The organism is Vibrio sp. V15_P4S5T153 (assembly GCF_963874485.1).
GTDB lineage: Bacteria > Pseudomonadota > Gammaproteobacteria > Enterobacterales > Vibrionaceae > Vibrio > Vibrio anguillarum.
This window is the reverse complement of sequence record NZ_CAWNHR010000011.1, coordinates 254,620-369,962: the sequence shown is the minus strand read 5'-3', so window position 1 is coordinate 369,962 and position 115,343 is coordinate 254,620. Positions and strand designations below refer to the sequence as shown.

Below are 115,343 nucleotides of genomic sequence, written 5' to 3'. Positions count from 1 at the left end.
GAAACAGCAGTCCAACCGTGGGCATAAGGCTCTGCAGTATCTGAAGCGACGAGTTGTCCATCCAGATAAAAATCAACTTGCGTGACGGTTCCATCCGAATCGGTGGCATTAGCGCTTAGCGTCAATGAGTCACCAGCCGCTAGCTGCTCAGCACCTGTTGGGCTGGTTAAGGAGATGGAAGGAGGTACTAAACTACCAACAGGCGTAACCGAGATGGTTGACGCTGTTGACGTAGTCGCACCCTGATTATCAGTGGCAATTGCTGTCACTTGGGTTGCGCCTAAAGCGGCAGTCCAATCGATTTGAAAAGGCGCTTGTGTGATGACGGCGATCGACACGCCATCAATCAAAAATTCAACCTGTGCCACGCTACCATCGCTATCAGACGCCGTGGCTTGCAGCGTGATTAAGCTGCCTTGTGGAATTTGTGCATTATTGGCAGGAGAAACGAGATTTAGCGTGGGTGGAACATTGCCACCACCGCTGTCACACTGCCCGAGTGATAGCCAAAATGCCCAGGGGCCGTTATTGCTTGCAGGATCATTTCCCTGCGTCCAATAGTTAGCTTGATAGGCTGCGTTAGATTGCGTCACTTTATCGCCGGACGTATAAATGGCGGCCGTATCCCAAGAGCCCAAGCCATCACAGTTATAGGCTTGAGCTTGGTAGCTTATCCCTAACGTTGTAATAATGGCGGCTCTGAGTAGATAAGAACTCATTGTTCTCTCCTTTGCTTATGAATAATTAACCCGTTCCCAAGTAACTTGACGTGGTGGCCTGCAATACGCGAGATAAAGACAAGACAACATCAAGTAGGCAGGGTATATAACTAATAAGCTAGAGGACGAGAATTGCACTCTAAATAACTGATAATTTTAATTATCTCAGCTCAAAATCACGGCATGATTTCAACATCAACACCGCTTGCAAATCTTTTTCGGCGGACTTCACGAACTCACCTAATCACACGTCGTTGAGAAATTGATATGGTCAATATTATTTTGGTGAGGTGGATGGATAAAAATGCCGGCTCTATTAGCCGGCATCGAAGATACAAAATGTATGGTGGGTTCTCGTAACCAATAGAAACGCTACGTTTATAGCGACAAAATAACCCCAGCAAGTGCAGCACTCATCAAGTTAGCCAGCACGCCAGCGCTGATCGCTCGAAAACCATATTGAGAGATGAAGCTGCGACGCTCTGGCACCAAACTGCCCAAACCACCGATCAATACTGCCATGGTCGAAATATTGGCAAAGCCGCACAGAGCAAAAGTTACAATCGCTTGAGAATGTTCACTGAGCGAATCTTTTACGTCCATCAATTGGATAAAAGCGACAAACTCGTTCACGACAATTTTATTACCAATCAGTGAGCCTGCCGTCATCGCTTCGCTCCATGGAATGCCCACCAGCCACGCAACTGGAGCAAATAGGTAGCCTAAAATCAATTCAAAACTAAGGGTTAAACCAAACAGACCACCCACCCAGCCCAATAGGCCGTTGAGTAGCGCAATCACACTGATAAAGGCCAGTAACGTTGCCCCAACCGCAACCGCGATACGAAGCCCAGACATTGCACCATCAGCTACGGCTTCAACCACATTGGTTGCTTTTGGTATCTCAACCTCTTCGTTGGCCACCTGCTGACTTTGCGCTTCGGTTTCCGGCACCAAAATTTTCGCCATCAACAAACCGGCTGGAGCTGACATAAATGCCGCCGCAATAAGATAGTTAAGGTTAACGCCCAGTGAGGCATAACCCACTAACGTACCACCCGCAACCGAGGCTAAGCCACACGTCATCACCGCAAAAAATTGCGAATCACTCATGTGCTTTAAATAGGGCTTAACGACTAACGGCGCTTCAATCATGCCGACAAAAATGTTCGCCGTGGCTGACAGTGACTCTGCACGCCCCGTACCCAATAATTTTTGTAAACCACCGCCAATCAAATTAATCACTTTAGGCATCAAACCAATGTGGTACAAACCGGAGATCAAAGCGGAGAAGAAAATGATGATGCCAAGCACATTAATCGCAAACACAAAACCAACGCTACCATTGGCTAAACCGCCAAAGAGAAAGCCAATTCCCTCTTGCCCATAATTGATCAAATTCGATACCGCACCCGTGACACTGTTGAGCACTTCTTTCCCCATAGGGACATACAGAACCAATAGTGCAAAGCCTACTTGCAATAAAAAAGCGAGCGACACGGTTCTAAGTTGGATGTTTTTTCTATTGGTAGAAAGTAGCCAAGCCGTAAATAAGATGGCGACGACGCCAAGTAATGAGTTCATTTGCTGTCAATCCAGATAACGGGGATAGGAAAGGCGCGCATTCTATCGTGCGAAAACGAATGCGCAAGTCGCAAATGTTACAGAGGTGTGCTTAAAAATAGCAGCCTTAAGCCTCTTGTTTCAAGCTGTTGATTTGTAACAAGCTAAACGATTGCCTAGGCTTATATTTTCCATATAGAAAAGATGTTTCTGAGTTTGGAAATAATAATTCGTACTCATTACACTTTTGTCAAACGGATGTAAGGCTCTAACTGAGTATCCCAGTAGCAAGGTGTACCGATTAAAGCCTTGATAAATTCAATCACGGCTGAGGTTTTCTTCGGCATATGTTGTCGGCTCGGGTAAACCGCATAAAAAGGCATGTTTTGATTTGCGTGCCAATCTGGCAACAACTGGATCAGTTTACCGGTTCGAAATTCATCTCGAATTAAATAAGTCGCCAAGTAAGCAACACCCCACCCTGCCACGGCGGCGTCACGCACGGCTTCGGCTAAATCCACCGAATAGTTACCCGACACATTGATGTTGATCTTTTGCTCTGGATTGGCAAACGACCAGCTAGTGTAATCTCGCTCCCAACTACGGTAGATAAGACAGTTGTGACCTAACAGATCACTGGGTGTCTGAGGGGGTGAATGGTTTAATAAGTATTCCGGTGACGCCGCCAGCACAAATTGGCAATCGGCGAGACGTTGCGCCACGTACCCTTCCGGCAAATGTTCGTTGTTGGTCACCCACAAATCAAGCCCTTCTTCGAGCATATCGACTCGATAATCGAACAAATGCACTTCCACTTGCAGTTTTGGATAACGCTGACGAAGCGCCTCCAGTGCTGGCAAAATATGCAAAGAACCAAACGACTGTGAAAGACCAAGCTTAATTAGCCCAGACACCTCATCACGCTGGCTTTCCATTTCAGACTGCGCAGCATCCATCAACCCAACGACCGCAATACAATGGCGATAAAAAGCCTCTCCAGCCTCGGTTGTGGTGAAGCTGCGAGTGGTTCGCTGAACGAGCTTCACCCCGAGCGAGGCTTCCAGTAAGGCCAACTGCTTACTAACATGCGATACTGATACGCCTAAGCTTTTGGCCGCAGCGGTAAAGCCTTGATGTTTGATTAACGCAGCAAATATCACCATTTGCCCTGCACGTTCAACTAGCACACACTCTCCAGAAATAGCAAAGGGCTCATGATGAGCCCTTTGCGTTCAATTAAGGTTCAAATCAATAGGTAATTCTATCCGCCAAATGGCTCACCGCGAGGGCGAAATAATATGAACGGTTCCACTTCATCAACACATTATAGTTGTTGTATACCAAGTAAACGCGGCCATTTTCATCATCTGGCATGATAAGCCAAGCTTGAACGTTGTCTAAATTAGGCAGTGGTTTACCTTCGTAACGGGTAATACCGAGCTTGTTCCACTCTCTCAGTGACTTCCCTTTTTCGGGCTGTCGCCCTTCTAAAGTGCGGTCAAACCCATGCGGAACTTTAACTTGACGGCCCCAAGTGTATTTATCATCCCATCCCGATTGGCTGAGATAATTGGCCGTCGACGCGAATACATCTTCCTTTGAGCGCCAAATGTCTTTTTTGCCATCGCCATTACCATCGGAAGCGAACGCCAAAAACGAACTCGGCATAAACTGACATTGTCCCATCGCACCAGCCCAAGACCCTTTCATCTCATCAGCTTGGATATGACCTTGCTGTAGAATTTGCAACGCGGCCATCGTCTCCTTGCGGAAAAATTCTTCTCGACGACCGTCATAAGCCATAGTCGTCAGCGCATCAATAACACTAAAACCACCGGTCAACGCACCAAAATTACTTTCTACGCCCCACAAAGCCACGATAAAGCGCGGCTGTACGCCATATTGTTCGCCAATGCGGCTAAGCTCTGCATAGTGCTTTTCATACAGCGCCTTTGCTTGGTTCACTTTCCATTCTGGAACCGCGCGTGGGATATATTCATCCAGCGTCAGTTTCTTTTCTGGTTGATTGCGATCGGCCGTCACAGCACGTGGCTTGTACTCCACATTTTTAAACGCATCGATTAAAATTTGCTCTGAAATGCCTTCATTTCGTGCTTGCTGCTTCAAGCCTTCGACATAGTGTTCAAAACTAACCTCATTCGCCATCAATGGCGTGGAGAGGCTTAATCCCAATACGACTGACAATAACTTTCTCAAATCGTCCTCCTTGAGCTGAAAACTTAGCTATCTTTTTGCTGAGCCTTTTGCTGCTTATATTGTTCTAATAAATTTTGTGGCGGTGGCGGTAACTGTAGGAAAAAGCCCTCATTTTCTAGAGACTCTTTTACTTTTTCAATGTTCACTTGGGCAAGTGTACGCCCTTCCAGTTTCACTACCATGACTAAAGTAGGTTTACCGAACATCGCCATTAATGTGTCAGGAACCTGTGAAAAGTCATCCTTTTTGGGGATATAGAGATAGGTACCTTCTTTTTTAGAGCTTTTGTAGATAGAGCAAAGCATGACAAACCTTTTATTGTAATAAACTGGCTTTTCGAGCCAATTAAGTTAGAAACGTTAAACTTTTACCAAATTTGAGATTAAAACAAACATTTGACCGCAAGATAACTTGCTGAGCTAAGTCAGGGAATATAACATGACAACCCTAGTTTCAGGCAACGCCCTTTCTAGTGAAGCCATTAGTTATTGAGGTCAATATAAGATGTCGAATACTCCTGACCTAAAAGGTAGCAGTTTTACTTTGTCAGTGTTACACCTTTGCGACAGTGAAGTTGCCAATACCGTTGAGTTTCTCAAGGAAAAAGTCGCCCAAGCTCCTGCTTTTTTTGCCTCTGCACCTGTAGTGATCAATATTGCTAAAGTGATTAGCGATATTGATTTTGCGATACTTAAACAAGGCATCACTGAAGCGGGAATGATCCCGGTCGGTGTGACAGGTTGCCGTGATAAACGCAGCCAAAACTTAGCCTCAGAAGCTGGCTTTGCCGTGATGGCAGCAAGCAAGTCGCCTTCTCAAGCTCCCGCTCAAATCGCGCCAACCAAGGTGATTCGCACGCCCATTCGCTCTGGCCAGCAAGTGTATGCCAAAGATAGCGATTTAGTGATCCTCAATCACGTCAGCGCGGGGGCCGAAGTGATCGCCGATGGTTCAATTCACATTCATGGTTCACTGCGCGGAAGGGCCATTGCCGGTGCCAGCGGCCAAACGGAAGCAAAAATTATTTGTCACGATTTACAAGCAGAGCTGGTCTCCATTGCTGGAAATTATTGGCTTAGCGATCAAATTGAAAGTGAGTTTTGGCAGAAGAAAGTGATGCTCAGCATGGTTGATGATTCATTGCATTTTGAAACGCTCACGATTTAAAATTAACAAGGAAAACATAATGGCACGCATTATTGTTGTAACGTCAGGAAAAGGCGGCGTTGGTAAAACAACCTCAAGCGCAGCAATTGCTTCTGGCTTGGCTTTAAAAGGTAAAAAGACAGCGGTCATCGATTTTGATATCGGTCTGCGTAACCTTGACTTAATCATGGGTTGTGAGCGCCGCGTGGTGTACGACTTTGTCAACGTCATCAACGGTGAGGCGACACTTAACCAAGCGATGATCAAAGATAAACGCACCGAAAACTTGTTTATTCTGCCTGCCTCACAAACCCGTGATAAAGATGCGCTCACCAAAGAGGGCGTAAAGCGCGTTTTGGATGAACTCGATACGATGGGCTTTGATTTCGTCATTTGCGACTCACCAGCAGGTATTGAACAAGGCGCGTTGATGGCTTTGTACTTTGCTGATGAAGCGATTGTAACGACGAACCCTGAAGTCTCTTCCGTGCGCGACTCGGACCGCATTTTAGGGATTTTGGATTCCAAATCAATGCGCTCAGAGCAAGGGTTAGAGCCTGTTAAACAGCACCTTTTATTGACCCGTTATAACCCTACTCGCGTGACACAAGGTGAAATGTTGAGCGTGGAAGATGTTGAAGAGATTTTACATATCTCTTTACTTGGCGTGATCCCAGAAAGCCAAGCGGTGCTTAATGCCTCCAACAAAGGTGTTCCGGTTATTTTTGACGATCAATCAGACGCAGGCCAAGCTTATGCTGACGCTGTCGAGCGCTTATTAGGGCAAGAAGTCGAGTTTCGTTTTCTAACGGAGCAGAAAAAGGGCATCTTTAAACGACTTTTCGGGGGTTAATATTATGTCTCTACTTGAGTTTTTCCGACCACAAAAGAAAACGACCTCAGCAAGCCTTGCCAAAGAGCGTTTGCAAATTATCGTCGCCGAACGTCGTAGTGAAAATGACCCTGCACCGACCTATTTGCCTCAATTGAAAGAAGACATTCTCAAGGTGATCGCCAAATACGTCGCGGTTGACCCTTCGATGGTTGAAGTCTCTTTTGAGCACAAAGATGATGATATCTCTGTGCTGGAATTGAACGTGAAACTGCCAGACGAAGAAAAGTAATCCTTATGATAAAAGAGCCTGTAAAATTGCAGGCTCTTTCTCTTTACTAAACCAATTTTACTCAACCAATTTGTTGAGCCGTTCACCGAGAATAGGTAAGCGCCAGCTCTGCATCACATCCGGCAATTGCGCGGGATCTCTCTCTTTCTTCCACACCCAACTCAATAGCTGGTTGAGCTGTTTTTTAGAGGCTAAAAATTCAGTCGCTAAACCCGTGGTTTGAGACACTGATTTAACTTCATCTTTCAACCGTTTAAACAACTGTTTATAGCCGGGATAGTCCATCAAAGGGTCGATTTTAGGTGGGTATTGATCAGCCGGAGTCTGCTGACCCGCTTTCACCAATGCAATGATTTTGGCACTGTGACGTTGAATCGATCTCGGATCGGCCCCTTCATCAATCATACGGCTTGCACTCGTCAATCCCAAACGAGCGATAGTCAGCAAATCTGTCTCTTTGACCACAAAATTGAGCGCCAAATCACGGCGTACCGCCTCTTCGTAGCGCCAAGTAGCTAAGGGTTTGAGAATCGCTAATTCTTGCGGTGTTAGTTGCCATGCCCCTTTGATATCCAAATAGGCCAAATCGGGATTAGTCTGTTTAATGCGTTTGACGCTCAATAGTTCAGATTCTTGCTGCGCCGCTTGCCACCAGCCCGCCTGCGTCACTTTATCGAGTAATTTCTCGTAAATCGGCAGCAAATAAAACACATCGGCGGCAGCGTAATCCAACTGCTTTTGCGATAAAGGCCTTGCTAACCAATCAGTACGCGATTCACTTTTATCAATTTCAATCCCTAAGAATTCATTGACCAATGCGGCAAATCCGGTAGACAGTCCATGGCCGAGAAAGGCCGCCATTACTTGTGTATCGACCATTGGAAACGGTGTGCAGCCAAATGCATTATGAAACACTTCGAGATCTTCACCACACGCATGCAGCACTTTGAGCACGGAGGTGTCTTGCAGTAGCTCGACAAAAGGGGCCATGTCATCAAAGGCAAGTGGGTCGATTAAAGAGAGGTTTTCACCATCATAAAGCTGGATCAATCCGAGCTGTGGGTAAAAGGTACGCACTCGGACAAACTCGGTATCGAGCATCACCACATCGGCATCTCGCGCGGCAAGGCATACACGTTGTAGGTCGTTAGGCTGGGTAATTATTTGGTAGTTCACTAATGGCTCACTTTGGGCAACCCTACTAGAGGGGACATAAAAATGCCGACGGTTTGAGTCGGCATTCTAGCACTATTTTTTCATACTGACTTGATGCTTAGGCACGTTTTGTTTGTTCAATTGCCGCATCATTTTCTTCACGAAGTACGCGGCGTAAAATTTTACCCACATTACTTTTTGGTAAATCTTCCCTAAACTCAATCAACTTAGGCACTTTATAGCCAGTCAAATGTTTACGGCAATGGGCAATGATTTCATCTTTGGTTAAGCTCGGATCACGCTTAACCACATAAATCTTGACGATTTCACCAGACACTTCATGAGGCTGGCCGATAGCGGCCACTTCTAATACTTTGCCATGCAGTGCAACCACATCTTCAATCTCATTAGGATAGACGTTGAATCCAGAGACTAAAATCATGTCTTTTTTGCGATCGACAATATAGACCATTCCTTGCTCATCAAACTTGACGATATCGCCTGTAGAGAGCCAACCATCGGCATCAATCACTTCTTTCGTCGCTTCCGGTCTTTGCCAATAACCTTGCATCACTTGTGGGCCACGCACTTGCAACTCACCGACTTGATCATAAGCCAACACTTTGCCTTCATCATCAACGATACGCACTTCGGTTGAAGGTACGGGTAAACCAATTGCTCCCGAATAATCACTTAAATCATAAGGATTACCTGTCACCAGTGGTGCACATTCAGTCAAACCGTAACCTTCAAGCAGGTGGATACCCGTCACTTTTTTCCACTGATCGGCCACCGCGCGCTGTACCGCCATACCACCACCAACAGAAAGCTTAAGATTTTTGAAATCAAGTTCATGGAAATCTTCGTTGTTGACCAACGCATTAAACAGCGTATTCACCCCCGTAATGGCAGTAAATGGGTACTTTTGCAGCTCTTTGACAAAGCCTGGAATATCGCGTGGATTAGTAATCAATAGGTTACGCCCACCCATTTCGACGAACAGTAAACAGTTTACGGTCAGTGCAAATACGTGATAAAGCGGTAATGCCGTCACAACCAGTTCGCGGCCTTCGGCCAATACTGGGCCATATGCCCCTTTTGCTTGGAGCACATTCGCAATCATGTTGCGGTGGGTCAGAATTGCCCCTTTTGCCACACCGGTTGTACCACCGGTATATTGCAAAAATGCAATGTCGTCGCCAGACATAAAAGGCTTCACATACTGTAAACGGCGACCTTTGTGCAACGCCTTACGCATGGAAATGGCACCTGGTAAGTCATATTTTGGCACCATCCCTTTCACATATTTCACAACGAAATCAACCAACGTCCCTTTTGCTCTAGGTAACATCTGTCCAAGGCTGGTCAATACCACATGTTTTACCGAGGTATTTTCAACAATTTGCTCTAAGGTATTGGCAAAATTCGAGACGATGACGATCGCCTTTGCATCGGCGTCATTCAGTTGATGTTCAAGCTCTCGCGGGGTGTACAACGGGTTAACATTCACCGCAATCAACCCGGCTCGTAATACGCCAAATAACGCGACCGGATACTGCAATAGGTTAGGCATCATTAAGGCGACACGATCACCTTTTTTCAGCTTTAGCTCATTTTGCAAATAGGCGGCAAATGCTCGGCTGCGCTCTTCCAGTTTACGAAAAGTCATGACCGAACCCATATTCATAAAGGCTGGTTGATCGGCATATTTATGAACCGATTGCTCAAACATTTCGACCAAAGAGAGGTACTGATCAGGGTTGATGAATTCAGGTACGTCAGTTGGATAGCGTGAAAGCCAAGGTTTCTCCACGGTAATACTCCTCGTTATTGGCGGCTGCTCTACGGCGATATTTTTATGTGCGCTATTACAGCACAGCCAAAGCGCTTGAGCACGAAACACTCAAACACTTGTTTAAATTTTGTTAACTAAGCCAAAAATTAGTTCAGCGACTTGCGAAGGTTGCTCAAGATGGCAATGATGACCACCAGAAATAGTGAACATCTCTTGCCGATCATCGGCGAAATAGCCTCGAGCGGCTCGTAACTCAGAAAAACCGTGTGTACCGAGAATCACACGTTGTGGGCATTGGATGTGCGCCATTATGTGCTGAGCATGCTCATACGACATGCGATACAAGGAATCGCTGTTTAACTGTGGGTCATGACGCCAATACCACTCGTCATTGCGCCGCTCAACCCCTCGAATAACGATGGGTTGGATCAAGGCTGCTTCTAACTGGTTGACTTCGGCTCGGCGAGCAACAGCGTATTCTAAGTTCGGTAACCTACGACGAGGCTTACGCCGGATCCGCTGGCGGCTGAGTACGCCATTGCGCAGCCTGGCCACACTCTCTAGTGGCGATTCAGCCAATGGAGCAATTCCTTCGATTTGAACTAATCCTGCGACTTGCTCAGGAAAGGCGGCACTATAGCAACTTGCGATTAAAGCACCAAGGGAATGCCCTACGATCACTAACCTGTTTGGCGATAAGTTGAGCAAAAATGAGTAAATATCATCAATATAGTCATGAAATGGGTAAAAATGACCGTCGGCTTTATGGCTTGAAAGGCCATGTCCCGGTAAATCGATTGCGCAAAGGTGTAACTGTGGATTAAGGTGACTTAACGCTTTGATAACGGTAAGAAAACTGGATGAATTATCTAACCAACCATGCAAAAAAACGACCGATAAGTCGGCCGTTTGTGCGTTTCCCAACTCTTGAGTCGCAATCATTCCTTGCGCAAGAGAGTACTGTTTTTGTTGCATCGCTATTTCACTTCTTGTACCACGCGCCCTTCACGAGCACCAATGTACATTTGCCGACAATATAAGCTGTGGCAAGGGTACATATAAGTACCGAGATCATTCACGACCACTCTTTCTTCAACTCGCCACAAATGTAGTCCTTTTACGGCCATGGTTGGGAAAGTGTATTCAAACTCACCCACTTTGGCCTTTTCTGGAGCAAGGCTGGTTCCCACTAGCGTCACCAAACGATCTTTCGCATAAGCCACTGGGTCAACAAACCCGTCAACATAGCCAACAAAACGCCCTTGCGGTTCGCGGTCGATATCAGGTCGGCCTGATGAGCTAATCGGCAAATTGACTATTTCAATCCGTGTTTTATCCGCCAAATTAGTCACACTGGCGATGACGCCGCCCAGCCGGACTTCATCTTGCTCATTGGTTGGCGTATTGACCCAAGTGGCGTAATCGGTGATCACGGCATCACTACTGGCACGAAGATCATCCGGTAAGCTTGAGCATGCACCAAGCAGCAATGTGGACGATAACAATAGTAGCGTTTTAGAAGTGGAAAAAGATCGCATCATAATGACCTTGTTGGATTAGATGTAGATATCGACTCCAAGCAGTTGAGCAAGTTCCTCTTTTTTTGCTTGGTTCATCACGTCCATGTACTCTTCCATCGCCTTTCTTGATCGACCTTCAGGAAGATCGTATTCCAGATTAGCCCGATGAATCTCTGATGGATCGACATGACGAATTGAATGAGAAACAGCATTCGCCACCTTAGTAGGTTGGCCTACTCCGGTTTTGGCATCGCCTTTCTTTACCCCATTGTTCTTATTTGCGCGATTAGCCCTATTGCTACCGGGCACTATCGCAGGAGGTAAACCATTAATTGAAACCATACTGTTCCTATTCAATTAGAGCAAGACGAATGCAACGCCTTGCCTTTCACTGATTATTCTCGGCCCGGTAACTTCTTCCAAGCCACGTTATCACGCAGGTAAACAGGGCTCGACTCTTCCACCGCTAGCGTGTTTCCTTTGGCAAACTCGTACTGAGCAAGAAACACCATATCCTGTGCATCTGGGTACAATACTTCCCCCATTTGACACGAGATAGGCAACGTATCTAACTCTTCTTTATAAGCCGCCCAACCCGTTCCAGCGCAGCCCCAAGTGATGCTGTCAGCTTTGATTTGCTCAGCAAGAGTATTAGGAGCAATGACGCACTCTGCATCTATCTCTTGCCAAGAGCCATCTTCTTGACGTGTATAACGACCCCAGTAAATCTCACTCATCCTGGCGTCAATTGCACACGCCACCTGCTGGTAACCCTGTAAACGATAGCTGCCTTGCGCCATCGCTGCCAGGGTCGAAATACCAATCATAGGTAAATCAGCGCCGAATGCTAAACCTTGTGCAATTCCAATGCCAATCCGTACTCCGGTAAAACTGCCCGGACCACGGCCAAAGGCTAGCGCGTCGAGTTCCTGTAAGGTGATGCCCGCTTCTTTGAGGACGGAATCCACCATGGGTAGAATTTTCTTGGTGTGATCGCGAGGGGCAACTTCACTGCGAACGTACAGTTTGCCGTTCATCATTAAAGCAACAGAACAGTTCTCTGTTGCTGTGTCTAAGGCAAGGATCTTTGCGCTCATTACTGTCTCTAATTGTTGTTAATAGTTACGGGTGTCGTGACTGAAATTTGACTTAAGAAATCTTTTACTTTGTCCAAATCCCGCGTACGTGGAATGGGCGGTAAACTGGCAAGAAATAGCCCACCGTAGTCACGGGTGACTAAACGGTTATCACAAATGATCAGTACACCTTTGTCATGTTTATCGCGGATCAAACGCCCGACCCCTTGTTTCAAGGTGATGACGGCATCGGGTAGTTGTACTTGCGCAAATGGATCTCCACCGCGCATTCGGCAATCTTCAATTCGCGCTTTCAACAACGGATCATCCGGTGCGGTAAATGGAAGTTTGTCGATAATAACACAGCTTAATGCGTCACCTCTAACATCTATCCCTTCCCAAAACGCCCCTGTCGCGACCAATAAGGCATTACCTAATTCCATAAATTCGGCCAACGTTTTTTGTTTACTCGTCTCCCCTTGCATCAGCACTGGCACGGTTAACACTTCTCGAAAACGTTCACCTAACTCGCGCATCATGCTGTGGGAAGTACACAAAAAGAAGCAGCGGCCTTGGTTTTGCTCAATCACTGGCGACAAAATACGCACCAATTTATCGGCAAGGCCTGGGCTATTGGGTTCAGGTAAATAGCGTGGTACACACAGCCGCGCCTGCTGCTGATAGTCAAACGGGCTTGGCAATGAAAACTGAGCTTGGGGCTTTAGTCCTAAACGCTGAGTGAAATGGCTAAAATCGTCGTTTACGGCCAAAGTAGCGGAGGTGAAAATCCATGCGCCCTGCTTTTGTTGCACCTGTTCGTGAAATTTATCGGCCACCGAAAGTGGGGTGATGTGTAAACTAAAATGACGCGGCGTGGTGTCATACCAATAGGAATAACCAGTAATAGAGACATCACACACTCGATCAATTCGTCCTTTGATTAAGTTGGCGCGCTCAAATGCGGTATCCAATAACTGGCTGCGACCTAACGCGAGTTTTAACACATCGATAGCAAAATCTAAGCTGTCTCGCAAACGCGCTAATTCTCGCGAAATCGATGGTGAAGCTAACGCCTCACGCCAGTTGCCTCGAAAACTGGGTTCACCCAACACAATGCGTAAATCCATCGCTGACTGCACCAGTTTATCGCCCACTTTCTGCAATTGGCGCATATCTTTTGCTTCAGTGCGATAGCCGATTTCAATATCTTTCGCCAGCTCTTGGACTTGGCGACTGGAGACTGATTGACCAAAATATTGGCTGGCGATATCCGGTAACTGATGCGCTTCGTCGAAGATAAAGACCTCGGCTTCGGGGATCAACTCACCAAACCCGGTTTCTTTGATCGCCAGATCGGCTAGAAAAAGGTGATGGTTGACCACGACAACGTCGGCATCCATCGCCTTTTTGCGCGCTTTAGAGACAAAACAGTCGACGTAACTTGGGCACTCTTTGCCAAGGCAATTGTCGTTGGTTGAGGTGATGGTTGGAATGACAGCACTGTCTTCAGGCAACTCTTCACATTCGCCTAAATCACCGCTTTTGGTTTCCGATGACCAACGACGCACTTTCACTAATTGAGTCAATAGCTGTGGATCAGATTGGTTGGTGTGGCTTTCCACCATTTGGCGGCTTAGCCTATCAAGGCACAGATAGTTTGCTCGACCTTTTAATAGCGCAACATTGCCATAGAAACCGAGCGCATCAATCATCAAGGGTAAATCACGATGAAAAAGCTGCTCTTGTAGGTTTTTAGAACCCGTACTGATAATGACTTTTTTACCACTGAGCAGCGCAGGCACCAGATACGCAAAGGTTTTGCCTGTACCAGTCCCTGCTTCAACCACTAATTGCGATTGTTGGGAAATCGCCTTAGCGACCGCTTCAGCCATGTCAATTTGCGCTTGTCGAGCTTGAAAACCGGCAATGGCTTTACCTAATGCGCCTTGTGAAGAGAAGGTTTTTGCAATCATCAAAAAGTGGAGGTAAGTGTTCGTTGCGGGGCATTATGTCAGGTTTGATGAGCTGGCGCGAATCCAAGTGCAACCCGCGCCAGTTAGGTGTGTTCTATTTGCGATTGAGGTAACGAGATAACCAAGCTGGTCCTTCGTACCCATTCTCCGTTTGGGTCATTGCTTTTGCCGCCTCGGCGGGTGACGCTCGGTTCTCCCACATGTCTTCCAAAATGATTTCGTCAATTTGATGGTCTCCCATCAATGCACTCACTCTTTCCATATACAGCTTTCGTGCGAGGAGTTCTCTATCCATAAATACCGCCTTAAGACACTCTGTGAGGAAGAAATTTAGTAAAAGCCTAACGGTGAACCCGTTTATATATTGAAACCAACTTAATAATAGATTAATTATAGCCCTTATATTGCGGGGCGCCTCACCGTTCACACGCTCACGAATTAGTTTTTAGAACGAAAAAAATCATGCACGGAAGTAATTAATAATGGAAAGAAAAACACTGCTCACTCATTGTAGTGATGCGCCCGGACTTATCTCTAAAATCACGAACATTTGTTATAAACATCAACTCAATATTATTCATAATAATGAGTATGTTGATAACATCAGTGGTCACTTTTTTATGCGTACTGAATTGGAAGGCTACTTTAACGACACCACCCTTTTAGCCGACCTTGACCAAGCCTTGCCTGCACACGCAAAACGTAAACTGATTGATTCTTCGCGCAAACGCATCGTTATTTTGGTGACTAAAGAAGCACATTGCTTGGGCGATATTTTGATTAAGAATTATGATGGCAGCTTGGATGTCGATATTGCTGCAGTGATTGGCAATTACGATACGCTGCAAAATCTGACCGAAAAGTTTGATATCCCGTATCACCATGTTTCTCATGAAGGGCTAAACCGCGAGGAACATGAGCAGAAATTGTTAGAAGTGCTGGGCCAATATCACGCCGACTATTTGGTCCTCGCCAAATACATGCGGGTACTCACTCCTGGTTTTGTCGATAAGTACCATCACAAAATTATTAATATTCACCACAGTTTTTTACCGGCATTCATTGGTGCAAAACCTTACCAGCAAGCATACGAGCGCGGTGTAAAAATCATTGGTGCGACGGCGCACTTTGTCACCAATGATTTAGATGAAGGCCCGATTATTAAGCAAGATGTGATCCCAGTTGATCACACATTCAGCGCGCAAAACATGGCGCAAGCTGGACGGGATGTTGAGAAAAATGTGCTGAGTAAAGCCTTGAACAAAGTCATCAACGATCACGTTTTTGTTTATGGCAACAAAACGGTCATTTTATAGCAAAGCGAAGACTGTTCTTCACGAACATAGGCTAAAGGCAAAAGGCGCGATTTGCGCCTTTTGTTGTTTTACGATTGCTGGCTGATCACTGCAAGTGATAACACCACCGCCTAGCTTGGACCACAGATTATAACTTGATCGCCAGCTCTACCCCCTGACGAATCGCACGCACAGCATCAAGCTCACCAGCATAATCGGCACCACCAATCACATGCATCTTCTCACCCAATGATGCCCATTTATCTTCAAAAGGACGTACCGATTCTTGCCCAGCACAAATCACAATTTTGTCGGCGTCTAACAGCAAAGGATTACCGTCAAGCGTGATATGTAAACCGTCAGCGGCAATTTTTTCATAACCGACACCACCCAGTAGATTCACTCCACGCTTTTCTAAGGTGCGTTTATGGATCCAACCTGTAGTCTTACCGGGGCCTTTACCTACTCGTCCTTTGCGACGCTGCAATAGCCACACCGTTTTCTCACTCATACAATCGGGAAATGGGTACAAACCTCCGGGATAAGCAATCTCTTTATCGATGCCCCAATCATGCAGCCAATCATCAAGCGTATGCTCTGTCGGCTCAGTCAACATAGTGGCGACGTCGACACCAATTCCACCAGCACCAACAATCGCGACTTTTTCACCAACGGGTGTTTTTTCACGGATCAGCGTTTGGTAATCCACCACCTTTTCTAGGTTATCAATACCATCAATTTTTACTTTTCTCGGCTCGACACCCGACGCCATCACTACTTCATCGTACGGTTCGAGCATCTCAAAATTGACGTCAGTATCTAAATGCAGATGCACACCGGTTTGATCAATACGATTTGCAAAGTAGCGAATGGTTTCTCGAAACTCTTCTTTGCCGGGAATTTGCATCGCCAAACGGAACTGGCCACCAATGCGATCATTTTTTTCAAACAGATCAACATGATGCCCACGCTCAGCCAAGGTAGTCGCGCAAGCAAGCCCCGCAGGACCTGCGCCAATCACCGCCATTTTTTTCGGCTGAGCCGCAGGGCGAATAACCATTTCCGTTTCATAGCAGGCCCGCGGGTTAACGAGGCAACTGGCCCGTTTACCTTTAAATACGTTATCTAAACAGGCTTGGTTACAGCCGATACACGTATTGATCAGCGCGGCTTTTCCTTGCTCGGCTTTGGCAACAAATTCTGGATCGGCAAGAAACGGACGCGCCATCGACACCATATCCGCTTGACCCGTTGCTAATATTTTTTCTGCTTCTTCTGGAGTGTTGATGCGATTACAGGTCACGACGGGCACAGAAAGATGTGGGCGGATTTTTTCCGTTACCCAAGTAAAAGCAGCACGTGGTACTTGAGTCGCTATCGTTGGAACGCGCGCTTCATGCCAACCGATGCCTGTATTGATAATGGTCACGCCAGCTTGTTCAAGTGCCTTAGCGAGCATTAAAACCTCTTCAAAAGTGCTGCCCTCTTCGACTAAATCCAGCATTGAAAGACGGAAAATGATGATGAACTCTTTACCAACCACTGCGCGAATCGCTTTCACTATCTCAATGGGTAAACGGATACGATTTTCGTAACTACCGCCCCAATCGTCGTAACGCATGTTGGTACGTTTACAGATAAATTGGTTGATCAAATACCCTTCCGAGCCCATCACTTCCACACCATCGTATCCTGCAAGGTGAGCTAATTCAGCACTACTGGCAAAGGCATCAATGGTTTTTTTTATCTGACGGGCACTCATTTCACTCGGTGCAAAACGCGCAATAGGTGCTTTAATCGCCGAAGCACTTTGAGCAAAAGGGTGCATTGCGTATCGGCCTGCGTGCAGCAATTGCAAGGCGATTTTGCCACCTTGGCGATGCACTGCCTCAGTTACAACTTGGTGTGCACGCGCATGTTTTGCCTTGCTAAATTCGGCACTGAAAGGGTGAAGTCGACCGCGCAAATTAGGCGAAAACCCGCCCGTCACAATCAGCCCAACCCCACCTTTTGCACGCTCTTCATAAAAAGCGGCCAGCTTATGGAGCCCTTCCTTGTGCTCTTCTAATCCCGTGTGCATTGATCCCATCAATACACGGTTGCGTAACTGAGTAAATCCTAAATCCAAAGGCTCTAACAGATGTGGGTACATGGCGACTTCACTTTTATAATTATGCGTTATGGTCTGACCAGAATATTATTGCCCACAAAAAAAATCAAACAAGTGTTTACATTTTTGTAACACCGATCAATCTTGCGGTTGTTTGGGTATACTAGATCACGTAGGATGTAAGCCATTAATATCTCAAGGGTAATCCCCTTTATTCATTTAACACGCTTGCGAATAGCCGCAGTGGAGAAACAATGAGATCACTATTTCGATTTATTGGCTTGATATTTAAAGGTTTTTGGAAAATCATTACTTTTATTCGTTTAGCCTTAACCAACCTTTTCTTTTTGCTTAGTATTGCACTGATTTATTTCTTATATGTGCATGCTGATTCTCCTCTACCTACGGTAGAAAAAGAGTCCGCTTTAGTGATGAACTTATCGGGACCGATTGTTGAACAAAGTTCTTACATCAATCCGATGGATTCAGTGACTGGCTCATTTTTTGGCAAAGACTTACCCAAAGAAAACGTATTATTTGATGTGGTAGAGACCATTCGCCACGCGAAAGACGATACGAAAATTACAGGCCTTGTACTTGCTCTCGGTGACATGCCAGAAACCAACCTCACTAAGCTGCGTTACATTGCTAAAGCGCTCAATGAATTTAAAGCCACGGGCAAACCCATCTACGCAGTGGGAGATTTCTATAATCAAAGCCAATATTATTTGGCAAGCTACGCCGATAAAGTCTATTTGGCACCGGACGGCGCCGTGATGCTGAAAGGCTACAGTGCCTATTCGATGTACTACAAAACTTTGCTGGAAAAGCTGGATGTCAATACGCACGTTTTCCGTGTCGGTACTTATAAATCAGCCATTGAGCCATTTATTCGTGACGATATGTCCGACGCGGCGAAAGAGTCCGCCTCTCGCTGGTTAACACAGTTGTGGGGGGCATACGTCGATGACGTAGCGACCAACCGTAAGATTGACGAGAAAACGTTAAACCCATCAATGGATGAATTTCTGACCCAATTAAAAGCGACCGAGGGAGATCTCGCCGCTTTATCATTAAAATTAGGGCTAGTGGATGAATTGGCCACTCGCCAACAAATGCGCCGATCGCTCGCCGAAACATTTGGCAGCAATGGAGAAGATAGCTACAACGCCGTAGGTTACTACGAATATCAAGCCACCATTAGGCCACAGTTTAACGCTGATATGGACGATGTAGCCGTAATCGTGGCTAGTGGTACCATCATGGATGGAGATCACCCACGAGGCACAGTCGGTGGTGATACCACCGCCGCATTACTTCGCCAAGCGCGTAACGATGATAAAGTCAAAGCCGTCGTATTGCGTGTGGACAGCCCAGGAGGCAGCGCCTTTGCCTCCGAAGTTATTCGTAATGAAATTCAAGCATTAAAAGACGCAGGCAAACCGGTTGTCGTCTCAATGTCGAGCCTTGCAGCGTCTGGCGGTTATTGGATTTCAATGAGTGCGGATAAAATTGTCGCGCAGCCAACCACGTTAACCGGTTCGATTGGTATTTTTAGTGTCATCACCACATTCGAAAAAGGACTCAATAAATTGGGGGTTTATACCGATGGCGTAGGAACCTCACCTTTTTCTGGTGTCGGTGTCACCACAGGGCTAACAAAAGGCGTGGCCGACGCACTACAACTGGGCATTAACCATGGTTACCAGCGTTTCATCAGTTTGGTGGGAGAGAACCGTGGCCTTTCATTGGAGCAAGTCGATCAGGTCGCGCAAGGCCGCGTATGGACAGGGCAAGATGCGATGGATCATGGCTTAGTCGACCAAATGGGTGACTTTGATGATGCCATTAAGCTCGCCGCTCAACTGGCACAATTAGAGACCTACAATATTTATTGGGTAGAAGAGCCCCTTTCTACCGCAGAGCAGTTCTTGCAAGACATCATGAATCAAGTACAGGCTCGTTTTGGTTTTGATGTCTCAACGCTGGTACCAGCATCGCTACAACCTGTAGCAAAACAATGGGTGCAAGATGCCAGCTTACTCAACCATTTTAATGATCCAAAAGGGCAATATGCGTTCTGCCTAAACTGCCAAGTTCAGTAATAATATCAATCTATAAAAGATAAAAAACCATTGGGGCGCTTTGTGTTGAGCGCCCCTTTTTATATTAAGTGAATACGCTATAATCCCCCGCTCTGTTCCCCTACACGAGTGATTTCTAGCTATGGCAAGAAAACATATCTACATCGCCTACACTGGCGGTACTATCGGCATGCTAAAATCCGACCATGGTTATGTCCCTATTGCGGGCTTCATGGAGAAACAACTCGCAGGCATGCCTGAGTTTCAGCGCCCTGAAATGCCTGAGTTCACCATTCATGAATATGACCCTCTGATTGACTCCTCGGATATGACGCCTGAAGATTGGCAACAAATCGCCAACGATATTCGAGATAATTATGATAAATACGATGGCTTTGTGATTTTACATGGTACGGATACCATGGCTTACACCGCATCGGCACTCTCTTTCATGCTGGAAAACTTGGGTAAACCCGTCATTGTGACAGGCTCACAAATTCCGTTGGCCGAATTGCGCTCTGACGGACAAGCGAATTTACTTAATGCGTTGCACATCGCCGCTAATTACCCCATCAATGAAGTGACGTTATTCTTCAATAATCAGTTGATGCGGGGTAACCGCAGTGTCAAATCACACGCCGATGGTTTTAATGCGTTTACCTCGCCGAACCTTCCTCCGCTGTTAGAAGCTGGGATCAATATTCAAATCAGCAGTAACGTTAAAGTTGGCGAACAGCCGCAAGGAGCCTTCCGAGTCCATAACATTACACCACAACCGATCGGTGTGATTACCATGTACCCTGGCATCTCTCACGAAGTGATCCGCAATACCTTATTACAGCCAGTCAACGCGATGATTTTGCTGACTTTTGGTGTGGGCAATGCACCTCAAAATGCGCAACTATTAGCGCATTTAAAAGAAGCCTCAGAACGTGGCGTGATCGTCATGAACTTAACTCAGTGCTTAGCAGGTAAAGTCAACATGGGCGGTTACGCAACTGGCTGTGCACTTGCAGAAGCAGGCGTGATCAGCGGCTACGACATGACACCCGAAGCCGCTTTAGCCAAGCTTCACTATTTACTGAGCCAGAATCTTTCTTATGAAGAAGTGAAGCAGAAAATGCAGGAAGTATTACGTGGTGAAATGAGCTTATAGCTTTAAACAACCACAATATATTTTCCCCTCATTAACAAAATCCCCAACTCAATGAATTGGGGATTTTTGTATTCTGTACAAGTCAAATAGACTCATTCGTGGTTTGGATTGACTCGAACAATATCGTCTTGTCCGTTTTGAAAGCGCTTTTTAAGCTCATTTTTTGACTTAAAACTGATTTCTCCACCAGCGGCAACTGTCATATGGTCCGCTTCTACATTATGCTTAGATTGATACAACATCACAGCTTGCATGCATGAATCTCGCTGTGTTTGTGAAAGTGGTGTACCTTCAGGCCACTTACCCGTTTCAACAGCGTGCATTAATCGCTTGTAAGCTTCGGGGGTGATGGCGTTAATGAGTTGATCGGCATCCATGGTCTATCCTTAATTAACGAATTCGTCACAAACATAACTTGCCATGATATTGAGTCAAGACAAGCCCAATAAATAAGTGTATTTGATCACAAGCTAATATTATGAATTTGATAAAAGTGCCCATGATTCTCAGCCTATCACTTCTTATAAGTGGCTGCTTTGAGAATAACAGAGATACCGACAAGCTATGTGCCGATAATCCTAATTTGCGCTGTGAAAGGCTCAATATAAATGATGGGCAATGTAGAGTTCCACGCACGGACCTCATCTGGCATCGATTTGAAGTACTTAAAAATCCAAGCGATAGCAACAAGATTAAAGAATACGGATTAGTTCAAGCTTATCGAAAATGTCTCGAGCTCGCTTCACAAATTCAAGCTATTGATCAAACGGAACTCAAACAACGTCGATTTTCAGCACTCGTCAATACAGGGAAAGATTTAGAGCAGATTGAAAAAGAGCTTCAGTCATCCAGCTCCGCGGAAACCTTATACTTTCTCTGGAGTCAGATTGGTGATAAAAGTGCACAAAGAAAATTCTTACAACGTGAAGGTAAACCCGAGCTAGATACAGCAGAAATGCAATACGCTCTCGCTACTTTTTATGTTCAACGGGATCGAGAAAAAGCAATCTATTTGCTCCATCGAACCTTAGAACTCAGCCCAAAAGGCAGTATCAACCTTGATGCTATCAAATCTCTTGCCAGTACCAACCAAATTCTCAAACAGAAAGAAAAAGCTTACATTTGGGCGATGGTAGGAAAAACATTCAATGTGCCGGTTGCTTCAGAGACAGAACTCAAATTGCTGTACGGGTTTGATCAAGAAAAATTTGATGCACTCGACGATATCGCCGAAAAAATCGTTGACGCTATCAAAAATGGACAGTTTAAACCAGAGCTCATTCCTCTCGACTTTGCCAACTAACAAAATGTAATCATAAAACAAAGAGCGGTGATAAGTTCACCGCTTTTTCACTTTTTGTTGAAAATTAACGACACTGAATTGACACAAAATCGTTCACCTGTTGTTTGAGGTCCATCAGGAAAAACATGCCCTAGATGGCTATCACACACCGCACAACGGATCTCAGTTCGAATCATTCCATGCGTTAAATCTTCAAGATAGCGGATTGCAGTATCATTGATCGGTGCATCAAAACTTGGCCAACCACACCCCGAATCATACTTATTGTTGGAGACAAATAACGGGCTGCTGCAACAGGTACACGCGTACACACCTGTGTCACGATTATGTAATAACTTGCCACTAAACGGGGCTTCTGTACCGCGTTGACGGCAAACATAAAACTCATCATCCGTTAGTCTTTCACGCCAGTATTCATCAGGTTTAACATTATTCTCAATCTTCGATTTCACTTACAAAACTTCCCTTCTTCTCAATGTTGCGCTGGTACTTTTTATGCCAAAAACTTGCATACTCCACTCTTTGTAGCACATACTTTCTCACCATGAAATGGTAGGTATGTAATTTCTAACTGCCTTAGAAGGCTAAAGTATTTTACGCCAACTGAAAGTAAACAGAAGCGGTATAAAGTTTAAAATTTAATCACTTACGATTAATTGTGAAAAAAAGCGACGCTTTTTTTTGACTTTAAACAAGTTAAGTCCGATTATCTGTTGCAGACATTTACTGGATTCTGTAATTTTACTACCAGTTATCTTTAATCAGAAATTAAGTTGTGGAGCAACTATAATGACTATCAAAGTAGGTATTAACGGTTTTGGCCGTATCGGTCGTTTCGTATTCCGTGCAGCGCAAGAGCGCAACGACATCGAAGTTGTAGGTATTAACGACCTTATCGACGTAGATTATATGGCATACATGTTAAAGTATGACTCAACTCATGGCCGTTTCAACGGTACTGTTGAAGTTGAAGCTGGCAACCTAGTTGTAAACGGCAAAACTGTACGTGTAACAGCTGAGCGTAACCCAGAAGATCTAAAATGGGATGCAATCGGTGTTGACGTGGTTGCTGAAGCAACAGGTCTATTCCTAGACGATGCAACCGCTCGTAAGCACATCACTGCTGGCGCGAAAAAAGTTGTTCTAACTGGTCCTTCAAAAGACGCGACTCCAATGTTCGTAATGGGTGTTAACCACGCTTCTTACGCTGGTCAAGACATCGTTTCTAACGCTTCTTGTACTACAAACTGCCTAGCACCTATCGCTAAAGTTCTTAACGACAAGTGGGGCATCGAGTCTGGTCTTATGACTACTGTTCACGCAACTACAGCGACTCAAAAAACTGTAGATGGTCCTTCTGCGAAAGACTGGCGTGGTGGTCGTGGTGCTTCTCAAAACATCATCCCATCTTCAACTGGCGCAGCTAAAGCGGTTGGCGTTGTAATCCCAGAACTAAACGGCAAACTGACTGGTATGGCTTTCCGCGTACCTACAGCGAACGTTTCTGTAGTTGACCTAACTGTTAACTTACAAAACCCAGCATCTTACGCAGAAATCTGTGCTGAAATGAAGCGCGCTTCTGAAAACGAATTCGCTGGCGTTCTAGGCTACACTGAAGATGCAGTTGTTTCTCAAGACTTCATCGGCGAAATCAACACATCTGTATTCGATGCTAAAGCTGGTATCGCACTAACTGACAAATTCGTTAAAGTTGTATCTTGGTACGACAACGAAATCGGTTACTCAAACAAAGTTCTAGACCTAATCGCTCACGTTTCTAAATAATCGTAGTGTTTAGCGAAGAAATTCGTTGAGAACAAAAAGGCGGCCATTGTGTCGCCTTTTTAGTATCTGTCCCTTTCATTTGTGGGGCTGCGTTAGACAATCCGAGCCGTTCCTCACTTATTTATCCGGTAGGAATGGCATGAGGTATCGAATTTATGGATCTGCAATCTCTCCCTACCCTGACTTATCTTTCTGACAACGTCACTATCGTTGAGAAAGAGGGCGTTAAAATTGTTCGCGTTATTCATGACAAAGCAACCGCCGGAATTACACTGCATGGCGGCCATGTCATCTCATTCACTCCTAAAGGACAAGATGAGCTCATTTGGATGAGTGACACGGCCATTTTTGACGGTAAAGCCGCTCTAAGAGGCGGGATCCCTGTTTGTTGGCCATGGTTTGGCCGTATTGCTGCACCAGCCCATGGTTTCGCACGCACCAGTGAATGGGCATTGATTGAACATAGAGAAAACGAGCAGGGCGTCATTATCGTGCTAGGGCTCGACCATTCGCCCCAAACACTGACTATTTGGCCATTTCAATTCCAAACCCGTCTTTATGTTGAAATCGGTGACAAGTTAAAAGTCACTTTAGAAACGACCAATACGGATGAGAAAGCATGGACGTTTTCTGCAGCGCTGCACAGCTACCTCAAGGTTGGTAATATTACCCAGACCACTACTACAGGTATGGGCGTTGAATATATAGACAGCTTACAAGATGCAAAAATGTGTCAAGGTGGTTCAACACTGGTCCTCACCGATACGATTGATCGCGTCTATACCGCGCCTGAAGCACAAATTCAGGTCCAAGATCCTGTTTTGAATCGTACGTTAGTGGTTGAAAACACTGGACACAACTCTGCCGTCTTGTGGAACCCATGGGCTCACGGCGCTCAATCAATGGCAGATATGCCTGACGATGGTTATCAAACGATGCTGTGTGTTGAATCTACACTGCATGCCCCTTGCTTGTCCGCAGGAAAAACCTTGCAACCAGGTGAAAGCCATCAGCTCGTCACGACGGTTTTTTCCAACTAAGCTTTTTTGGCGAATTTTCCGTCATCATACTCATGCTGAGGGCAGTGAAATCACGCTGTCCTTTTTATTTCTAGCCGCAGACGCTAAACTGGCGCCTTTGTTTTTCAAGCGAGATTTTCATGGCGTATCTGTGCCCCCTTTGCCAGCAACCTCTGTTGCAACAGCAGCAAATATTGAAATGTGAAAATAATCATCAATTTGATATAGCCAAAGAGGGCTACGTCAATTTGATGCCTGCACATCATAAACGCTCAAAAGATCCGGGTGATAATAAAGAGATGATGCAAGCTCGTCGCCGTTTTCTTGAAGGTGGACATTACGATCTGATGCGTCAGACGGTCGCTCAGTTGTGCAGTAAGTATCTGCAAGATTCTTCTTATCAGTTTTTAGACATCGGCTGCGGCGAAGGTTACTACACCCAATTTGTCGCTCAAACGCTTGCACAACACTCGATACAATCGGTCACCTATGGGTTAGATATCTCTAAAATCGCCGTCCGTTATGCAGCAAAGCGCTACCCTATGGTCAACTTTGTCGTTGCCTCCAGCCACCGCTTGCCCTTTGACGATGCTTCCCTAGCCGGTATATTACGAATTTATGCGCCCTGTAAAGCGCAAGAGCTTTACCGCTGCATTCAAAACCAAGGAGTGGTGATTACCGTTACACCCGCGGCAAGGCACCTCTATCAGTTAAAAGAAGGGATCTATCCTAATGTTCAACTGCATGATGAAACCGCAGAAGAGATAGCTGGGTTTACATTAGTAGAGCAACAAAAACTGCACTACACCATGGCATTAAGCGGTAACGATGCTTTTGATTTATTACAGATGACGCCGTTTGCATGGCGGGCCAGTGATGAGCTAAGAGCGCAATTAAAGCAAGCTGAGCAATTTAATTGTGAGGCCGATTTTATGATCAGCGTTTACCGCAAAGTTAGTTGATAATAATTCTCATTATATTGCAAATCCACAGTGTCTCCATTATTATGCCAAATTCAAAATGGAGACACTCATGCGCTTAGTTACTTCTCTGGCTCTACTATTACCACTTTTTGGCTGTGCTTCGCACCAGCCGAAGCCCATTGCTCACTTTTATGACTACCAATTATCTACCCCTAGCGGCAAACCATTGAATCTCAATTCGCTGCCGAATGAGATAAAAAATGCCGATATCATTTTAGTCGGTGAGTGGCATACACACCCAGCCATTCATCGCTTCCAAACCGAGCTATTGGCACAACTCAGCCGAGAAAACACCCATGTAGCCTTGTCTATGGAACAATTTTCACGCGATGAACAAGAGATACTGAACCGCTATCTAGCAGGAGAAATCGGCGAACAATACCTTATTTCTCAGACCAGAGCGTGGCCAAACTACCAAAGTGACTACCGCCCACTGGTTGAATTTGCAAAATCACAGCAGTTGGATGTCATTGCCGCTAATGCGCCTAAGCCTTTCGTACGTTGTATCGGCAAAGTAGGGATCAAATACCTTGATAAATTAACGCCAGTAGAGCGGGCTCAGGTTGCACACCAAATTGACACCTCAGCCTCTCCATACAAAGCGAAATTCATGGCATCAATGCACCACGGTTCAAAAGAGCAAACTGAAAAACAGTACGCAGCCCAGGTCGCTTGGGATGAAACGATGGCAGAAAGCATGGTGGATTATTTACAAAACCACCCGACAGCTCAGGTGATGCACATCGCAGGAAAGTTCCACACCGAGCAGGGTTTAGGCACGGCGCATTCTATCCTTCGCCGAAATCCTGATTTAAAGATTGCCATCATCACGCCCGTAGAGGATACCCAGGCATCATATCCGGATTTCCAACTCACTGTACTGCCAATTCCTACCGCCTATGTTCAAGCAGAGCATCGCATGCAAGCCTATCAACAGATAAAGAATCGCAACACAGATCTCACTTGCGACTAATTAGCGGCGAATAACGGGCCTGCTTATTCTTTTCATATAAAGTAGGCGCGTTTTTTGCTTGTACATACTTCATACAAATTGCGAATTTTTTGCACAAGTTTTTCATAAATCTGTCGATACATTAACTGATGGCATTTATAGGAGAGAAGTATGACACCGGTAGGGACAAGCTCAGCGCAACTGCATTCACTCCAGCAAGTTAAGGCTCAAGCAAATTCTACAGCGGCATCCCCCCCCTCTGCCCCGCTCAAAGTGGAGCAGAATACCGTCACTTTGTCTGATGAAGGCAAAGCCTTGCTCGCAGCGCTGCAACAACTCGACAAAGAGAGTAAGTTAGAAAACAAAGAGAAAACCGTGACTGGCAAAGTGGAATCATTTGCTCATGGTGCTTTGGGATTAGATCATCCAGATAAAAAACCAGAAGAAGATGATAGCTCCTATTCCGCAGGGAAATATTTTTCCGCCGCGGCAACAGTAGGAGGTTTGTTACTGCTTCTCTAGTCTTTTAGATTTCTATTGGATATTAATTGCGGTTTGGATGGTTGATGATGTGATCCTCCCAGTCGATAACATCAATCTCATAAACGACTTTGTTGCGAACACTTTCTTGCGCGGCGTGCATCGCCTCTTTGGAACCAGTAATCAAAGGATGCCATTGCGGCAATGTTTTGCCTTCTGACAGTACACGATAGGCGCACGTATCCGGCAACCAGTTAAATTCATCAATTTTATCACGCGTCAGTTTTAAGCACTCCTCACCAGAATTGAAACGGTTTGGATAATCCTTGCATGAGCAGGTATCGCTGTTTAACCAACTGCAAGCAACATTGGTGTAATAGACCTCATCACTATCTTCATCCATTAACTTGTGTAAGCAGCACTTACCGCATCCATCACAAAGCGACTCCCACTCCGATTCCGTCATTTGTTCTAATTTCTTATTTTGCCAGAATGGTGTGCTCATGAGTCTCTATCTTACTTAACGAATGGGGTGCGTGTTATACCTCCACACCAACCAAAGTTCAAGGATAAAAACGGCTTGTTAATTTAGGAAGCTATTGCTGTACACTTCGGTCACATCTGCTAGGATCGTCACCCTTTTCTTTTTACTGGTACTCAATTATGGAATGCAGACTTGGTTGTGGTGCGTGTTGTATCGCCCCTAGTATTTCTTCCTCCATCCCGGGTATGGAGCAAGGAAAGCCAGCAGGTGTACGTTGCATTCAACTTAATGACGCTAATTTGTGCAAGTTATTTGGTAAGCCTGAACGTCCAAAAGTATGCCACGAATTTAAGCCTTGCCCGATGGTCTGTGGCAACACGAACCAAGAAGCTTTGAGCAACATTACCGAACTCGAAAAAATCACTTGATGGCACTGCTTTGTTTACCTTAATTAATGGCGCCACTCAAAATTGCCCCAGCAGCTAGGGCAATGATTCGAAAGGTGCTACAGCTTTTGTCTGCCAAGCAAAGAGTGTGATAGCGTCGTACCATCAACAAGCTCAAGCTCACCGCCAACAGGCACACCATGAGCAATACGACTCGCAGAGACTTGATGGGCGCGACATAATTCCGCAATGTAGTGCGCGGTCGCTTCCCCTTCAACGGTTGGGTTAGTAGCAAGAATGACTTCAGCAATGCCACCACGTTGCAAACGGTAATCCAGCGTATCTAAACCAATATCACTCGGGCCAATACCATCTAAAGGTGATAAGTGCCCCATCAGAACAAAATAACGTCCAGAATATTGGCCTGTAGCTTCAATGGCCGCAATATCAGCAGGGCTTTCGACTACACAGAGTTGGCCATTATCCTGCCGCTTAGGGTTGCTACAAATATGACAAGTTTCTTCTTCAGTGAAAGTTCGACATTCACTGCAATGTCCAATTTCTGTCATGGCTTGGCTTAAAGCATCGGCGAGCTGTAAGCCGCCTTTTCTATCGCGCTGTAACAAATGAAAGGCCATACGCTGTGCTGACTTGGGACCCACCCCAGGCAGACAACGTAAGGCCTCCATCAAATGCTCCAGCATATGACTGGTACGCATTAGTAACCTATTCTGTTTGTTAAAAAGGTCGTTCGTTAAAACGGCATCTTCATACCTGGTGGTAATTGCATACCGCCAGTGACAGAAGCCATTTTTTCTTTTTGAGTCTCTTCCACGCGGCGCGCAGCATCATTGAAAGCGGCGGCAATCAGATCTTCTAGCATCTCTTTGTCGTCTTCCATTAAGCTTTCATCAATCTCTACACGGCGTACGCTGTGGCTACCAGTAATGGTCACTTTTACCAGACCAGCACCAGACTCACCAACCACTTCCATATTCGCAATTTCTTCTTGTAGCTTTTGCATGCGCTCTTGCATTTGTTGGGCTTGCTTCATTAGGTTGCCCATACCGCCTTTACCAAACATGTTTATCTCTCTGGTTGAATTGAGTGTTTCACATAAGGTGGGGTCATAACATATAGATTCAACCCCACACTCGCTTAATTGATTAAATCGGCCGCACACTGTCGCGATCAAGTTCCGCATCAAAACGTCGCTTGAAGAACATTACGTGAGGGTCGGCCTCCAAGCTGTTCAATGCTTGCTCTAATTTGAGTTGGTAAAGACGCTCTCTAAGCTCCAATGGAGTCTCACCTTGCTCACCAATTGTCACGCTAAGGTGGCACTCTTCAGCTAATGTCTCATTGAGCGCTTCTAACAACTCGCTTTGTGCTTTATCGGTATTAAGATGGGCCTGACTTGGCCGCAGCACTAGCTCGATTGATGAGCCCGATTTGTGGTAGACAGAATTAAGTGCTAATTGTTCCACTAACTTGGCAATATCGAGCTGGTGGATCAGAGCTGCCCACTCATCTTGTTCTATCGATTCTGCAAGTAACTTTTCTGCCATCTCTGGCGTTTTAATATGTTCTAGCGCTTGCTTAATTTGTGTCGGTGTCAGCTCTGTTTTTTGTTGTTCAACCACCACAGGTTGCAGCGTTGGACGCCACTGATAAGGCTCGTTGTCCAAGGTTGGGGTAGCTTCAGGAATGGATGTGGACAAAGGCGACACTCGAGCTGATTTTCCATGCGAGGCAACACGCTCAAGCACAGATTCAGATTTAGTCGATGCCGCATTAGGCTTTTTTGTCCCGTTGCTCTTTGTTTCATTCACTCCTTTTGCTGGCTGAGCAACCCCTTGGCGCTGTGAACGCAACTGGTGTCGCAGCCCTGCAATCGGTGAGGGACGTGGAGCTGAAGAAGGTGCCGGTGGTTGAGGAACTGGTGCAGGCTCATACGATTCTGGGGCATATTCCATTGCACTGGACATGTCATCATTCATATCCGCATAGCGGTTATCGTAATCTTGAACGATGCCATAATCAGGCTGAGTATCCTCATGCCTTTGTGGCTCATTAACCTGACTGTCCGATGCGGGAGCCACCGACGTTTGCTTAGATTCAGTTAGAGGCGTTGCCGCTGATGCGGGTTGTAGTGAAGGAGTGCCGTGGCTTGGCACTGCGACATCTGAACTCACTTCAGTACTGAACGTATTCACCAACGATACAGAAGCAGGACGAAACGCCATCATACGTAGCACAATCATTTCCAGCCCCGTTCGAGCGGTTGGCGAGAGTGCTAAATCTTCACGCCCTTTTAAAGCAATTTGATAATAGAGCTGCACATCTTGTGGGCTCAGTGCTTTGCTAAGCAGTTGCACTTTCTCTGAGTCAGGTTGGGTTTTGTCCAGTGTTGCTGGCAACGCTTGATACATCGCAATACGGTGTAACTGCGCCGCGAGTTGTTGTAGTAATCCATCCCAATCCACACCATTTTGTGCTAAATGTGCAACGCTATCCATCGCCGTTTGAGGCTGTTTACTGCTAATGGCTTGCAGTAAATGGAGTGCTTGATCTGTGTCTAGCGTGCCAAGCATTGGGGCGACTACATCGGCCATCACCTGGTTATTACCTAGTGCAATCGCTTGATCAGTTAAGCTAAGTGCATCACGCATACTGCCATCGGCAGCATGAGCGATCATTCTTAATGCTCTCGCTTCACAAGGGATCTGCTCTGCCGCTAAAACATGCTCAAGCTGATCGTGGATATTTTCAACACTGATCGGCTTAAGATGAAACTGTAAGCAGCGCGATAAAATCGTAACCGGCAGCTTTTGCGGATCGGTCGTAGCGAGCAAGAATTTCACATACTCAGGCGGCTCTTCCAACGTTTTAAGCAAAGCGTTAAAACTGTGGCGCGACAGCATGTGAACTTCATCGATTAAGTACACCTTGAAGCGACCGCGAGCAGGCTTGTACTGCACGTTATCAAGTAATTCGCGCGTATCTTCGACTTTGGTTCGTGATGCTGCATCTATTTCTAAAAGATCAACAAAACGGCCTTGGTCAATCTCTCGGCAAGTATCACATTGGCCACAAGGTGTGGCCGTAATACCGGTTTCACAGTTTAACCCCTTGGCAAACAAGCGACCAATCGTCGTCTTGCCGACACCACGTGTACCGCTGAATAAATACGCATGGTGCAATCTATTTTGGGCCAACGCATTTTCTAGTGCAGTTAAGACATGTGCTTGTCCCACCACCTCATTAAATTTTGTTGGTCGCCATTTTCGCGCTAAGGCAAGATAACTCATGAGTACGTCCAGTTGATTAGCTTAGTGACCTTCAAATTCACAAATACTATAAACGTTCAGGCCCAAACCTTGTAAACGTTTGTCTCCGCCAATTTCAGGCAGGTTGATGACAAAAGCTGCGTGCTCAACTTCACCACCAAGCTGGCGGATCAATTTAGTCGTCGCTTCAATCGTACCACCCGTTGCCAGTAGATCATCCACCACCAGCACTTTATCACCTTGTTTGATCGCATCAACGTGAATTTCTAATGTGTCAGTACCGTATTCCAATTCGTAAGATTGAGCTAACGTTTCGCGTGGTAACTTACCCGGCTTACGTACAGGTACAAACCCCAAACCAAGCTCTAAAGCCAATGGCGCGCCAAATAGGAAACCACGCGCTTCTGTACCCACAACTTTGGTAAAGCCCATGTCTTTATATTTTTCGACTAATAAAGCAATGGTTGCTTGATAGGCTTTTGCATCCTCTAGCAGGCTAGTTACATCACGAAACAAAATGCCAGGTTTTGGGTAGTTAGGGATGCTTTGAATGCTCGATTTGATCAAAGAGATAGTTTCGGTTGTCATAACTTACATTTACTTAGATTGGCTCTTCATTTCTCACGATACATTTACGTATCAGAATGATAGAGCGTGAGCTCTCAGCAACATAGATAAGCCACAATATCTTAGCCGCTGAAAAAACAAACGCCCATTCGAAGAATGGGCACACTTCCCCATAATGCTAGTGATTTTCTTGTTGGTTAGCAACCTGCTCATGAGTGGGAAGTCGAATAAACCAAGTGATCAGGACCACAAGCATAGTAAACAACATAATTTTGAGCCAAAAGTGCGGGACAACCCAGATGGAAAAAATAAAGCTTAGAACAATCCACAAACATCCCCGTTGTTTCACTTGCCGCGAAACAGCGCCATGTTGCTGCCAATTATCCAATATTGGGCCTAGCGTCTGATGTTGATGCAACCAAGCATGAAAACGAGGGCTACTTCGTAAGAAGCAAGCGCTAGCAAGGAGTATGAAAGGTGTTGTGGGGAGTAGCGGTAAGAATATGCCTATCACGCCTAACAGAAGGCAGAGCCCACCAGCCACCGTAAGAAGAAAATGACGAATATTGATGGTGAACTCCCAACGTACTATCCAACTCAGAAAGTTGAATAACCATTAAACACACGGATCCAAGTCAGTATTGCTGGCAATGTAGGGATCGAAAGTACGGCAATAAAGCCTAAAAAATAAAAAATGTTGTAAGGTTCTTTAAAATTCTGCTCTTCCATCATAACTTCTCTAGTGTTGGATGACTCCGTTCGTTTTGGCACCATAAACAAAGTTAATGTAACGTAAACGAATTGGGTGATTGTTGTTCTAGACGCGAACTATACCTCAAACAAATCACCGCAAACACCGACTAAAGATAAGGTTATTAACTGCTACCACCTTGGTAAATATTGAGTTTGAAGCTACTCGAACCTAAGCGATTAGTTGATAGCTGACAAGTTGAGTTGATCGGTAAATCTTTAGTGATAAAGTTTTTTAAACAGTTCAGCCCAAGGCTAACACCCGCGGCAATATGTTGAGTTAAGTAGCCATTTGACCATTGACTGTCGAGCCCAGCCGGCAGGATAGAGAGTGTACCTTCGCTTAAATCCGCAATACCGAATACCGCGTTGATTGGATTAGCACACTCTGAGCATTCAATACCTTTTTCCAGTATGTCGGCAAGGTCTTTCAGATCGGCACTGAAGCTTTTTAAGTTGCGAAGATAATCGTGAAACAGAGCACGAACGAGCAATGTTGAAGCCACACTATTTTCATAATGGGCATCTGAATCGACCAAGTAAAAGGCAAACTGCCCGTTCATCAACCATGCATAGTCAAATACCAGCGGCATCACATCCGCCGATTGTAAAAGACGGTAACTACACTTCCAACTGCCTTGTGAAGTATCCTTTTCTGGTAATAACGCGTGCAGCAAATCTTTCGCGGTACTGGGGTTTTCTCGTAAATACTCCAGATGCCAATGCAACTCTTGTTCTTCTGGAATATCACCACCATCATCGACCCGGAACCATTGCGTCGAAAAATCACGCTGATCAGATAAACGGCTAAACGTATCTTCGAGCGTACTTTCTATTGCACTGCTTAAATACTGGTGGTTACCAATCGGTTTAGGAAGAAAATCCTTAACACCAAATCGCAGCACTTTTGCAACATCAGCCATTTCATCAGTTGCAGAGACCACAATCAGTGGCAGCGAGGGATACTCAAGGCTCACCTCTTCAACAAACTCAATGCCGTTCAGTACTGGCATTGCTAAGTCACACACAACAAGGTCAGGCTCCGCATCTTTTAACTTGCGCAACCCCTCTAAGCCATTTTCAGCTTCAAGCACTTTATAGCCTTGAGCCGACAAATAACCACTGGTTATTCGCCTAAAAATTGGGTCATCATCAACGAGCATGATCAGTTTTTGCTCGACATGCTGATTATCTGAAGGTTTTTTCGCCAAGAACTCACTAGCCTGAATGTGAGATTTATACATAATCCTGCCTCACAATGCTTTTAAAAAGCAGTCATTTTATTGTTATAGGATAAATTGATAGGTTACTTTATAAAGTAGTCGCAAAATAAGATTTATACAAATGTTCCACTTTGTAACTCGGTTGCATACTATATATATGGGCTATGTATGGATTGTACGGAATGTTACTTTCGTCAAACAAGTTGATATGACTCAAGATTTGACAAATGATATACGTATAAATTACTCAAATTCGAAAAATAATGTGTCAGGAACAATGAAATTAGATGACCTAAACCTCTTTCGACTGGTTGTCGAAAATGGAAGCTATACCGCAACTTCTCGTAAAACAATGATCCCCGTTGCGACCATTACCCGACGCATTCAAGCATTGGAAGATTCTCTGAATCTTAGGTTGTTGAATCGCCATGCTCGAAAACTTTCGCTGACTGAAGCGGGTGAACGTTTTTTTCAAGAGTGCTCACCGTTGCTGCATCGCTTAGCTGCAACAGCAGAAGAGCTCACCGATGAATGTCGTGGCGCTTCAGGCAAACTAAGAATATCGTCACCATCTAATGTCACGAAACGCATGATGATGCCTATCTTCAATGCCTTCATGATGCAGTACCCAGATATCAACATAGAACTGACCACCAGCAATCAGGCCGATCAACTCGACCCAACCGAATGGGATGTCATTTTTAGAGTTGGCCCTCAACGAGACTCCAGTTTGATTGCGCGAAAAATTAATGAAGTGAAAGATGTGTTAGTCGCAAGCCCAGGGTATTTAGCGAAACACCCTGCACCAACTCATGCCGAAGAGCTCAGTAATCATTCATTATTGAAGGGATATCCTCTAGTAAAATGGCAGTTGACCAACAATAAAGGGGAATGCGTGGTCAATTGTGATACTGGTCGTTTTCAGGCCAACGCTTTAAACGTAGTGCGCAGCGCTTGCTCTGAGGGGCTGGGTATCACCTTAATGCCAGACGTGATGATTAAAGAATTTATCGAAGAAGGCAGCTTAGTCAGAGTACTGGAAGACTGGGTTTCCAACCCTCGTGATATTTATATGCTGTATAACCACAAGGATCATCTACCTGAAAAAGTCAGGCTATTTATTGATTTTGTGATTGCCTATCACATCCACTAGATTTTAGGCCCAGCATTGCTGGGCCATGAGTTATCGCAGCGGCAGATAGTCAATAAACTCGCTATAGAAACTCAATAAATTTACTCAAATCACGTTCAGGCACTTTCATTGGCGTGCACCCTGCGGTTCCTAGGTATAAGAAACCAACGATTTGATCATCGCCCTTAGCACCTAATGCTTGCCGAACGTGAGAGTGGAACATCCAGCTTCCCGAACGCCAGAAACCTTGAAAACCTTGGGCTACCGCAGCCATTTGCATCGCTTGTACTGCGCATCCCGCAGAGAGATGCTGTTCAATCGCTGGCACCTTTTCATGCTCCGTTACTTTCGCGATCACTGTGATTACCATGGGTGCTCGAAACGGTGCATTTTTCGCTTTTTCTATCTCTGCATCACTGCCGTTATCCGCTCGCACAGCAGACGCCAAAATACCCGACAACTTTTGCAAACCCGCTCCCTGAGCAATCACGAAACGCCAAGGGGTTAAACCGCCATGATCGGGCGCTCGCAAGCCTGCTCTAATAATATTTTCCAAGACCAGGCCTTCAGGTGCTGGCGATGTGAGATTGGCGATTGAACGACGGTTAAGCAGCAACTCTAGTGCATCCATTTCGATTCCTTATTGATGATTTTCCATAATCTTATACCAAACTGAGAATAACTCGCATAAAGAGATGACCTCATTGGCTATAAATGAAAAAAAGCGAGGATATTCCCTCGCCTAATTTAAGCAAACATATGAATGAAAACAGCCGAGATGACTACGGATAAAAACGTGCTTCAACCCCAGCTCGAGTCAGTAGCCCATCACAAGGAGCGAATTTATCGCCATACTTCTCAGCATGTTGATTCATCATTTCCACTAATTTCTTGATACCAATTTGGTCTATGTAACGGAATGGGCCGCCCAAAAACGGCGGGAAACCGATACCGAAAATCGCACCAATATCGCCATCTCGCGCACAACGAATTACGCCCTCATCCAAACAACGTACGGCTTCATTCAGCATAAGTAGCACGCAACGCAGCGCGATCTCCTTATCACTCTGTTTAGCATCTGGCGTTATTTTCAGCAATTTATAGATAGATTTGTCGATTTCTTTTTTCTTACCTTTATAGGTATAGAATCCCTTACCACTTTTACGCCCTTTGCGATTGTCATTGAGCAGCAAATCAAATACGTCTGGTCCTTGAAAACGTGGGCCGAGTTCTTGCACTAGAATTGGCATGATTTTCGAGCCAACATCAATGCCCACTTCGTCCAATAACGTGATAGGGCCGACTGGGAAACCGAAATCGAGCAAAGCCGTATCTATCTTTTCAATCGACTCACCCGCCATCAGGATCTGCGCCGCTTCATTCATGTAAGGTGCAAGGATACGGTTAACATAAAAACCAGCGCAATCTTTGACCACAATCGGCGTTTTGCCCTGTTTTTTCGCCAAGGCCACTACTGTGGCTATCGTCTCTTGCGATGTGGTTTGATGAGGGATCACTTCCACCAGAGGCATTTTTTCAACAGGACTGAAATAGTGCAATCCAATCACATTCTCTGGACGCGCCGCCTTCGCTGCAATTTTCTGGATTGGAAGCGAGGAAGTATTCGTCGCAAAAATGGTGCTGGTTTTGGCATTCGCTTCAACATCAGCCACCATTTGCTGCTTAAGCGTGAGATCTTCAAATACCGCTTCAATGACAACATCGATATGCTGATAGCTGGTAAAATCAATCCCGCCAGACAATTGCGCCATTTTTGTCTGCATCTGCGCTTTGGATAAAATGCGACGCTTGCGCTGTTTATCGAATAATTTGTAGTTGTAATTGAGCGCGTTTAATACCCCATCATTCGAAACATCTTTGATTCGTACGGGAACCTTGGCTTTTGCAACGCTAACATGGCTGATCCCTGCCCCCATTAAACCACCACCTAATACGCCGATACGTTTCACGGTTTGAGGTTTTGCGTCGCTGCCCGTCTCTTTTTTCATTTCGGTGGTGGCAAAGAAAATCGAGCGCAGTGCTTTGGATTCCGAGCTCATCACCAAATCACCAAATCGCTTCGCTTCAAGCTCTAACCCGGCTTTCAAACCACGATCTAAACCGTGACGGATCACCTCTAAAATCGCGTCTGCGGCTGGGTAATTACCTCGTGTTTTTTGCTTAGTCTTTTTAGCGGCCTGATCAAAAATTAATTTGCGACCAAGCTGCGTATGAGAAATTAATTTCTCTTTGGCCGACGTATTGGCCTGATGACGTTTTTTCCCAGAATTATCGAGCACATACTTCTTGGCCACATCCAGCAAGATAGTCTCTGCTACGCAAGCATCAATAACACCCAGCTGTTTTGCTTTTTTTGCGCGCAGCTGTTTACCCGTCAAAATCAAATCAAGAGAAGGTAACAAACCAATCAAACGCGGCAACCGCTGCGTTCCACCGGAGCCTGGTAGCAAGCCTAATTGCACTTCGGGCAAACCCAAACGCGTGATATCCGCGTCGCTGCACACCCGGTAGTGACAAGCCAGCGCCAGCTCTAAACCACCACCTAAGCATGGGCCATGAATCGCGGCAACCACTGGGAATGGCAAATCCGATAAGGTTTGAAACATCTCCTGACCTTGCTTGGCCAAGGCTTGTGCTTCGCTGGCCGATTGGCAAGCGTTCAGCATACGGACATCCGCTCCAGCAATGAAATTATCTGGCTTAAGCGAGTGAATCACCATCCCCTTTAGGCTGGTTTTTTGAGCCTCCAAGGTCGCAAAAACCTCTTGCATCTCTTGGGCAAACGCCGCTTGTAGCGTATTCATTTTTTCGCCGGGAACATCAATCGCCAGCCACGCAATATTTTGTTCATCAATTGTTAAATGAAAAGCTCTCTCTGTGCTCATTATTCAACCTCCAAAATCATTGCCGCGCCCAAACCACCCGCTGCACAAGCGGTATTCAGCCCTAAACCACCACCACGTCGTTTTAGTTCACGCAGTGTTTGTGTGATCATGCGCGCACCCGTCGCCGCAAAGGGGTGACCATACGCAATAGAACCACCTAGCACATTAAATTTATCCATATCAATTTCGCCAATCGCTTTTGCTCGACCAAGATGTTCCTGTGCAAACTTATCACTGGCGAACATTTTCATATTAGAGAGGGTTTGCGCGGCAAACGCTTCATGCATGTCAATCAATGTGAGATCGGAAAGCTCAATACCTGCACGTTGTAAGGCTAACGGTGTCGCATAAGACGGTCCCATTAACATATCGTGTTCAACACCAATCGCTGAAAAAGCGTAAGAACGGATATAACCCATAATCTCCAAACCAAGCTCTTTAGCACGGCCTTCACGCATTAATAGAATAGCGGCAGCGCCATCGGTGAGTGGTGTGCTGTTGGCGGCCGTCACGCTACCATATTGCCTATCAAACGCTGGACGTAACTTGGCATAACCTTCCAGAGTCGAGTCATGACGAATATTGTTATCTTCAGCGATCCACTTTTTATAGGGCTCTGGGAATGCCGTCATGACTTCGCCTTGGATTTTGCCCTCTTTCCAAGCTTGTGAAGCTAAAGAGTGAGAACGATGTGCCAAAGCATCTTGATCCAGTCGGCTTATGTGATGAGATTTTGCCATCTGCTCAGCCGTTTGCCCCATCGAAAGGCCCGTTGAATATTCAGCGACCGCGGGGGGGACTGGCATTAAATCTTTAAAAGATAATGATTTTAAGATGCTGAGTTTCTGAGCAACGGTTTTGGTTTTACTTAAAGCGAGTAAGCTAGCGGCTAATTTTTTAGACACTCCAATCGGCAAAACGGAAGACGAATCGGCACCACCAGCCATACCAATATCAATCGTGCCAGCCATTATGCTTTCAGCCACATTCACCGCCGCCTGAAAACTGGTAGCGCACGCTCGTGTGACGCTGTACGCATCGGTATGGATGTTCATTCCTGTGCCTAAAACGATCTCACGCGCGATGTTTGGTGCCTCAGGCATTTGCACGACTTGTCCAAAGACGAGTTGTTCGATCAATTTAGGATCGAGTTCCGTTCGCGCAAGCAGTTCACTCACCACCATCTTGCCTAAATCGACTGCAGGAACTTGACTAAATTCGGTACTTTGACGCGCAAAAGGGGTACGCAACCCCGCGACGATAGCCACACGCTCACCAGAGCGCGTTTTGACTTCCTGTTTGCCCATTGTTTCTCCTTAGAATAGAGGTCTGACCTGGCACATTGTAACGAGGTTGTTAAAACAATCAAACAAGTGTTTAAATAAACGTGATATTCGCATCGAATCGAAGAAAGTAATGTAGGTAAAGGAGATGGATAATCACTTAATCTTTAAATGAATAATGGAGTTATACCCAAACAACTTGGAGTTGCAGGTAGGCGGCAAGTGAGTGAGTCCCAATAAGCATAGGCAAACGAACGAACGTAGCCAACACCGCTGCGGCTTCAAGTAGGAAGGGTATATAAGCAAAAAAAAACCACACAATAATGTGTGGTCGGAATATATAAAGCAATTAACTTACGCCAATTGAAATAATCAGTTTCCTGATTAGGAGAAAGTAAAGTCAGCCTTCAAAAGGAAGTGTCATCTTGCTCAACATGTTAGTCGCAATGACTAACGAGATGACAAGGTGTACTATAGCCACTTCGTGCTATGAGATTTTGAAGTAGATCAATTTTATATTGATTTATTCCATACTATGAAATTAAAAAGCCGTCGACGCTTGAATTGATGTTACCGAACAACTTGAACGGATCGAAAGCGAACGAATACGCGAAGCGTTCATCGCAAGACGACCATAAAATGGCCTAAACAAAGAAGAAATCACAGAGCAAACGGAGACTCATGTGTCGATAATAACCATGTTTGGAAAGAAAAAGTCCAGCAGCCCGGTCAATAGTAATATTGACAGACAGAGAAAATATGAAACGCTTGTGCGTGCTTATCACCGAGATCTTTTTCGTTATGCCTATTGGCTATGTAAAGATAAAAGCATTGCTGAAGATTTAGTCCAAGAAACCTGCTTGAGGGCTTGGAAATCTCTCGATAGTTTGCTCGACGAGAAAGCGGCCAAATCGTGGCTTATAACTATTCTTCGTCGCGAGAACGCGCGCCGCTTTGAACGCAAGCAGTTTGAGTTGGTCGATATTGATGACTACAGCGGTGACGTAAAAGTCAACGATGATCCTCATCATCAACAAGAGTGGTTGCAGGCACAGATAATGAAGCTGGATATTGAATACCGCGAACCTCTTTTCCTACAAGTCATTGGTGGTTTTAGTGGTGATGAAATTGGCGAGATCCTCGAACTCAATAAGAACACGGTCATGACTCGTCTGTTTCGAGCTCGTAATCAATTAAAAGAACAATTGGATTCATCAGAAGCGTATAAGGGGCAGCAAAATGGATGAATTAGAATTTCGCCGCCGAGTTATGTCCGATCCAAAACAGCATGACCAAGAGATTATCCAAGCGGTATCCACTAGTGATACTAATCGTCAGTTCCTAGAGGACATATTGAGCTTAGATGCAACGATTGCTACTGCAATGAATGTAGACGTGCCTGACGATCTCGCAGACCGTATTCTATTTAGTCAAACCACAATGGCAAGCAATGTCATCCGCCCTACTTTTGCCAAGCAAGCGATGACATTGGCTGCATCGATTGCTTTTGTGTTTGGTTTATTGGTTGGCCAAATCAATTGGCGAAATGTGCTCATTCCACCGGCGCAGGCAAGCCTAATGGACACTGCCATCAAACACGTCATTGATGAAGAAGGCTTTGTCAACCAACTGGATGAACAAGTGAATTCAACGCAGATCAACGCCAAAATGCTGCCATTCGCTTATCAGTTAAGCAGTAACTTCCCTTACCACGTTTATTACCTAAACCACTGTGGTTTTGGCAAGGCAAACGCTCTGCACATGGTTTTTCAAGGTGAAAGCGGGAAAGTGACGCTCTTTTTCACAGGCATTGCCAGTGAACAAGCCGTGAACTTTAATGAGCAAGGCATGGCAGGAATCATCGAACCCGTCGGTGATGCTAGCCTGATCCTTGTCGGTGAAAATGGCGAAGATGTCACGAACATCGCTAAAAAACTAATGCCTATGCTAAAACCTTCCCATTAAAACCATTCCTGGCCTGTATATAATGCAGGTCAGGTTCTCCAGATTAAAATAGAGCATGAACTCTATAAACAAGCATTTTCCGCCTTTTTCCTGCCAAATAGACATCATTTCTGCAATTTTATCATTCAATTAGACAATGGTCGGATTTCTATCTTCTATACTTGCCTCTAGTATCAGCCACCAATTGAGCATTTGCTCAAAAACAACGTCCATTAGAGGCGATGAAATCAAAAAGGAAAAGCACCATGAACAAGACGCGTCTGTTTAAAAAATCGTTACTTGCCGTAACGGTAGCTCTCGCTTCACAACAAGCACTGGCAGCGGGCTTTCAGCTCAATGCACAATCTGCGACTGGCCTAGGTCGTGCATTTGCGGGTGATGCTGTTATTGCCGATAACGCATCGGTGATGGCTCGTAACCCTGCCGCAATGGCGTTGTTTGATGAAACCTCACTCTCTTTGGGCTTTGTATCGATCACATCGAAAATAAAAGTTAAAGATGCAAAATATTCAGCGATTACAGCACCTGGCTCATCTTTTGATTCAAATTATGATGATGCGGGTGACACTTCTATTGCACCGAATATTCACTTAATTGTGCCAGTCAATGATCAATTTGCATGGGGTATTAATGCCTATTCAAACTTCGGTACAAAAACTGAGTTTGATAGCTCCTTTGTTGGCGCTGAATACGGCGGCTTAACTGATGTGAAAAGTGCAAACTTTGGTTTATCAGGTTCTTACCGTTTAAATGAACAATGGAGTCTAGGTTTAGGTTTAGATTTGATTTATGGTCAAGGAAAACTCGAACGAAAAACAAGTCAATACCTAGGTAGCTCTACAGCGTTAGAAGCTGATGCCGATGGTTGGGCATTAGGCTTTAACTTAGGCACTGTTTATGAGCTGGATGAACATAACCGCTTTGGTTTTTCTTACCGTTATAGCCCAGACTTAGAAGCTGATGGAGATGTCAATTATTCTCGTTCAGGAAAAGGTAAAGTTGATGACACTCTCATTATGCCACTTCCTGATATGGCTGAATTCTCAGGCTTCCACCGCTTAAATGAACAGTTTGCCGTGCATTATAGCGTTCAATGGATTGGCTGGGCTGAGTTTGACAAGCTAGAAGCTAAAACAAGCGGGGTATTGAACGAGTATAAATGGCAAAATGGTATGCATTACTCGATTGGTGGTACTTACTACTTAAACCAAGATTGGACACTGCGTGCTGGCTACATGTATGACACCAGTGCTCAAGATCAAAAAACATCCGTTTCAGTTCCTGATTCAGATCGTAACTGGCTGTCGGCTGGCTTTACTTACCATTTAGACCAACACTCAAACATTGATTTTGGTTTCACGTATTTAATGGGCAAAGACGTTCAGGTTAACGAATCCACACCTCACCCAACATTACCAGTAGAGCTGTCTTCTATTTCAGCAACGACCCACGCAGATGCAATCCTAGTCGGCTTACAATATAGCCGCAGCTTCTAAGCGCAACGTTTATTAGCATAGCGTCAATAAAGGGCTGGTTTTCCAGCCCTTTTTAATGCTTGTAATATCATCTCCTCGCCTAATTCAGCTAACAACTGTACCTTTTTGGCCTTAAACCACACTACAAGTGTTCGCCAAAAATCAGAAACACTTTTGCAACAAGCAGAGCATTACGCTTATAATTAAATCTTTAATAGATTTTAATTTCAAAAACAACAAATTCACTGCTTTATATTTTTAAAGCATTAGCTCTAACCTTAAAATCCCCACACCGAATTCAAATATTTCAGCGAACATTATAATGAAATCAAATAAAACTCTTCTTTCACTTGCAGTGGCATGTGGACTATTCAGCGTATCAAACGCATCTCAAGCCGCCGGTTTCCAATTGGCAGAATACTCTGCAACAGGCCTTGGGCGTGCTTACGCCGGTGAAGCGGCTATGGCTGATAACGCCAGTGCACAATGGCGTAACCCTGCCATGCTGACTTATTTGAAAGGTACGCAAATTTCTGTTGGTGCAATTTACGTTAACCCGAATGTTGATGTGAATGGCACCGTGAGCCACTCATTACTTGGCACAACGCAAGCAAGCGCAAAAGACTTCGCTCATGATGCGGTTATTCCTAATTTTTACTTATCTCATCAGTTGAATGAACAACTAGTGCTGGGCTTTGCGCTAGGAACAAACTATGGGATGGAAACCGAACTGGGTAATGATTTTGCTGCCTCACACTTTGGCAATCAAGCAAGCGTTATTACTAAAGAAGCGAATCTCAATGTCGCTTATCAAGTAACCACTGAATTTAGTATTGGTGGTGGCGTACGCTATGTGATCGGAGAAGGCCATTTTGGTGCCACCGCTCCAGCAAAAAATGCACTGACTCTTCCGCAAGGTACAACCCTAAAATATATGGAAGGCGAAGATAACTCTTGGGGATGGCAAGTCGGTACAGCTTGGCAGATCAATGAAACAAACCGTATTGGCGCAAGCTATAAATCCGAAGTGATGATGGATTTTGATGGGCACGCTAAAGGCATTACTTACGGTGCTTACAAACCTGGGATGATGTCTGTTGCCTTGCCCGCCACAGCAGAGCTTGCTAGTTACCATCAATTAAATGAGAAACTGGCACTGCATGCCAGCGTGAACTGGACAGATTGGAGCTCATTCAAGGAACTGACTGCCGTATTCCCAGAGAAATCAGATCTGATCAAATCAGAAAACTGGGAAGATAACTACCGCTTTGCCTTAGGTGCGACTTACCAATACGACGCTAAAATCGCTCTGCGTACAGGTATTGCGTATGACACATCAGCAGTGGACGATAAAAACCGCACAGCAACAATCCCAGAGACTGACCGAACTTGGCTTAGTATCGGTGCAAGTTACGTTGCCACACCACAGCTAACACTTGACGCTGGCTTTACCTATATTTTTGCAAAAGATGCCACCATCAACGAACCGAGAGATGCCTCTGATGCCACTTCAGCACAAATTGGTGGTGCATTTAATGGTGAAGTAACGGGCAATGTTTGGCTTATCGGTGTACAAGCCAATTACCGCTTCTAAACTCATTAGAGATACTCCCAGAGGCCAGAGCACTGCTCTGGCTTTTTTATTCCTTGTAATTTCGATGGTTTTTGCTGCCGAGTAGTTGAGCTATGATAGCGGCAACGCTATTAATGAACAGGATTGAGCATGTCGACTGAAGAAATTAAAAATGAACGCCATAAAGCGAGACAACAGAAAGTAAAAGAGCAAGTCGATGCACGAATTGCCGCGGCTCAGCAAGAGAAAGGGTTGTTATTGATCATTACCGGCAATGGTAAAGGGAAATCCACCTCAGGTTTTGGCACCATTGCGCGCGCTGTCGGCCACGGTTTGAAATGTTCGGTAGCTCAGTTCATTAAAGGAACCTGGGAAAACGGTGAACGTAATCTGCTTGAAAAACTGGGCGTCGAATTTCAAGTCATGGCGACGGGCTTTACTTGGGAAACGCAAAACAAAGAAGCCGATACCGCAGCGGCGCAAGGGGTTTGGCAAGAATGCAAACGCATGCTTAAAGATGAGTCGATTGATGTGGTGTTGTTTGATGAGCTGACCTACATGGTGAGCTATGGCTATATCGAATTAGACGAAGTGATTGAAGCCTTAACAACACGGCCAACAATGCAGTCGGTGGTGATCACGGGCCGAGGAGCACACCGCAGCTTGATTGAAATCGCCGATACGGTGTCGGAAGTCAAAAATGTGAAACACGCCTTTGAGTCGGGCATCAAAGCACGAAAAGGCATCGACTGGTGATAAAAAAGCCTCCTCTAAATTGAGGAGGCTTGATCAATCATAATGAAATCAACCCAGTAAATTACTTAAAAAGACTTTTTAATAAGCCATCAACCGCTTTCTTGGTTTTCTCGTCTTTTATCTCAACGCCGAGCTTTTCCAAGCCACGGTCAATCTCTTTTTCCGCTTTTTGTCTTAACACATCATCAAAAACCAATTTGAATTTAGGATCGCTCCATTGCCCTGAGATGTTGATAGGAATCGTGACATCTCGCAACTCATCAATGTCTTTGCCACCTTGCCCCTCTAGCGTTCCCACCACAGAAGTGCTCACCAAAAAATCAACCGTTTGTTGCAGATAATTCGCTTTACCCTCACCACGAATACGCAACAGTGGTGATTGCATGGCGAGGTTATTGGTGGTGACTTCCCCTTTGTTCAATTTCAGCGTAGCGGTCATGGCGCTAAAATCGGTTTTCTTCACTGGGTCATCATCAACTTTCTTACCTTTAATTTTGGCGTAATTGCTACGGATAAGGTGAGCGACATTAATACCGTTGACTGCACCATCGGCAAAGTTGATGTTCACGGTTCCGACAAGGTTTTGTTGAATGCCCGTTGGCGTCAAACTGCGCCCTTTTACGTCCACATCGATGTTACCCGTGCCTTGTAACATCTCATTATTGAGTACATCTTTTAATAGCGGCAGCACCTGTACTCCCTTAACGCTTTTTTTAGCGCTATAAGTGGCAGGTACTTTGGTTGCATCCAGTTGAGCGGTCGCCTGAATCGTACCTTGGTAAAGGTTGGCACTGAATGAGGTTAAATTCACGATGCCACGATCGACACTAAAGCTGGTTTGCACATTCTGTAATCGAGCATTATTAGCTTTGAACTTGTCTATGGTGACCTTACCTTGCACATCCAACGTTTTTAATGCACTGAGATCCGGTTCCACTTCAGCGCTCACCGTAGCAGGCGCTGCTGACGTTGAACCTGACGATGCCTTACTTTCACTCACGGCACTGCTTGCCGTTGCTGGATTCGCAAGCCCTAAAAATTCATCCAAATCGATATTTGGGCTATGCATATTGAAGCGGATTTTAGGGATCTCAGCCAACGTCACTTTGACATCACCATCAAATTCTAATGCATTGGCGGTTAATTTACTGAGTAAGACATCCAGTTGGTTTTTAGAGAGATCAAAACGAATGTTCGAAGTTAAACCAATCTGCATTGGGCTTTGTGGCAAACTGGTTCCTTCTAGATTAGTATCCAACACCAGCGTATCAATCTTCACCAAGCTCATGGCTTTATCGAGAGTCAGTTGCGCACTCCCCTTCGCATCGAGTTTTAGATCAGCCGCCTTTCCTTTCACGCTGAATGACAGCGCATTCTTCTTACCAAACTCGAACGTGGCTAATTCAATCTTCGCAGAATCAATCTGGTTTGATGGGTCATTAAAGCTCGCATCAAGCACAACGTTCTTCAGCGCATAATCCTTGAAACCAGCGGCTAATTTGAATTCAGCTCGCCCTTCTGCGGCAAAGCTTTGTTGGTTATTTTTACCTTTGGCGGCAAAAGTTGCTGACGTCCATTTGTCCACCGCAAACTCTGAAAGATTTACCGCCACGTCATACAGCTTGGTATGTGTACCGGCTTTACGGTCTTGTATTTCCAGTAATGCGTTTTCGACGCTAACGCCCGCTAAGTTAATCGTCCACTCTTGAACAGGGTTGCTCGCATTGACGCTGCTTGTCTCTTCTTGTGCTGGTTTTGTTTCGTTTACGGCGGAAGAGGCGGCTGGTTGAGGCGCGGCTTGAGTTAAGCTATCTAAGTTTGAACGGCCATCTTTAAGGGTTTCAAGATGGAACTCAGCACCATTTAGGCGGATGTTGCCAATTTCCAGTTGCTTATCCAGTAATGGCATCACCGAAATTTCAATACCAACTTGATCGACTTTAAACAGGTTTGGAGCGCTGAAACCTTGTGGGTTTCTGAGTTCAGTTTTGCCCAGCTCAAAGCCAAGCGAAGGGAAGAAACTCCAACTGATATCTCCTTCAATGACTAAGTCCAACCCCGTTTTCTGTTTGGCTTGTTCTACAATCAAGGGCTTAAATTGGTTAGGATTGACCAACAGGACAAGTGCGAGCGCGGCAGCGATTAACGCGCCGATGATAATGGCAATGAAAAGAAACAGTTTTTTCATCAGCTTTTTCCTTGCTTAATTAGAAAAAGAAAGTGGCACCTAAAGTGCCACTTGTCTGCTTAAAAATAAAGACCACAAAAGTTAAGATTTCAACAATTTCGCGATGTGGGCTTTTAATACATCAATGGCGATACGGTTTTTACCGCCACGAGGAACGATAATGTCCGCGTACTGTTTTGACGGTTCGATAAACTGCATAAACATAGGGCGAACCGTTTTTTGGTATTGCTTCAATACCGAATCCATGGTGCGGCCGCGCTCTTCTACATCACGCTTCACTCGGCGTAATAAACAGATATCCAGCGGAGTGTCCATAAATACGGTCGCATGCATTAAGTCACGTAAACGTGGGTCTGTCAGCAGTAAAATACCTTCTAAAATAATCACTTTCTTGGGTGTTAATAGCGTTGTATTCGCGGTGCGAGTATGCTCAGTGTAGCTGTACTCTGGCACTTCAACCGCTTCGCCACGGGTTAATTGTTCTAAATGTTGGCAAAGTAGATCATGGTCAAGTGCATTCGGGTGGTCGTAGTTTGTCTTAACGCGCTCTTCCATACTGAGATGGCTTTGGTCGTTGTAATAGCAATCTTCCGTAATCACACCAATTTGGTGGTCGCCTACTTTGGCACGAAGTTCGTTATAAATCGTGCTTGCAATCAGGCTTTTTCCAGAAGCTGAAGCGCCAGCAATACCTACGATGACGCATTGATTATTCTCAGACATTATTTTTGCACCCGGTGATGGTTTGGTGATGAAAATAGATAAACTGCCCGATTATAGGGACTTCAACCACCTGATACCAGTCTCGATTTAGACTTTGGAAGAGGTTTGAATAACAAACTACCAAGCAAACGTTTTCGTCGTATTTCAGAAGAGATCACAACAGTGCTACTTTCACAGCACTGTGAATCAGCACTAATCTACCAATGTAAAACTGATTGCATCTGGCTTAGGCTTTCCTTGCCAATATAGGCTTGAACAGACTCGTTCCGCCAGTTGAAGATAACGCTGTGTATGCTCACTTTCTGGTTGAGCAACCACGGTAGGACAACCTTGGTCGATGTCTTCACGCAGGGCAATGTGCAGAGGAATTTGTGCAAGCAGCGCCAACCCATATTCACTGGCCAGTTTCTGCGCGCCACCGACACCAAAGATATGCTCTTTCTCTCCACAATGACTGCAGATGTGATAGCTCATATTTTCAATAAGCCCGATAACCGGAACGTCGACTTTTTCGAACATGGCCGCCCCTTTGCGCGCATCCGCTAGTGCCAGATCTTGCGGAGTGGTGACGATCACCGCGCCCGTTACCGGAATTTGTTGTGACAAGGTGAGTTGAATATCACCTGTCCCCGGTGGCATGTCGATGACCAGATAATCCACATCTGGCCACTCGGTTTCATTGAGCAGTTGCGCCAGTGCTTTCGATGCCATCGGCCCGCGCCAAATCGCCGCTTCAGATTTATCAACCAGATAGCCAATCGAATGGCTGAAAATACCAAATGCCTCAACTGGCTGCATCCACTTATTATCACGCACATCTGGCTTTGCTTCTTGCTTGCCAAGCATCATCGGCACTGAAGGGCCATAAATATCCGCATCCAACAAGCCAACTTTCGCCCCAGATTGAGCAATGGCTAGAGCAAGATTGACGGCGGTGGTTGATTTGCCGACGCCCCCTTTGGCTGAAGTCACCGCAATAATATTTTTAACACCATTAACACTATGAGCGACCGTCGTCGCTAGCGCTTTCGGCGCAATGATTATCTCAACACTGAATGGAGCAAGCGCATCGGTTTGCTGCTTGGAGACGACCCATTCGGAAAGCTCATTCAGCAGATTTTTAGCGGCAAATGGAATATGAACCGTCAAACGCCCCGCTGTTGTAACCGAAACCCAATGCGGTTGGTTTGCCCACCCCGCAATAAGATGAGGGTGTTCAAATTGGTTTAACCAATCGCAAAAATCTTGTTTAGATGTGAACGGCTGCATAGCTTCTCCTTTTTGCTCATGCTATCACTCTCTATTGTCAGACTGAACCCCAAAAAAGTTGCGGGATTCCTTAGGCTCACGCCTTGGAGTCGCTCGCTGCATAAGGTAGTATTGGTCTCTATTTTTCATACCTATCAAAAAAGCGAATATTAAGTATGGCGACTGACCCAAGAAACGTTTCTTCAAGGAAACTGCTGGTAACTTGTGCCCTTCCGTACGCTAACGGTTCGATCCACCTTGGTCATATGCTTGAGCATATCCAAGCTGACATTTGGGTTCGTTACCAACGCCTACGCGGCAACACTGTAAACTTCATCTGTGCAGACGATGCTCACGGCACGCCAATTATGCTTAAAGCACAACAGATGGGTATTACACCTGAAGAGATGATCGCCGCAGTAAGTGAAGAGCACCAAAAAGATTTTGCAGGTTTTGATATCAGCTTTGACAATTATCACAGCACTCACAGCGAAGAGAACCGCGAACTGGCTTCTCACATTTATCTTGAGCTGAAAAAAAATGGCTTCATTTCAAGCCGCACCATTTCTCAGCTGTTTGACCCAGAAAAAGAGATGTTCTTGCCTGATCGCTTCGTGAAAGGCACTTGCCCAAAATGTAAGTCAGAAGATCAATACGGTGATAACTGCGATGCGTGTGGCGAAACCTATAGCCCAACAGAGCTTATCAACCCGAAATCGGCCGTTTCTGGCGCGACGCCAGTAATGAAAGATTCTGAGCATTTCTTCTTTGACCTTCCTCAATTTGAAAGCATGCTCAAAGAGTGGACTCGCTCTGGCTCGCTACAAACAGAAACCGCCAATAAAATGCAAGAGTGGTTCGAAGGCGGCCTGCAACAGTGGGATATTTCACGTGATGCGCCATACTTTGGCTTTGAAATCCCCGGCGAAAAGAACAAATTCTTCTACGTGTGGTTAGACGCGCCTATCGGCTACATGGGTTCATTTAAAAACCTATGTAACAAACGCGATGACTTAGACTTTGACGAATACTGGAATAAAGACAGTAAAACCGAACTGTACCATTTCATCGGTAAAGATATTGTTTACTTCCACAGCCTATTCTGGCCAGCGATGCTTGATGGCAGTGGTTTCCGTAAGCCTAATAACGTCTTCGTGCACGGTTATGTCACAGTCAATGGCGCGAAGATGTCGAAGTCTAAAGGAACGTTTGTCAAAGCAAGCACTTACTTAAACCACCTAGACCCAGAATGCTTACGCTACTACTACGCCGCAAAACTCAATAGCCGCATCGACGATCTTGATTTGAACCTTGAGGATTTCACCCAACGAGTGAACGCCGATGTGGTCAATAAAATCGTCAACCTTGCATCGCGTAATGCAGGCTTCATCACCAAACGTTTTGAAAATCAGTTGTCTGCAACCTTTGCCGAACCAGAGCTGTACGCAGAATTTGCCGCAGCAGCGGATCGCATTGCTGATCTTTACGAAAGTCGTGAATTTAACCGTGCCATTCGTGAAATCACCGCATTGGCGGACAAAGCGAACCAATACGTGGATGAAAAAGCGCCTTGGGTTGTGGCTAAACAAGAAGGTCAAGAGCAAGAGCTACAAGACATTTGCTCAGTGGGTATCAACCTATTCCGCGTGTTAATGACTTACTTAAAACCTGTAATGCCAGCACTAGCGGCGCGTACCGAAGCATTCTTAAACCAAGAACTCACTTGGGAAGGCGTACAAACACCATTAACAAGCCATACGCTCACGCCATTCAAAGCGCTGTTTAATCGCATTGATCCGAAACACGTTGAAGCGATGATTGAAGCGTCTAAAGAAGAAGCGGCAGCAGAAAAAGCTGCGATTGAGAGCGCGCAACCAACCACAGTTGAAACTGAGCTAAGTAAAGACCCTATTGCAGCTGAAATCGAATTTGATGATTTTGCTAAAGTGGACTTACGCGTCGCTAAGATCATCGCTTGCGAAGCTGTGCCAAAAGCAGATAAATTGCTTAAATTCCAATTAGATATTGGTGGCGAAACTCGCCAAGTGTTTTCAGGTATTAAAGCCGCTTATTCACCCGAAGAGTTAGTAGGCAAGTACACCGTCATGGTAGCGAACCTCAAACCGCGTAAAATGAAGTTTGGTATGTCAGAAGGCATGATCTTAGCCGCAGGCCCTGGTGGCAGCGAGCTATGGATTCTTGAGCCACATGAAGGTGCTCAAGCTGGCATGCGCATCCTGTAATACATCAATCTTCACGATAGCATCCCCAACACACTCTGTGTTGGGGATTTTTTATCACCATACTGCTCAAAATCGATCCAGCTCACACTTTTAGTTCAAAATGCACCAATAAGATGCATCACTTCAACGCAAAAATACATAAACAATTGAATTTAAACAAATAAAAAACTGGCATTAACCCTGCTAACTCTAGATTGGTATAACATTAACAAGGAGTTGGTTATGTTTGTTTTTATCTCAATGCTTATCTCTATCGGTATATTGTGGCTGATGTTTTATCTGGCAAAACAGCGTGAATCCACATTACAACGTAAATATCAACTGCTGATCGACCTTCGCCAGCTACTGTTTTTATGCCGTCAGCACCGTAACATTACCCATCAAACACTAGCCTCTGGTCAAAGACGCGACACTGAGTTGAATGAATTACAAGATACGCTATACGAAAAAAGTAATCACTTAATTGCTATCGCACACTTTGACAACAAACCAATGTACCGTGTGCTGCAAATTAAGCTTAAAGCACTCATGAAGGAGTGGCCAGAGCGCTCTGTGGCTCGTAACCAAATGATGCATGGTAAAATAATTCGTCACTGTATGTTCTTAATGGATGAGGTGATACTGGCTTGGTTGGTGGAATCCAACCGCGAAGATCTCAGCGATGAATACCATATTAATTGGCAACAGGTCATTGATGCGATGGACGCGCTAACTCAGTTACGCATCAGCATTGATGAAATGGATACTCAAGATGGCCGCATACGCTTGCAGCATTATAGTGAGGTTGTCAGGCGTAGGATGAATCAACTCGCCTTAATCAGCCCTTTAACGGTAGCTTCGCCAAGCTGCTCAGCCGCGCTACATAGCCTGAGCGAACTGCATGATCATCCTGCCTTTCAAATAGAAGCTGGCGCGATGTACCAAATCACTTCGGATATTTCACTCAGCATCTCTCACGTTTACGACCAGATGCTCAGCGACTTAACCGAGAGCTTGTACATTCCATTGCCTAAATTGGCGATTGCTTAGTGAGTAATTGTTTAGCTGGTGACTGTTTGACTGGTGATTATTTAGAAAGTAAAAAGGCCACTTTATTCAAAAGTGGCCTAATCACTCACCGTGTACATAGATACATCAGTGTAAATTCAGAACTCAATTACAGCATTTTACGCGCCGCTTCGACAACCACTTTGATTGAACGAGCCTCGGTCTCTTTGAGTGTCGCGTGATCTGGGATCTCTTTTTGAGTACGGTTGATGATCACACCCGCCACACAACCTGCTTTCAAACCTGAGCTCGCACACATGGTTAGCAAAGTGGCGGATTCCATCTCAAAGTTCAATACGCCCATGTCTTGCCACTCTTTCATCGAGCCTTGGAAACGACGCACAACACGACCAGTGAAAGTGTCATAACGCTCTTGGCCTGGGTAGAAAGTATCACTTGATGCGGTAACGCCCATGTGCACGGTTGCACCACTTTCAACTACAGCCGCTTTCATTGCAGTGGCTACATCGAAATCAGCCACAGCAGGGAATTCCATTGGCGCAAAGTGCAAACTTGCACCGTCAAGGCGAACCGAACCTGTGCTGACAATCATATCACCCACATTGACATGAGGTTGGATTGCACCAGTAGTACCTACGCGTAAGAAAGTACGCACGCCAAGTTGAGCAAGCTCTTCAACCGCAATAGACGTAGAAGGACCACCGATACCAGTAGAACAAACAACGACTGGCTTACCGTCTAACTCTGCGCGGTACACAGTGTATTCACGGTGGCTAGCAAGAAAGACTGGATTTTCCATCTCTTCAGCGATTTTTTGTACGCGGGCTGGATCCCCAGGGATAATGGCCAAAGTAGCACCATTCAGATCGGCTTCGGTAACACCTAGATGGAAAACGGCTTGAGACATAAGTGACTCCTTATTGCGGCTTGTTCAGCTCATAGATATACATCGGGTATGCAGCTACTCTAGCGGACCACGCGCCAACAAAGAGTGATCAAATTCACAATGAATGACGCAATGTAACGAACACATTCTCATAAAAACGGTTTGCATCACAAAAAACAGCAAGATTGATGAAATAACACCCAACCCTAAAAGATGATTTCCAACACTGCATAACAAAACACAAGCGCAATATCGACGCATTTCACACTATTACCACAATAGGGTGCAAACCCAACAGGCATGAGAGATAACGACCCGCCATGCCTTGCTGAGCTTTTTAGTTTTTAGTTTTTAGTTTTTAGTTTTTAGTTTTTAGTCTCGGACTATTTTTTAAATTTCAATAGACGCAACGCATTGAGCGTCACTAACGCGGTAGCTCCACTATCGGCCAGCACCGCTACCCATAAGCCCGTAATACCGAGTAAACTCGTGACTAAAAAGATACTTTTTAAGCCTAGCGCTAGCGTGACATTCTGGCGAATATTGGCGAGGGTTGCTTGTGATAGCTCGATCATGGTGGCGAGCTCGACCAATCGATTATGAGTAATTGCCGCATCGGCCGTTTCCAACGCAACATCGGTACCACCCCCCATCGCAATACCAATGCTGGCTGCTTTCATTGCTGGTGCATCATTAATGCCATCCCCGACCATCGCCACTTGTTTTTGTTGCGCCAACTGTTGAATGTATTCCACTTTATCTTGCGGTAATAAACTGGCTTTGAAATCTATCCCTAATTGAGCACTCATCGTCGCAGCGCTTCTAGGGTTATCGCCAGTGAGCATAATAGTGTCGATCCCCAAACGGCGCAGTGCTTCAATGGCGGCTTTGGCATCTTCACGCAAGGTATCTTGCCATGCGATTAAACCGACAATGTTCTCTTGCTCAAAAACCACCACCACTGTTTTGCCTTGCATCTCTAGCGCTTCCACTTGCGCGCTAAATGCATCAGAAAACGGAACATTCGCTTTGCTTGGCGCTAATACGCGCAGTGATTTCCCCTCCACAACCCCCGAAACCCCACTGCCAACTAACGCTCGCTTCTCTATCGCTTCTGGAATGGGCAAAGCCATCGCTTGCACTTTTTTCACTAAAGAGGTTGCCAGAGGATGGCTCGAGCCCATTTCAACCGCTGCGACATAGCGCAACAATTGCTCTTCATCCCAGCCATTGAGCGCAACCACATCCGTAACTTCCGGTTTACCTTTGGTCAAAGTACCCGTTTTATCAAAAGCAATACTCTCTATTTTCCCAAGTTGTTCGAGCGCCGCGCCCCCTTTGATCAGTGCACCACGACGCGCCGCTGCGGCAAGGCCAGAAGTAATGGCCGCCGGAGTTGAGATAACCAACGCACATGGACAAGCAATCAGCAGTAAGGCTAAGCCACGGTAAACCCATGTTTCCCATGGCTGCGCAAACAGTGTCGGCGGTATCACAACCACGGCTAATGAAACCAACATCATTAATGGGGTATACCAGCGACTAAATTTATCAAGAAAACGTTCTAACGGCGCTTTGCGAGATTCCGCTTCTTCAATCAGATGTAAAATACGGTCAATCGCGTTTTCACCCTGTTTGGAGGTGATGGTGAAACGCACCACCTGATCCGCGACCACTGCACCCGCCATGATACTGTCACCTTGATAGCGTTCGACAGGCAGTGATTCGCCCGTTAACGCGCTCTCATCAAAGCTGGCCGACGCTTCGTGCAATTGACCATCCGCAGGTAGCCGAGAGCCGGGAGAAACTTCCACTACATCCCCCGGTTTTAGCTCATGTGCCGCCACCGTGATGCGTTCTCCTGCCACAATTTTTGTTGCCGTTTCAGGCACCAGTGCCATTAAAGCTTGTACACCGCTACGCGCTTTAGAAGCGGCAAAAGCTTCTAGCCGCTCTCCGATGAGGAAGAGTAATAGCACCATCGCTGCTTCAACCGTTTCACCAAGATAGAGCGCTCCGAGCGCCGCAACGCTCATTAAGGTTTCAATCGCAAAAGGTGTGCCTGAGCGTGCCAGTTGAATCGCTTTTTTACCGATAGGATACAAACCGGCAAGGCAGGTCAAAATGAACATCCCATCGCTGATTTGAGGGAAATAAGGCTGCACAATAGCGGCGAGTATCATAGCGCCAGCAATGGAGAGGATCTGCGCGTTCTGTTTTATGACCGACTTCCAGTCACTATGAATGGGGGCAGAAACTGGATTAGTTGCATCAATGCGGTGAGCCGTAAAACCTGCGTTACGAACCGCTTGCTCTATTTCAAGCGCTGCCTCTTCGGTATTAAACTTGACCACCAATTTTTCAGTGGCAAACAGCACTTTGGCGTCGATCACATTACCCACTTTTTTAAGCGCCGTTTCAACCTTACGTGCGCAAGATGGGCAATCCATCCCTTCAATTTTCCAGCTTTGGTTAAACTGTGTTTTAACGAATGTGAGCTGCGCGGGTTCATCATCAGGATCATTGCTTGCGCACTCTCGTGACCCGCAGCACCCCTCTTCATTTGAATCAACGCCCGCAGCCCTAATCGCGGTAATTTTAAGACTAGAGCATGACACCGCCTGCGGGTTTGCCATGCTATTTTTTGTAGTACTGCAAGCTTCATGTTTTGTGCACATAGGATTCTCCTTCTCTGATGCACAAAGCTTAAACCTTAGAGTCAACTCCAAGGTCAAGCGCATTTTTATCAAACCTGCACTTAACGCACATTCACCTTGATTAGATGGAAAAGAGGTGCACTGCACCTCTAGAATTTTATTTATTACTGCTGATATACCCAAACAACTTGGAGTTGCAGGTAGGCGGCAAGTGAGTGAGTCCCCATGAGCATAGGCAAACTATGTGATTGGGGTGAACGAACGTAGCCAACACCGCTGCAGCTTCAAGTAGGAAGGGTATAGTTTGCTATGTTGGTTTTTTAAAACAATGCGTTAAGTTTTTCCCTAATGCTCTCAGTACATCTCTGCGCGTAATAATGCCAACCAATTTACCTTGATCGATCACAGGATAAACTTTCGGTTTTCCTACTTTCATCATGTCAGCAAGCTCAATAATAGAAGTGTCTGATGAAACGGACAGCACTTCAGGGTGCATGCAGTCACGGACTAAATGGGTGTCTTCACAGAAATAACTCACCTTCACCAATTTATCGAGCAAATCCTGCTCTGATAGAAAGCCAATCACTTGTTCTTGGTCGTTAATAACAGGGCCACCAAGATGCTCCGAACGCATCACTTTTTCTAAAGCCGCAGTCATTGGCATGTCCGGTTTGAAGGTGATGGCTTGTAATGTCATATAGTCTTTAACTATTAGCGATTGCATATCTGTCTCCTTGGTTGCAACGGTATGCTGCCTTAAGTTAAGTGTTGACTAATTTCACCGTTTTGCTAAATGGAAAAAATCGATTTTGCTCATCGGCACAAACTATCGATATTACAAATAGTTAATTTTTATCAAGGGTAAATGGCAAAATCTTTTATCAAAACGTCTCATTTTTGAATCAAACAACACGTTAAGAACACGATGTCTCGCAAGATTTTACAGTTAATATCATTTATATCTTAAACATTGACCGTTGTATTAATAAGGACTGGGCATGGTGAATTCGCCACTGTTTTCCGAGATTATAGAAAACCCAGCACTGATGCGCAGCTTGTTGGAGTCATTACCCGAACCCACTTTTCTGATTAACCGCGATGGCGTATATGTGGAGGCCTTAGGAGGAACGGATCGCAGCCGACACCACGACCCAAGGGTTCTCATTGGTCTCAATCTATACCAGGTATTACCCGAAAAAAAAGCCGCTTGGTTTCATCAAATTATCCAAGAAGTCATTGATAACGGACAAATGCGAGAGTTTGAATACGATCTCGACCTAAGGGTGATAGCTCAATTTAAAGGCAGCTCTGGCCCTATCGATATTCAGTTTTTTAACGCATTGGTCATCCCGCTGAAAAATACTGAGTACGTGCTATGGATTGTGAGAAATATTACCGCTTATAAGCGCACGTTAGAGCGGCTTTCTATACACCAACTTGAGTTAGAAAAACTGACCAATGTGGATCATTTAACTCAGGTCTATAACCGTTATGCGATGGACTCATTGCTGCCCAAAGCGTTAGATAAGATCAAACGTGAGCAAAGTAGTGCTGCAATTTTCATGATCGACTTAGATTGCTTCAAAGAATATAACGACCACTATGGCCATGTGAATGGCGATACTGTGCTGCGCAAGATAGCGAGCACTCTGCAGCATTGGAAACGTAAAGATGACCTCTGCTTTCGCTATGGAGGAGATGAATTTCTACTATTTATTGCGGATATTGATATTAAACAGTGCGAGCAAAAAGCATTACAACTACTTAGTGAAGTGAGAGAGCTGCAAATCCCTCACCGCTATTCTCGTGTCTCATTGTATGTATCGATTACTATCGGCATCCAATATTGCGAACACATACCGACTGGCATGACGCCAGAACAGTTTGTATCAACGGCCGATAAAGCGCTGTTTCACGCGAAGAATCAACAGCGCGGAACTATTCATATACTACACAAGGCTTAGTCGATGGTGTGATGATTAGCCCAACGTTGCGCGGCTTGGGCATCTGAATCTCGAGACTCCACCCAGCGTGTTTGTTCGGTGGTGCGCTCTTTCTTCCAAAACGGTGCTTTGGCTTTAAGGTAATCCATAACGAATTCGCACGCCTCAAAAGCCGCACCACGATGTGAGCTCGACACGCCTACAAACACGATTTGATCGCCAATATCTAAATCACCGATTCGGTGGATCACACGGATTTTTTGCACCGGCCAACGTGCCTGAGCCTGATCACAAATATCACTCAAAGCTTTTTCTGTCATTCCCGGATAGTGCTCAAGCGTTAAGCCAATAACATTATCACCTAAATTCATATCACGAACTTTGCCAATAAAGGTAACCACAGCGCCAGCGGAAGTACCTTGCGACAAATCACGGTATTCTGCGTCTACCGAGAAATCTGATATTTGAACGGAAATACGGCTATCCATCACTAGCCTCCGGTTACTGGAGGAAAAAAAGCCACTTCATCACCATCACTTAACGGGTAATCAAAGGCAACGATGGTTTGATTGACTGCCACCAGCAGTTTTCCCGGTTGCAAGGCTAAATCCCATTTCCCAGGCTGCGAGGCTAAGTGGCTACGCAGTGCTTCAACCGTAGCAAACTGTGCCTTGAGTTGAATGCTGTCTTGGCCGATCAACTCACGAGTTTGAGCAAAAAAGAGGACATTAATCATGCGTGACCTTTTGTTGTGGCTGAGCGCTAAAGTAACCCGATTTCCCGCCGCTTTTTTCAAGTAAGCGCACTTGTTCAATCACGATATCTTTTTGTACTGCTTTACACATGTCGTAAATGGTTAACGCCGCCACCGATGCCGCGGTTAAGGCTTCCATTTCAACCCCTGTTTTACCGGTTAATTTACACAATGATTCAATTCGAACTTTGCTTTGTGCTTCGATGGCTTCAAGCTGCACTTCTACTTTAGTAAGCAGCAATGGGTGGCACAGTGGGATTAAATCCCACGTTTTCTTCGCCGCTTGAATACCCGCAATTCTTGCGGTAGCAAACACATCACCTTTGTGGTGTTGCCCAGAAAGGATCAGTTGCAGCGTTTGTGGTGACATCTTCACAAAGGCTTCCGCACGTGCTTCACGCACGGTTTCAGCCTTGGCAGAGACATCAACCATATTGGCTTCGCCTGAGGCATTAATATGAGTAAATTCGCTCATTGAAACCCCGTTAAACCGAAAGATGTGGCATAAAGTTGCATGGGCGATGGCTGGCATCTAACTGCTGTTTGATGATTTTTGTCCAACCGGTTTTGCACGCTCCTGTTGAACCTGGCATGGCAAAAATAACCGTATGGTTGGCAAAACCTGCAATGGCGCGAGACTGAATGGTTGAAGTGCCAATTTCATCGTAAGAGACCAATCGGAACAGCTCGCCAAAACCTTCAACTTCTTTATCAAACAAGGGCTTTAATGCCTCTGGTGTGCTGTCGCGTGAGGTAAAACCCGTTCCACCCGTGATCAGCACGGCTTGCACGTTTTCATCCGCGATCCACTGAGAAACAATCGCGCGAATTTTATACTGATCATCAATAACAATCTGCTTATCGGCCAGAATGTGTCCCGCTTGTTGAAGTTGCTCAGCTAAGTAACCGCCTGAAGTATCGTTTTCTTCAGTACGAGTATCGGAAACCGTCAGTACGGCAATATGTGCTGGTTGAAATGCGCTTTCTGCGTGACCCATGTGTTCACCTACTGTTCAAATGTGTACCAACATCACCCGCTAAACAATAGCCAGTGACAAAAAGAATTTAGCCGCCAATGGAGGCGAGATTAGGTGTCATACCCGTATTGCCATCTTGTAAAAAATGGCTGACCGACTTGGTCTGTAATTGCGCTTGAATTCGCTCAATTAAAGCTTGCTGTTGATTATCTTGGGCGAGCAGATCGCGTAATTCAACGCCTTGCTCACCGAAAAGGCAAAGGTGTAACTTCCCCTTTGCCGAAACACGTAAGCGGTTGCAGCTATGGCAAAAGTTTTTCTCATACGGCATGATAAGACCGATTTCACCTTGGTAATCGGCATGAACAAATACTTGCGCTGGCCCATCATTGTGAGCTCGGGTTTTCAGCACCCAACCATTGGCAATCAGTTGATTACGAATGGCAACACCTGAAATATGGTGACGCTCAAACAGCGAGTCCATTTCACCAGTTTGCATTAGTTCAATAAAACGAAGTTGAATAGGGCGATGTTTAATCCAATCTAAAAAAGCAGGTAACTGCTGATGATTAAGGTCTTTTAACAGCACAACGTTGACTTTAACTTGCTGGTAACCGACTTCAAAAGCGCGATCAATCCCCGCCATCACTTGTGTAAATTTGTTTTCACCCGTGATTTGGTGGAACATTCTTGGATCAAGACTATCGACACTGACATTGATATGCGTTAACCCAGCCGATTGCCAACCTTCTACTTGTTTGGCCATACGGTAACCGTTGGTGGTGGTCGCGACTTTCTCTATACCAGCGGTATTTGCCACACAAGCAATAATGTCGTTAAAGTCTTTGCGCAAAGTCGGCTCCCCCCCTGTGATGCGTACTTTCGACGTACCACAGTCGGCAAAGGCTCGCACGACGCGTTGTATTTCAGGAAGGGTTAAAAAAGACGAGTTTTTCTGCCCCGAAGGTTGATAACCATCAGGCAGGCAATATGTGCATTTAAAGTTACAGACATCTGTAACAGATAAACGTAAATAATAAAATTTACGTTGGAATCTATCTTCGAACTGTTGCGCCACGGAACACCTTTCCAAATACGGGAGGCATAATCATTTCCAATTATGCCCTTGTGGTATTAGACCACTGGCTTAACCACCCTATCTCACAAAAATGAGACTTAGCCAGTTAAGCTCGGAGCTATGGCAGCCGTTGAGGTAGTATAATTAACTATCTCTACAGCAGCTGATAAGTAAAATACTTAATATTAGTAAGTGATTCTACCCTTATCGTAAAAAAAAAGAGTCCATTACCCAATTTACCTCCTAATGAGTATGGGTTGTGAACAAGCTGATTTAAATTGTAGTTAATTATTAAAAAATAAGAAGAACAGATGACTCTATACACTTCAAAGAAAGTCGTCGCCATTGGCGGAGGACATGGGCTTGGACGCATGCTAGCGGCGTTAAAAGATTTTGGCTCCAATGCGACAGGGATTGTAACCACCACAGATAACGGCGGTTCCACTGGGCGCATTCGCCACTGCCAAGGTGGCATTGCATGGGGCGATACACGTAACTGTATCAACCAGTTGATCACTGAGCCTTCAATCAGTTCGATGATGTTTGAATATCGCTTTAAAGGTGCGGGAGAACTCAATGGTCATAATCTCGGTAATTTGATGCTGACTGCATTAGATAACCTATCTGTGCGCCCTTTGGACGCGATCAACTTGATCCGCAACATGCTCAAAGTCGATGTTAATATTTTACCTATGTCAGAGCATCCTTCTGATCTTAGTGCACTTTCTATGGATGGTCATTGGGTCACGGGTGAAACGAATGTGGACGAGATGACGGAAGATTTAAGGCGCTTAGATTTATCACCTGAAGTGCCAGCAACCAAAGAAGCCATACTCGCCATCAGTGCAGCAGACTGCATCATCCTTGGCCCGGGAAGCTTTCTCACCAGTGTGATGCCACCACTACTGCTGCCCGAAATTGGCAATGCCATTGAGCAAAACGTAAAAGCAAAGCTGATTTTTGTTGAGAACTTGTCTCCCGAGCAAGGACCTGCTGGTCGCATGTCGCTACGGCAGAAATTGGAATGGTGTGAGCGCGCCTGCCACGCGCGAAAAATCGATGTGGTGATCGGCGATACACCACATCCGGAGCTGGCTGAACACTGGCATTGTGTCACTACAGAGCTAGCATCATCCAATCGTGACTGGCGGCACGACCGAGTTAAACTTCAAAAAGCCATTGAGAATCAACTCACAAGCTAATCCATCAAGTGGCAGTTAATCCACCAAGTGGCAGTTAATCCACCAAGTGGCAATAGCAACGATGCGTCTCTTCGATAAGAGCGCGCATCGCCGCCACTTCTTCAGCCTCATCAAAAATGCAGTTTGCCTTTCCTTTGCTATCGATATCCACCGCTTTAGCGCACAGTTTATCCGCACCAAAGCTGGCGGCACTGCTTTTTAGAGCATGGCTGATGTCTTTTAAATATTCGATTTTATCCGGCAGATTTTGATCAGCTAGCTTCTGTGTATAGGCACTCAGCTCGCTGAGAAAAATATCGAGCAATATTGGCACATTCTCTTCTCCAATTTCTTGGGCCAAATGCGCAATTTTGTTTTTATTGATCAGTTCCATATCTCTATGAGTTCTCTCTACTGTTCCACGCTTGAAGCTTGCGGTAGATCGTTGAAGGGCTAACGTCTAAATAACTGGCTGCTTTAGGAATATTACCATCACACGCTTCTATCGCTTGTTCGATGGCTTGCTTTTCCGTCATCCATAAAGGAAAAATATCGTGCACGGTTATATTTTCCTTGCGCGTATCCGTCGTTAGGTTTGCTAATCGGATCTTGTTATCCACGACTTGATTTAGCGGTGGCGGTAACATGCTCAGTTCAATCTCGTTGCCGTGGTTCAATACCACCACATTCCGCAACACGTTTTGCAGTTGACGCACATTACCCGGCCATTCATAGCGCGTAAAACGCTCCACAACCTCTGGCGCTAAGCGGACAAAACCTTTGCCTTCTTCTTTAGACATAAAGCCGAGCAAAGAGTAAGCAATTTCAATAACGTCATCGCCTCGCTCGCGTAGCGGTGGTAAATGCAATGGGATCACATAAAGACGATAGTACAAATCTTCACGAAAACGACCCTCTTGTACCTCTTTCCATGGATCGCGGTTGGTAGCGCAGACAAAACGAACATCGACACTTTTCATCTTCGATGAGCCCACTTTCTGGAATGTGCCCGTTTGGATAAAGCGCAACAGCTTGGTCTGCAAATCCAAATCCATTTCACACAGTTCATCCAAAAACAGTGTGCCGCCATCAGCCAACTCGGCTGCGCCTTGGCGATCGGTCGCTGCGCCAGTAAATGCGCCTTTCACGTGGCCAAAGAGTTCACTCTCGATTAAGTCTTTAGGAATTGCGGCGCAGTTAATCGCAATGAAGGGTTTATCGCCACGTTTACTGGCCGCATGAATCGCTTCTGCGCACACCTCTTTACCCGTGCCACTTTCGCCAGTAATAAAAATACTGGCTTTACTGGAGGCCGCTGAGTCAATGGTTCGATAGACTGATTGCATGGTTTGACTGCTGCCGATAAAACCTTGGTAGTTCTGATTACCTGGGTTACCAGCCTCATTTTTTAGTTTGCTAGCTTTACGTATGGCGTTGTTAACCGTGACGCGCAAGCGGTCTGCTTCACAAGGTTTGATCAAGAAATCTTGGGCACCGTGGCGCATCGCTTCCACGGCGGTATCAATGGAACCATGAGCCGTCATGAATATCACAGGCACATTGGGGTATTGATTTCTCACAGCATGTAAAACGTCCATGCCCGTCATATCGGGTAATCGAAGATCCAGCAATATGAGGTCCGGCTCTCGGTGAGCTAAACTCTCTATCGCATCACGACCTGTACCAACAATATTGATATCGATTTCAAGGGGGGTGAGGTATGAACGATACAGCGCCGCAACGGAAGCCGTATCTTCCACCATCAAAAGATATTTAGCCTTTTGTAGAGAAAAGTCAGGTTGCATATTCTAGCCATTATTATTTTGCACTTTGCCTTAACTATTGCATTAAGGTTCGCATTTTGCAAAATAAAATGACAAAAAGGCACTAATTCGTTAGTTAATAGCCCTTTTGGCATAAAATTAATTGGCACGATATGTGCTCTATTCAATATGACCCTTAGGGGTCACCTAGCCAACTGACGTTGTTAGTGAATAAAGTGTTCACAAATAACAGCCAATAGACCTTTTTCTATTGGCTATTTTTTTAACTGTTGGTAATGAACTGCTGACGCAGTTTTTCAATTTGGTCACGCTTTTCGGCAGCCAATTCAAATTCTAGGTTTTGTGCGTGTTTGTACATTAACCCTTCTAGTTTGGCGATCTCTTTTTCCAGTTGTAGCGGCGTGAATATTTCATAAGTTTGCGAGCTTTCTGCCACCTTAGACAAAGGTACTTGTTTGTTCATCCTCTGCTGCTTGGACTTAGTAATATCACCTAATTCCATAATATCTTTGACATTACGTTTCAGCGCCTGAGGTGTTATCCCTTGTTCTTCATTATGTGCTTGCTGCTTTTCACGGCGACGATCGGTCTCATCCATCGCTTTCTTCATTGAGTTAGTAATGCGGTCAGCATAGAGAATCGCTTTGCCTTCAATATTACGTGCCGCACGGCCAATGGTCTGAATTAATGAACGTTCTGAACGTAGAAAACCTTCTTTATCCGCATCAAGAATTGCGACAAGAGAGACTTCAGGCATATCCAAACCTTCACGCAGTAAGTTAATACCCACTAACACATCAAATTCGCCTAGGCGAAGGTCGCGAATAATCTCAACCCGCTCAACAGTATCAATATCTGAGTGCAGATATCTGACCTTAACCCCATGTTCATGAAGATACTCAGTTAAGTCTTCAGCCATGCGTTTAGTCAATGTCGTGATCAGCACACGTTCATCTTTCGCTGAGCGAATGCGGATCTCTGACAACACATCATCCACTTGTGTTGCGACTGGTCGTACTTCCAGCACGGGATCAAGTAGTCCGGTTGGGCGCACCACTTGATCCACAATTTGTCCGGCTGATTTTTCTAGCTCATAGTTGCCCGGGGTAGCAGAAACAAAGATCGTCTGCGGCGCAAGTGATTCGAACTCTTCAAACTTTAATGGACGGTTATCTAAAGCGGAAGGCAACCGGAAACCAAACTCTACTAACGTTTCTTTGCGTGAACGATCGCCTTTGAACATCGCGCCAATTTGCGGCACGGTTACGTGTGATTCGTCGATAATCAATAAACCGTCATGCGGTAGATAGTCAAACAGGGTCGGAGGCGGCTCTCCCTCTTTTCGCCCACTAAGATAACGTGAATAGTTTTCAATACCTGAACAAAAACCGAGCTCATTCATCATTTCAATATCAAATTGAGTACGCTGCGATATGCGCTGCTCTTCGAGTAGTTTATTGTTTTCCAACAGGTAGGCTTGGCGAGTTCGCAGCTCCTCTTTGATGTGCTCTATCGCATCTACAATGCGCTCTCTTGGCGTAACGTAGTGCGTTTTAGGATAGATGGTATAGCGAGGAAGATCTCGCTGAATCATTGCGCCCGTCAATGGGTCAAACAAACTGATGCAATCTACCTCATCATCAAACATTTCAACACGCACGGCCGCATAATCCGATTCCGCGGGAAAGATATCGATCACCTCTCCACGAACTCTAAATTGACCACGTTCAAACGCCATATCGTTACGTGTGTATTGGAGCTCGGCTAAACGGCGGATAATGTCGCGCTGATCCATCACATCACCACGGCGAACATGCAGCATCATTTTCAGATAAGAATCAGGATCACCCAAACCGTAAATCGCCGATACAGAAGCTACAATAATCGCATCTTTACGCTCAAGCAGCGCTTTAGTCGCGGAGAGTCGCATTTGTTCTATGTGTGAGTTAATCGAGGAATCTTTTTCTATAAATGTGTCCGTGGTCGGCACATACGCCTCTGGCTGATAGTAGTCGTAATAAGAGACGAAATACTCAACCGCATTATTGGGGAAAAATGACTTCATCTCACCATACAGCTGGGCTGCGAGCGTTTTATTCGGTGCCAACAAGATAACCGGACGCTGCGCCTTGGCGATCACATTAGCCAAGGTGAATGTTTTCCCTGACCCCGTCACACCCAACAAGGTTTGATGAGCAAGACCTGCATCTAGCCCATCAAACAATTGCTTGATCGCCGTTGGTTGATCGCCTGACGGTTGATAACCCGATACCAATTCAAACGTTTTGCTCATAATGCCGTTGTCCTCTATAACTGAATAGGCATTCTCGCTGTTAGCCATGTTTTGTTGCAAGTAATTGTTCAAAATAGTTGCGTCGTAAATCACCCCTGTTTTGAAAAAATGCTAGTTTCTTCTCCATACGTTTGCTACCATCTTCGGCCTGATTCGTAAAAAACCACTCCTAACTTTCAAAAATAATCCACTTGTTTTCCCCAAAATTTCAAAATGACTCCCTTTTTCTCATCGCCATTCATTTTCATTTCTTATTGATAATTTCAGTTGATAAATCAAAAAATAAAATAAAAAAACATAGTGTTATATAAAAAATAAACTCAACAAATGAGTAGAGTAATAACTCAACATTCATTGATGAAACGAATTGCTCAGGATTCGTCAACACACTTATCCACAATTTTGGTGGATAACTAAACCTAGCCTAATGCCGATAAGGGGTACAGAAAAGTAAAGTATTTTCAGGGAAATATTTTTACTTTTTCTTCGGCTGGAAAGGTTGACACTGAACACCCCAGTCGCTACCATTCGCACCGCTCAAAGCAATTCCCCCTTAGTTCAGTCGGTAGAACGGCGGACTGTTAATCCGTATGTCGCAAGTTCAAGTCTTGCAGGGGGAGCCAAATTCCAGAAAAAAGACGTCCTAGGACGTCTTTTTTTGTATCTAAATCTAGCTATTTCAAGGAATTGTATTCTCTTAACGTCTTTTCCTGACTCGTTAATCAATATAATTGCCCTTCATCCAAAGCAGAAGAAACCCAAACGAGAGGAGCATTCCAATTAATCGTGATCTCATTAAACGACCATGCATTAATGTTATCTCTATAACAGGTTTGGCCAACACACTGCCCCTTCAATGTCGCAGCGACTGGATCACTGTAACTCACTGAGTTGGGTCCACCCACTAGTGCGCCAGGTGCTGGAGCTGGTGACTTTTCATCCGCAGCATGTGCCCAAAAACGGTGATGTGGACTTTTAGCTGCATTGGTGCCGTAACCTGTAATATAAGACAGGTTCATTGGGTTCGCGCCTAGTAAGTAATCCATCGCATTTGCAGCCGCTTTTACATACTTAATATCGCCGGTGAAATCATTCGCATAGATTAAGAAGATAGCTCTGTTTACAAAACTCGAGTTCGATCCCCACGGATACTCTTCTACCGTGTAAGGAATATGATAACCCTCGTTATTAATCTGGCCCACAAAGTTATCAGAGGTTGCGATTAAGTTTTTCCTTGCAACTTTAATTTGATCATCACCCAATCCATTAGGCACAACGGCCAAGCTTATTGTTGCTAAAGGCGCTGTGTACCCCCAGAACATTTCGCCATCTGCTTCAATGTTACCTTTTGGTGTCTCTAGATAATGAGGAGAAGCTTTCAGTGCTTTAAGGTACTTGCTGTCACCAGTGGTGATATAAAGTTCACTTGCAGCCCAGTAGAACTCGTCTGAAAGCTCTTTATCATCATATGGGCCCGACCCTGTGAAGTTATCATAGGCAAGAATATGAGGATTTTTGCTCGCGGCTTCCCAAGCCTCTTGCGCCGCATTCAAACAGTTTTTTGAGAACGCAGGATCAATCTCTTTCCAAATTCGCGCACATTGAGCACCAATTGCTGACAAGTTCAACGTAGCCGCAGTGGTTGGATAACCCACATATCGCTTTTGGGTGTCCATATGAGGTGGCAGTGGCATACCTGTCCAAGCTTCATCAGCAACTTTATGGAAAGCCATCCCTTTTGCGTCAATCTTAGTCAGTTTAAGTGTTTTGTCTTCAGACTGGTCACCAACAGGAACAGCTACAGGTTTGTCACTATGAATCTGCATTGCCAATATAAATTCGATATTCCAACGAGCCTCTGACAACAAAGGATTGACGCCATTTCCAGCTTCTGGAATTTTCACTTTCCCTTCTGCAAAAGGAATTGGTGCGTTATCTAGCCATTTACCTCTTTCAAACAGGTTCAAAAGAGTCCAAGTCGAGATACCGCTGTTAACCGTATACTTACCATGGTCGCCAGCGTCATACCAACCGCCGGTTACATCGACAGAAAAATCACAACCTGGCCACTTATTACCCCAGCTGTCCGTCTTATTAAAACAGGTAACCACATCGCTCATATGCCCGCCGGGACGCGCTAGATCGTCACGCTGTACCAGAGCCGTATCAATCTCAATACCACTACGGTTTTGGTAGAAGTAAGACAATGCATCGTACTTCAACTGATTGTAGATATCTTTGCTAATGCTAAATGGCAAGCTCTCGTCTTCACCGACTTTTACTTTCAAGCCACTCATATCTGATCTGTAGTTCGATAGGTCAATACGGTGAATAAACTCGCCTGATGCCTTATTAAGACCAAAGACTTCCGTTTTACCTAAATCGACATTGATATTGCTGTTGTTTGTTAGCACCCACTTTAAGGGCTCTTTAGATTCATTCGCGACAAATACAAACTTATCTGCTTGAGGAAGGTAACCGACTTGGTTAGCACGAACAGAATTTATCTTCAGCTCTTCAATGTATTTCTCACCGACGACTGAAACATTGCTAACGCATACGGTTCCCTTTTTCTGGGCGCCCATTTGAAACTGGAACTCAGTTTTAGCATCGCTTTCAAAATCATGGCTGAACTTAAACTTATAGCTCTTCTTCTTCAGTGAGACTTTTGTATCATCCACAAAATAGTTGGTATAAGGAGGACCTTCATGTTGAATAAGCGTTCTCATTTGAGTATCAACGGTTGCATAAGCATCAAATGAAACTTCATAATCTGCTTTGTTTGCCAACCCAATCCCGCCCTGTCCTAAAATCACATTCCAAGGGTTCTCTCCTGGACTTCTAATCTCAAGACATGCTTCGCCATTTTTGATTTTTACATCTGCACCAGCATTCCACCAACCATCCATGTTCCCGTTAAATTTGCCGTTCTTAATTTGCTCATTTGCATAAGCAGAACACGATGAAAGAATGAGTATTGTTGCCAATGATAGTTTGAACTTATGCATATTTACTCCTAGACATATAAATTACAACACCATTGAAATTAAGCTATTTTCATGGCTAATAAGTAGATGTCTGAGCACAAAAGAACCGTTCTAAAAACGCCTATTTCTCTCTTCGTGATACTGCTAGCACTTACCTCTAAGGTGATGAATCTGTTTCAAGGAAATCTCATCGATAAATTGACTTGTTTTCTAGCGAATAATTATATCAATCGGAGGTAAACTAACTTTATAGCCTTTACAACATGCTCTTGAGCCCGGCTAACTATCTAGACCTTTGATGTGAACAATATTAGTATGACCGAGTTGTAAGAAAATATAACCACCAAGAACGTTACCAACGTTATATAAGAGGCTATTTTCTCCTTCCGAGATATAAGTTGTCCGGTTTTAACGAAGGTTCATGATTTTTTCAAATTTGAAAAAATCATCTTCATTTGAATCTATCCCATCCTCTATACCATTAACTTCATAATTTTTTTCCGGATGAAATTTATTATAAAACTCCACAATATGAAAGCCACACTTATTGATATAGAAGTTGATGTTCCTTTTTTCAAAATAAGGCGTAACGGTTGTCCAAACCTTAGTTTCTGGATACGCCGCTTCAATGGCTCTCCATGATTTCTGCCCTAAACCTTTGTTATGACTTTCGGGATAAATAAAAAACAGGTCGAGACTGTTATATTGGGTATCCGTATTAATATTCAGCACCACACCACCCACTCTCTCCTCGCCGAGTACGATATGATTTATTACGGCACCCTTGGCGTTAAAAGAGCCAAATATATCTTCATCGGAAGGTATCGGCTCACTGTAAGATGGGCCAAACTGTTCGATTAACGCATTGGTAAAAGTCTGCTGTAACTTAGTTTTAAATTCAGGCAGCTCGTCACTTTTCACTTTAGTGAGTTTTATAATTTCATTTTTCATTTTTAAAATAACGCTCTTGAATACTCATCACGAACACGAAGAAAACAGGTACAAAGTAAATGGCAAGCAATGTAGCGCTAACCATTCCACCGAACACACCTGTTCCGATAGCTCGTTGAGTTTCTGCACTAGCGCCTGAGGCTAGCATCAGTGGTACAACACCAAGACCAAATGCCAGAGAGGTCATCAAGATAGGTCTTAATCGCAACTTCGCAGCTTGAACGGCTGACTGAACCAGCCCGTTGCCTTGCTCTCTTAACTGTTTGGCAAATTCAACAATTAGAATTGCGTTTTTCGCCGAAAGACCAATTACAGTGATCATCCCGACTTTGAAGAAAACGTCGTTTGGCATGTCACGTACGACAATAGCGAGTACCGCTCCTAACAATCCCAAGGGCACGACCAACATCACCGATAAAGGAATAGCCCAACTCTCATAAAGTGCCGCAAGCACTAAGAAAACGACTAGCATCGATAGCGCCATTAGCATCGGTGCTTGTTTTGCTGAGTGAAGCTCTTGTAAAGCCTGTCCTGTCCATGCAATGGTAAAGCCTGATGGAAGTTGCTTCGCCATTTGTTCTATTTCAGCCATCGCTTCCCCGCTAGAAACTCCGGAAGCTGCACTACCAGAAATTCGAACCGCAGGATAACCTTGGAAGCGAATAAACTGCGGCGCAGACTCAGACCAAATAGGCGTCACAATTTCTGATAATGGAACCATACCACCATTAATGTTTCGTACGTGGAGCTTGAGCACATCCTCAATCTGCATCCTTGATGAAGCATCTGCTTGCATAATGACTTGCTGCATTCTGCCTTCATTAGGAAAATCGTTGATGTATAGTGATCCAATCGCAGTTGATAGCGTCTCACTAATACTCGTGAATGAAACACCTAATGCCTCAGCTTTCTGGCGATCAATATCTAAATGAATACTTGTACCAGCAGGAAGCCCATCAGAATAAACATCGCTAAGTGATTTGCTATTTTTCGCCAACTCTAACATCTTCGTCTCAACGACTTTCAATGCCTCGTATCCCTGATTTCCGCGATCTTGCAAGAAAAACGTAATATCAGAGCTGGTTCCTAGCTCTTCAATAGAAGGAGGCAGCATGTGCATAACCGTGCCTTCTTTTACGTCAGCCATCGCCTCCTCAGCAAGTTTTAACTCGCCAAGTGTTGAGGTATCGTTACGTGTTTCCCAATCTTTCAATGTGGTAAAACTTTGCGCGGTATTCGTGCCTGAACCGGAAAAACCAAAACCAATAACCGTCATTGTTGACTCAATCGACGGACGGCTTAACGCATGCTGTTCAAATTTTTTCACAACATCCAACGTACGCACTGTGGTTGCGTCTGCCGGAAGCTGAATATTGGTAATAAAATATCCTTGGTCTTCTTCTGGTAAAAACGATGACGGCAACTGCCTGTACACTAGAACCAAAATTGCGCACAGAAACACAAAGACAAGCATCATTCGTCCTTTGCGATTCACTAACACGTTGACCTGAGATTCATACCGATTGTTCATTCGGTTAAAGCCACGATTAAACCATTTCGCAAATCTTGTTTGCTCGTGGTGATTAGCATTAACCGGCTTTAGCAACGTGGCACAAAGCGCTGGAGTTAGTGTTAGAGCCAAAAATGCTGAGAACAGAATTGATACCGCCATCGATAATGTAAACTGCTTATAAATTGCGCCAACCGAATCACTGGCAAATGCCATCGGGATGAAAACCGCCGTTAGCACAAGTGTGATGCCTATAATGGCGCCAGTAATCTCTTTCATCGCCTTAGATGTCGCTTCTTTCGGAGATAAGCCTTTTTCCGCCATCAATCGTTCCACGTTTTCGACAACGACAATCGCATCATCGACGATAATACCGATCGCCAGAACCATACCAAACATCGTTAACACGTTGATTGAAAAGCCAGTTAACAACATGACGGTGAACGTCCCCAACAAGGCTATCGGTGCAACAATAGCGGGGATCAAGGTGTAACGAATATTCTGTAAAAACAGAAACATAACAAAAAACACCAGCACCATAGCTTCAACTAAGGTATGAATAACCTTATTGATCGAAACTTTAACGAAAGGTGCTGTATTAAATGGAATTGAATAGGTCATCCCAGAAGGTAGACTTTGACTCAACTCCGCCAAACGCTTTTGTACCGCATCTGCAGTTTTAACGGCATTCGCTCCCGGAGTAAGCTGAATAGCCGCAGCCGTCGCTGTTTTACCATTTTCACGATTCAAATAACCATAGGATTGAGAACCGATTTCAACACGCGCAACGTCACTTAGGACGACTTTCGAGCCATTGTTGTTTGCACGAAGAATGATATTAGAGAATTCTTCAACGCTGGTTAACTGGCCTTGAACGGTTAATGGAACCGTTACTCGTTGCCCTAAAACCGTCGGTGCAGCACCGATACTTCCGGGTGCGATTTGTGTATTTTGCGAAGTGATAGCCTGACTAACATCATTCATTGTTAAACCCAATGAATTGAGCTTACTCGGGTCAACCCAGATCCTCATTGCCTTCTCAGCACCAAATGACTGAACACGCCCTACACCTTCAATACGGCGCAATTCATCTACGATGTTGCGAGCCAAATAGTCGTTCAATGCGATTTCATCAAAGCGGTTATCATCAGATTTCAACCCGACAATCATCAAAAAGTTGGATGTAGCAGATTCTACAGACAAGCCGCTTTGACGCACCACCTGCGGTAAACGAGATTCAACCGCTTTCAGTTGGTTTTGAACGTCAACTTGCGCCATATCAGAGTCTGTTCCCGGCTTAAATGTAACCGTAATAGACGCAGAACCGGAGTTGTCAGCAGACGACTCGAAATACATTAAGTTCTTAACGTTCGACAGCTCACCCTCAATAAGACTAAGTACACCATCATTCATTTCCTTCGGACTGGCTCCCGGATACGTCGCCATAATACTGACCGTTGGAGGCGCCACAGACGGGTAACGAGAAATAGGTAACTTCGGAATCGAAATACATCCAAACAAAATAATGAAAAGAGCAATAACCCAAGCAAATACGGGGCGATGAATAAAAAACTGAGACATAAAAAGCCACTCTAACCTTAATCAGTTTGTCGCAGATGTTAAAAGAACCTCAGGTTCTTCCCATTTGCGTTGGTCTACGAGAACGCCGCTCTCAAGCCTTTCCTTGCCCTCGACTACGATATTTTCTCCTTCATGAACGCCCGATTTCACGCGGTACTGACCATCGATCAATTCTCCGAGCTTTACAGGTTTTAAATGTGCATATCCTTCCTGATCAATACTCCAAAGATGAGGAGCACCTGCAAGATGCATAACCGCCTGTTGCGGAACCATTAACGCGTGGTTATAACTCGAATGAAGTACTTTGGTTTTTACGAACATCCCCGGTAATAACCAGCGTTGAGAGTTATCTACGAGCACGCGCAGCAAAACATCGCCAGTGCTTACGTCAATATTGATACCAGAAAACAGGATTTGGCCTTTGACTGGATAAGGGGTGCCGTTACTGCGTAAAATTTTAATTTTTGTTCCAGCAACACCAGGTTCACCATCTGCATTTGCTGTTAAATCTTCACGAATAGCTTCTAATGAAGACGCAGGTCGACGAATATCAACAAAGACTTGATCGACCTGTTGGATACGCGCCATCGGTACTGCATCCGTACTGCTGACTAATGCACCCTCGGTCACCAAGGTTTGCTCTATCAGTCCAGATATCGGTGCGGTCACATTTGCAAACTTCAGATCAAGCATACGACGAGTGAGAGTCGCTTTAGCGACCGCAACATCAGCAACAGCTTGATCTCGGAGCAAAACAACATCGTCATAGTCTTGACGACTGATAGAATCTTTTTTTACCAAAGGTTTTAATCGTAACTCTTTTTCCAGAGCACGTTGATAAGTCACCTGCGCTCTCTGTAAGTTTGCTTTGGCAGTATCAACTTCCGCTTCAAATGGCGCAGGATCAATCTGGAATAACGACTGGCCAGCTTTCACTTCAGCGCCTTGTTTGAACAAGCGATGTTGTACTATCCCAACCACTTGTGGGCGAATCTCTGCAACGCGCACGGCCAACACTCTTCCGGGAAGCTCTTCATAAACATCTAAACGTTGTGGTTGTATTGTTATCGTTGAAACTAAAGGCAAAGACTCTTTTAGTCCGACTTCACTTTCATCTTTATTGGATTGATTACAGCCAACTAAAAAGAAAAGTACCAATATATGTAAGCTACTAGATACACATATATTTATCTTTTTCACTGAGGTATCCTCTGAACAAATCAAAGCGGACTATCCGCTGTCAATAGTTGTTGAGTCTAATACCTGTGTGTGGAGGTCCCGCGGAGTGAATGTGGAGATTTGATGGAGATGAACAATTTGTACGTTGAAGGGCAGAAATTTGCTACAGATTCAGGAACCGGGTCTTATCGTCAGGCGTTAATTCTGATCGCTGAGGATGAATTTGAAATTGTCGATATACTCTCCGCTTATCTAACGCGCAGCAATATGCGTACGATTCACGCTGCAGATGGTCAAAGAACACTAGAACTTCATTCATCCATGAAGCCAGATCTTATACTGCTTGATATCCAGATGCCTAAAATGGATGGATGGAAAGTGTTGTCGGAACTTCGTCAGAAAAGTAACACCCCTGTCATCATGCTTACCGCAATGGACCAAGATTTAGATAAATTGATGGCACTCAGAATCGGAGCTGATGATTACGTCGTTAAGCCGTTTAATCCGGCAGAAGTCGTCGCGAGAGTCCAAGCCGTTCTAAGACGCACCTTAGAAGTTAATCAACCTCACAACAAAAATATACTGCGAGCCGAACCGTTTGAAGTCGATTTAGAGAGTCACGAAATCGCTGTTCATGTGGATGGAGAACGTCATACTCTACTGCTAACCTTAACTGAGTTTAAATTGTTGACTCACTTCATTCGTTCACCCAAGCGAGTGTTTAGCCGAACAGAACTATTAAGTACGTGCCTACCTGAGGGTGACACGCTGGAACGAACGATCGACAGCCACATCAGCAAAATCCGCAAAAAACTTGAAGCCTACGGTATTCAAGGCGTTCCGGCTGGTGTTCGTGGTGTCGGTTACCGTTTTAAGGGCGACCAATGAAATTAAGTGGTTTGAGCCGTCAGATTGCATTCTCAATGATAAAAATCGCAATCGGTTCAGCATTACTTGCCACAATGGGCTCGTTTATTTTTTACTATCTTTGGGATAAATATTGGCCCAATTATATACCGAGTGAAGATGCTCTCACTCCTTCTTGGCCAGAATGGGTTTGGCTCGCACTAACCTGCGTTATTGTCATTCTGCTAGCCGTCAAACTTGCTACTAAGTTATCCCAACGCATTTTGGAACCGCTAAGTGCTGTTGCGCAAGGAATGCGAAAAATCGCTGAAGGCGACTTACATTTCCGCGCTAACGTTGGAGACCGTTCATTAGGTGAAGCCGCTTTATTAGTAGACGATTTCAACCTCTTAGCGGATAAACTTCAACGAATGACAGAAGAGCACGCCTTTTGGAATGCAGCGATCGCCCATGAACTCAGAACCCCGGTGACAATTTTACGGGGCCGATTACAAGGGTTAGCAGAAGGTGTCTTTACTCCAGATAAAAACCAGTTCACTAAACTATTAGTACAAATTGAAGGGTTATCTCGATTAATAGAAGATCTGCGTGTTATTAGCTTAATGAATAGTGATGAATTAAGAATAAATAGAAAAGAAACCAACTTAGCGACAGAAATAAAATTACTTACTGATTTGTCGGTAAATATGCTGAATGAAGCAAATCAGCATGTAGAACTTAATGTAACCACAAAATCTGTCTTTTGTGACCCAACCAGAATAAGACAAGCTTTGTTGGCTATACTGGAAAATGCGAGTAAATATGCTCTTCCGGGTGCAATAACTATCTCTACTCAGCTTAAAGATGGCTTTTGCCATTTAAGTGTGGAAGATTCTGGCCCGGGAGTTTCACCTGATTTAATTCCGCATATTTTTACAGCATTTCGCAGCGCTAAGGACACCCCAAAAAGTGGCAGCGGATTAGGATTGGCTGTTGTTGCTGCTATTGCCACAGCACATGAAGGAAGCGTTAGTTGTCGTATAAGCAATAAAGGCGGAACGATTATTGAACTCTATTGGCCAACTTAATCAAAATCACGAGAACGATTAAATCCACCATAAGCCTAAGTATTCATTAATTTTTCACATCAAAGCGATTCAATAACAAAATGGAGAGACCGGTTCGTCACACATGAATCAATAACGTCGAAAGCCTATATACAGGGTGATCAGAACCATATTTACATATTGACAATTGTACAAATGTTTCACACTATCGGAAATAATTAATGATAATAGTTATCATTACGTCGTAATGTTTATGCGGATAGTGCCCATGAAATCTCTACATAATGTGATGAACGCTTCATCAATCACTCCTTTACCCAATCTCTACCTTCTAGACAAATCATCAGAAACCGATAATCAACGATCAATGACCGTTCACCAACACCGCCAAGACATTCAAAATATCTTGGCGGGTCGTGACTCAAGGATGTTGGTGATTATTGGGCCATGTTCAATCCACGACCCTGAGGCTGCAATTGACTATGCACAACGACTCGCAAAGGCACAAAAACAGTTCAGCAGCACTCTCAAGTTGGTGATGAGAACTTATTTTGAAAAACCGAGAACGCGGACTGGCTGGAAAGGATACATGGTTGACCCTGATCTCAACGGTCAATTTAACTTACTCAAAGGGCTCAGCTCTAGCCGTGAATTACTCAAGTCAGTCCTAGCGCTGGGTGTACCAACAGCGACTGAGTTTTTAGATACGCATATCGCTCCGTATATCGCGGACCTTATTTGTTGGGGTGCGGTTGGCGCAAGAACCACAGAATCACAACCGCATCGCCAACTCGCGTCGGCATTGCACTGCCCTATTGGTTTTAAAAATGGTACTGACGGCAATACGACAATTGCAATCGATGCGATTCATGCCGCTAACGATTCACATCTGTTGATTATGGCGGGTGAGAATGGACAACCGGTTGCGGTGCAAACTCAAGGTAATCCATATTGCCATATTATTTTACGTGGTGGTGTCACGCCAAACTATGCAAGTCACAGTGTTAAAAGTGCGGCTTATCAATTACACCATAGCCAACTCAGTAGTAGGCTAGTGGTTGACTGCAGCCACGGCAATAGTGGAAAAATCGCTAAGAATCAATTGGATGTAATAGACAACATAGCCCAGCAACTGCTGTCTGGAGAGCGCCACATTGCGGGGGTAATGTGCGAAAGCTTTTTGCAAGGCGGTAGCCAAGCTTTGGATAAAGGCCCGCTCTGCTACGGCCAATCCATCACTGATGAGTGCTTAAGTTGGGAGGATACAATGTGCTTTTTAAATACGCTCGATGATGCGGTCGCAACACTTCAACAGCAGCAATATTGTCAGCCCGCTCCAGTGTAAACGACCACTAAGGTGAAGCTCCTACTTGCTTCACCTTGCCTACCGTCAGCGGCCTTCACCTAATTATCGAGCGTAGCGCCGCCATCCACTCTCAAATCATGCATGGTGATTTGACTTGCTGCATTGGACATCAAAAACATAACAACCCCAGCAATGTCTTCGGGCTCCGCCATTTTGCCAAGGGGTATCCCCAAACGGTACTGTTCAAGATTACCTTTTATCACTTCTCTTTCACCATATTCGCTGTTCCATAACTGCGTTTGCATTTCGGTGCGTGTTGAGCCTGGGCTAACGATATTGCATCGAATTCCATCGTTTGCAAGCTCAAGAGCTGCGCACTTGACCAACATATGCAAAGCCGATTTAGATGCCGCATATGCTCCAATATTGAGCCGAGGCGTATTCGCTGAATTAGAGCCAATCACAATAACATTGCCACGCTGGCGCACTTTCATTCCTATCGCAACCCCTTGCAAAGCGGCTAAGGTGCCAAACGTATTGACATCAAACATCGCTTTGATCTCTGACATCGATAATTCAGTTATTGAACCAAGGTGCAATATGCCAGCGCAGCTGATGAAATGATCAAACTGATAGCGCTCATTCAGTTCTTGTACCCTTTTTTTTACGTCGTCATGATGCTGTAAATCAAGCTCATAGCAATGAAGCTGCTCGGTATAGCGCTCGTTCAAACTCGCTAATTGCTGAGTTAATTGGTGGTGATTTCTATCCGTCGCTACAACTCGATAACCGCTCGCCAGTAAAGATTCCAATACCGCATAACCAATCCCCTGTCCGGCTCCAGTCAATAAAACCGTTTCGTCTAATTTCATCATTTTCCTAACTTTACTCCGTTAAATCCACACTAAACCATAGCCATAACTGAATCTCAGCCTTAGTTAATAACATTAATTATCATTTGTTATTGATAATTATTATCATATATAATCTGCGTACTTTAGTGGTTTGTAAAATAATAAGCAATTAGGCGTAACACGTTATTAATGGAGTTTTGGTGATGAAACGTGAAGTTATTGGGTTTTCAAAAATGGCTAATCAGCTATTGGATGAGCACTTAAAAGAATCTCCCTTCTTTTTTGCTTCGCCTCACAACACCATGCTTGGCGTGGGAATTGCTCATCAGTTCAATCAGGCGATCCCATTCTGTAAGCTGGCGGATCAAGCAACAAAGATGCTAGAAGCAGCAAAAACAGATGAGTACGATAATCCTATTTTATTTGCGACGATTCCTTTTAATGAAGAGACGGCGACGCGTTTCTTTATTCCAGAAAAGCTCTATGTTTCTGGTAGCCCGCGGGCCAGTGAAAAAGAGGAGCAGCAGAGCCACAAAGCGACCATTGTTTCACCGCCAACAGGCAACGACTACAGGCAAGGAGTCACAACCTTACTTGAGCTGTTTAATACCACCGAACTATCAAAAGTGGTGCTATCACGTTTAGTGAAACTCTCGACTCCACAACACATCGATCAAACTCGTTTATTGCGTAATCTGTTGTCCATCAATCGCAATGGCTACACTTTTTCTACTGAAATTGGCCCTAACGCCAAGTTAATGGGCGCCAGTCCCGAGTTGTTGTTGGCGAAGAAAGGCGGGTTTATCGTTTCTAACCCCCTAGCAGGCTCGCGGCCTAAATCAAACAATGCGGTGCAAAACCAACAACGCTCTGCTTCATTACTTGATACGCAAAAAGATCTGAATGAACATGCCTTCGTCGTCGAGGAAGTTGAGAAAGTACTCAGCCGCTACTGCCATAACTTATTTACCCCTATGGTTCCATCAGTGATTGAAACCGAAACGATGCTGCATTTATCAACAGTGCTTGAAGGGCAAGCCGATGATCCGATGATTAACTCGCTGCGCATTGCAGCAGAGTTACACCCAACACCCGCGGTGTGTGGTTATCCAAGATTATCGGCTTATCAAGCGATTAAGCAGATCGAAACCTTCGACCGCGGCTACTTCACTGGCATGATCGGTTGGTGCGATGCTCGGGGGAATGGCGAGTGGGTTGTCACGATACGCTGCGCTGAAGTGAGCCAAAACGAGATGAGTGTGTTCGCTGGAGCTGGCATTGTGAATGAATCCTCACCGCAGAGTGAACTCGATGAAACAGGGGCAAAAATGAGCACCATTTTGAAAGCCGCTGGTATTGAAATTGATGAATTGCTTACCGCCTAAGGAGTGGTCATGAATAATCTTAACCCGACCGATTTTACCCCTTGGCCAGAGCAATTCAGCCACCGCTATCGTGAGCAAGGCTACTGGCAACAAAGAACCTTATTTGATTACTTCAGTGATTCCGTCAAAAAAAGCCCTGACGCCATCGCACTGATTGATGAGTTCGGCCAGTACAGCTATCAAAATTTATATCAGAAAATGATCAGCCTTGCGGCTGGCTTGAGCTCACTAGGTTTGCAGCGGGGTGATAATGTCGTACTACAAATGGCCAATCGTGCTGAATTCTATCTCTGCTTTTTTGCCTTGACCATGCGAGGCATTAAACCGGTTCTAGCTCTGCCAGCGCACCGCTATCTAGAGCTGAGCTATTTTTGCCAACATACTCACGCCAAAGCCTATATTTTTTCAGACGATATCGTGGGCTTTGACGCGAAGCAGACCGCGCAGAAACTACGAAGTAGTTGCCCTTATCTCTTGCATACCATTGTTTGCGGTCAATCCTCACACGAGCAAATTCAGGAATTAGATACGCTTTACCACTGCGGGGAAGACGATCCTATTACTCATTCGGTCTTGGCTGATCAAGTGGCTTTTTTTCAGCTTTCCGGCGGAACGACCGGTACTCCCAAATTGATCCCTCGTACGCACAATGACTACGCTTATAGCGTACTTGGTAGCATTCAAATTTGTCAGTTTGGTCCACAAACGAGGTATTTGTGTGTTCTTCCCGTTGCGCATAACTTTCCACTCAGCTCGCCCGGCGCATTGGGCGTCTTTTACGCCGGCGGTTGTGTCGTGCTCGCTTCCGATACCACACCGCACACCGCTTTCCGTTTAATTGAGAAGCACCACATTACTGTCGCAGCACTAGTGCCGCCGTTAGCGCTACTGTGGATGAAATACGCCGAGTCCGCTACAGAAAACATCGAGAGCCTCACTCTGGTACAAGTCGGCGGAGCGAAGTTTAGTGAGGCCGCAGCAATGCGCTTACCGACGACTCTTCACTGTCAATTACAGCAAGTGTTTGGAATGGCTGAAGGGTTGGTTAATTACACACGACTTGATGACCCACTCAGCGTGATTGTTACTACTCAAGGACGCCCAATTTCAACTGATGATGAAGTGATGATAATCAACGATGAGGGTGAGCCCGCTGCGGTGGGTGAGGAAGGCTTACTCATGACCAGAGGCCCTTATACGATTCGAGGTTATTACCGAGCTCCAGAACATAACCAGCGCTCATTCACCGACCAAGGCTTCTATATCACAGGTGACAGAGTGCGTAGGACGGCTGAAGGAAATATTATCGTCACGGGACGAGAGAAAGATCAGATCAATCGTGGTGGAGAAAAAATCGCAGCCGAAGAGGTTGAAAACCTGCTACTTCAACATCAGGATGTTCATGATGTGGCTTTGGTTGCTATTGCTGATGAGTTTCTTGGTGAACGCAGTTGCGCCATTGTCGTTCCAGATAATGGTAAAACGCTTAAACCCATTACTCTGAAACGATTTTTACACGCTCAAGGATTAGCAGAATTTAAGATCCCTGATCACATCCATTTCGTCGATGAATTACCCAAAACCCCCGTGGGCAAAGTCAACAAGAAATGGTTAAGAACGCAATACTCTCACTAATCATGGCAATACAGGCGCTCAAAATAACGTGAAGATGAAAAAGCCGATATCGTCGATATCGGCTTTTTCTGGGCGATGCGTTCTCTTTCGCTAGTCTAGTCGCCCAGTATACTCAAACCGGTTGCTCTTCAGTGGAACGCGTGTCCGTGACTTGATGTGACGACTGAGCAACAACACTAGGCTCCATCACATGCCACCACTCTCTTAAAGTTGAATATTTAATCATCTCTGAAAAGGCGCACTCTATGCCCATCTTGCGCCATGATTCAAATAAGGTAACCGCGCGGATAGAATCTAAGCCAAGAAAAGTGAGCTTCTCATCTACATCCACTTCATCTAAATCGAGATCCAATAGCTCAGCCACTTGCTGACGCATCTGTTCAAGGCTCAATAAACCGGTTTCTTGACTGTGGATCATTTGTGGTTTTAATGCCTCAAGCGAGGTCACGCAGCCAACACGCTCTGTGATGTATTTCAACGTATGATGATGATCTTCCAAAGAGAAGTCAGCCACAGCATCACCGACCACAAAAGGCTGTATATCCAACATAAAGGCATCTAACGCCGTTGATAAGATACCTATATGTGCATAGACACCCACAATGATCAACTGGTCACGCTGTGTCTCTTTCATCCACTCCAGCAGCGGCGTTTTCTTAAACGCGCTATAACGCCATTTGGTGTATTGGATATCCCCGTCTTCAGGTGAAAGCTCAGACACAATCTCAGTATCTTTTGTCAGCCCTGTTCCCCAAAAATCAGTCAGTAGCGCTCTCTCTACTGGGTCTTGGTTAGGGGGTTGAGCTGTGTACACCACGGGGATATTGGCCTGACGAGCCAGTGATTTCAGCTCTGAAATATTCGCTAATAACTCAGGAACGGGTGCCTGAGAATGATCAAAAAAGTTGATAAAGTACTTTTGCATATCGTGAATGAGCAGTACCGCTCTATCCGCTTGGACATGCCAGTGAACTTTATTTTTCGGAAATGTTTCAGCCAGCGGAATGGAGTAGCTGGCTATTTTGGGAATCGCCATAAATATAATCCTTGTTAAAAGAGGCTTTTCTCGTTCGTGATGCCTTAAAGCCAATAACGACTTCAGAAATAAGAGGCTCGTATTCGTCGACAATCGCCACTCAAATGGTAACAATTATCATTTCATTAATACTAAAGCAGTCTACGCATAAAAATCAATTGTTAATGAGATTAATTCTCAATTATATGCATAACGTACCGCTCTCGACTCACGGCAACACAACGAGAGCCCACCACAAAACGAATAGCTAATTCATCGTTTGCGCCGCAGGTTGGGAAGTGACCTCATCTGAGGAGACGTTAGGTTCTGAGCTTGTGTTAACGATAAGCGCTGGATCAAACAGAGTCGCTTGGCGTAATGAGCGAAATGCCATCACCATCAACGCACCAATTCCCGTTGCACCTAAACCAAAAGTGAGGATCGACATCGTTGGTGCTAGCACTTTACCCAACGCCCCTAAACCGAGTGCTCCAATCGAGTCTCCCGATACATCTTGCGCCGTCCATAAGCTACTTACGCGGCCTAACAGGTGATCTGGAGTGTGTCCTTGTACGATCGAATATTGAATCAGAGAAGCGACCGAACCCAAATAACCATAGCCAACTAAGATGAGAGCAAACCACCAAAAATTATTCACAAGCCCCATAGCCACAATCGCTAAAAATGAGCCTAACGTCGCGTAGATTAAGACCATTCCTGGCTTTTGCGACTGTTTTACCCAACCTGAAGTCAGTGCGCCACACATCGCCCCCAACGGAATGGCCGAATACATCACACCTGCGTTAGCGGCGGTACCCTGAAATGAGACTAAAGCTAACGCAGGGAACATCACTCTAATCGCGGTTGCTAATGTTTCGAGTGTGCCAAACAGCACTACACAACCAACCACTTTGTTTGAAAATAGAAATTGAACACCTTCATACAGTGATTGAAATGGATTCTCCGGCGTATGATGTTGCGGTTTCATCGAAGGTAATCTAAACAGTGGGATCAGCGTACAAAGCGTTCCAACAGAAGCCGCAATATAGTTCCAACTGACATCACCGACAGTGATCAGTAAGCCGCCAATCGCTGGTGAGAGAACCATACCTAATCGAACCGTTAACATGCTCAATGCGGCAGCTTCAGGTAATTTTTGTCGCCCAACAATGGTCGGTAAAGCAGCCATCAAGGCCGTCATACCCATAGCGCCAAAAAAACCATCCCACACCGAGAGGATATAGAGAGCCGCTAAGGAGGATTGCGCGACTATGCTATTGAATGCTAATGCAGCAAACCCAATACCACAGGTCGCGCGCGCAAACAAAATCAATCGACGGCGATCGTACTTATCGGCCAATACGCCTCCTAGCAGCAGGCCAACAAACATCCCGATACCATCCAATGCCATGATAAGACCTACCTGCAAGGTCGAACCGGTCATTTGATGTATCTGTATCGGCACTGCGACCGTCATCATGCCAAGAGCAAGCACTGACATCATGCGGGCCATAAAGACCATTCGGAAATGTGGGTTGTTTTTCAGTAGGCTAAAATCTAAAAATATATTCTTTATATTCATACTATTATCTATTCAAACCAGAATGTAATGCTTTCAAAACATCGCGAAGATTAAGACGAAACCAGCCTTGATACGCACTGGTTTCGTCGATGGTGGTTTTTGTTATTTTTTCAGTGCAGCCTTCGACTCCAGCAGCGTATTTAAACATTCGCCAATCTGGCGTACATTTTCTGGGGCCAAAATATCTTCATGTGAACAATCAAACTGATGTTTAATCAACTGGCCGACAAAAGATTGCCAATGAGCATCAATATCATAACCATCTGGCACCGTACGTTGCGCCACGAAAAGGTGTGCCGGACCTTGATAATCAGACGTTTGTGCCTGTGCAAGTAGACGTACCGCATCTTCATAGTTAGCGGTAATCTCATTGAACATCGCCAAACGTTGCTCATCTAATTCAATATCGGTTAGCTCATTGATGGCCAGAAACTGCTCTTTTTCACGCTCAATTTCGTACTGCTCTTCTTCATCCATCGGGCCATCCCAGCTCTGACCTTCCGGTGGATAGGTATCCAATAACCCTAAAAAGTGCACCTCTTCACCCTGCTGTTGAAGCTTCGCGGCCAATTTTTGTGCCACAATTCCGCCAAATGAATAGCCTAATAGATGGTAAGGTCCAAATGGCTGTACCTCTCTTAAGACGGGTAATAAACGATCACACACTTCTTCCATCGTTTCACTGGTCGCCATCGCTCCGCCGGGCCGAGGTGATTGCAAACCATAAATGGGATAATGTCCTGTCAGATATTTAGGTAGCCCTGTGTATTGCCAAGCAAAGCCAGAAGCAGAGTTGACGCAAAAAAGTGCTGGGCCACTTCCGGCACGGATAGGCAGCACTTCACCAAAACCAGCTAAGGTGGGGTCGTTAAAAGCATCTTCATCTAGCAGCAAACTCGCCAGTTTCTCCACCGTAGGATTGACCATGATTTGACCCACTGTGACAGGTAGGTTTAGCGCTCTTCGAATATCTGCCGCTAATTTCATCGCCAGCAGTGAATGCCCGCCGAGCGTAAAGAAATCATCATCAGCAAACAGTGTTTCGACAGCTAATACTTGAGAAAATAGCGTCACCAATTGTGTTTCAAGGCCCGGATGAGCCTTGCGCCCTACCCGTACTGCGACGTCATTTGGCCGCGGCAATGCTTTTTTATCTAGCTTGCCGTTGGCGCTAAGCGGATAGTGATCCAGTAACACGATAGCCGCGGGAACCATATGGGCTGGTAAATGTTCGGAAAGTTCAGCGCGTAGCTTCTCGCCATTCGTTACGCTCATATCATGCGCGATGACGTAACCGATAATTTGCCGTTCATCAGCGCCCAACATACTTGAATGGGTAGAGAGCGTCTGAGCACAGACCAACGCTTGTTTTACCGCAGGAAGTGCCTGTAATGCGCTTTCAATTTCACCCAGTTCCACACGCTGCCCGCGAATTTTTATCTGATCATCACTGCGTCCTAAATACTCAATCGAGCCACACGCTAACCAACGTACGACATCACCAGTGCGGTACATTCGCTCGCCACAAGTAAACGGATTGGCGATAAACCGATCCGCCGTTAACGCACTGCGATTAAAGTAACCGATGGCTAATTGCTCGCCAGCAAGATAGAGCTCGCCCGGCACACCGATTGGTACAGCTCTTAAAAAGCTATCGAGCACATAAACTTGGGTGTTCCATACCGGTAAACCAATCGGTGCACTACGGCCAACGCTTGCGTTTAATGCCTCGCCGTAAGCTGGATAATAAGTCACGTCAACCGCCGCTTCCGTCGGGCCGTACAAGTTATGCAGCGGTGCATTAATTCTACGTGCGTACTGATGGCAGAGCTCTTTCGCAAGCGCTTCACCTGAGCAAAATACTTGCTTGAGGCTTGGTGCTACGGTGAAACCCGTTGGGTGAGTTGCTTCAATTGAGGCCATGAAAGCTGCCAGCATTGAGGGTACAAAGTGCATCGTGGTCACGTGATAATCGTCAATTATTTGCAATAACCATTCAGGGTCTTTATGCGCTTCAGCCGGAGCCATCACTAAGCTCGCCCCTTCCAGTAAGGGCCAGAAAAACTCCCACACGGAGACATCAAAACTGCAAGGCGTTTTTTGCAATACCACATCATCAGAGCTCAAGGGATATTGGTGCTGCATCCACTTCAATCGGTTGACAATCGCTTGATGAGAAACCAACACCCCTTTTGGGTTACCCGTTGAACCTGAAGTGTAAAGCAAGTAGGCCGCATTTGAGGGGGTAAGCCCATCTGCGCGGTTCTGCCGCTCTGCGCGCACGGGGGCTGGTAACTTATCCAGCAACAATAGTGTCGCTAAACCTTCAAAACGTGAGGTGAATGAAGAGCAAGTGATGATCAGCGCAGGCTTAGCATCATTGATCATGTAGGCCAAGCGCTCATCTGGATAACCAACATCCAACGGTAAATAAGCCGCACCACATTCGATAATACTGTAGATCGCCAAGCTCAAGGTTGCGCTGCGTGGCAAGGCAACAGCAACAATATCCCCGGCCTTAACACCTTGCTGAAGCAGCAAATCGGCAATAGCGGCCACCTGCTCAGCCAGTGCTTGATAGGTAAAACGGTGCTCACTATCAATTAAAGCCAACTGATGTGGAGAACGTTGTTGCTGCGTGATCATCAAATCACGCAGTGTCGTGCGTTCAACGGCGGTTTTGGTCTGGTTGACGCGTTGCTGCAATTCAATTTCGCCACTTAACCGCAGATCCCATTCAGCGAAAGGCTTATCACTCGAAACCATAAACTCATCCAGCATTTGCTCAAATCGTTGTACGATCTGTTTTGCTACGCCGACTCGGTCTCGATATTCAAACAGGATATGCAGTTGCTCTCCCGGTAAGACGAGAATGGTTAATGGATAATGGGTATAGCCACGATTGTGGATAGCCATTAATTTCGCGCCGCTAAAGTCTTGCTGGTACCAACGGCTATGATCTGGATAGTTTTCGACCACCAGCAAGGTATCAAAGAGTGTTTTTCCACCCACCAGTTGCTGGATCTCACCCAAGCCAAGTTCATCGTGCTCCAGTAATTGGATTTGGATCGCTTGGTGCGCTTTTAATTGCTCACTCAAACTAAGGTGAGGTTGCAGTGTCACACGTACAGGCACGGTATTACTGAATAACCCTATCTGTTCATCAATACTGGCAATACGGCTGAACCGACCAGAGATTGGCGTACCAAAAACCACCTCTTCACGGCCCGTCATGCTGGCGAGAATACTCGCCCAAAGGCCTTGCATTAAGGTGCTCATGGTTAAGCCATGATGTCGTAAACACTGATTTAACTGATCCGTTTTATGCTTTGATAGCCATAACTGATGCTCGTTAACTTCCTCGCTAAGCGGAATATCATCAAAAGCCATACTCGGCTGGACATCAGCTAATACTTTGCACCAAAGCTCGGTCGCAACGGTTTTATCACGCTGCGTTAGCTGGCTCACAACATGAGCATAGCCGACGGTTACCGGAGGTAAATTCGAGACCCCTTGGGCGTATGCACTGAGAAAGTCATTCAATAAAATCGGCGTTGACCAGCCATCGACCACCAGATGATGTGCCGAAAGGAGCAGTGTGCTTTGCTGATCACCATGAAAAATCAACTGGGCCTGCAACAGGCTGTGGGTAGGATCGTTAAGGTCAAACTGGCGGCTTAGCTCTTGCTTCTCTAACTGATCAATCAACGCGCTTTGCTCATCACCACTCATGTTTGTTATGTCATAACGTGTCAGTGGCCAACTTGGATTAACCTGCGTCATCACCTGTACGGTACGCCCCAATATCGAACTATCAAATCGAGCGAGCAACTGCGGATGACGCCTAATCACCGCATTAAGCGCTTCGCTCACGCGATGCTCAGACAGTTGACCTTGGAAAGTAAGACGCGTGGTGGAGTTATAACTGCTATTTTTATCCCCTAATTGAGATTGGAACAGTAATCCTTCTTGTAAAGGCAATGCTGGCAGTACATCCGCTAACTTGCCATAGTGGTGTTGCAATAGGCTCGCTTGTCGCAGTGTGATTCCCGGCTCGGTATAGTCAGCAGGTACAGAGAGGTCCAACTCAGCACTATCGCCAACTTGTAGCGCTTGCTGTATTTTGAGCAGCTCACTTTCAATCTGTTGGCTCAGCGACACCATTTCCTGTTGGCTGAATAGATGAGCATTCCAAGACCAGTTGAGCACCAATCGCGGCGTTGCCGATTCTTCGACGAAAATATTTAGCTCTAAGGGATGCTGCAAAGCCCGTTCACTGTTTAAGGTGACGGCAAATGTATCGGCAAACTGCCCACTATATTGCTGTGGTGACCACTGACCATCGCTGCTTTGGAAACGGCCAAGGTAATTAAACAGCAATGACGGTTGGCGTGTATTCGCCAACGTGCGTAACTCATCTCGATACGGATTATCAAGATAGCGCAGCACCATATAACCTAGCCCTTTATCTTTCACACTGCGCTTACTTTGCTTCACTTCACGTAACCGCTCGCGGTAATCACCCTGCTTTGGCACGTTAATGATCAACGGATATTCGGTGGTAAACCACCCTAGAGTTTGGTTGAGATCGATCTCCTCTTTACACTCTTCACGGCCATGAGATTCGACGTTCACTTTAATCTCTTCACACCCATAACGTCCTGCGATCGCCCCCGTGACCGCGGCTAATAGCATCTCTTCAATATCGAGATTCGTCTGGTGTGTAGGTAATTCCAATAAAGGCTGCGTAACGGCATGAGAGAGTGGCGTACGCCAATGCGTCATGCGTATTTTATCGACAGGATCCTTGATGGGAGCAACAGCACGCTGTGCCTGCGCTCGCCAAAATGGCATTTGCGCAGCAGCGACCGCTAAATGTTGATACAGCGCTTTTGACCAACAATGGATACCGGTAACCTCCTCAGAAATCACCGCCACTTCACCTGTGACTTGTGCTTGAGTTAATGCCTGCAACTGCGGAAGCAATATTCGCCAAGAGACACCATCGATAAGGAAATGGTGAGCAAGGATCATGAGACTTTTACGCCCACTGCGCTCCGTTATCATCACCAAGCGTAATAGCTGACCCGATGATATTGACATCGACTGACTGCGCTGGCTAAACAGACTGTCCAACACGGGGCCATCTAGCCTCTCAACCGAAACCGATTCAACCCAGTTTTTTACATCAAGATTTTGCAGCGCCTCAATATGGTATTGCTGCTCTTTTTGGACCAAGCGACATACGGAATGGTTGGCGACCAGTTGCACTAAACTGGCTTGCAAGTGCGCTAATTGGGTTTCGCTTTCCACCTCAACAAGCACACTTTGCACATAACTGGTTGTATTAGAAAATGTCTCCTCAAACCATTGCCACATAGGTAGAGGCCGAATAATGCCTTCTTGTTTCTCGCGCTGTTGTTGCTGTAGTGGCACCATTTGGCCCGCCATCATACCCAGTTGACGGGCTGCAAAAATAGCTTTGGGTCGTAGATCATAGCCCGCCGTTCGCAATCGCGTCCCAAGGCTCATTGCCGAAATACTGTCCCCGCCTAGGTTAAAGAAGTCATCTGACATTCCTACGTCACTGACACCGAGTAGCTCGGTGATCGCATCACATAACAGCTGCTCTGGTTGGGTTATTGGGGCCACGCGTTCGCTACGCGTGCCTGCCGAGTACTTAGGGAGCGCTTTTCTATCGATTTTCCCATTCACATTCAAAGAGAAAGCATCCAAGATCATCACATTGGCTGGCTGCATATAGTCAGGCAGCGCCTGTGCGATAAGACTTTGCAGTCTTTGCTCTGTGAACGCGGGTTGAACTGACTCACCCTGAGCCCCTTTCTCTAAAGTACAGTAAGCCAATAAACGATGAGTATCGCCAACAGACTCTGCCACGACTACCGTCGTATTAACACCATCAATCGCATTAATAGCACTTTCTACATCGCCCAATTCAATACGAAAACCGCGAATTTTGATTTGGTGATCACACCGGCCAACAAAATCCAGTAACCCATTGTCTCGCCACTTCACCAAATCACCAGTGCGGTACATTATCTTGCCATACGCAAAGGGGTTCGCCACAAAACGTTCTGCTGTCATACTTGGCTGGTTGAGGTAGCCCTTTGCTAACCCCGCACCCGATAAATAAAGCTCACCCACCTCACCAATAGCGACAGGCTCTAAATTTTCATCAAGCACGTAAACACAAGCACCGGCAATCGGTCGACCAATGACAGGCGATGCATCTGCATCAAGCGAAGCGCTGATCGCATCAACCGTAAATTCTGTTGGTCCATAAAAGTTTTCCACCAGCAGTTCGGGAAACTCACTCACACGTGACCAAAGCTTTTGTGGTATGGCTTCACTACCAATCAAAACTAACGTCGGCACGTGAGCACTCGTCATTAATCCACTATCGAGCATTTGATCAAACAGTAAAGGCGGTAAATCAAGAGCATCGATATTATCTTCAGCAACACACTGAACCAGTTCGTAGGCGTCTTTCCGTTGTTCATCGTCATACAAATACATAGTATGGCCAGACAACATCCAGAGTACTTGCTCCCAAGAAGCATCGAAGGAGAATGACGTCGTATGCGCCGCACGAACAGTAATAGCTTGTTCTGGTAACTGACGACGTGTCGCCAGTTTGCTGATGGCCGCAGAAAAAATCGAACCTTGATGAGAGCGCAGTAAATTCAACAGCGCTCCATGTGTGTTCATGACTCCTTTGGGGTGGCCAGTCGAACCTGAAGTAAAGATGATATAAGCCACATCGCCGTGGCTGATCGTCGGTTTGGGTTGTGGCGCTGTGTGAATGCGAGCCAATTCAGGAAGAGCAATAAACCTAGGAACGTAGCTTATCGATGAATAAGCCATGTTTTGCTCATTCTCCTCCACAACTAAGCACCAAGGGCGTGCTTGTTCAACAATCGATTCAATACGTTCTATGGGATAATCAAGATCGATAGGCAGGTAAATCGCACCCGCTCGCAAAATCGCTAGCATAGTCACGACGCTTTCAGGCCCACGTCGTAACGCGACACCGGCAATATCACCTTGGCGCAAGCCTGCGGTAATCAGTTGATCCGCTCGAGTTTCAATGAGGTGATTGAAGGCATCAAATGTCCAACGCTGCTGTTTAAACACCAAGGCCTCTTCGTTTGGCTTGCTCTCAACCGTCTGATGCCATACATCCAGCACAGTTTGCTCTGTTTCATGTTCATGTTGTGGCCCCACCGACCACAAAGTAATCTGCTGCTTCTCGCTCGGCGGGATTAACTCTACCAAATCAAGTGGCTGTGTTGGATGGTTGGCAATCTGCTCTACCATCGCAACGAAACGAGCGGCATGAAGTTCTAATGACTCTTGGCTATATTTGGTGCTGTTGGCCGTGATATTAACACTCAGTGTCTGGCCATCGAGCACTGGCGAAAATTCAATCTCATCAATCGGACCTGCCGAGAGGATATGTGTCTCAGTCTCTACGCCAGATAAATTCAGTGCAGCTTCAAAGGGTTTAAAGTTGAGTATCGGGCCATAGAGCGGCTGGCCTACTAATCTCAGATCGCGTTGGATCTGCTCAGCGTCATACATCTGATGGCGACGAACTTGGCGGATGGTTTTATTCATCTCTCGCGCCACATCAATAATGCTCATTTGTGGATGAAGTGACAGTGCCACCGGCAGTACATTCACTACCGCACCAGCGGCACAAGTGGCGGCATTGCCCATTCGGCGCATAAAGGGGACACCCACACACACTTGCTCTTGCCCAGAATGTAAATGGAGATAAGCAAATACCATCGCCATCGCAAGCTCAGCAGGTAACAACTGTGGACTATAGCGAGTTAACCACTCTCCACCGATTAATGGCACGGTGTGAGTGAGCGTGCTCGATGATGTATTGGCTGCGCTACCTGTGGTGAGCGAAATAACATTGGGTAAATGAGCCGCTTGCGTTTGCCAAAAGTCATACGCCTGCTGGCGCTCAGCCGAGTCTAAAAATTGCTGATATTCTTGAATTACATCACTAAAAGCGCTGAACTCTTGAGGTTTCGCAGCGCCAATCCGCCAATGGTTATAAAGTTGGCAGATGTATTGACTGATGGCATTCACGCTGAACCCATCCACGTCAATATGATGGTAACGTTGATACCAAAACCATTGTGGTGCATTGCTTGAACCAACATCAATTAAACAGTGTCGGAAACGCCTCTTTCTTACTGAAATGTCCAACCGCTGCGCAAGATCGTGCTTCATCCACTCCCGAGCCGACTCTTCTGGCAAGGCGGCTTGTGAAAAGTCGAGGATTTCAAGCCACTGCCCTTCTTCATCCGCTGGATAAAACTGCTGCCTCACGCTGCCATCGCTCTCTAAATAATGGCAGTGAAGGGAATCAACGCCTTGCAAGCCGATGGCTACCGCGTTTAAAAATAACTCAATATCGATTTGACCTTGAATCACCACGTAGTGGGCAACATTAAATTGCTCTGGATTGGGCATCATCTGCTCGGCAAACCAAATACCTTGCTGTGTACCGATAAGAGGCCACTGATCCTCTTGCACTGATGAGTTGTACATCTCTTTATTCCTAACAAAAGTCATTGCCTATGTCCCTTTTTGTTACCCCGCTTAACAAGCATGAATGAACAGCGCCGCTATTGCAGGAGTCAAAACTCGTTTGGTTTAAGCTCGAATATCTAACCACTGAGCTTCGATGTAGTTGCAACACTCTTGTTTTGACCTCGGTCCAAGGATGGCTTGCCAACCAGCGGGAATGGCTTTGAATTCTGGCCATAAACTGTATTGATTATGCGAATTGATCAGCACTAAAAATTGATGCTTAGATTCATCAAAAGGGTTGGTGTATTTTTCTGACATATTTCTCTCTACCGATGAAAATTAAAGATAAGGTTCTAAAACATATGACAAGCCATCGATGATCCCGCCGCGCCAACAGAGTCGATCGTGACCGCCGTCAAACAGACGAAATTGAATCCGATGCTGTTGTGAAGCCAACTGTTGGTATAGATCTCGACTTAAATCGATCATGATGTCTTCGCCGCTACCCACTTCGAGGAAAAGCGCAAGACGTGAATTGGCACCTAAACCTTGATGTACCTCTTGGCTCATTTTGCTTAATCGCGAGTCGCTTTTCGGTGGACAATATTCACTGGGGGGTTTAACGATCGAGAAATCGGGCCACCAAAATGAACCCGATTGACAAACCACAGAACCGAATCGCTGCGGCCAGTGTAATGCCGCGTACATTGCCGCTAAGCCTCCTAAACTCTGGCCTACGATCACCGTTTGGTCTGCATCGCGGGTTACTCTGACGCGCTCGTTAATCGAGGGGAGTAACTCCTCCATCACGGCTTGCCAAAAAAGCGGATTACAGCTGAGATCATCACTGCGTTGTTGAGCGCTAATTTCATCAATCAACACATAGAGCGCCGCTGGAAGCTTTCCACTGTGGGTCGCCTGTGAAAGAGCCTCATAAACTGGCATCGATTGAGACCAAAAACGGCCATCCAGCATCAACACCAAGGGTAACGGCTCAGTGGTGGGTCTTTGCGCAGTCGAATAAAGCCAAATCTCGCGCGATGTACCGAGCAAAGTGCTGCGCCAAGTAAAGGTCGAATCAGCACTTTTGAAGCACTGACCTTGCGCTGAATCGAAACCGAGCCACTCTGTTTGCGTAAGCGCTTTAGGCATATGACAAGGTGTTTTCGCGCGCCCCCACTCGCATTTTGACAAATCATTTTGAGCCAGTGGATCAGCGCAACTCAGTGGAAAAATGGAGCGTAGCCATTGCCGATGTTGGTGGCGCATTGCATCGTATGAACCTTGGTAACTCGGCTGCACTAACGCTTCTGGGACAGGAATAAAAGAGTACCCTCCTCGCCAACTCTGTTTGACGCTATCGATATAAAACCACACATCGGTATTATCGATATGAGTAAACTTCGCCATCGAAAAACTGTGATGATCGGTGACACCATTAATATCAACGTAGATCGCTTGATTTGCGGCCACACTCTGCTTCGACCCACGCCATAAAAAAAGCACTTTTGCATATTCGCTTTTTATTTCAATCACATAAGGCATGCCGATCGATTGCACATGTGCCCACCAAGGCTCGTCACCAATAGAGCCGCCCTCTTGAATAAAACGGGCCAACACCCTATTGAGCTCAGCCCTCTCTTGTGAGCTCTCCTGATTAACAACCATTACTAAAACCACCCCATATCAAGCCTAGTATTTTTGAAACATAGAAACTAAGTAGCATAAAACTGCATTGATGATATTGCAAATAATAACAATTATCATTAACATTACAACCAGCAACAGTTGATTCGATAATGGTTGCAGCAACATCATTTTTTCTATTAAGGAACTTTTAGGTCATGAAGCCCATGGATATGAATAACGGTAATGGTAAGGCAGTCAGAAATATCAATAAGACTCAACTCGCCACACTGATTGGCATCCTCTGCGTTAGTACTAGCGCAAATGTTGTCGCGGAACAGCTCGAAAAAAAAGAGCCACAGAAAAAGCAGGATACTGTGGTTGTGGTGGGTGAGAAATTGGGAGGAACACTGGCCGAAAACACCAGTTCGCTCACCCTGTTCACCGATGAAGTGGATGATGGTGAAAGCCGAGATTACTACGATCTGCTCGACCGCGTACCCAACGTACTCAATGCACCTTCGGGCATTCCACACATTCGTGGGGTCGATGGACGTGGCCCTGGCGAAGGTTTTCTGACCTTCATGACAGGCGCAACACCGCGCGTCAATACCACGGTAGACGGCGTGTCTGAATCTTGGTCTGGAGAAGCGTTTGGTAAAGCTGGACTGTGGGATACAGAACAAGTGGAAGTCTATAAAGGGCCGCAATCCACCAACCAAGGCCGCAATAGTATTGCTGGTGCAGTTGTGATCAAAACTAAGGATCCAACGTTCCACCGTGAGGGTAAAGTTCGCGCTGGTTATGAAAATGAAGACAGTAAATATCATCTCGCAGGGGTCGTGTCGGCACCTCTGGTTGAAGATACTTTAGCGTTTCGTCTTGCCGCCGAAGGTACCAAAGGCAATACCCCTATCGATTACTCTCTGCCTAACGGCGATCAGTACCCTTGGGATCCTTCCGAGCTCGAATCCTATAATGTCCGTGGTAAATTATTGTGGAAACCTCAAGGAAATGACAAGCTAACAGCCAAGCTAACGGTTGGTAGCCGTAATGAAGAGGGGCAATACACCAACTTCGTTACCAAGCCGGGCACACTTGAACTGCATAGCAAAAGTGGCACGCGTCGCCAAGAAACCAAAAGCTGGAATATCAACCTAGACGTCAATTATGTGATTAATGATGAACTGACAACGGATATTTTAGTCGCCCATCGTAACTACACCACCAAGTTCAAAGCTTATCCTGATACTAATTGGTATGGTGATGTGGATGAAGATAACTACACCGCAGAAGCAAAGCTTACATATCAATCACTTGATGAAAAGTACAATGCGATTCTAGGCCTAGCCAGCTTCTTCAAAGATCAATACACCGAAACAGATTCATTAAAACGTAAAGATGAAGTTTTAACCAACTCAATCTACTTTGACTCAAGAATTCGTTTGGATAATCGCTGGCAGCTATTATTAGGTGCACGTTATGAAAGAGATGAACTGAAGCGAGATTTCGATCACGCTACCCTACCACTCGATTTTAAAGCCGATGAAGATGACGGCATCCTATTGCCTAAGATTGGTCTATTACTTGATGTCTCAGATCACTCCACCCTCGGTCTTACGGCCCGTAAAGGCTACAATGCCGGTGGATTAGGCTATAACGAGTACAAAGAAGAAGTTTTTGTTTTTGAACAAGAAAAAGTCTGGAGCTACGAGCTAAGTTCTCGTTCAAGTTTCCTGGATGACAAGCTGGATCTGACTGCTAACCTGTTCTACAACGACTACAAAAATTATCAAACTTCGGTCTCTGGTGACAGCGGCAAACGCTTCGACACCTATATTACCAATATACCGAAAGGGAAAACTTACGGTACGGAAGTTGAAGCCTCTTACTGGTTTGATTCTGGGCTCGACCTGTTTGCGTTTGTCGGTCTTCTTAAAACGGACATCAGCGAAGGACCAACCGGTACCTCTACCAATCTCTCAGGCAATGAGTTCAGTTACGCTCCTAAACTGTCTGCAGGTGCGGGCTTTACGCAACACTTAGATTCTGGTCTATTTTTTGGTGCTCGTGTTAACCACGTTTCTGATTACTATACCGATTTAGCCAACACAGAGAGTAAAACGGCTGGCGATTACACTGTGTTGAATCTGAATGCAGGTTATACTCTCAACGATTTGACTATTCGCGCTTACGTGAAAAACGTCACTGATGAAGAGTACGTGATTCGCCAGAAAAGTGATCTCTACGAAGTCGGCGGGCCACGCACCTTTGGCATAGTCGCTGATTACCAGTTCTAGTTAGTCACTCTGACTCACTCTCCTAGACATCAACACTTTGTTTTTGACTGGGGGAGTGATTTTTCACTCAATCTGAGATAAACGTCACCACGCAGGCGACGCATCGAACAAGTTCACTCACTCGATAGGTAAAATAGGCATGCTCATCATTCCAAACTGGCCATCTTTCATCCAATACCACCAGCTTGAAGTGAAGTATCTACCTGAATACAAAAATAAACTTGAAGAGCAAGGGATCTCCCTGCCCTCTTCTTTAAACCAAGCCGTGCTAAAGCGCCATTGTGAATTTTTAGCTGGCAGGATGTGTGCAAAACACTGCCTAACCAAACTGGATCAATCACAGTCGCTAACGTTAGAGATTGGCAAGGGGAACCAAGCGGTTTGGCCGCAAAATATCGTAGGCTCAATATCCCATTGCCATGGCTACGCTATCGCAGCCGCCACTCACCAGACTCAAGCGTGTGCCGCTCTTGGTATCGATATTGAACAACTCATACGAGATGAATGGCTCAGTGATATTCGCCAGCAAGTCATGACACCCGCAGAGCACATTTTTGCTCATCACTTTGCCCAATTAGCGAGCTTTATTACGTTGATTTTTTCCGCGAAGGAATCGATTTATAAAGCCATTTATCCATGGGTTGAACAGGTTCTTGATTTTCACGTGGTAGAACTGATCCACGTTGACAAACACGCCAAACGACTCATTTTTCAGATTCACACTGATCTTCATCCTTTTTTAAATCCATCATATACAATCAGCGTTGGTTACCACTGGCCTGACAGTGAGTATGTACTGACTTGGTGTTATTTAAGTCAAGCCCATTTTTCGACACATAAAAAAATAGCCGGCTGACACTGCTTTATAACGCCCCATATCAACCTAATACTGGCGTAGCAGCGTACAAAATTCCGTCAAAGGTATAAAACCTTATCTTTCCTTGGTTGTTATTCGCTTGGCAAAGCACGATAATCACCAGATCGGAACTTAAGACTTATATAACTATGACCGAATATTTTTTGTTATTAATCGGCACTGTACTGGTCAATAACTTTGTACTGGTAAAGTTTCTAGGGCTATGTCCTTTCATGGGCGTATCAAAAAAACTAGAAACCGCAATAGGGATGGGGTTAGCGACGACTTTCGTGCTAACTCTAGCGTCAGTGTGTGCGTATTTAGTAGAAAGCTATGTTCTTAAACCATTAGGTATTGAGTACTTACGCACCATGAGCTTTATTTTAGTGATCGCCGTGGTGGTGCAATTCACCGAAATGGTGGTACACAAAACCAGCCCAACGTTATATCGCCTGCTCGGGATTTTCCTTCCTCTTATCACCACCAACTGTGCGGTACTTGGGGTTGCGCTTCTCAACATCAACGAAAATCATAACTTCATTCAATCCATTATTTATGGTTTTGGTGCCGCGGTTGGGTTCTCATTGGTATTGATTCTGTTTGCTTCCATGCGCGAACGCATCGGCGTAGCCGACGTACCAACGCCCTTCAAAGGGGCATCAATTGCTATGATAACCGCAGGTCTTATGTCACTCGCCTTCATGGGTTTTACAGGATTGGTGAAGTTGTAATATGAGCACAATACTCATCGCTATTCTTGCACTTGTCGCATTGGCCGCTGTGTTTGGCGCTATCTTAGGTTTTGCCTCTATCCGTTTTAAAGTAGAAGCCGATCCTATCGTCGATCAGATTGATGCGATTTTACCTCAGACACAATGCGGTCAATGTGGCTATCCGGGCTGTCGCCCTTATGCACAAGCCATTGCCAATGGCGATAAAATCAATAAATGCCCGCCCGGCGGCCAAGCAACCATTGAAAAATTGGCTGACTTAATGGGCGTTGAAGCCGAAGAGTCTGCGCATGATCTTGATAATAAGGTCAAAACCGTTGCCTTCATTCATGAAGATATGTGCATCGGTTGTACAAAATGCATTCAAGCTTGTCCCGTAGATGCCATTGTTGGTGGAACTAAGGCTCTGCATACCGTGATCAAGGCAGAATGTACTGGCTGTGATCTGTGTGTTGCTCCCTGCCCAACGGACTGTATTGAAATGATCCCGGTAGAAACTACGACCGATACTTGGAAGTGGCAAATGAACGCGATTCCTGTTGTTGATGTTACCGACTCTGCCTCACGTGCGCAGAAAAGCGTGAATTAAGGATTGGTATGTTGTCATTAATAGAACAAATCAAAGCTGGCACTCTCTGGAACTTCCCGGGAGGCATTCACCCGCCAGAAAATAAACAGCAGTCAAATCAAACGGCACTGACTCATGCCGGTATACCGCAAGAAATTGTATTGCCACTCAAACAGCATATTGGCCGAGCCGGTGATTTACTGGTCAGCGTTGGCGATAAAGTACTCAAAGGCCAACCACTAACACAATACACCTCAACCTTCATGTTGCCTGTACACGCTTCAACCTCTGGCATCATTACCGCCATTGAACCGCGCACCACGGCGCACCCTTCTGGGTTAAGTGAAATGTGTATTGTCATCACGCCAGATCAACAAGATGAGTGGGCAGTGCGCGCACCACTGGCTGATTATCGACAACACTCCCCAGAGCAATTGATTGAAATCATTCGTCAAGCTGGCATCTCTGGGTTGGGCGGCGCCGGTTTTCCTACTGCAAAAAAAATGCAATCAGGCCTCGCTCGCACTGATATTTTGATCATCAACGCCGCCGAATGTGAACCTTACATCACGGCCGATGATGTACTCATGCAGCACCATGCCGCAGAGATCATCGATGGGATCAGTATTGTAGAGCACATTCTTAAGCCCAAATTAACCATCATCGGTATTGAAGATAACAAACCTGAAGCAATTCAAGCGTTAGAAGCCGCCGCAACACATAAAGACATCGTGATCCGCGTGATCCCAACCAAATACCCTTCAGGTGGTGAAAAGCAGTTAATTAAATTGCTGACCAACCAAGAAGTGCCTGCGGGTAAAATTCCAGCCGATATTGGCTTGATGGTACAAAATGTTGGCTCTATCTACGCGATTAAACGCGCCGTCATGGATGGCGAACCCCTGATTAACCGCGTAGTCACCTTAACGGGCAATACGTTTAAACAGCCCCGGAATGTCTGGGTTTTATTAGGCACACCCGTACAATATTTACTCGAACAATTTGGCTATAAGGCAGATAAAAAATTACCGCGTCTTATCATGGGCGGCCCGATGATGGGGTTCACCCTGCCTCATTCGCAAGTTCCGATCACCAAAACCACCAACTGCATTCTGGCACCCACTCGTAAAGAGATTGCCTCTTCACAACATGAAATGGCCTGCATTCGCTGTGGTCAGTGCGCGGAAGCCTGCCCGGCCTCCTTATTGCCTCAGCAACTGTTCTGGCACGCGAAAGCGGAAGAATATGATAAGTGTGAAGAACTGAACCTCAAAGATTGCATTGAGTGCGGGGCTTGTGCTTATGTTTGCCCCAGTGAAATTCCATTGGTGCAATACTATCGTCAAGCCAAGGCCGAGATAAAAACTCGCCAGCAAGAATCAGAAGCCGCTGAACGCGCCAGAGTGCGTTTCGAAGAGAAAAAAGCACGTTTAGAACGCGATAAAGCCGATCGCGAGAATCGTTTCAAAAAAGCAGCCGATGAACGTCGTCAAGAGATGAAACACACAGGCGGCGACGATGCGATTGCAGCGGCCATTGCTCGCGTTCAAGCGCAAAAAGCACAAACAGAAAACAACCCAAGCACCGTAAAACCCGCCGTTGCTGCGGCTATTGCTCGCGCTAAAGCCAAGCAAGCCGAAGCACTGCAAGCAGGTCAAGTCGAGCCAGATAACGCTGAAATGGTTAAATTGCGCGAAGAGCGCAAACGTCAAGCTCGCGAGAAAAAAGCGCAGCAAACCAGTGCTGATGCACCACCAGCAGAAACTGGTGATAATAAAAAAGCAGCAGTCGCTGCCGCTATTGCTCGCGCCAAAGCGCGCAAAGCAGAACAGCAAACGGCGCCGAGTGAACCCCAGCCAACACTTGAACCTGCACCTGCTCAACCTGAGGATGCAAAAAAAGCGGCAGTCGCTGCCGCCATTGCCCGCGCCAAAGCACGCAAGGCAGAGCAGCAAACGGCGCCAAGTGAACCTCAGCCAACGCTTGAACCTGCACCTACTCAACCTGAGGATGCAAAAAAAGCGGCAGTCGCTGCTGCCATTGCCCGCGCCAAAGCACGCAAGGCAGAGCAGCAAACGGCGCCAAGTGAACCTCAGCCAACGCTTGAACCTGCGCCTACTCAATCTGAGGATGCCAAAAAAGCGGCAGTCGCTGCCGCCATTGCCCGCGCGAAAGCACGCAAAGCCGAGCAGCAAACAGCACAAGCGAAAAACAATCATAATTCTGAGGAGAATAATTAGTGGCCTTTTTTATTGCCAGCTCCCCCCATGCACACAGCAAACGCAGCACATCAGAGCTGATGAAGTGGGTCGCCTTGTGCGCCTTACCGGGGCTTATCGCGCAGAGCTACTTCTTTGGTTGGGGTACTCTCATTCAACTAATGCTCGCTATCATCATCGCTTTGGCTTTTGAATCTGCCGTTATGCTACTGCGTAAGCGCTCACCACTGTTGGCAATCAAAGATTACAGCGCCGTGGTCACCGCTTGGCTTCTGGCCATTGCCATTCCTCCGATGTCCCCTTGGTGGGTTATCTTTATTGGCCTTATTTTTGCCATCATTATTGCAAAACACTTATACGGCGGACTAGGACAAAACCCATTCAACCCCGCCATGATTGCTTATGTGGTTTTGCTTATCTCTTTCCCTGTGCAGATGACCAGTTGGATTGCTCCAACGGAATTAGCCCCGGATCCAATCTCGTTTAGTGATGCATTTTCACTTATTTTCAGTGGCTTCAACGTAGAAGGTTTATCACTACAACAAATCCGAACGGGTATCGATGGTGTCACTATGGCCACCCCATTGGACGCCGTAAAAACCGGATTACATAATGGTGAGACTCTGCATGAAGCGATGAGCCAGCCTCAATTTAGTGGGTTAGCTGGGCTTGGCTGGGAATGGGTTAACCTTGCCTATTTAGCTGGCGGCTTATTATTGATCAAACTACGTGTGATCAACTGGCATATCCCGATTGCGGTGCTGTGTGGTTTAGTAATGGCAAGTGCTTTCACTGCACTTATTGAACCGGGAGCAACCGCCTCACCCTTGTTTCATTTGCTCTCGGGCGCGACTATGCTCGGCGCTTTTTTCATCGCAACCGATCCAGTCACCGCTTCCACAACCGTCAAAGGTCGCTTAATTTACGGCGCATTTATTGGCATGATGATTTTCATTATCCGCAGTTGGGGAGGCTTCCCTGACGGGGTAGCCTTCGCTGTATTACTTGCCAACATGTGTGTCCCACTGATTGATTACTACACTAAACCTCGAACCTACGGGCATTAAGGAGCGCTATGTTAACCGCCATTCGCAATAACGGTTTGATTCTCGCTATCTTTGCCTGTGCTTCAACAGGTGTTGTAGCGTTAACCCAATACCTAACAAAAGATCAAATAACCAAGCAAGAGCAGATTCAACTGCAATCGATTTTAAACCAAGTGATCCCGCACAGTTTGCACGACAACGAACTGTACAAATCCTGTACACTGGTGACTGATCCTGCACTTGGTACAGACCAACCTATGCACGCTTATATTGCCACACAAAACGGTGAACCGAGTGGACTGGCTATTGAAGCCATCGCACCTGATGGCTATAACGGCGCGATCAAGGTAATTATTGGCATCAAGCACGATGGCACCATCACAGGGACTCGCGTTCTGTCTCATCAAGAAACACCGGGGTTAGGTGACAAAATAGATTTACGCGTCACTGATTGGATATTGAGCTTTACTGGCAAGCAAGTCACTGAGCAAAATATCGAGACTTGGAAAGTGCGCAAAGATGGGGGACAATTTGATCAGTTTACTGGAGCGACGATTACGCCGCGAGCCGTCGTCAAAGCGGTGAAAAATACCGCTCAGTTTGTGAATCAACATCGAGAAGCACTATTAGCACAACCTTTTGACTGTAAAGGAGCCAGCAATGAGTGATCATAAGACACTGATTAAAAACGGGATGTGGAGCAACAACCCTGCGCTCGTTCAACAACTTGGACTGTGCCCTTTACTAGCGGTTTCTTCCACTGTCACGAATGCGCTAGGTTTAGGCGTTGCGACATTGCTGGTTCTCGTCTGTTCAAATGTCACCATCTCATTAGTACGAGATTATGTCCCCAAAGAAGTTCGTATCCCTGTGTTTGTGATGATCATCGCCGCACTAGTAACTTGCGTACAACTGTTAATGAATGCCTACGCTTACGGCCTGTACCTATCGCTAGGGATCTTCATTCCTCTGATTGTGACCAACTGTATCATCATCGGTCGCGCCGAAGCATTTGCCTCAAAAAATGCAGTATTGCCTTCAGCACAAGATGGATTTTGGATGGGCATGGGAATGACCACTATTCTGGTCATTTTGGGCGCACTGCGTGAAGTAATTGGCAATGGCACACTGTTTGATGGTGCTGATTTATTACTGGGTCATTGGGCAACCATTTTACGCATTGAGGTCTTCCATTTTGACAACAGCTTTTTGCTTGCGCTCTTGCCGCCTGGAGCGTTTATTGGTGTTGGCTTTTTGATTGCAGCTAAAAATATCATCGATAAAAATCTGGCTGCTCGCCAACCTAAAGAACAAAAGCCCGTCATAGAACGAGCACGCGTCACTAACGCTTAGCGAAATCATAAGGAAGTTTTCCAAACGATGAATAATGTCAAACGAGTCGAGATCCTCGAGCGTTTACGGGCCAATAACCCGAAGCCAGAAACCGAGCTTAAATGGAGCACACCGTTTGAGTTACTGATCTCAGTACTGCTTTCCGCTCAAGCGACTGACGTCAGCGTTAATAAAGCCACTGACAAACTTTACCCTATTGCTAATACGCCACAAGCTATCTTTGAGCTTGGCGTTGATGGGCTAAAGCAATACATCAAAACCATTGGTTTATTCAATTCCAAAGCAGAAAACGTCATCAAAACTTGCCGTATCTTATTGGATCAATACGCAGGAGAAGTGCCAGAGAGCCGTGAAGCATTAGAATCGCTGCCCGGCGTTGGCAGAAAAACGGCCAATGTGGTATTGAACACCGCTTTCGGGTGGCCAACCATCGCCGTTGACACGCATATTTTCCGTGTTTCAAATAGAACCAAGTTTGCGGTGGGTAAAAACGTTGATGAAGTGGAACAAAAACTGCTCAAAGTCGTCCCTAAAGAATTCAAAGTTGATGTTCATCACTGGTTGATCTTACATGGTCGCTACACCTGTGTCGCAAGAAAGCCGCGTTGTGGCAGTTGTATCATTGAAGATCTTTGCGAATTCTCTGATAAAACTGACCTATAAAATTTAACCAGATCCCCAAAAGACTCAACTCTGCAAGTAGGCAGTAAGTAAACAAATTCCTTTGAACATAGATAAACTCTGTGATTGGAGTGGGTGAACGTAAGCCAACATCATCGCCACAGTGGTCGGGTGGGGATAGATATTTCATCAGAAAGTTAGGAGCTCAACATGTCAAATAGTCGTATTTTGCACACCATGCTACGCGTAGGCGATTTAGAAAAATCGATCGCGTTTTACACCAAGGTCATGGGTATGCAACTGCTTCGTACTAATGAAAATACAGAATACAAATACACATTGGCATTTCTGGGTTATGGCGATGAATCTCAGGGTGCGGTGATCGAACTGACCTATAACTGGGGCACCACAAGCTATGACCTAGGTAATGCTTTTGGCCACATCGCGATTGGTGTTGAAGATGTGTATACCACCTGTGACACGATTAAAGCGGCTGGAGGTAATGTGACCCGTGAAGCTGGCCCAGTAAAAGGTGGCACCACGCATATCGCTTTTGTGAAAGATCCTGATGGTTACATGATTGAACTTATCCAAAACAAACAAGCATCAGCAGGTTTAGAAGGATAAGCCTCTTTGCAGCATCAGCTAGTTATATAAACTAGATGCGTAAAGTTTCCCGGATAACATCACAAAAAGCAGCCTTTGAAATGGGCTGCTTTTTTACTCTAACGTTATTAGATAATTGTTCGACCCAGTGAAATAACCACACGACGGTTTTTATCTTTGCCGATGGGTGATGCGTTGTCAGCAATCGGCCTGCGTTTACCATAGCCTTGCACTTGAATGCGATCCTCAGGTAACCCCAGTGATTTAAAGTAATCTCTTAATACCTCAGCCCTACGCTCAGAAAGATCCTGACTCACTCCTCGACTATCAACAGAGTCGGTATAGGTAGAAACCAACACCAAATCAATATCTTGGTTATAGCGAATATAGTCAGCAATTTGCGCAAGCCGTTTTTGCGAAGCTTTATTGAGTTGTACATTATCGCGGTCGTAATGCAGAATCGTAAATGAGATATCTTCAAAACTGTACGTCAGCAAATTGCTCACACAATCGCTAAACACGTTGTACTTCTCTTGAAAAAGAACCGACGAGAGAGCGACTTCAATGCGCTGATCTCGGCTTTGCCAATCTTGGTAGCTAAAGGTTGGATAGCGTCCTTTTTCCAATTCACTGAGTAGGCTCCAAGCGGTTTGACCACCGATATAACCATCGAACTGTTTGAAGAATTGCAAATTGGTAATACGGTCTGCACTCTCACCCGGACGCCAACTCGGTGGTAATGACACTAAACTTACGTTGCGAGTTTCGCCCATTGGACGACGCATTTTGAGTTCGAAATCGAGGTTAATCTTCTTATTCGCACGTGAAGAGAATTCAGCGTCACCGTAATTAGGGATAGGATGGACCAAACGACACTCTAAAGGGGTATTCGTCACCATCTGCCACGTAGACTGCTGTGGTGTTGCCACATAACGCTTATCCATCGCCATAGGGGCAAAGGATGTCAGTATGCTGGTCATCACAATAGTGGCAGTAACCCATTTATTCATAACGATTTTATTCTCCGAGCGATACTACAACGATGGCGGAAAATTGCCGCTTCGCTTTCTATTGACTAAGTTAATGCAAAAATCTAGCCACATCACCACACTATCCAACGCATAGTGAAACCTGCATTTATTAACGTGTTTGGTTTTTATCGTAGAAAGAATCTGTAATAATGCCAGCCCTGTCACACAACCAAGAGCTAGCATGACTGAAGTAAATGAAGCATTGACACTGAAAAAGCGTTTCCGCGGTTATTTTCCCGTCGTCATCGACGTCGAAACAGCCGGTTTCAATGCAAAGACCGATGCACTATTAGAAATCTGCGCGATTACGTTGCGTATGGATGAACAAGGTGATCTGCACCCAGCATCGACGATTCACTTTCATGTTGAGCCTTTTGAAGGTGCCAACCTTGAAAAAGAGGCGCTTGAGTTTAATGGCATTCGTGACCCATTTAGCCCATTACGCGGTGCTGTCAGCGAAGCCGAAGCACTCAGAGAAATTTATAAGCTAGTCCGAAAAGAGCAACGCGACAATGACTGTAGCCGCGCGATCATGGTGGCGCACAATGCTACCTTTGACTTGAATTTCGTGATGGCAGCCAGTGAACGCTGCAAGCTAAAACGAGTCCCTTTCCACCCTTTTGCGACTTTTGATACCGCTGCGCTAAGTGGTTTAGCCTATGGGCAAACCGTTTTGGCCAAAGCGTGCAAATCCGCTGGGATGGAATTTGACAATAGAGAAGCGCATTCAGCGCTATACGATACGCAAAAAACAGCCGAACTTTTTTGCGGTATCGTCAACAAATGGAAGGCCCTTGGCGGATGGCCACTTGTTGAACCTTCAGAAAACAATAACAAGTAAACACAACTAACCGAGAAATATATGAATCCTGTAGTAATTTCTGTATGCATCATGCTGCTTCTTGCGCTGATGCGGGTCAATGTCGTCGTCGCACTGACATTTAGTGCGATCGTCGGTGGTTTAGTTGCAGGGATGAGTTTAAATGACGCTGTTTCTGCATTTGAAAGTGGCTTAGGTGGTGGTGCAACCATCGCACTAAGTTATGCGATGCTAGGCACCTTTGCCGTCGCGATTTCTAAATCTGGTATTACTGACTTACTGGCGCAAAACGTGATTAAGCGTATCCATGGCAAAGAGCATGGTGCGGCCACCACAGGTTTGAAGTATGCGGTTCTGGTCGCGCTGGTTCTAGTTACCATGTCATCGCAAAATATCATTCCTGTCCATATCGCCTTTATTCCGATTTTAATTCCACCGCTATTGGGCGTCTTTGCCAAGCTGAAGCTTGACCGCAGGCTGATTGCTTGCGTGCTCACTTTTGGCCTTATCACGCCCTATATGGTCTTGCCTGTCGGCTTTGGTGGAATTTTCCTCAATAACATCTTACTCAAGAATTTACGCGATAATGGCCTTGAAAACGTGACGGCAAGCCAAGTGCCGATAGCCATGCTGCTACCCGCCGCTGGGATGATTTTTGGCTTACTGGTCGCCATTTTCTTTACCTATCGTAAACCTCGCCAGTATCAAGAGACGGAACATACTGTCATTAATACCGAACCAAAAGCGATCAACAAAAAGCATATTTTGATTGCCGCGCTCGGTATTATCACGGCACTTGCCGTGCAACTGTCCACAGGTTCGATGATCATCGGCGCACTGGCTGGTTTTATGGTCTTCACTTTTGGTGGTGTGATTGCATGGAAAGAGACGCACGATGTATTCACCAAAGGTGTACATATGATGGCAATGATTGGCTTTATTATGATTTCAGCGGCCGGATTTGCCGCCGTGATGAAAGCCACCGGTGGAGTTGAGTCGCTCGTCGAAGCCTTATCAGTAAGCATTGGCGACAACAAAGCGTTATCTGCTTTATTAATGCTGATCGTCGGTTTGTTGGTCACTATGGGCATTGGTTCATCCTTCTCAACGATTCCAATCATCGCAACCATTTACGTGCCCCTTGCCCTCGCCTTTGGCTTTTCGCCTATGGCGACCATTGCGCTAGTGGGTACCGCTGCTGCGTTAGGCGATGCTGGCTCTCCAGCGTCAGATTCCACCTTGGGGCCAACGTCAGGCCTAAATGCGGATGGCCAACACGAACATATTTGGGAAACGGTGGTCCCAACCTTCATCCATTATAATATTCCACTGATTGTGTTTGGCTGGATTGCGGCAATGATCCTTTAGTCAAACCCTGTTAACGAGCACAAAAAAGGCTTCCTCGATGGAAGCCTTTTTCTTTGCAGCCTATTTGGGGAGATGCGCTCGATTACGCGCCTTCGTTATGAATCTCTAGGTTGGCGAGATCTTGCTGGATTTCTCGAACCGTTTTTGCATCGTCGCTGCGCATCGATTCAAGAAAATCAAGATACTGCTGATCAATATCGCCCGTGACGTATTCTCCGTTAAATACCGACGCTTCAAATTTTGCAATATCGCGGTTACCCATGCCGACGGCATCCACTAAATCTTCCAGATTTTGGAAAATCAGAGCATCGGCACCAATTCGCTGCGCAATTTCATCGGCATCTCGACCATGAGCAATCAACTCGTTAGCACTTGGCATATCAATGCCATAGACGTTAGGGAAACGGATCTCAGGCGCGGCTGACACCATGTACACCTTGTTTGCACCAGAATCACGAGCCATCTCAATAATTTGCTCTGACGTAGTTCCACGCACTATCGAGTCATCCACTAGCAACACGTTTTTGCCCTTAAATTCAGAACGAATCGCATTGAGTTTACGGCGCACCGATTTTTTACGCTGTTGCTGGCCCGGCATAATAAATGTGCGGCCAACGTAGCGGTTTTTGACAAAACCTTGGCGATATGGAATATCAATCGCTTGTGCAATTTGCAATGCGATATCGCACGAAGTCTCAGGAATGGGGATCACGACATCAATATCTAAGTCAGCAAATTCGTTCTTGATGCGCTCACCCAACTTTTTACCCATTTCTACGCGCGCGCTGTAAACCGAAATTTTGTCGATAAACGAATCTGGGCGGGCGAAGTAGACAAATTCAAAAATGCATGGGTTAAGTGTTGGATTATCGGCACATTGTTTAGTAAATAGCTGGCCATCAAAGGTCGCATACACCGCTTCTCCGGGGGCAAGGTCACGCACAAAATCAAAGCCGACAGCATCTAGCGCCACCGACTCCGAAGCGGCCATGTATTCGGTACGACCATCGACTTCACGTTTACCTAAGCAGATAGGACGAATACCATGCGGGTCACGAAACGCGATCATCCCATGCCCAATGATCATCGCGACAACAGCATAAGCACCGCGAATGGTGCGATGTACATTGGCGACAGCACGAAACACATCTTCTGCGGTTACATTGCCTCTGACTGTATCAATTTCATGCGCCAAGACGTTAAGCAGCACTTCGGAATCTGAAGTGGTATTGATATGGCGACGATCTTTTTCAAACAACTTCTGGCGTACTTCGTTGGCATTGGTGAGGTTGCCGTTATGAGCAAGCGTGATACCGAACGGGGAGTTAACGTAGAAAGGTTGAGCTTCTGAGGCACTCGAACTACCCGCAGTAGGATAACGCACATGCCCAATACCCACCGTTCCTTGAAGACGCTGCATGTGTTTTGCTTCAAAGACATCTTTCACTAAACCGTTCGCCTTACGCAGACGGAAACGATTGCTTTCTATGGTACAAATACCAGCGGCATCTTGGCCACGATGCTGCAATACCGTTAACGCGTCATAAATTGACTGGTTTACCAGCGTTGTACCCACGATTCCAACAATACCACACATGTCCTGATCCTCGATTTGCGACAGTAACTGGCGCTAAATCGCGCCAGAGAGAAAACTTGATGTTGCTTGTAAGTGCTCAAAGAACGGCGCAATGATACGGCTAAATTCCGGTACCAATTGCGAGCTCTTCCACCACTCTGAATTTGGAAATGCGGTAAACGCATCCATAAAAAACAAGGCAGCTGAAACAATCAGCACACCACGCAATGCTCCAAAAACAATGCCCAGTACCCGATCAGTTCCTGATAGGCCCGTTTTTTGTACCAATTGAGCAATCACATAGTTAATGATCGCTCCGACAATGAGTGTTGCAACAAACAGTGCTGCGATGGCCGCGCCATTACGAAACATGTCATCTTTGATATTTGAAAAATACACCGCAAGTTTTGCGTAGTATTGGCTGGCAATAAAAAATGCACCGAACCATATCACTAATGACAACGCTTCTTTAGCAAAGCCACGGACTAAACTGATCAATGCCGATAGGCCGATCACACTTAAAATGACAATATCTAACCAATTCATGAGTTCTACATCTTAAGTTGGCGCGCATTTTAACAGAAAAAAACGCGACGCAAACGTTTTCTTATGGGTTTAGTGGTTTAAATTTGAGCAATTGACCTTTTGCACCGGTAATTTTTTCCAGTTCTAAGAGTTGACGCTCAAGCTTGGTTTTGGAAACATCTGGACCAATAATGATCCGAGTGAAGCCATTTTCTTGCTTAGTATGAGCTTGATAACCCCGTTTTTGCAGATCTTTAACCACGGTTTTTGCGTTTTCGGCATTCTTTAATGCCATCAACTGAATGAGCCAAGCACTATCTTGGTAATCATTTCTTTCCGCCGTTTCTTTCACTTTCACAGTGAGTGGCTTGCTCTGCGTTGCTGCGTCGCTCTGGTTAGTTTGTGCGATCACTTCCACAGGCGAATCGGGCAACGCGACTTGATCTTCAACGGGGTCGAGAATTTCAAACTTCTCTACGTCGCTGTCTAATTCGGGTTTAATTGGGATGCTGGCGATATCTTCTTTGTAGTGGGTCTTTTTGCCATCCAATACATCAGGTAACACTATCACCCCTATCGCCACCAATATAATTGTTCCTACCAAGCGGCTCTGAAACTTACTTGCCATTTATACTCCTTTGTTCTGCCAGTGCTCTAATACTTCACCCACAGTATGAAACGACCCAACCACGATAATGACATCATTGCTATCGGCTTGTGTCATCGCGGCTTCAAAAGCGCTGACTGGGCTAGCAAACGGTTTAACGCCAGGCTCAAGGTACTGACACAGTTCATTCGCTTGCGCGGCTCTAGGGCCACTTAATGAAGCAGGATACCAAACGTTAGCGATTGATTTCAGTTGATGAAGCGTGGCCTTCACATCTTTATCACGCAGCATGCCAATCACCACATGGACCTTTTTGTGTGCGTAACGCTGTTTGAGCTGCGCCACCAAATATTCGGCCGAATGGGGATTATGTGCAACATCAAGAATGATTTCTGGGCTATCACTGATTTTTTGCATCCGCCCAGCAAGTGTTGCGTTGCTAAGCCCATTGACGATATTGACATCACTCACAGCCAAACCGGAGCAGCCGAGTGCCATTAATGCCGTAGCCGCATTAGGCAAGGGCAAGCGAGGGAGCGGTAAATCAGATAACTCAAATGGACCACTTCGCCAATTCCACGTTGTTTCAGAGGCAAGTTCATAGGAAAACTGAATACCGACTTGGTACATCTCCGCACCAATATCATCAGCATGCGCTGCAACCGTTGGTGGTGGCTTAGGCTGGCCGCAAATAGCGGGTTTACCTGCGCGATAAATCCCCGCTTTTTCATAGCCAATAACATTGATGTCATCGCCGAGCCAATCCACGTGATCAATCGCCAAGCTGGTGATCACAGAAACATCGTGATCCACGATATTGGTCGCATCAAGTCGGCCACCTAGCCCAACTTCCAATAAAATGACATCCACCGCTTGCGTTTGAAATAAACGCAGCGCCGCCAATGTACCGAACTCAAATAGGCTTAAACTGATGTCACCCCGTTGCGCTTCAACAAAAGCGAAGGCTTGCGTATGCTGTTCATCGCTGAGCTCAAGCGCATTAATACGCACGCGTTCGTTATAACGGATAAGATGAGGTGAGCTATAAACGCCCACGCGATAACCTGCATCCAATAAAATGGCTTCCATTAATGCACAGGTCGAGCCTTTGCCATTCGTTCCAGCCACGGTAATTACGGTAGGTGCAGGTTTAATAAGATTCGCTTTTTGAGCCACAGCTTGAACACGATCCAAGCCAAGGTCGATAGCGGAGGTATGAATATTCGCTAAATAATCAAGCCACATCGCAAGAGAGGATGTGGCTTGTGGGATAAGGTTTTGAGTCATCTAACGTTTATAACCATTAAGCAGTTAGTGTGTTAGTGCCTACTTTACCCTTTTTCGTGCGCTTCTGGTACAGCGTAATCAGGTTCAATCGGTGAATCATCAACAGAAACGACCAACGGTGAGCTGTGATTGGTCAATTTAGCGATCAATCCCCCCACGCGTTGACGCATTTCACGGCGATCGACAATCATATCAATCGCACCATGCTCAATCAGGAATTCGCTGCGTTGGAAACCTTCAGGTAAGTCTTCACGTACCGTTTGTTCGATAACTCGACGACCTGCAAAACCAATCAGTGCTTTAGGTTCACCAATATTGATGTCACCAAGCATCGCTAAACTTGCCGATACGCCACCCATTGTAGGGTCAGTCATGACCGAGATATAAGGTAAGCCTTTGCTTGATAAACGTTCAAGCGCCGCACTGGTTTTTGCCATCTGCATCAATGACATTAACGCTTCTTGCATACGCGCGCCGCCACTGGCAGAAAAGCAGACCAAACCACAGTTGTTTTCTATAGCGGCATCAACAGCTCGTACGAAACGCGCACCAACTACAGACCCCATTGAACCACCCATAAAAGAAAATTCAAAAGCACAAGCAACCAAAGGCATACCCAATAGTTCGCCTTGCATCACCACAAGAGCGTCTTTCTCGCCACTGCTTTTTTGAGCAGCTGAAAGGCGTTCTTTATAACGTTTTGAGTCTTTAAATTTGAGTTTATCTTGCGGCTCTAACTCGTCACCAATCTCGACACGATTCTGTTCATCAAGAAAAGTCTCTAAGCGGCGACGTGCTTTCATGCGCATGTGATGATCACATTTAGGGCACACTTCCAAGTTACGCTCAAGCTCAGCGTGATATAACACTTGCTCACAAGAAGTACATTTAGTCCAAACCCCTTCAGGGATGGATGCTTTACGCGAAGTTACGATATTGCTTTTTTCTAAAATCTTTTCAAGCCAACTCATGGAAGACCTTTACTCTTAACTCTCTCACGTGATTGCGAAAGATACAAATTTGGGATTTATGCGTGAGGATTAAAACATATAAAATGCTTAGTGTAGACAAAAAACTGGTTGTACCTATTTTCTGGCTGTCATTCCCACACACGTCACGACTCTGTTTTGGACACTTTACGCGTTATTAGTTCAAATTATCAGCTAAAAATAGCGGCCCAAGCGACTCTTTTGGTAAAGAAAATTCTTCTGGATAATCAACAGCAACTAAATATAATCCTTCCGCTTTGGCTGTTGCACCCGCCAGTTTTCTATCTTTGGCTTCAAGCAGCCATTTTATCCATTCGGGAGGCTGCTCACCACGGCCGACAACGATGAGGCTACCGGTAATATTTCGCACCATATGATGGACAAAAGCATTTGCTTTAATGTCGATGACGACATAGTTGCCATGCCGAGTCACATTCAAATGCATGACGTTTCGCCAAGGACTATTCGATTGACAATGCACAGCGCGAAAAGAGGTGAAATCATTTTCGCCCAATAAAAGCTGCCCTGCTTGCTGCATTTTCTCAACGTCTAAATCGCCATGATAATGACTGACACCTGAAGATAATATGCCAGGGCGATAAGCATGATTATAAATGATGTAGCGATAACGGCGTGCTGTAGCCGAAAAGCGAGCGTGAAAATCGCTTGAAACCTCAGTTGCCCAACGAACAGCGATATCTTTTGGTAAATGAGCATTGACACCCATTGTCCAAGCGACCATTTTTCGGCAAGCCGTAGTATCAAAATGTATCACCTGCCCTGTGCCGTGAACCCCTGCATCGGTGCGCCCCGCACACAATACTTCAACCGGATGGTTCGCCACAACTGTGAGTGCTTTTTCTAATTCTTCTTGGACACTTTTAACGTCACGTTGTCGCTGCCAACCATAGTATTGAGAACCATTGTACTCAATACCTAAAGCGATTCTCATCATCTGATTCTCTTTGAAAATGGGTCGGGCAGTATAATCGCAATCAAAAAAAAATTCTAATCGACAAGCCATCTACCCCGACAACTTTCAATGTGAAGTTCAGGTCATCTGCAAGTCAGAAAAGGCTATTCAATAACAACGAGGCCGTATATTCACGGCCTCGTTTGTTTTTAAGCTCGGCGATTAATGCTGTCAATCAAGGATTTCGCTTCTCGTCGAATATCATCACTACCATCAACAATGGCTTCCTCTAACAGTTTTATCGCCCCTTTATCATCGTTCATCTCGATGTAAATTTTGGCGAGGTCAAGCTTACCCGCCGCCTCAGAGTTATTGTCTACATCGATATCACCAATGTCACCAATCACATCCGGAAATTCACTTAAACCAACATCTAACTTGAGTTCTTCATCTTCAGGGCTAATCCCCTCTTCACCCTCAACTTGAGCCATTAGCTCATCGATGGTCATGTACTGGCTCTTTTGGGCTTCAAAATCATCGAGTTCATCTTGAATTCCCCAGTTTTCATCAAGAATTTGAGGCTCGTCGGTTTGAATCTCATCATTCCAAACGGCAAGCTCTTCTTCAGGCACGTCATCTGGGATGGAAGCTTGTTGATCTGGCGTTAAATTAAAACCGTTCCAATCTTCGCCACCAACCTCTAACATTGCATCAATATCCATACCCGCACTATCAATAGTGCGGGCATCGAGTGGGCGGTCAAACGTGAACGGCGCAGGGGATATGCTTTCCTTATCTAGCCAATCTTTTAAGGCTTTCTCATCAAACTCCTGCTTTGAAATACTCTGCAACTCGTTTGCGTCATCGTCTACTGAAAGCGGCTGTTGATCTGTTTCTAGTGCTGGTTCATTAATTGAAGCAAGTGCATCTTCTTCACTGAATTCAGGCAAGGCGTGCTCATCAATCGCTTCAAAACTTTCTTGAGCAACAGGCTCTGACGCCGTTTCTTGAGGCTCGGCTATCGCATCCGCTAGCGCGTCTTCTTCTGTGTACTCTGGCAGCTCAAGATCCGTAAGGTCGCTCTCGTCTTCCTTTTCTTCTAGAGAAGGCTCGTTAATTGAAGCAAGTGCATCTTCTTCACTGAATTCAGGCAAGGCTTGCTCATCAATCGCTTCAAAATTTTCTTGAGCAACAGGCTCTGGCGTCGCCTCTTGAGGCTCGGCTATCGCATCCGCCAGCGCGTCTTCTTCTGTGTACTCTGGCAGCTCAAGATCCGTAAGGTCGCTCTCGTCTTCCTTTTCTTCTTCTAGAGGAGGCTCGTTGATTGAAGCAAGTGCATCTTCTTCACTAAATTCAGGTAAGGCTTGCTCGTCAATCGCTTCAAAACTTTCTTGAGCAACAGGCTCTGACGCCGCTTTTTGAGGCTCAGCTATCGCATCCGCCAGCGCGTCTTCTTCTGTGTACTCTGGAAGCTCAAGATCCGTAAGGTCGCTCTCGTCTTCCTTTTCTTCTTCTAGAGGAGGCTCGTTAATTGAAGCAAGTGCATCTTCTTCACTGAATTCAGGTAAGGATTGCTCGTCAATCGCTTCAAAACTTTCTTGAGCAAGAGGCTCTGACGCCGCTT

At 45.6% G+C, this 115,343-nt stretch carries 98 protein-coding genes, 1 tRNA gene and 1 riboswitch (1 of these 100 running past the window's edge); of the genes, 41 read left to right on the top strand and 58 right to left on the bottom strand.

What is annotated here, in order from left to right; translation table 11 throughout:
- The 5 genes from AACT42_RS03525 to AACT42_RS03505 all read right to left on the bottom strand — a co-directional run.
- On the bottom strand, positions 1–719 hold the 5' end (the start) of the coding sequence (locus AACT42_RS03525; RefSeq protein ID WP_094133230.1) for an Ig-like domain-containing protein. The gene continues 1,822 nt to the left of window position 1, outside the view; only the first 719 of its 2,541 coding nucleotides appear in the window; it begins with the start codon at positions 717–719; the stop codon falls past the left edge of the window.
- A gap of 378 nt (positions 720–1,097) precedes the next feature.
- Positions 1,098–2,303, bottom strand: a complete 1,206-nt coding sequence (locus AACT42_RS03520) for a NupC/NupG family nucleoside CNT transporter (RefSeq protein WP_013857209.1) — start codon at positions 2,301–2,303, stop codon at positions 1,098–1,100.
- A 218-nt stretch (positions 2,304–2,521) separates the two neighbouring features.
- Entirely contained in the window at positions 2,522–3,469 is a 948-nt protein-coding gene (locus tag AACT42_RS03515; RefSeq protein WP_094134214.1) for a LysR family transcriptional regulator, read from the bottom strand.
- Between the two features lie 61 nt (positions 3,470–3,530).
- Positions 3,531–4,499, bottom strand: a complete 969-nt coding sequence (locus tag AACT42_RS03510) for a lytic murein transglycosylase (protein WP_013857211.1) — start codon at positions 4,497–4,499, stop codon at positions 3,531–3,533.
- A 23-nt stretch (positions 4,500–4,522) separates the two neighbouring features.
- Complete coding sequence (locus AACT42_RS03505) at positions 4,523–4,804, bottom strand: YcgL domain-containing protein (RefSeq protein WP_017044579.1); 282 nt, start codon at positions 4,802–4,804, stop codon at positions 4,523–4,525.
- Between the two features lie 199 nt (positions 4,805–5,003).
- Here AACT42_RS03505 and minC point away from each other — a divergent pair, with 199 nt between their 5' ends.
- The 3 genes from minC to minE are packed head-to-tail and all read left to right on the top strand — an operon-like array spanning position 5,004 to position 6,769.
- On the top strand, positions 5,004–5,666 hold the full coding sequence (gene minC / locus AACT42_RS03500) for a septum site-determining protein MinC (RefSeq protein ID WP_094134215.1): 663 nt from the start codon (positions 5,004–5,006) through the stop codon (positions 5,664–5,666).
- Positions 5,667–5,685: 19 nt separating this feature from the next.
- Positions 5,686–6,498, top strand: a complete 813-nt coding sequence (gene minD / locus AACT42_RS03495; protein ID WP_013857214.1) for a septum site-determining protein MinD — start codon at positions 5,686–5,688, stop codon at positions 6,496–6,498.
- A gap of 4 nt (positions 6,499–6,502) precedes the next feature.
- Positions 6,503–6,769, top strand: a complete 267-nt coding sequence (gene minE, locus AACT42_RS03490; protein ID WP_010317176.1) for a cell division topological specificity factor MinE — start codon at positions 6,503–6,505, stop codon at positions 6,767–6,769.
- Positions 6,770–6,826: 57 nt separating this feature from the next.
- Here the strand turns inward: minE and rnd are convergent, their stop codons facing one another.
- From rnd to AACT42_RS03450, 8 genes are all read right to left on the bottom strand, one after another.
- Positions 6,827–7,945 (bottom strand): ribonuclease D, encoded by a 1,119-nt coding sequence (gene rnd / locus AACT42_RS03485; RefSeq protein WP_017044578.1) that lies wholly within the window; start codon positions 7,943–7,945, stop codon positions 6,827–6,829.
- A gap of 97 nt (positions 7,946–8,042) precedes the next feature.
- The gene (gene fadD / locus AACT42_RS03480; RefSeq protein ID WP_026028639.1) at positions 8,043–9,737 is read right to left on the bottom strand and encodes a long-chain-fatty-acid--CoA ligase FadD; all 1,695 of its coding nucleotides are present in this window, start codon (positions 9,735–9,737) and stop codon (positions 8,043–8,045) included.
- Between the two features lie 102 nt (positions 9,738–9,839).
- Positions 9,840–10,694 (bottom strand): alpha/beta fold hydrolase, encoded by an 855-nt coding sequence (locus tag AACT42_RS03475; protein WP_019283279.1) that lies wholly within the window; start codon positions 10,692–10,694, stop codon positions 9,840–9,842.
- A gap of 2 nt (positions 10,695–10,696) precedes the next feature.
- The gene (locus AACT42_RS03470; protein ID WP_017047796.1) at positions 10,697–11,260 is read right to left on the bottom strand and encodes a Slp family lipoprotein; all 564 of its coding nucleotides are present in this window, start codon (positions 11,258–11,260) and stop codon (positions 10,697–10,699) included.
- 15 nt (positions 11,261–11,275) lie between these two features.
- Complete coding sequence (locus AACT42_RS03465) at positions 11,276–11,581, bottom strand: hypothetical protein (RefSeq protein WP_026028052.1); 306 nt, start codon at positions 11,579–11,581, stop codon at positions 11,276–11,278.
- A gap of 53 nt (positions 11,582–11,634) precedes the next feature.
- Entirely contained in the window at positions 11,635–12,336 is a 702-nt protein-coding gene (gene tsaB / locus AACT42_RS03460; protein WP_019283280.1) for a tRNA (adenosine(37)-N6)-threonylcarbamoyltransferase complex dimerization subunit type 1 TsaB, read from the bottom strand.
- A gap of 8 nt (positions 12,337–12,344) precedes the next feature.
- The gene (locus tag AACT42_RS03455; protein WP_038170106.1) at positions 12,345–14,288 is read right to left on the bottom strand and encodes an ATP-dependent DNA helicase; all 1,944 of its coding nucleotides are present in this window, start codon (positions 14,286–14,288) and stop codon (positions 12,345–12,347) included.
- 94 nt (positions 14,289–14,382) lie between these two features.
- Positions 14,383–14,583: a hypothetical protein gene (locus tag AACT42_RS03450; protein ID WP_013857222.1), complete on the bottom strand. Its 201-nt coding sequence runs from the start codon at positions 14,581–14,583 to the stop codon at positions 14,383–14,385.
- Between the two features lie 187 nt (positions 14,584–14,770).
- Here AACT42_RS03450 and purU point away from each other — a divergent pair, with 187 nt between their 5' ends.
- A complete protein-coding gene (purU, locus tag AACT42_RS03445) occupies positions 14,771–15,604 on the top strand; it encodes a formyltetrahydrofolate deformylase (RefSeq protein WP_094134216.1) in 834 nt (277 codons plus the stop codon).
- Between the two features lie 127 nt (positions 15,605–15,731).
- Here the strand turns inward: purU and AACT42_RS03440 are convergent, their stop codons facing one another.
- Positions 15,732–17,735, bottom strand: coding sequence for an NADPH-dependent 2,4-dienoyl-CoA reductase (locus AACT42_RS03440; protein WP_019282282.1), 2,004 nt, complete (start codon positions 17,733–17,735; stop codon positions 15,732–15,734).
- A gap of 212 nt (positions 17,736–17,947) precedes the next feature.
- Between AACT42_RS03440 and sppA the strand changes: the two genes are divergently transcribed.
- Both sppA and ansA read left to right on the top strand, forming a co-directional pair.
- Entirely contained in the window at positions 17,948–19,798 is a 1,851-nt protein-coding gene (sppA, locus tag AACT42_RS03435) for a signal peptide peptidase SppA (protein ID WP_094134217.1), read from the top strand.
- Between the two features lie 121 nt (positions 19,799–19,919).
- A complete protein-coding gene (gene ansA / locus AACT42_RS03430; protein WP_013857225.1) occupies positions 19,920–20,933 on the top strand; it encodes an asparaginase in 1,014 nt (337 codons plus the stop codon).
- Between the two features lie 92 nt (positions 20,934–21,025).
- Here the strand turns inward: ansA and AACT42_RS03425 are convergent, their stop codons facing one another.
- Positions 21,026–21,310, bottom strand: coding sequence for a YeaC family protein (locus AACT42_RS03425; RefSeq protein ID WP_013857226.1), 285 nt, complete (start codon positions 21,308–21,310; stop codon positions 21,026–21,028).
- Positions 21,311–21,411: 101 nt separating this feature from the next.
- On the opposite strand from AACT42_RS03425, the gene AACT42_RS03420 reads away from it, so the two are divergent.
- On the top strand, positions 21,412–22,236 hold the full coding sequence (locus AACT42_RS03420; protein WP_013857227.1) for a DUF2989 domain-containing protein: 825 nt from the start codon (positions 21,412–21,414) through the stop codon (positions 22,234–22,236).
- Between the two features lie 47 nt (positions 22,237–22,283).
- Here the strand turns inward: AACT42_RS03420 and msrB are convergent, their stop codons facing one another.
- On the bottom strand, positions 22,284–22,688 hold the full coding sequence (gene msrB / locus AACT42_RS03415; protein WP_013857228.1) for a peptide-methionine (R)-S-oxide reductase MsrB: 405 nt from the start codon (positions 22,686–22,688) through the stop codon (positions 22,284–22,286).
- A 337-nt stretch (positions 22,689–23,025) separates the two neighbouring features.
- On the opposite strand from msrB, the gene gap reads away from it, so the two are divergent.
- From gap to AACT42_RS03390, 5 genes are all read left to right on the top strand, one after another.
- Positions 23,026–24,021 (top strand): type I glyceraldehyde-3-phosphate dehydrogenase, encoded by a 996-nt coding sequence (gap, locus tag AACT42_RS03410; protein ID WP_010317219.1) that lies wholly within the window; start codon positions 23,026–23,028, stop codon positions 24,019–24,021.
- A 155-nt stretch (positions 24,022–24,176) separates the two neighbouring features.
- Positions 24,177–25,061, top strand: coding sequence for a D-hexose-6-phosphate mutarotase (locus tag AACT42_RS03405; RefSeq protein ID WP_094134218.1), 885 nt, complete (start codon positions 24,177–24,179; stop codon positions 25,059–25,061).
- 119 nt (positions 25,062–25,180) lie between these two features.
- Complete coding sequence (rlmA, locus tag AACT42_RS03400) at positions 25,181–26,002, top strand: 23S rRNA (guanine(745)-N(1))-methyltransferase (RefSeq protein WP_017050211.1); 822 nt, start codon at positions 25,181–25,183, stop codon at positions 26,000–26,002.
- A 70-nt stretch (positions 26,003–26,072) separates the two neighbouring features.
- Complete coding sequence (locus AACT42_RS03395) at positions 26,073–26,996, top strand: ChaN family lipoprotein (RefSeq protein WP_217898232.1); 924 nt, start codon at positions 26,073–26,075, stop codon at positions 26,994–26,996.
- Positions 26,997–27,146: 150 nt separating this feature from the next.
- A complete protein-coding gene (locus AACT42_RS03390; protein WP_017044563.1) occupies positions 27,147–27,497 on the top strand; it encodes a hypothetical protein in 351 nt (116 codons plus the stop codon).
- A gap of 22 nt (positions 27,498–27,519) precedes the next feature.
- On the opposite strand, the gene AACT42_RS03385 is transcribed toward AACT42_RS03390, so the two are convergent.
- Positions 27,520–27,960, bottom strand: a complete 441-nt coding sequence (locus AACT42_RS03385; protein WP_010317229.1) for a YcgN family cysteine cluster protein — start codon at positions 27,958–27,960, stop codon at positions 27,520–27,522.
- Between the two features lie 158 nt (positions 27,961–28,118).
- On the opposite strand from AACT42_RS03385, the gene AACT42_RS03380 reads away from it, so the two are divergent.
- A complete protein-coding gene (locus AACT42_RS03380) occupies positions 28,119–28,367 on the top strand; it encodes a YkgJ family cysteine cluster protein (protein ID WP_013857235.1) in 249 nt (82 codons plus the stop codon).
- Between the two features lie 77 nt (positions 28,368–28,444).
- Here the strand turns inward: AACT42_RS03380 and recR are convergent, their stop codons facing one another.
- The 6 genes from recR to AACT42_RS03350 all read right to left on the bottom strand — a co-directional run bounded on the left by recR (position 28,445) and on the right by AACT42_RS03350 (position 34,176).
- Positions 28,445–29,044 (bottom strand): recombination mediator RecR, encoded by a 600-nt coding sequence (gene recR, locus AACT42_RS03375; protein ID WP_013857236.1) that lies wholly within the window; start codon positions 29,042–29,044, stop codon positions 28,445–28,447.
- 35 nt (positions 29,045–29,079) lie between these two features.
- Entirely contained in the window at positions 29,080–29,409 is a 330-nt protein-coding gene (locus tag AACT42_RS03370; protein ID WP_013857237.1) for a YbaB/EbfC family nucleoid-associated protein, read from the bottom strand.
- 82 nt (positions 29,410–29,491) lie between these two features.
- On the bottom strand, positions 29,492–31,636 hold the full coding sequence (gene dnaX / locus AACT42_RS03365; protein WP_088732136.1) for a DNA polymerase III subunit gamma/tau: 2,145 nt from the start codon (positions 31,634–31,636) through the stop codon (positions 29,492–29,494).
- 21 nt (positions 31,637–31,657) lie between these two features.
- Positions 31,658–32,203, bottom strand: a complete 546-nt coding sequence (gene apt, locus AACT42_RS03360; protein ID WP_013857239.1) for an adenine phosphoribosyltransferase — start codon at positions 32,201–32,203, stop codon at positions 31,658–31,660.
- Positions 32,204–32,360: 157 nt separating this feature from the next.
- On the bottom strand, positions 32,361–32,726 hold the full coding sequence (locus tag AACT42_RS03355) for a YbaN family protein (protein WP_017047807.1): 366 nt from the start codon (positions 32,724–32,726) through the stop codon (positions 32,361–32,363).
- Positions 32,727–33,057: 331 nt separating this feature from the next.
- Positions 33,058–34,176: a response regulator gene (locus AACT42_RS03350; protein ID WP_094134220.1), complete on the bottom strand. Its 1,119-nt coding sequence runs from the start codon at positions 34,174–34,176 to the stop codon at positions 33,058–33,060.
- 256 nt (positions 34,177–34,432) lie between these two features.
- Between AACT42_RS03350 and AACT42_RS03345 the strand changes: the two genes are divergently transcribed.
- Positions 34,433–35,308: a LysR family transcriptional regulator gene (locus tag AACT42_RS03345; RefSeq protein ID WP_026027659.1), complete on the top strand. Its 876-nt coding sequence runs from the start codon at positions 34,433–34,435 to the stop codon at positions 35,306–35,308.
- 61 nt (positions 35,309–35,369) lie between these two features.
- Here AACT42_RS03345 and AACT42_RS03340 read toward each other — a convergent pair whose 3' ends face one another.
- The 3 genes from AACT42_RS03340 to fadI all read right to left on the bottom strand — a co-directional run bounded on the left by AACT42_RS03340 (position 35,370) and on the right by fadI (position 39,500).
- Positions 35,370–35,918 (bottom strand): NAD(P)H nitroreductase, encoded by a 549-nt coding sequence (locus AACT42_RS03340; RefSeq protein ID WP_013857243.1) that lies wholly within the window; start codon positions 35,916–35,918, stop codon positions 35,370–35,372.
- 151 nt (positions 35,919–36,069) lie between these two features.
- Positions 36,070–38,193 carry a fatty acid oxidation complex subunit alpha FadJ gene (gene fadJ, locus AACT42_RS03335; RefSeq protein WP_088721090.1) on the bottom strand — a complete coding sequence of 708 codons (2,124 nt, stop codon included), beginning with the start codon at positions 38,191–38,193 and terminating at the stop codon, positions 36,070–36,072.
- The gene (fadI, locus tag AACT42_RS03330) at positions 38,193–39,500 is read right to left on the bottom strand and encodes an acetyl-CoA C-acyltransferase FadI (RefSeq protein WP_013857245.1); all 1,308 of its coding nucleotides are present in this window, start codon (positions 39,498–39,500) and stop codon (positions 38,193–38,195) included. The genes fadJ and fadI overlap by 1 nt, the downstream gene beginning before the upstream one ends.
- Before the next feature lie 674 nt (positions 39,501–40,174).
- Between fadI and AACT42_RS03325 the strand changes: the two genes are divergently transcribed.
- From AACT42_RS03325 to cobO, 5 genes are all read left to right on the top strand, one after another.
- On the top strand, positions 40,175–40,723 hold the full coding sequence (locus tag AACT42_RS03325; protein WP_088717986.1) for a sigma-70 family RNA polymerase sigma factor: 549 nt from the start codon (positions 40,175–40,177) through the stop codon (positions 40,721–40,723).
- On the top strand, positions 40,716–41,441 hold the full coding sequence (locus AACT42_RS03320) for a DUF3379 domain-containing protein (RefSeq protein ID WP_094125257.1): 726 nt from the start codon (positions 40,716–40,718) through the stop codon (positions 41,439–41,441). The genes AACT42_RS03325 and AACT42_RS03320 overlap by 8 nt, the downstream gene beginning before the upstream one ends.
- A 245-nt stretch (positions 41,442–41,686) precedes the next feature.
- Entirely contained in the window at positions 41,687–42,937 is a 1,251-nt protein-coding gene (locus AACT42_RS03315) for an outer membrane protein transport protein (protein ID WP_094132906.1), read from the top strand.
- Positions 42,938–43,238: 301 nt separating this feature from the next.
- Entirely contained in the window at positions 43,239–44,510 is a 1,272-nt protein-coding gene (locus AACT42_RS03310) for an outer membrane protein transport protein (RefSeq protein WP_094132908.1), read from the top strand.
- A gap of 129 nt (positions 44,511–44,639) precedes the next feature.
- A complete protein-coding gene (cobO, locus tag AACT42_RS03305; protein WP_026028813.1) occupies positions 44,640–45,245 on the top strand; it encodes a cob(I)yrinic acid a,c-diamide adenosyltransferase in 606 nt (201 codons plus the stop codon).
- A 61-nt stretch (positions 45,246–45,306) separates the two neighbouring features.
- Here the strand turns inward: cobO and AACT42_RS03300 are convergent, their stop codons facing one another.
- The 3 genes from AACT42_RS03300 to apbC form a co-directional block, all read right to left on the bottom strand.
- Positions 45,307–47,433, bottom strand: coding sequence for an AsmA family protein (locus tag AACT42_RS03300; protein ID WP_094132909.1), 2,127 nt, complete (start codon positions 47,431–47,433; stop codon positions 45,307–45,309).
- Positions 47,434–47,514: 81 nt separating this feature from the next.
- Positions 47,515–48,156, bottom strand: a complete 642-nt coding sequence (udk, locus tag AACT42_RS03295; RefSeq protein ID WP_010320672.1) for a uridine kinase — start codon at positions 48,154–48,156, stop codon at positions 47,515–47,517.
- A 192-nt stretch (positions 48,157–48,348) separates the two neighbouring features.
- A complete protein-coding gene (apbC, locus tag AACT42_RS03290) occupies positions 48,349–49,425 on the bottom strand; it encodes an iron-sulfur cluster carrier protein ApbC (protein ID WP_017044552.1) in 1,077 nt (358 codons plus the stop codon).
- Positions 49,426–49,580: 155 nt separating this feature from the next.
- On the opposite strand from apbC, the gene metG reads away from it, so the two are divergent.
- Positions 49,581–51,647, top strand: coding sequence for a methionine--tRNA ligase (gene metG, locus AACT42_RS03285; protein ID WP_013857253.1), 2,067 nt, complete (start codon positions 49,581–49,583; stop codon positions 51,645–51,647).
- A 216-nt stretch (positions 51,648–51,863) separates the two neighbouring features.
- Positions 51,864–52,676 (top strand): hypothetical protein, encoded by an 813-nt coding sequence (locus tag AACT42_RS03280; RefSeq protein ID WP_013857254.1) that lies wholly within the window; start codon positions 51,864–51,866, stop codon positions 52,674–52,676.
- Positions 52,677–52,803: 127 nt separating this feature from the next.
- On the opposite strand, the gene udp is transcribed toward AACT42_RS03280, so the two are convergent.
- The 3 genes from udp to AACT42_RS03265 form a co-directional block, all read right to left on the bottom strand.
- Positions 52,804–53,562: a uridine phosphorylase gene (gene udp / locus AACT42_RS03275; RefSeq protein WP_010320675.1), complete on the bottom strand. Its 759-nt coding sequence runs from the start codon at positions 53,560–53,562 to the stop codon at positions 52,804–52,806.
- 362 nt (positions 53,563–53,924) lie between these two features.
- Positions 53,925–56,219, bottom strand: coding sequence for a zinc/cadmium/mercury/lead-transporting ATPase (locus AACT42_RS03270; protein WP_094132911.1), 2,295 nt, complete (start codon positions 56,217–56,219; stop codon positions 53,925–53,927).
- Between the two features lie 286 nt (positions 56,220–56,505).
- Positions 56,506–56,922, bottom strand: a complete 417-nt coding sequence (locus tag AACT42_RS03265) for a CBS domain-containing protein (protein WP_013857256.1) — start codon at positions 56,920–56,922, stop codon at positions 56,506–56,508.
- A gap of 274 nt (positions 56,923–57,196) precedes the next feature.
- Here AACT42_RS03265 and AACT42_RS03260 point away from each other — a divergent pair, with 274 nt between their 5' ends.
- Positions 57,197–58,162 (top strand): sensor domain-containing diguanylate cyclase, encoded by a 966-nt coding sequence (locus tag AACT42_RS03260; protein WP_013857257.1) that lies wholly within the window; start codon positions 57,197–57,199, stop codon positions 58,160–58,162.
- On the opposite strand, the gene moaE is transcribed toward AACT42_RS03260, so the two are convergent.
- From moaE to moaA, 5 genes are all read right to left on the bottom strand, one after another.
- Positions 58,159–58,629 (bottom strand): molybdopterin synthase catalytic subunit MoaE, encoded by a 471-nt coding sequence (gene moaE / locus AACT42_RS03255; protein WP_038148363.1) that lies wholly within the window; start codon positions 58,627–58,629, stop codon positions 58,159–58,161. The genes AACT42_RS03260 and moaE overlap by 4 nt on opposite strands.
- Positions 58,630–58,631: 2 nt before the next feature.
- A complete protein-coding gene (moaD, locus tag AACT42_RS03250) occupies positions 58,632–58,877 on the bottom strand; it encodes a molybdopterin synthase sulfur carrier subunit (protein ID WP_010320680.1) in 246 nt (81 codons plus the stop codon).
- Positions 58,870–59,370: a cyclic pyranopterin monophosphate synthase MoaC gene (gene moaC, locus AACT42_RS03245; protein ID WP_010320681.1), complete on the bottom strand. Its 501-nt coding sequence runs from the start codon at positions 59,368–59,370 to the stop codon at positions 58,870–58,872. Before moaC ends, moaD begins: the two co-directional genes overlap by 8 nt.
- A gap of 10 nt (positions 59,371–59,380) precedes the next feature.
- Positions 59,381–59,893, bottom strand: a complete 513-nt coding sequence (moaB, locus tag AACT42_RS03240; protein WP_010320682.1) for a molybdenum cofactor biosynthesis protein B — start codon at positions 59,891–59,893, stop codon at positions 59,381–59,383.
- Positions 59,894–59,960: 67 nt separating this feature from the next.
- Positions 59,961–60,950: a GTP 3',8-cyclase MoaA gene (gene moaA / locus AACT42_RS03235; RefSeq protein WP_026028246.1), complete on the bottom strand. Its 990-nt coding sequence runs from the start codon at positions 60,948–60,950 to the stop codon at positions 59,961–59,963.
- A riboswitch (molybdenum cofactor riboswitch) is annotated at positions 60,939–61,082 on the bottom strand. Its footprint overlaps the gene before it by 12 nt.
- A gap of 179 nt (positions 61,083–61,261) precedes the next feature.
- On the opposite strand from moaA, the gene AACT42_RS03230 reads away from it, so the two are divergent.
- Complete coding sequence (locus AACT42_RS03230) at positions 61,262–62,152, top strand: YvcK family protein (RefSeq protein WP_013857260.1); 891 nt, start codon at positions 61,262–61,264, stop codon at positions 62,150–62,152.
- Positions 62,153–62,186: 34 nt separating this feature from the next.
- Here AACT42_RS03230 and luxU read toward each other — a convergent pair whose 3' ends face one another.
- From luxU to uvrB, 3 genes are all read right to left on the bottom strand, one after another.
- Entirely contained in the window at positions 62,187–62,525 is a 339-nt protein-coding gene (gene luxU, locus AACT42_RS03225; protein ID WP_088721080.1) for a quorum-sensing phosphorelay protein LuxU, read from the bottom strand.
- A 4-nt stretch (positions 62,526–62,529) separates the two neighbouring features.
- Positions 62,530–63,936 carry a quorum-sensing sigma-54 dependent transcriptional regulator LuxO gene (gene luxO, locus AACT42_RS03220; protein ID WP_094132913.1) on the bottom strand — a complete coding sequence of 469 codons (1,407 nt, stop codon included), beginning with the start codon at positions 63,934–63,936 and terminating at the stop codon, positions 62,530–62,532.
- 241 nt (positions 63,937–64,177) lie between these two features.
- Positions 64,178–66,208, bottom strand: coding sequence for an excinuclease ABC subunit UvrB (uvrB, locus tag AACT42_RS03215; RefSeq protein WP_041769234.1), 2,031 nt, complete (start codon positions 66,206–66,208; stop codon positions 64,178–64,180).
- Positions 66,209–66,755: 547 nt separating this feature from the next.
- Here uvrB and AACT42_RS03210 point away from each other — a divergent pair.
- Positions 66,756–66,831, top strand: a tRNA-Asn gene (locus tag AACT42_RS03210).
- A 99-nt stretch (positions 66,832–66,930) separates the two neighbouring features.
- Here AACT42_RS03210 and AACT42_RS03205 read toward each other — a convergent pair.
- The 4 genes from AACT42_RS03205 to AACT42_RS03190 all read right to left on the bottom strand — a co-directional run bounded on the left by AACT42_RS03205 (position 66,931) and on the right by AACT42_RS03190 (position 74,437).
- A complete protein-coding gene (locus tag AACT42_RS03205; protein ID WP_094131583.1) occupies positions 66,931–69,216 on the bottom strand; it encodes a glycoside hydrolase family 9 protein in 2,286 nt (761 codons plus the stop codon).
- Between the two features lie 387 nt (positions 69,217–69,603).
- Positions 69,604–70,146, bottom strand: coding sequence for a GNAT family N-acetyltransferase (locus AACT42_RS03200; protein ID WP_094131584.1), 543 nt, complete (start codon positions 70,144–70,146; stop codon positions 69,604–69,606).
- A complete protein-coding gene (locus AACT42_RS03195) occupies positions 70,136–73,237 on the bottom strand; it encodes an efflux RND transporter permease subunit (protein ID WP_094131585.1) in 3,102 nt (1,033 codons plus the stop codon). The genes AACT42_RS03200 and AACT42_RS03195 overlap by 11 nt, the downstream gene beginning before the upstream one ends.
- 21 nt (positions 73,238–73,258) lie before the next feature.
- Positions 73,259–74,437 carry an efflux RND transporter periplasmic adaptor subunit gene (locus tag AACT42_RS03190; RefSeq protein WP_254918402.1) on the bottom strand — a complete coding sequence of 393 codons (1,179 nt, stop codon included), beginning with the start codon at positions 74,435–74,437 and terminating at the stop codon, positions 73,259–73,261.
- A 102-nt stretch (positions 74,438–74,539) separates the two neighbouring features.
- Between AACT42_RS03190 and AACT42_RS03185 the strand changes: the two genes are divergently transcribed.
- From AACT42_RS03185 to AACT42_RS03175, 3 genes are all read left to right on the top strand, one after another.
- The gene (locus tag AACT42_RS03185; RefSeq protein ID WP_094131587.1) at positions 74,540–75,304 is read left to right on the top strand and encodes a response regulator; all 765 of its coding nucleotides are present in this window, start codon (positions 74,540–74,542) and stop codon (positions 75,302–75,304) included.
- Entirely contained in the window at positions 75,301–76,350 is a 1,050-nt protein-coding gene (locus AACT42_RS03180) for an ATP-binding protein (RefSeq protein ID WP_094131588.1), read from the top strand. The genes AACT42_RS03185 and AACT42_RS03180 overlap by 4 nt, the downstream gene beginning before the upstream one ends.
- Positions 76,351–76,597: 247 nt before the next feature.
- The gene (locus AACT42_RS03175) at positions 76,598–77,674 is read left to right on the top strand and encodes a 3-deoxy-7-phosphoheptulonate synthase (protein WP_094131589.1); all 1,077 of its coding nucleotides are present in this window, start codon (positions 76,598–76,600) and stop codon (positions 77,672–77,674) included.
- 59 nt (positions 77,675–77,733) lie between these two features.
- Here AACT42_RS03175 and AACT42_RS03170 read toward each other — a convergent pair whose 3' ends face one another.
- Positions 77,734–78,510, bottom strand: coding sequence for a 2,3-dihydro-2,3-dihydroxybenzoate dehydrogenase (locus AACT42_RS03170; protein WP_017045627.1), 777 nt, complete (start codon positions 78,508–78,510; stop codon positions 77,734–77,736).
- A gap of 176 nt (positions 78,511–78,686) precedes the next feature.
- Between AACT42_RS03170 and AACT42_RS03165 the strand changes: the two genes are divergently transcribed.
- Complete coding sequence (locus tag AACT42_RS03165; RefSeq protein WP_094131590.1) at positions 78,687–79,874, top strand: isochorismate synthase; 1,188 nt, start codon at positions 78,687–78,689, stop codon at positions 79,872–79,874.
- A 3-nt stretch (positions 79,875–79,877) separates the two neighbouring features.
- Entirely contained in the window at positions 79,878–81,509 is a 1,632-nt protein-coding gene (gene vabE / locus AACT42_RS03160) for a 2,3-dihydroxybenzoate-AMP ligase VabE (protein ID WP_094131591.1), read from the top strand.
- Positions 81,510–81,621: 112 nt separating this feature from the next.
- Here the strand turns inward: vabE and AACT42_RS03155 are convergent, their stop codons facing one another.
- The 5 genes from AACT42_RS03155 to vabH all read right to left on the bottom strand — a co-directional run bounded on the left by AACT42_RS03155 (position 81,622) and on the right by vabH (position 94,357).
- Positions 81,622–82,545 (bottom strand): isochorismatase family protein, encoded by a 924-nt coding sequence (locus AACT42_RS03155; protein ID WP_176429042.1) that lies wholly within the window; start codon positions 82,543–82,545, stop codon positions 81,622–81,624.
- 247 nt (positions 82,546–82,792) lie between these two features.
- Positions 82,793–84,106 carry a vanchrobactin export MFS transporter VabS gene (gene vabS / locus AACT42_RS03150; protein ID WP_017045631.1) on the bottom strand — a complete coding sequence of 438 codons (1,314 nt, stop codon included), beginning with the start codon at positions 84,104–84,106 and terminating at the stop codon, positions 82,793–82,795.
- 102 nt (positions 84,107–84,208) lie between these two features.
- Positions 84,209–92,695 carry a vanchrobactin non-ribosomal peptide synthetase VabF gene (vabF, locus tag AACT42_RS03145; RefSeq protein ID WP_094131593.1) on the bottom strand — a complete coding sequence of 2,829 codons (8,487 nt, stop codon included), beginning with the start codon at positions 92,693–92,695 and terminating at the stop codon, positions 84,209–84,211.
- A 105-nt stretch (positions 92,696–92,800) separates the two neighbouring features.
- On the bottom strand, positions 92,801–92,995 hold the full coding sequence (locus tag AACT42_RS03140; RefSeq protein ID WP_013857274.1) for an MbtH family protein: 195 nt from the start codon (positions 92,993–92,995) through the stop codon (positions 92,801–92,803).
- A 21-nt stretch (positions 92,996–93,016) separates the two neighbouring features.
- Positions 93,017–94,357, bottom strand: a complete 1,341-nt coding sequence (vabH, locus tag AACT42_RS03135; protein ID WP_094131594.1) for a vanchrobactin esterase VabH — start codon at positions 94,355–94,357, stop codon at positions 93,017–93,019.
- 164 nt (positions 94,358–94,521) lie between these two features.
- On the opposite strand from vabH, the gene fvtA reads away from it, so the two are divergent.
- The 10 genes from fvtA (at position 94,522) to gloA (ending at position 104,624) form a co-directional block, all read left to right on the top strand.
- On the top strand, positions 94,522–96,603 hold the full coding sequence (gene fvtA / locus AACT42_RS03130; protein ID WP_094131595.1) for a TonB-dependent siderophore vanchrobactin receptor FvtA: 2,082 nt from the start codon (positions 94,522–94,524) through the stop codon (positions 96,601–96,603).
- A gap of 139 nt (positions 96,604–96,742) precedes the next feature.
- Complete coding sequence (locus tag AACT42_RS03125; RefSeq protein ID WP_094131596.1) at positions 96,743–97,459, top strand: 4'-phosphopantetheinyl transferase family protein; 717 nt, start codon at positions 96,743–96,745, stop codon at positions 97,457–97,459.
- A 149-nt stretch (positions 97,460–97,608) separates the two neighbouring features.
- On the top strand, positions 97,609–98,190 hold the full coding sequence (gene rsxA, locus AACT42_RS03120; protein ID WP_010318463.1) for an electron transport complex subunit RsxA: 582 nt from the start codon (positions 97,609–97,611) through the stop codon (positions 98,188–98,190).
- Between the two features lies 1 nt (position 98,191).
- Positions 98,192–98,779 carry an electron transport complex subunit RsxB gene (rsxB, locus tag AACT42_RS03115; protein WP_094131597.1) on the top strand — a complete coding sequence of 196 codons (588 nt, stop codon included), beginning with the start codon at positions 98,192–98,194 and terminating at the stop codon, positions 98,777–98,779.
- A gap of 8 nt (positions 98,780–98,787) precedes the next feature.
- A complete protein-coding gene (gene rsxC, locus AACT42_RS03110) occupies positions 98,788–100,998 on the top strand; it encodes an electron transport complex subunit RsxC (protein ID WP_094131598.1) in 2,211 nt (736 codons plus the stop codon).
- Complete coding sequence (gene rsxD / locus AACT42_RS03105; protein WP_013857282.1) at positions 100,998–102,044, top strand: electron transport complex subunit RsxD; 1,047 nt, start codon at positions 100,998–101,000, stop codon at positions 102,042–102,044. The genes rsxC and rsxD overlap by 1 nt, the downstream gene beginning before the upstream one ends.
- 8 nt (positions 102,045–102,052) lie before the next feature.
- On the top strand, positions 102,053–102,691 hold the full coding sequence (gene rsxG, locus AACT42_RS03100; RefSeq protein WP_013857283.1) for an electron transport complex subunit RsxG: 639 nt from the start codon (positions 102,053–102,055) through the stop codon (positions 102,689–102,691).
- The gene (locus tag AACT42_RS03095; protein ID WP_010318468.1) at positions 102,684–103,376 is read left to right on the top strand and encodes an electron transport complex subunit E; all 693 of its coding nucleotides are present in this window, start codon (positions 102,684–102,686) and stop codon (positions 103,374–103,376) included. Before rsxG ends, AACT42_RS03095 begins: the two co-directional genes overlap by 8 nt.
- Positions 103,377–103,403: 27 nt before the next feature.
- A complete protein-coding gene (gene nth / locus AACT42_RS03090) occupies positions 103,404–104,039 on the top strand; it encodes an endonuclease III (protein ID WP_010318469.1) in 636 nt (211 codons plus the stop codon).
- A gap of 168 nt (positions 104,040–104,207) precedes the next feature.
- Positions 104,208–104,624 (top strand): lactoylglutathione lyase, encoded by a 417-nt coding sequence (gloA, locus tag AACT42_RS03085; protein WP_017048032.1) that lies wholly within the window; start codon positions 104,208–104,210, stop codon positions 104,622–104,624.
- Positions 104,625–104,731: 107 nt separating this feature from the next.
- On the opposite strand, the gene motY is transcribed toward gloA, so the two are convergent.
- Positions 104,732–105,613 (bottom strand): flagellar protein MotY, encoded by an 882-nt coding sequence (gene motY, locus AACT42_RS03080; RefSeq protein WP_013857286.1) that lies wholly within the window; start codon positions 105,611–105,613, stop codon positions 104,732–104,734.
- Between the two features lie 202 nt (positions 105,614–105,815).
- Between motY and rnt the strand changes: the two genes are divergently transcribed.
- Together rnt and AACT42_RS03070 are read left to right on the top strand one after the other, a co-directional pair.
- On the top strand, positions 105,816–106,475 hold the full coding sequence (gene rnt / locus AACT42_RS03075) for a ribonuclease T (protein WP_010318472.1): 660 nt from the start codon (positions 105,816–105,818) through the stop codon (positions 106,473–106,475).
- A gap of 21 nt (positions 106,476–106,496) precedes the next feature.
- A complete protein-coding gene (locus AACT42_RS03070) occupies positions 106,497–107,822 on the top strand; it encodes a Na+/H+ antiporter family protein (RefSeq protein WP_010318473.1) in 1,326 nt (441 codons plus the stop codon).
- Between the two features lie 82 nt (positions 107,823–107,904).
- On the opposite strand, the gene purF is transcribed toward AACT42_RS03070, so the two are convergent.
- The 7 genes from purF to AACT42_RS03035 form a co-directional block, all read right to left on the bottom strand.
- On the bottom strand, positions 107,905–109,419 hold the full coding sequence (purF, locus tag AACT42_RS03065; RefSeq protein ID WP_013857289.1) for an amidophosphoribosyltransferase: 1,515 nt from the start codon (positions 109,417–109,419) through the stop codon (positions 107,905–107,907).
- A 33-nt stretch (positions 109,420–109,452) separates the two neighbouring features.
- Complete coding sequence (locus tag AACT42_RS03060; protein ID WP_013857290.1) at positions 109,453–109,944, bottom strand: CvpA family protein; 492 nt, start codon at positions 109,942–109,944, stop codon at positions 109,453–109,455.
- Positions 109,945–110,005: 61 nt separating this feature from the next.
- Complete coding sequence (locus AACT42_RS03055; RefSeq protein ID WP_013857291.1) at positions 110,006–110,551, bottom strand: SPOR domain-containing protein; 546 nt, start codon at positions 110,549–110,551, stop codon at positions 110,006–110,008.
- On the bottom strand, positions 110,552–111,817 hold the full coding sequence (gene folC / locus AACT42_RS03050; RefSeq protein ID WP_094131599.1) for a bifunctional tetrahydrofolate synthase/dihydrofolate synthase: 1,266 nt from the start codon (positions 111,815–111,817) through the stop codon (positions 110,552–110,554).
- A gap of 44 nt (positions 111,818–111,861) precedes the next feature.
- Positions 111,862–112,788: an acetyl-CoA carboxylase, carboxyltransferase subunit beta gene (accD, locus tag AACT42_RS03045; protein ID WP_013857293.1), complete on the bottom strand. Its 927-nt coding sequence runs from the start codon at positions 112,786–112,788 to the stop codon at positions 111,862–111,864.
- Positions 112,789–112,963: 175 nt separating this feature from the next.
- Complete coding sequence (truA, locus tag AACT42_RS03040; RefSeq protein ID WP_026027499.1) at positions 112,964–113,758, bottom strand: tRNA pseudouridine(38-40) synthase TruA; 795 nt, start codon at positions 113,756–113,758, stop codon at positions 112,964–112,966.
- 170 nt (positions 113,759–113,928) lie between these two features.
- Positions 113,929–115,343, bottom strand: a 1,415-nt coding sequence (locus AACT42_RS03035; protein ID WP_303396310.1) for a FimV/HubP family polar landmark protein, incomplete at its 5' end; no start/stop codon positions are given.

Coding starts and splice junctions, on each gene's coding strand:
- rnt (WP_010318472.1), top strand. CDS start 105,816: ATGACTGAAGTAAATGAAGCATTGACACTGAAAAAGCGTTTCCGCGGT.
- rsxB (WP_094131597.1), top strand. CDS start 98,192: ATGAGCACAATACTCATCGCTATTCTTGCACTTGTCGCATTGGCCGCT.
- AACT42_RS03340 (WP_013857243.1), bottom strand. CDS start 35,918: ATGGATGCACTAGAGTTGCTGCTTAACCGTCGTTCAATCGCCAATCTC.
- apt (WP_013857239.1), bottom strand. CDS start 32,203: ATGACAACCGAAACTATCTCTTTGATCAAATCGAGCATTCAAAGCATC.
- AACT42_RS03405 (WP_094134218.1), top strand. CDS start 24,177: ATGGATCTGCAATCTCTCCCTACCCTGACTTATCTTTCTGACAACGTC.
- AACT42_RS03200 (WP_094131584.1), bottom strand. CDS start 70,146: ATGAAAAATGAAATTATAAAACTCACTAAAGTGAAAAGTGACGAGCTG.
- fadJ (WP_088721090.1), bottom strand. CDS start 38,193: ATGAGCACAGAGAGAGCTTTTCATTTAACAATTGATGAACAAAATATT.
- uvrB (WP_041769234.1), bottom strand. CDS start 66,208: ATGAGCAAAACGTTTGAATTGGTATCGGGTTATCAACCGTCAGGCGAT.
- AACT42_RS03170 (WP_017045627.1), bottom strand. CDS start 78,510: ATGATGAAATTAGACGAAACGGTTTTATTGACTGGAGCCGGACAGGGG.
- nth (WP_010318469.1), top strand. CDS start 103,404: ATGAATAATGTCAAACGAGTCGAGATCCTCGAGCGTTTACGGGCCAAT.
- AACT42_RS03070 (WP_010318473.1), top strand. CDS start 106,497: ATGAATCCTGTAGTAATTTCTGTATGCATCATGCTGCTTCTTGCGCTG.
- rsxC (WP_094131598.1), top strand. CDS start 98,788: ATGTTGTCATTAATAGAACAAATCAAAGCTGGCACTCTCTGGAACTTC.
- AACT42_RS03450 (WP_013857222.1), bottom strand. CDS start 14,583: ATGGATAGAGAACTCCTCGCACGAAAGCTGTATATGGAAAGAGTGAGT.
- AACT42_RS03475 (WP_019283279.1), bottom strand. CDS start 10,694: ATGCAACAAAAACAGTACTCTCTTGCGCAAGGAATGATTGCGACTCAA.
- AACT42_RS03465 (WP_026028052.1), bottom strand. CDS start 11,581: ATGGTTTCAATTAATGGTTTACCTCCTGCGATAGTGCCCGGTAGCAAT.
- rlmA (WP_017050211.1), top strand. CDS start 25,181: ATGGCGTATCTGTGCCCCCTTTGCCAGCAACCTCTGTTGCAACAGCAG.
- accD (WP_013857293.1), bottom strand. CDS start 112,788: ATGAGTTGGCTTGAAAAGATTTTAGAAAAAAGCAATATCGTAACTTCG.
- apbC (WP_017044552.1), bottom strand. CDS start 49,425: ATGCAGCCGTTCACATCTAAACAAGATTTTTGCGATTGGTTAAACCAA.
- tsaB (WP_019283280.1), bottom strand. CDS start 12,336: ATGAGCGCAAAGATCCTTGCCTTAGACACAGCAACAGAGAACTGTTCT.
- AACT42_RS03230 (WP_013857260.1), top strand. CDS start 61,262: ATGACTCTATACACTTCAAAGAAAGTCGTCGCCATTGGCGGAGGACAT.
- minD (WP_013857214.1), top strand. CDS start 5,686: ATGGCACGCATTATTGTTGTAACGTCAGGAAAAGGCGGCGTTGGTAAA.
- AACT42_RS03380 (WP_013857235.1), top strand. CDS start 28,119: ATGGAATGCAGACTTGGTTGTGGTGCGTGTTGTATCGCCCCTAGTATT.
- purF (WP_013857289.1), bottom strand. CDS start 109,419: ATGTGTGGTATTGTTGGAATCGTGGGTACAACGCTGGTAAACCAGTCA.
- dnaX (WP_088732136.1), bottom strand. CDS start 31,636: ATGAGTTATCTTGCCTTAGCGCGAAAATGGCGACCAACAAAATTTAAT.
- AACT42_RS03055 (WP_013857291.1), bottom strand. CDS start 110,551: ATGGCAAGTAAGTTTCAGAGCCGCTTGGTAGGAACAATTATATTGGTG.
- gloA (WP_017048032.1), top strand. CDS start 104,208: ATGTCAAATAGTCGTATTTTGCACACCATGCTACGCGTAGGCGATTTA.
- vabF (WP_094131593.1), bottom strand. CDS start 92,695: ATGTACAACTCATCAGTGCAAGAGGATCAGTGGCCTCTTATCGGTACA.
- AACT42_RS03320 (WP_094125257.1), top strand. CDS start 40,716: ATGGATGAATTAGAATTTCGCCGCCGAGTTATGTCCGATCCAAAACAG.
- AACT42_RS03175 (WP_094131589.1), top strand. CDS start 76,598: ATGAAATCTCTACATAATGTGATGAACGCTTCATCAATCACTCCTTTA.
- AACT42_RS03180 (WP_094131588.1), top strand. CDS start 75,301: ATGAAATTAAGTGGTTTGAGCCGTCAGATTGCATTCTCAATGATAAAA.
- moaE (WP_038148363.1), bottom strand. CDS start 58,629: ATGGATAGCCGTATTTCCGTTCAAATATCAGATTTCTCGGTAGACGCA.
- AACT42_RS03270 (WP_094132911.1), bottom strand. CDS start 56,219: ATGTGCACAAAACATGAAGCTTGCAGTACTACAAAAAATAGCATGGCA.
- AACT42_RS03205 (WP_094131583.1), bottom strand. CDS start 69,216: ATGCATAAGTTCAAACTATCATTGGCAACAATACTCATTCTTTCATCG.
- minE (WP_010317176.1), top strand. CDS start 6,503: ATGTCTCTACTTGAGTTTTTCCGACCACAAAAGAAAACGACCTCAGCA.
- motY (WP_013857286.1), bottom strand. CDS start 105,613: ATGAATAAATGGGTTACTGCCACTATTGTGATGACCAGCATACTGACA.
- metG (WP_013857253.1), top strand. CDS start 49,581: ATGGCGACTGACCCAAGAAACGTTTCTTCAAGGAAACTGCTGGTAACT.
- udk (WP_010320672.1), bottom strand. CDS start 48,156: ATGTCTGAGAATAATCAATGCGTCATCGTAGGTATTGCTGGCGCTTCA.
- AACT42_RS03385 (WP_010317229.1), bottom strand. CDS start 27,960: ATGAGCACACCATTCTGGCAAAATAAGAAATTAGAACAAATGACGGAA.
- AACT42_RS03095 (WP_010318468.1), top strand. CDS start 102,684: ATGAGTGATCATAAGACACTGATTAAAAACGGGATGTGGAGCAACAAC.
- AACT42_RS03300 (WP_094132909.1), bottom strand. CDS start 47,433: ATGAAAAAACTGTTTCTTTTCATTGCCATTATCATCGGCGCGTTAATC.
- AACT42_RS03425 (WP_013857226.1), bottom strand. CDS start 21,310: ATGGATGCCGATCAACTCATTAACGCCATCACCCCCGAAGCTTACAAG.
- recR (WP_013857236.1), bottom strand. CDS start 29,044: ATGCGTACCAGTCATATGCTGGAGCATTTGATGGAGGCCTTACGTTGT.
- ansA (WP_013857225.1), top strand. CDS start 19,920: ATGGCAAGAAAACATATCTACATCGCCTACACTGGCGGTACTATCGGC.
- moaB (WP_010320682.1), bottom strand. CDS start 59,893: ATGGGTCACGCAGAAAGCGCATTTCAACCAGCACATATTGCCGTACTG.
- AACT42_RS03325 (WP_088717986.1), top strand. CDS start 40,175: ATGTTTGGAAAGAAAAAGTCCAGCAGCCCGGTCAATAGTAATATTGAC.
- AACT42_RS03505 (WP_017044579.1), bottom strand. CDS start 4,804: ATGCTTTGCTCTATCTACAAAAGCTCTAAAAAAGAAGGTACCTATCTC.
- udp (WP_010320675.1), bottom strand. CDS start 53,562: ATGTCTCAAGCCGTTTTCCATCTAGGTGTTACCGAAGCCGATCTGAAT.
- AACT42_RS03315 (WP_094132906.1), top strand. CDS start 41,687: ATGAACAAGACGCGTCTGTTTAAAAAATCGTTACTTGCCGTAACGGTA.
- AACT42_RS03260 (WP_013857257.1), top strand. CDS start 57,197: ATGGTGAATTCGCCACTGTTTTCCGAGATTATAGAAAACCCAGCACTG.
- AACT42_RS03395 (WP_217898232.1), top strand. CDS start 26,073: ATGCGCTTAGTTACTTCTCTGGCTCTACTATTACCACTTTTTGGCTGT.
- gap (WP_010317219.1), top strand. CDS start 23,026: ATGACTATCAAAGTAGGTATTAACGGTTTTGGCCGTATCGGTCGTTTC.
- truA (WP_026027499.1), bottom strand. CDS start 113,758: ATGAGAATCGCTTTAGGTATTGAGTACAATGGTTCTCAATACTATGGT.
- AACT42_RS03455 (WP_038170106.1), bottom strand. CDS start 14,288: ATGATTGCAAAAACCTTCTCTTCACAAGGCGCATTAGGTAAAGCCATT.
- AACT42_RS03185 (WP_094131587.1), top strand. CDS start 74,540: ATGGAGATGAACAATTTGTACGTTGAAGGGCAGAAATTTGCTACAGAT.
- AACT42_RS03350 (WP_094134220.1), bottom strand. CDS start 34,176: ATGTATAAATCTCACATTCAGGCTAGTGAGTTCTTGGCGAAAAAACCT.
- AACT42_RS03265 (WP_013857256.1), bottom strand. CDS start 56,922: ATGCAATCGCTAATAGTTAAAGACTATATGACATTACAAGCCATCACC.
- AACT42_RS03140 (WP_013857274.1), bottom strand. CDS start 92,995: ATGTCAGAAAAATACACCAACCCTTTTGATGAATCTAAGCATCAATTT.
- luxO (WP_094132913.1), bottom strand. CDS start 63,936: ATGCAACCTGACTTTTCTCTACAAAAGGCTAAATATCTTTTGATGGTG.
- fvtA (WP_094131595.1), top strand. CDS start 94,522: ATGAAGCCCATGGATATGAATAACGGTAATGGTAAGGCAGTCAGAAAT.
- AACT42_RS03470 (WP_017047796.1), bottom strand. CDS start 11,260: ATGATGCGATCTTTTTCCACTTCTAAAACGCTACTATTGTTATCGTCC.
- AACT42_RS03390 (WP_017044563.1), top strand. CDS start 27,147: ATGACACCGGTAGGGACAAGCTCAGCGCAACTGCATTCACTCCAGCAA.
- AACT42_RS03520 (WP_013857209.1), bottom strand. CDS start 2,303: ATGAACTCATTACTTGGCGTCGTCGCCATCTTATTTACGGCTTGGCTA.
- rsxA (WP_010318463.1), top strand. CDS start 97,609: ATGACCGAATATTTTTTGTTATTAATCGGCACTGTACTGGTCAATAAC.
- sppA (WP_094134217.1), top strand. CDS start 17,948: ATGAGATCACTATTTCGATTTATTGGCTTGATATTTAAAGGTTTTTGG.
- AACT42_RS03125 (WP_094131596.1), top strand. CDS start 96,743: ATGCTCATCATTCCAAACTGGCCATCTTTCATCCAATACCACCAGCTT.
- minC (WP_094134215.1), top strand. CDS start 5,004: ATGTCGAATACTCCTGACCTAAAAGGTAGCAGTTTTACTTTGTCAGTG.
- AACT42_RS03420 (WP_013857227.1), top strand. CDS start 21,412: ATGAATTTGATAAAAGTGCCCATGATTCTCAGCCTATCACTTCTTATA.
- AACT42_RS03345 (WP_026027659.1), top strand. CDS start 34,433: ATGAAATTAGATGACCTAAACCTCTTTCGACTGGTTGTCGAAAATGGA.
- AACT42_RS03155 (WP_176429042.1), bottom strand. CDS start 82,545: ATGGCGATTCCCAAAATAGCCAGCTACTCCATTCCGCTGGCTGAAACA.
- luxU (WP_088721080.1), bottom strand. CDS start 62,525: ATGGAACTGATCAATAAAAACAAAATTGCGCATTTGGCCCAAGAAATT.
- AACT42_RS03310 (WP_094132908.1), top strand. CDS start 43,239: ATGAAATCAAATAAAACTCTTCTTTCACTTGCAGTGGCATGTGGACTA.
- AACT42_RS03060 (WP_013857290.1), bottom strand. CDS start 109,944: ATGAATTGGTTAGATATTGTCATTTTAAGTGTGATCGGCCTATCGGCA.
- vabS (WP_017045631.1), bottom strand. CDS start 84,106: ATGAATATAAAGAATATATTTTTAGATTTTAGCCTACTGAAAAACAAC.
- cobO (WP_026028813.1), top strand. CDS start 44,640: ATGTCGACTGAAGAAATTAAAAATGAACGCCATAAAGCGAGACAACAG.
- rsxG (WP_013857283.1), top strand. CDS start 102,053: ATGTTAACCGCCATTCGCAATAACGGTTTGATTCTCGCTATCTTTGCC.
- AACT42_RS03440 (WP_019282282.1), bottom strand. CDS start 17,735: ATGTACCCACATCTGTTAGAGCCTTTGGATTTAGGATTTACTCAGTTA.
- AACT42_RS03370 (WP_013857237.1), bottom strand. CDS start 29,409: ATGTTTGGTAAAGGCGGTATGGGCAACCTAATGAAGCAAGCCCAACAA.
- folC (WP_094131599.1), bottom strand. CDS start 111,817: ATGACTCAAAACCTTATCCCACAAGCCACATCCTCTCTTGCGATGTGG.
- AACT42_RS03195 (WP_094131585.1), bottom strand. CDS start 73,237: ATGTCTCAGTTTTTTATTCATCGCCCCGTATTTGCTTGGGTTATTGCT.
- moaC (WP_010320681.1), bottom strand. CDS start 59,370: ATGAGCGAATTTACTCATATTAATGCCTCAGGCGAAGCCAATATGGTT.
- purU (WP_094134216.1), top strand. CDS start 14,771: ATGGAAAGAAAAACACTGCTCACTCATTGTAGTGATGCGCCCGGACTT.
- fadI (WP_013857245.1), bottom strand. CDS start 39,500: ATGGGCAAACAGGAAGTCAAAACGCGCTCTGGTGAGCGTGTGGCTATC.
- moaD (WP_010320680.1), bottom strand. CDS start 58,877: ATGATTAATGTCCTCTTTTTTGCTCAAACTCGTGAGTTGATCGGCCAA.